The following is a 115,343-nucleotide window of genomic DNA, read 5'->3' as shown; positions in this document are numbered from 1 at the left end:
AGTTTTCAAAGACCCTGATGGCTGTCTTGTCCTGAAATCACATGACAATGTAAAACATTGTTGAATATCCAATACAACTTTGAAAAGCCTCAATTTTAATTTTTTATATTTTGAGGCATTAAATAATCTGTTTTCAAAGACTTTATTCTCAACGATATAAAATAGGAGTTGTATAGAAATAGGTTTACACAAAAGAGAAACAAAAAGGAAATATTTACTTCCTGCTGTCACGAGCATCTTGCTCGTGCCCTATGTATAATTCTAGAAAATAGTTTTATGTGGTCACGAGCAAGATGCTCGCGCCAGCGGGGGAATTCACAAAAGGAATTACTCGAAATGAGCCTGCAACAATAAATGGAACTAAATTTACAGGTCATGCCCTTGATCAAATGCAAAATAGAGGTATAATCTCTCCTACTTCTGTTTTAGATGTCATTCAAAATCCAGCAGGAGTAGTACCAGGAAATACATCAGGTACATCTGTTTATTATAGAGATAATTTGAAAATTATTACAAATAAATCAGGTGACGTCATAAGCGTTATTTGGCAATAAATTAGGTTATGATATTAAAAGGAGATATAGGATATTTAGAATTAGAAATATTAACAAATATAACTTCAGGTTCAAATGATTTCTGGGAAGAGAATTGGCTTTATACTTCAGTTAAAGGTAATTTCCCGGGTTTCGTAGTGGATTATGAGTGTAATTTTAGAACAGATGATTTAAAAAGATGTTCAGATGAATTGTTTGATTTACTTGATAATAAATCGAATTACGCTAAGCTTATTACTTTAGAAGAAGGTGTTGAGCTAAGGTTTTCAAAAAAAACATCTGGAAATATTCTTGTAGAAGGAAAGTTGATAGCAACAGAATTAACAAAATGTGTTTTAGAATTTAATTTTGTGACTGATAATCAAATAGTGGAAAATTTTAATATAGAACTACAAAATGTTCTTTCAATGTATCCTATAATTGGAACACCTTAAAATAAAAGATCTGATCTGTCTTGTCCTGAAATCCCCCTTCCGATACGCAGAATTTTAATCGGTATGGTTATGTATTGAATAATCCGCTACTGTATACCGATCCGAGCGGGGAGAGTTGGTGGGGAAATAACTGGAAAACAGTAGTTACCATTACAGCGGTTGTTGTAACCGGAGTTGTAATTGCAGCTTCGTTGGGTACCGCTACTCCATTTGTTGCTGCGGCATGGGTAGGAGCCGGAGGAGGATTTGTAGGAGGAGCATTAGGTACGGCACTCAATGGAGGTAGTTTAGGAGAGTCCTTAGTATCAGGACTTACCGGAGCAGTTACGGGAGCTGTTTTTGGAGTAGCCGGAGCTTATGCCAGTGCGGCTGTAGGAGCAGTAGGTATTATTCCGGGGATGTTGTCCGGAAGTACTATTAATGCTACTCTAGGAGGGTTTTCGAATATAATTTCTGGTAGAGATTGGGATGAAGGTTTAGGTTTAAATATCGCTCTTGGAGGTATAGGAGGAGGTCTTTCTGGTGCAGCTGCTGCTAGAGCGAGTGGTTCAGGTCTTTGGTTTGGGACGCCTAATAAACCTAGTGTTTCAGTTATTGCCGGTAATGTTGATACTGCTATTGAAAAAGGTAAAGTAGAGTATCAAAAAGCTACAACAAGCCAGGCTGAATCAACAGGAATGTCTACTAATAGTGGAGGAACAAAGCTACTTAATCAGTTTAATAGTATAGAAAGTATGCTAGAAAACACTGAATTGTCTTTAACTAAACAAGGTGCTTTTCATGGAGAAATTAAGGGAAATGGAAATGCCATATTTAATACTATAAAACAAGGAGCAAAACCTCTTTCTAATGGAAGATTTTTATTAAATGATGGGACAAACATTGGAACTCACAATTCTTTTAAAAATGGTTTTACTATTAATTTTAATAGAAAAGGACAGTTATATAAAATAAGAGTTAATCAATGAAAAAATATGAAGGAATATCAAAAAATTATTGAATATTATTCTCTAGAAGGTTCAGGATGGTTTTCTAGATTAACTTCTCCTACAGAATGGGGTAATCGTTTGATAGGAGAAAAGTATTTGAAAAAATATTGGCTATCACAATCTAATTACAATTCTAAATGGAAAGAAATACAAAATAAAATTTTTATTAATCAAAATATTGGATTGCCCTCTTTGATTTTCTCAGATCAATTTGAATTATCGATTATAGGTGGTGGATGTTTATTTATTAAAGAAGATTTTGAAAGTCTTCAAAAATGTATGCATATTATAGGGGATAAATATTTTGTAGTTATAGAAAATACTTTTGGAGGTAACCTTCAAGAACCTGCATTTAAATTATGTTTTCCTGCAAATATTTCTTGGGAAGAATTAACAAATGGTAACTTTGTGTCTTCTACTTTTATAGAATCAATGTATAAAGAATACTTTGTTTTTGGATCAAGTGGAAAGTGGGGTAAATATTCGGCTAATGATTATGAATACCCTCTTGATATAATAGGTTTCAAACCTGAATATTCAACGATTTTTAGAGAGCAGTTTAAGAAGTCTGAAGAAGAACAAGCAAAAATAAAACAATGGTTACCGCCTAAATATAAAGAATTAATTAAATAACAAATTCCCCCTGCTGGCGCGAGCATCTTGCTCGTGTCCTGGTTCGTAATGTTTTAGTTTATTTTAACTCTAGGAAATAGTTTTATGTGGTCACGAGCAAGATGCTCGCGCCAGCGGGGGAGTGGCTTGGAATTGATGATTTGATTGCCGCAGCTATTGGTGGTACTGTTAATTTAACGATTAATATTTTTCAAGGGAATATAAAGGGTAATGCATGGGAGATCATAGGTAAAGGAGCTGCCGCTTTTGGCTCTGGAGCTGCTGCCGGAACATTAGCCCTTTATGGACCGGCAGGTTGGGTAGCAGGAGGAGCGATTGTAGGCGGTACTAATGCTTGGTTGTCCGGTACAGATCCGGTACAAGGAATTGTTATGGGTGCTGCTACAAGTCTTGTCGGTGGTGCTATAGGACAATATGTAGGCAAAGGAATCAGTGTTATGGTTGGTTCTATGAATATAAGCAGTCCGGTTCTTAATGGTTTTATGGTCGGAGGATTAGGTGGTGGAACTACTGGAGGTGTATTGAATTTTTCTTTGTCTTTAGCACAAGGAGGTAGTTTTAATGAGGCTTTAAAAGCAGGTGGTAAAGGTTTTGTTTCGGGAGTGGCAACAGGAACAATAGCAGGAGCTGGTAGTGCTTATGCACGTGCTCAAGCTAATGGGATTAATGGGTTTAATGGGAAATCTATTGCAAGCGGAGGGCTTAAACCTTTAGGGTTAGGTTTGACAGGTCGCACAGCAGCAGCGAATCTTACAGAGCAAATGGCGATGAGAGAAGCTATGTCAAATCCAGCTTCAGGAAAGATTATTCTGCAAAATTTGAAAGATATACGTTGGTCAGGTTGGAGCAAAATGCAATATGTACATACAGGTTTAGATGGTAGTAAAACAGTGATACACTATGTAGGTAAATTTGAAAATGGTACTCTTAAATATGTAGATGACTTTAAATTTAATTGATTTATGAAAGTACTTTGTATCAATAATACAGGAGCAAGTTTACGTTCCTATGAATATCAGCCAATTATCAATAAAGAAGTTTTTGGAAGATTTGGAGCATCTGAAATTACAGACTATGGAATAGATGTTGGTAAGGAATATTTAGTAATGGGGTTGATAATTTTTCAAACCTATCAAGCCTATTTAATAGATGATAATGGATTTATTGCGACCTATCCTTGTCAGTTGTTTGAGATTTCAAATGATAAATTGGGTTCAAATTGGTGTTTTAGAATAATAGACAAAGACGAGGATATTTATCCTTTTGTACAGATTGTTTTTGGTTATCCTGAATTATGCTCTGATAAAAAAGCGTACGAAAATCTTATTGTAGAAATGAAGAAAGAGACGCAACAGATTTACTTTAGGCGAAAAATAGAATTAGAAATAGAATTAGAAAAGGAATTACCCGATCGTTCGGATTTGTAAACTGTGTCTTGTCCTGAAATCACATGACAATGTAAAACATTGTTGAATATCCAATACAACTTTGAAAAGCCTCAATTTTAATTTTTTATATTTTGAGGCATTAAATAATCTGTTTTCAAAGACTTTATTCTCAACGATATAAAATAGGAGTTGTATAGAAATAGGTTTACACAAAAGAGAAACAAAAAGGAAATATTTACTTCCTGCTGTCACGAGCATCTTGCTCGTGCCCTATGTATAATTCTAGAAAATAGTTTTATGTGGTCACGAGCAAGATGCTCGCGCCAGCGGGGGGAAAGATACCTCAGGACGTTGGAACGGTTGGAGTAAAATGTCGAATAAAACAGCTCATGGAGTAGAAATTCATTACAATGCTTTGTGGAAAAAAGGAGTTATTAAAGCTACGGATGATTTTAAATTTATAGGAGGAAGATAATTATGAAAGTAGTTTGTAAATATAATGATCCATCAAGTTTACCTAGTGGTATTCCTGATAATTTTGATTATGGTCTTGAGATAAGTAAGGAATATTTAGTAATGGGTATTTTGACATTTAAATACTCAAATAGCTTATATTTTTTAGTTGATGAAAGCGGTCGCCCAGGCTGGTTTCCGTATCAAATTTTTGAGACGATAAATAATGAGTTGCCCAAAAATTGGTTTGTAAAGATTAATCTTGAAAATGATTATACAGATTATCAAAATTTAATTGGTTTTAATGAGCTTTGTAATGAAGAAGAATTTTTTAATAAATTGTTAGAACGAGATGAAGAAGCAATGTCTGTTTATTTTAGACGAAAGATAGAATTAGAAAAGGAATTATCTGATCGTTTAGATTTTTAATTTGTATTCGTAACGATTAATTTTAGTTGTTGTCTTGTCCTGAAATCACATGACAATGTAAAATCATTGTTGAATATCAAATACAACTTGGAAAAGCCCGTGTTTTAATTTTAGTTTTTTATATTTTGAGGCGTTAAACCCCTGCTGGCGCGAGCATCTTGCTCGTGTCCTAGTTCTTAATGTTTTAGTTTATTTTATTATGTGGTCACGAGCAAGATGCTCGCGCCAGCGGGGGAATAATACAGATGATTTGTTTCACGGATTTCCTAAGAGTGTTGATGGTTTTGCAAATAAGTTTGGTCAATTATCCATTAAAAGTGGAGCTGATGGTAAAACTTATCAATGGCTAGAAATGTCAGGAAGTTATAGAGGTAAAATAGGAACGTTTGAGTTTATTAAGGATTCTAATGGTAATATTAATCACAGATACTTTAAAGTAAAATAATGAATAAAATATCTAACTATTTAAATTATATAAGAGAAAAAGGAAGATTCTTGTCAGAAATCAATCCAGGAAGTAATGAGATTGCTTTAACAGTAGAAGATGCTTTACAAGCATTGAAATTGATAAAAGATACTGAAGCAATTATTTTAGGAGGTGATATTCTTTCAGAAGAGAACAACAAACTTATTTATGCATATCAACTTTGGGGACAGGAATATCATGTTTTAAATTGGTATTTGACAACGGATGACTATGAAAGGAAGGACTATCTGAAAAGTTATGATATAGCGGAAGAAAGTATTATTAACGCCAGTAAAATAGCAGAGAAGCTTAAAAAGAAATGTTACATAGTTTTTGTAATAGAATAGGTGTCTTGTCCTGTAACTCTGATCGCTCGGATATATCAAAATAAAAAATCCTTATCAGATTTTGATAAGGATTTTTTATTTATAGGATAAAACAGATAGATTCTTTAAACTGTGGCTCCTTTTTTATTGGCTCTGTAAATGAAATAAAGCCCTACAATGATAAAAGGAATACTTAACCATTGTCCGGTAAGCAGAATAGGATTTTCACCTTCAAATCCGCCTTGACTTTCTTTTACAAACTCTACTATAAAACGAACCGTCCACAACAGAACCAGGAATACTCCGAAAAGATAGCCACTTTTCTTTCTTGCGTCTGTTTTCCAGTACATATAGAACAGGATAATAAAAACGAAAAAATAACCTAAAGCTTCATATAACTGAGCCGGATGTTTTATCGGAACAGCATTTAACAGATCGGCAAACTGCGGATTTGTGGCAATAGCATTATAAGCTTCCTTTGGGTTAGGTATCTGAGTTAGTTTTACAGCTTCATTTTTTGAAAAAGCATCCTGAACAAATTTTATTCCAAATGCGGAATCAGTAGGATTTCCGACAATTTCAGAATTAAAAAAGTTTCCAAATCGTACGAAAATAGCTCCACTGGATACCGGGATTACAATTCTGTCAAGAATCCATAACAGAGGCTTTCTTAGTATTTTTTTACTGTAATAGTACATTGTTATTATGATTGCTATAGCAGCTCCATGACTTGCTAATCCTGCAAATCCGGTAAATTCCCATCCTTGAATAAAACCAAATAATGTTGCTCCCGGAGTTTCTTTTATTGGGAGGAATATTTCCAGTAAATGATGTTGAAAATACTCCCAGTCATAGAAAAACACATGACCTAAACGTGCTCCGATAAGTGTGGCTACAACAGAATAGATAAATAGAGAATCCAGTTTTTCGATGGGAACATTTTCCCTTTCGAATATTTTTTTCATGATGAACCACCCTAAACTAAAGGCGACAACAAACATTAAACTGTAATATCGAATAACAAAAAAACCTAGATCAATCCCTTCTGAAGGATTCCAAACAATATTTAAAGCATGTGTCATAATAATCTGTAATTGTTTTTATTTTCCGTAAAAATAGATATAGGATTAAAACGGATAGTATAAAAAGTAGTTAATATTTTGTTTTCTTTTCAGGAACTGGATCATAACCGCTACCACCCCAGGGATGGCAACTGAATATTCTTTTAACTGCAAGCCAGCTTCCTCTAAATAATCCGTGTTTCTGTAATGCTTCTATTGCATAATGGGAACAGGTAGGAGAATATCTGCATGCTGCGGGTGTAAACGGTGAAATGGCAACCTGATAGAACCGGACTAAAACTACAAATGGGAATATGAGAATTTTTTTGAGCATATAGTTTCAATTAAGATCTAAAAGAATTACTTAATTAATAGAGAAAGTAGTTCCATCCTTACCATCTTTCAACTGAATTCCCAATAGAATCAACTGATTTCTTATTTGGTCAGAAAGAGCAAAGTTTTTATTTGCTCTGGCTTCATCTCGCATTCCGATAAGCATTTCTACTATACCTTCAATCTTATCATTGTTGTTATTGACGCTTTTTTCATTTACAAGACCCAGAACATCAAAAACAAATATGTTTAATGTGTTTTGTAATGTTTTCAGATCTTCCGCTGTTAATGTTTCCTTATTTTCTTTTAACAGGTTAATATACTTAACCGCTTCAAAAAGCTGAGCGATTAGTATAGGGCTATTAAAATCATCGTTCATAGCATCATAACAGGACTGTTTCCAGTCTGCAATATCTATAGTAGAGGAAGAGCCTGCAATGATATCAGTGCTACTGTCTATCGCTTCCATTAATCGGTTAAATCCTTTTTCGGCAGCTACAATTGCATCGTTAGAGAAATCCAGAATACTTCTGTAATGTGCCTGTAACATAAAAAAACGGGTTACAGAAGGAGAAAAAGCTTTGCTTAAGATGTCATTATTTCCGGTAAAGATCTCCTTTGGCAGAATATTATTTCCTGTAGATTTTGACATTTTTTTCCCGTTCAGAGTCAGCATATTTGCGTGCATCCAGTAGTTAACCGGTGCATGACCTGTACAAGCTTCATTCTGAGCAATTTCACATTCATGATGTGGGAATTTTAAATCCATTCCGCCGCCATGAATATCGAACTTATTTCCTAAGTATTTTGTACTCATTGCTGTACATTCTAAGTGCCATCCGGGGAAACCGTCACTCCATGGAGAAGGCCAACGCATAATATGTTGTGGCTCTGCTTTTTTCCAGAGAGCAAAGTCTTGTGGATTTCTTTTTTCGGATTGTCCTGCAAGTTCACGGGTATTAGCAAGCATTTCATCGATATTTCGTCCGCTGAGTACTCCGTAATGGTGTTTTTCATTGAATTTTGCAATATCAAAATAAACAGATCCGTCTACTTCATAAGCAAAACCATTATCTATGATCTTTTTGATGATATTAATTTGTTCAATAATATGTCCTGTAGCTGTCGGTTCAATGCTTGGAGGAATGGTATTGAACAGCTCCAGTATCTGATGAAAATCTACGGTATAACGCTGTACGACTTCCATTGGTTCTAATTGTTCCAGACGGGCTTTTTTAGCAATCTTATCTTCTCCCTCATCTACATCATCAACAATGTGTCCTACGTCTGTAATATTTCGGACATAACGCACTTTATATTCCAGATGTTTTAAATATCTGAATATCAAATCAAAAGACATAAAAGTTCTGACATTTCCTAAGTGGACATTGCTGTAAACGGTAGGTCCACAGACATACATTCCAACATTTCCTTCATGGATAGGTGTAAAAACTTCTTTTTCTCCGGTTAGAGAATTGTATAATTTTAATATCTGATGTTGGTATAAAGGCATCTTATTTAAATTGTTTAATGATTGTTTCTTTGTAAACCCATAAAAATAAAGCTATGCGAGATAAGAAACAAATCAATATATTGTATTAAAACTGGGTATCTAGTTTGATATAGTCTAAAAACTCTTTTTTAACATTTTCATTTTTGAATTTCCCTCCAAATTCTGCAGTAACAGTACTGCTTTCGATATCGCGGATACCTCTGGAGTTAACGCATAAATGTTTAGCATCTATAACGCAGGCAACATCCTGAGTATTTAAAGCTTTTTGAAGCTCCTGTACGATCTGAATGGTCAGACGTTCCTGTACTTGAGGTCTTTTAGCATAATAATCAACAATTCGGTTCATTTTGGACAGACCGATTACATTACCATTAGAAATGTAAGCAACATGTGCACGTCCTACAATTGGTAGCAAATGGTGTTCACAGGTCGAATAAACAGTGATGTTTTTTTCAACCAGCATTTCATTATATCTGTATTTGTTTTCAAATGTTGATGCACTGGGTCTTTTGTTAGGATTTAATCCTCCGAATATCTCTTTTACAAACATTTTTGCTACACGATTCGGAGTTCCTTTTAAACTGTCGTCTGTAAGGTCTAAACCGAGTGTAGTAAGTATTTTTTCCATATCCTTTTTTATGGATTCTATCTTTTGCTCGTCAGTAATATCAAAAGCATCTTTTCTTAAAGGTGTATAGGCACTTGTACCAATATGGTCATCTCCAATTTCATCCGAAAAATCGTTGTTATTTATCATCGAGATTAGTGTTATTTTTAGTGTTAAAATTTAGAAAAGCAAAGATAATTAATAAAACCAAAAAGTAGGTATATACCTGTTGGATTTAAGAAAAAGATAGCTTTTATTTCTTATAAAGATAACTTTTTTAAATGTTAAGCTTCGTTTTAAAGTGGAATTTATTCTGTACCCGTTTTAGAATTTAAAAAGCGGTGATCCTTTCACCGCTTTTTAAATAAATATCTGTAACTGAGAAGATTTTATTTGTTTTTATAAGCTTTCAATGCTTCTTTCAGAATTTGTACAGAACGGATCAGATCTTCTTTTTTCAGTACATAGGCAATTCTTACCTGATTTAAACCGACACCCGGCGTGGAATAAAATCCTGCGGCAGGAGCAACCATAACCGTTTCGCCATTAAAGTCATAACTTTCCAGTAACCATTGTGCAAAATCGTCTGCATTATCAATAGGAAGCTGTGCGATACAGTAAAAAGCACCTTTAGGAGAAGTGACTTTTATTCCTTCAATTTTATTTAATTCTACAATTAGAGTATCTCTACGTTCTTTATATTCTTTAATTACTTCGTCAAAATAACTTTGAGGTGTATCTAAAGCAGCTTCACTTGCTATTTGTGCAAATGTAGGAGGACTTAATCTTGCCTGAGCAAACTTCATTGCTGTAGACATCAGTTCCTTGTTTTTAGATACGATACATCCGATTCTTGCTCCACACATACTGTAACGTTTTGAAACAGAATCAATCATGATAGCATGTTGTTCTAATCCCGGAATATTCATTACAGAATAATGTTTATCGCCATCATAAGTAAATTCTCTGTATACTTCATCTGCAATTAAAAACAAGTCATGTTTTTTAACTAAAGCGGCTAATTGCATAATCTCTTCCTGAGTATATAGATATCCCGTTGGGTTACCCGGATTACAAATTAGAATTGCTTTTGTTTTAGATGTAATTAATTTCTCAAAATCAGCAATAGGAGGAAGGGCAAATCCGGTTTCAATAGTTGAGATTACTGGAACGACTTTTATACCGGAAGCAGTTGCAAAACCATTGTAATTAGCATAGAACGGCTCTGGGATAATGATCTCATCATCTGAATCCATAACACTTCCCATCGCAAATAGTAAGGCTTCTGACCCCCCGGTTGTGATAATAATATCTTCTGTATTGATAGGTAGTCCGTGATTGATATAATATTGAGACAGTTTTTTTCTGTAGCTTTCAAATCCGGCAGAGTGACTGTATTCTAATATTTTTATATCAGTGTTTTTTACAGCGTTTATAGCTACTTCAGGTGTTTTTATATCTGGTTGACCAATGTTCAGATGATATACCTTGTTTCCTTTGCTTTTGGCTATTTCAGCATAAGGCACCAATTTTCTGATTGGTGACTCAGGCATTTGTTTTCCTTTATTAGAGATTTTTGGCATAGTATTATAATTTTTAGAACTGCAAATTTGCAAAATTTTTTTAAGATTTCGTTTGTAATTATAAGATTCGTTTGTTGTTAAATAAATCTATTTGTTTGCCGGAATTTTATTAACTTTAATGAAAATAACAACAAATGAAATTGTTTTTTTGTTTTTTATTTTTATTCTGGTCGGCAGATGATCTTGTTTCTGCACAGAATTCCTTTGAATGGAATTCCAATAAAGATAAAATAATTATTCCTTTTACCTGTATTCATAATTTAATTCTTATTCCGGTATCTATAAATGGGGTAGAATTAAATTTTATTTTAGATACAGGCGTTGATCAGACCGTTTTTTTCAGTAAGGATAAAGTAGAGAATATTAGTTTTTATAATGTAGAGAAAATAAAACTGAGAGGCTTAGGAGTCGGGGAGACTATAGAAGCTTTGAGATCTCTGAAAAATACACTTACTATTCAGGATTTATCGGATAAAAACCATGAGTTGTTGATTATATTAGATGAAGAGATTAATTTTTCTTCTCATCTGGGAGTGCCTGTTAATGGTATAATAGGATATGATTTTTTTAAAGATTTGTTAGTTGAAATTAATTATCAGACCCAAAAAATCACAGTCTATAAAAATAAAGATAAGATAAGAGCAAAATGGCGTAAAAAGGTAATGCCTTTAGATATTATACAGGAGAACAGTAAACCTTATTTAATAACGAGAATAGAACTAAAAGGGAATCAGTTTTCTGTAAAACTGCTGGTAGATACAGGAAGTAGTGATGCGATGTGGCTTTTTACAGGATCGAATCAATTCATTACGCTTCCTGAACTTTATTTTGAAGATTTTTTAGGAAGAGGATTTAGCGGTGATGTTCATGGTATGAGATCAAGAGTTTCGAAATTATATTTGGGAGATTATATATTTAATGATCCTACGGTTGCTTTTCCGGATTCTTCTTCGATAAAAAGTGTGATTATGGTTCGCGACAGGAACGGTTCCATAGGAGGAGAGGTATTAAAACGTTTTACTGTATTGCTGGATTATGAAGACCGGAAGATTTATCTGAAAAAAAATAAAACCTTTTTTATTCCTTTCAACTATAATATGAGCGGAATTGAATTGCGACATGATGGCGTGCAGTGGATTAAAGAGACCTTAAAATTAGAAACTGCTCAGGTAAAAAATCCGAATGAAGTTTTCTCTGCGGAACCTCAAAAGGAATTTAAATATAAGTTTATACTAAAACCGGTTTATGTTATTTCAAATATAAGGAAAAATTCGCCTGCCGAATTTTCAGGTTTACAAAAAGGGGACATCATTTATAAAGTAAATAATAAATTATCTTATAAATATTCTTTGCAACAAATAAACACTTTATTACAGTCAGAAGAAGGAAAACTTATAACGATAGAAATAGAGAGAGAGAATAAAAATTTAAAGTTTCAATTCCGATTAAAGAAATTATTATAACAAAAAACGCACTTCTACTGAAGTGCATTTTTATTATTTACTTTTGCATTAGTTTAAAGAATAAAATTTATTCTTCAAGCTATCTTTCAGAAAACAGAAGCTTATTTAGCTACTACGTTTCCTGTAATTTTCAAAGGAACTCTACCACCTTCAAAGTTCGTAGCATTAGACTCTACAGTTAATGTTTTTCTTATAGGACCTGGGTTCATATTGTATTTTACTTCAATTTTACCTGTTTTACCCGGCATGATAGGATCTTTTGGTTTTGAAGGCACAGTACAACCACATGAAGATTGAACATTTGTAATGATTAATGGAGCATCTCCAATATTAGTGAATTCAAAAACTCTTAGACCATTATCATCTTCTTTTGTAACAGTTCCATAATCGATAGTATCAGTTTTGAACTGGATTTTAGGACCTGATTGAGCGAAAGCCGAAGCACTAATTATCACCACTGCTAATAAACCTAGAAATTTTTTCATTTTTTGAATTTTTAATTATTAATGTAAATTTAGTTAGTTTTTATTAATGTACAAATAAACAAAATCCTTTTTTTATTATGTACTTAAATAATTACTTTTGCTAAAAGTAATTTACAAAAACCAGACCAAATTTAATATTTGGATTTAAAATAACTGTATTCATGATAATTCCTTCGCAATTTGATGCCAAAACTTTAGAGAGTAAGTGGTATGACTATTGGATGAAAAATAATTATTTTCATTCTAAACCGGATCATAGAACACCTTATACCATTGTTATACCGCCGCCTAATGTTACCGGAGTCCTTCATATGGGTCATATGCTTAATAATACACTTCAGGATGTATTGATAAGAAGAGCTCGTCTAAAAGGATTTAATGCCTGCTGGGTACCGGGAACAGACCATGCGTCAATAGCAACAGAAGCAAAAGTTGTGGCAAAGTTAAAAGCGGAAGGGATTAATAAAAATGATCTTAGTCGTGAAGAATTTTTAAAACATGCATGGGACTGGACCAATCAGTATGGTGGTGTTATTTTAGAGCAGTTAAAAAAACTGGGAGCTTCATGTGATTGGGAACGAACTAAGTTTACAATGGATCCGGAGATGTCTGCATCTGTAATTAAGGTTTTTGTCGATCTGTATAATAAAGGACTTATTTACAGAGGTTACAGAATGGTAAACTGGGATCCGGAGGCAAAAACAACCTTATCTGATGAAGAGGTAATTTATGAAGAACAGCAAGGGAAATTATATCATTTAAAATACAAGATCGAAGGAACAGAGGATTTTCTGATAATTGCAACTACTAGACCTGAAACAATTTTAGGAGATACTGCGATTTGTATCAACCCTAATGATGAGAGATATTCTCATTTAAAAGGAAAACGTGCGATTGTTCCGATAGTCGGAAGAGTAATTCCAATTATAGAAGATGAGTATGTAGATATGGAGTTCGGGACAGGATGTTTAAAAGTTACTCCTGCCCATGATATGAACGATAAAGCTTTAGGAGAGAAACACAATCTTGAAATTATAGATATTTTCAATGATGATGCGACACTGAACAGTTTTGGTCTGCATTATGAAGGGAAAGATAGATTTGTCGTTCGTGAGGAGATTGTAAATGAATTAAAGTCTTTAGGGAATCTTGAAAAAACAGAAACACATCTTAATAAAGTAGGAACATCAGAAAGAACGAAGGCGGTAATTGAACCAAGATTGTCAGACCAGTGGTTCTTAAAGATGGAAGACCTTGTGAAACCTGCTATTAAGGCAGTTTTAGAAGATGAGGAAGTAAAGTTATATCCAAAACGTTTTGATAATACTTACAGACACTGGATGGAAAATATCCGTGACTGGAATATTTCCCGTCAGTTATGGTGGGGTCAGCAGATTCCTGCTTATTTCTATGCGGATGGAAAAGAAGATTTTGTTGTAGCAGAAAGCATTGAAGAAGCTTTGGTTTTGGCAAAAGAAAGAACAGGAAATCAGGCTTTGACAATTTCAAACTTGAAACAGGATGCAGATGCTCTTGATACCTGGTTTTCTTCTTGGTTATGGCCTATAAGCGTTTTTGGAGGAATAATGAATCCGGAAAGCGAAGATTATAAATATTATTATCCGACAAATGATCTGGTAACGGGTCCGGATATTTTGTTCTTCTGGGTAGCCAGAATGATTATTGCAGGATATGAATATGCAGGGGAAAAACCATTTACAAATGTATATCTTACAGGATTGGTTCGTGATAAACAGGGACGTAAAATGTCAAAATCTTTGGGTAATTCACCCGATCCGTTAGATTTGATAGATAATTTCGGCGCAGATGGTGTTCGTGTAGGATTGCTATTAAGTGCTTCTGCAGGTAATGACATCATGTTTGATGAAGAACTTTGCAACCAGGGAAAAGCCTTCTCTAATAAAATATGGAATGCGTTCCGTTTAATAAAAGGATGGGAGGTAAGTGATTCTATTACGCAACCTGAATCGTCTAAAGTGGCGATTGAATGGTATGAGTCTAAATTACAAAAAACATTGCTGGAGATCGAGGATCACTTTGGGAAATACAGAATATCAGATGCTTTAATGGCAACCTATAAATTAGTATGGGATGATTTCTGTTCGTGGTTCCTTGAAATGATTAAACCTGCTTATCAGGCACCAATTGACAGAACAACTTTCAATAAGGCAATAGAACTGATGGAGAGTAATTTAAAGTTATTACATCCGTTCATGCCTTTCTTAACAGAAGAGATTTGGCATCTTATTGCTGAGAGAACTCCGGATCAAGCACTGATTATTTCAGAATGGCCGGAAATAAAATCGGTAAATGAAACAGTAATTGCTAATTTTGATATGACCGCAGAAGTAATATCAGGCATCAGAACAATCAGAAAAGAGAAGAATATCCCTTTTAAAGATACAATTGAACTGAAAGTAGTTAATAATGATAAAGTATCTCCTTATTTTGATGCTGTAATTATGAAACTGGGGAATATTACTTCATTTGAATATGTAAATGAAAAAGTTGATGGAGCACTTTCATTCAGAGTAAAATCGAATGAATATTATATTCCTGTTACTGGAGCTGTTAACATAGAAGAAGAAATCATAAAACTAAAAGAAGAATTAAATTATACTAAAGGCTTTTTAAAATCAGTACAGGCAAAATTATCTAATGAAAAGTTTGTGAATAGTGCTCCTGAAAAAGTAGTAGGAATGGAAAAACAGAAAGAAGCAGATGCTTTAGCCAAAATTACTACACTGGAAGAAAGTCTGGCAAGTTTAAAGTAATCTCTGATTCCTTATAAAAACAAAAAATCTGCTATATAGCAGATTTTTTGTTTTTATTTAATGATTTTAATAAAACTGATTTTAACGGTTCATTTTAAGGTTTTAGAAGTCTAAAACCTTAAAAATCAGATTAAATTCTAATTATTCTGTAGAAGCAGGCGTGATTGGAGCTGGAGCTTCATGTTTTTTTACTACAGTAGGTACTGGTATTAAAACAACTGCAGCTTCATATTTTTTTGCTACAGCATCCCAGTTAATTACGTTAAAAAAGGCATTGATATAATCCGGTCTTTTATTTTGATAGTGTAAATAGTAGGCATGTTCCCAGACATCAAGAGCAAGTATAGGGGTTCCGGAAATACCCATATTCGGCATTAACGGGTTATCCTGATTTGCAGTACTTCCTACAACCAGCTTGCCTTTTTTGTCTACAACTAACCATGCCCATCCGGAACCAAATTGTTTTGTAGCAGCATCAATAAGCTGTGTTTTAAAATTAGTATAGGAACCAAAATCTTTAGTGATAGCATCTGCTAAAGTACCTTTAGGTTCACCTCCCGCTTTTGGAGCCATGATTTCCCAATACAGATTATGGTTGTAATAACCACCGGCATTATTTCTTACTGCTTTATTTTCAGGATCTAATTTTGATATTATTTCTTCGATAGTTTGTTTTTCAAGAGGGGTACCTGCAATAGCTTTGTTCAAGTTGTTAGTATAACCAAGATAATGTTTAGAATAATGGATTTCCATTGTTTTAGCATCAATATTTGGCTCTAAAGCGCCATATGCATAAGCCAAAGGAACAACCTGAAAAGTACCCTGATCTGCTTTTACATCAGCTGGATTTCCTATAATTGGTTTCTCCTCAATAGGAGCAGGTACTTCAACTACTTCGGTTAAAGTGTCTTTCTTTTTGCAGGATTGCAGTCCGATTATTAAAAGAACAGTGACAATTACAGAGGCTTTTTTCATAATGTTGGTTTTTATTTTTTGGTTAGTAAAGCATTAATGGTCTCAATATAAAGTTTTTTGGCTTCTTTAGAGGATAGATGGCTTACCTGCATCCAAGCATTTATTTTAAAAGCATCTACTAAATCGGGATTAGCATGCTGTTTACCTCTCAGAGTACCGTGAGTTGCTTGTTTGTAATAGGCATATATTCTCAGCATTACATCCTGAGGCAGATGTTCTGTCATATTTGAAGCTTTTTCATAAGCTTCCTGAAATAGTATGTCTAAATCTTTATCTTCCAATTTTTACATTATGATTTTAAAGCAATTATTGTTTTTGCTCCGATCACTTTCTGATTTAATGTTACATCTATTTCTGTACCTAAAGGCAGAAACAGATCTACTCTTGACCCAAATTTAATAAAACCTGCATCCGCTCCCTGCATTACGACCATACCTTCCTGAGCATAGTTCACGATTCTTCTGGCAAGAGCGCCTGCAACCTGACGATATAAGACATCACCAAAAACGGGATTGTTGATCACTACAGTTGTTCTCTCATTTTCTTCACTGGCTTTTGGATGCCATGCAACCAGATATTTACCGGGATGGTATTTACTGAATTTTACTATACCGCTTAAAGCATAGCGTGTTACATGGACATTGACCGGAGACATAAAAATAGAGATCTGAAGTCTGTTTTCCTTAAAGTATTCTCCTTCATAAACTTCTTCAATTACTACCACTTTTCCGTCAACAGGGGCAATAATGGAGTTATTGTCAATATTAGTATGTCTTTTAGGATTTCTGAAAAACTGTAATACTAGGATCAGAAAAAGTAATGTAAGTATCTGGATACCTTTCTTCAGCCAGAAAAGTTCAATATATACATCTGAAAGTAAAATAATAGCTACTGCTATTGTCAAAGTAATTAGGATAATTTTGGCTCCTTCTTTATGAAACATAATTTAAAATTTGATAAAACAAAAACAAAAATGGTGATACAAATATAATACTATCTAATCGATCTAAGATACCTCCGTGTCCGGGCATGATCTTTCCGCTGTCTTTTACATTGGCGGTTCGTTTAAATTTTGACTCAATCAAATCTCCGATAGTACCGAAAATACCTGTTATTATTGCGGTGATAATCCAGATGTATACAGACTGATTAAGATAATCAGCAATAAAAGTACTGAATAATAAAGCAATAAAGATACCTCCTAAAAAACCTTCAATAGTTTTTTTAGGAGATATTTTTTCTAAAAGTTTTCTTTTTCCTATTGATTTACCTACGATATAGGCAAAGGTATCATTTGTCCATATCAGAATAAAGACACCAATGATAATTTTTGGATGGTAAACTGTCGCCGCAAAAGGTATTTTAGTTAGAATGATAACCGGCAGGATAATATAACCTAATAAGTAAACATATTTTGAAAGAAGATCGGATTGTAATTTCTGATCTTTAAAAAGAGCAAAAATTAATCTTATGGATACAAATAGAGTTGCTGTGGTTAGTAACAGATCTGTTATTTTATAAAAGGTGCTGAAATACCCGAAAAGAATATATCCTAAAATTGCAATAAGTATAGGAGTAGTTTTTTTTAACTGGATCAGTTCACAAAATTCATATACAGAAATAATCAGAAAAACTCCAAATAATAACAGAAAAGTATCTTTTGAATATAATGTAGCGGAGAGTAATAAGAGTATATATATAAGACCCGAAAAGGCTCTTGTAATAGTTTCACGCATGTTATAAATTTTCTAAAAGCAGTAAATAAAGGTTTTTAGCAGAACTTCCGTATTGTAAGAAGTCTTCATCTTTGGCTTTTTCAAAATATTTTATTGTAGTAATATTAGTAGGGTATTCTTTCCTGTATTTTGTCTGTATCTGTCTTAATCCGTCACTTTTGTTTCTTACGATTTGGCTTGTTTTTGCAAAAATAATGATATTATCAGGTAACTCATTTGGTTTATTCTGTTTGATCTGTTTAGAAGAAAAAAGGACAGAGCCTTCATCAGCAATGAGATTTTCACAGGATGCGAAAAGAAATTTAGGATTGGAAGAATCTTTATAACTCAATTTGTTTTCTTCCAGAAAATCGAAAAGAATAGGCTCTAAACACATAGCTTCACATTCAAACCAGTCATTTTCTTCCAGTATATTTAAAAACTGTTCTCTTAATTCATCAAGGTTTTCGCAATATAAAAACTTTCCACCATTTTTTTTAAAGTTTACCGGGAAGAGCTCATCAATTGGGACAAGAACTTCCGGCAAAAAAGGATTATAATCCTTATTGTCTTTATCCTCATTTGAGGAATCATTACCACCGCCAAAAATTTTCCTGAAGAGATTCATAGTTCTATAAAATCCTTGTTTATCAAATTACAAACACTCAAAGATAAAAAAATCTTAGTTCAATACGACTATTGAGCTAAGATTTTTCTGAAAAACACTAATAAAAGCCTTTTAAAGGGCTGTTTCTTCTTGTAAATTCTTATCAAATGTTCTTTTACCAAAAATATTTTCTAAATCATCTTTGAAAATAACCTCTTTTTCAATCAGAATATTAGCAAGCTCATTCAGTTTATCTTCATTTTCCTGTAATATTTTGATCGCCCTTTCATACTGGCTTTCAATTAATGCAGATATTTCTTGATCTATTACTTTGGCTGTTTCTTCAGAGTAAGGTTTTGAGAAACTGTATTCACTTTGTCCTGATGAATCATAATAGGTAACATTTCCCAGTTTTTCATTTAAACCGTAAATTGTAACCATAGCTCTGGCTTGTTTTGTAACCTTTTCAAGATCACTTAAAGCGCCTGTTGAGATTCTGTCAAATACTACTTTTTCTGCAGCTCTTCCACCCATTGTAGCACACATTTCGTCTAACATCTGTTCTGTTCGCACGATCTGTCTCTCTTCTGGCAGGTACCAGGCAGCACCTAAGCTCTGACCTCTTGGAACGATAGTTACTTTTACTAATGGAGCGGCATGTTCCAGCATCCAGCTTACGGTTGCGTGACCTGCTTCATGAATAGCAATTGCTCTTTTCTCCTCAGGAGTAATAATTTTATTTTTCTTTTCTAATCCGCCAATAATTCTATCAACAGCATCTAAGAAATCCTGTTTATCAACAGCGTCTTTTCCGTTTCTGGCAGCTATTAAAGCAGCTTCGTTACAAACGTTAGCAATATCAGCACCGGAGAAACCGGGGGTTTGTTTTGCTAAAAAGTCAGTATCTAAATTTTCTGATTTTTTAAGTGGTGCTAAATGCACATTAAAAATTTCTTCTCTTTCTCTGATGTCCGGAAGATCAACATAGATTTGTCTGTCAAAACGACCTGCACGAAGTAAAGCTTTATCTAAAACGTCTGCTCTGTTCGTTGCCGCAAGTACAATTACATTTGAGTTGGTGCCGAAACCATCCATTTCTGTCAGTAACTGGTTTAGTGTGTTTTCACGTTCATCATTTGAACCTGACATATTGCTTTTTCCTCTTGCTCTACCAACTGCATCAATCTCATCAATGAAGATAATAGCTGGTGCTTTTTCTTTTGCCTGTTTAAAAAGGTCTCTTACTCGGGAAGCGCCAACACCAACAAACATCTCAACAAAATCAGAACCTGATAAGGAGAAAAAAGGTACTTTTGCTTCACCGGCAACTGCTTTTGCCAGTAATGTTTTACCGGTACCGGGAGGTCCAACAAGTAAGGCGCCTTTTGGTATTTTTCCACCGAGATTGGTGTATTTTTCAGGTGTTTTCAGGAATTCTACGATTTCCTGTACTTCTTCTTTTGCACCTTCTAAACCGGCAACATCTTTAAAAGTGATTTTTATATCTGTTTTTTCATCAAATAGTTTTGCTTTTGATTTTCCGATATTGAATATCTGTCCGCCACCGCCACCTGCGCCACCGCCTGACATTCTTCTCATGATAAAGATCCAGATTCCTATAATAACGATTATTGGAAGGAAGTTAATAAAGATGTCTCCCCAGTTACTGGAAGATTTTACTTCATAGGAAGATAGTTTCCCTGCCTTTGTAGCTTCATCCAGTTTGTTTTGGAATAGTTCATCATTACCTATTTCCAGGTTATACTGAGGGCCTTTGTTCTCATTTCCTAAAAAATCTTTTTTAGGAACTTTTTCGTGTTCTTTATTTTTTAAAGCTTCAGCGGTTAAGAAAACATCTGCTGTACTTTTGTTATTAATAACAACTTTATCTACTTGTCCACTGTCAAGATATTGATAAAATTTAGATATAGTAAGTTTATTAGGTTCTTGCCATCTTGACCCTCCTGTAAAAACATTGATTAGTAAAAAAAGGGCAATAACACCACCATAAATCCACCATGGACTTATTTTAAGTTTATTCGGATTCGGATTTTTATCTTTAGCCATGAATTTGCTTTTTTAGTATTTGTTATCAATAGTAGTGATTTTAGCATCACCCCAAAGACTTTCAATATTATAATATTCTCTGATGTGTTTCTGGAAAACATGCACAACAATATTCACGTAGTCCATAAGAACCCATTCTCCATTATCGGTTCCCTCTACGTGCCAAGGTTTGTCTTTAAGTTCTTTTGAAACTATTTTCTGGATGGAGTTAACAATAGCATTAACCTGTGTGTTAGAATTACCATTGCATATTACAAAATAATCACATGCCGTGTTTTCTATAGTTCTTAAATCAAGAATATCTATATCATTCCCTTTTACTTCTTCAATACCTTTTATGATGCTTGTTAATAAATCATCATTCCCTATATTTTTTTTCGTCATCTATTATTTTATATATTTTCGCAAAGTTACCATTTTTTGTCTTTAATTTTGAAGCCAATTTACAAGATTAAAAGATAATATAATAATTGCTTCCATGAAATTAATCAAACTCGATGCCACAGATTCAACAAATGACTATTTAAAAGAGCTGGCAGCTAGTCAGATCGTTGAAAATTTCACTATTGTGTCTGCAAAATATCAGATCAAAGGAAAAGGACAGATGGGGTCTGAATGGATTTCTGAACCAGGTAAAAATCTGACAATGAGTATTTTAATTAAAGATTTATTGCTAAATATAGAAGCAATCTATAGTCTTAATGTCGCAGTCGCTATTGGAGTAATGGAAGCATTGGAGTTTTATAAAATTCCAAAACTGAGTATAAAATGGCCTAACGACATTTTGGCAGATAGTAAAAAGATAGGGGGTATTTTAATTGAAAATAGTATTAAGAGCGATGGAGAGATCTTTTCTATTGTTGGAATTGGTGTCAATGTAAATCAGACTAATTTTGACAAACTGCCAAAAGCTTCTTCGCTAGCTGTCATTAAATCAACTGTTATTGATAAAGATGAACTGCTTTTAAAGATAGTAGACTGTGTCCGGTTTAATGTAGTTAAAGTTTTGAACGGGCATTCTGAAAAATTATGGGAGGTTTATAATGAAAAACTGTTCCGAAAAGGTGTTCCGATGCCTTTTCAGGATGGAAAGAAATGTCAGTTTATGGGAATCATTCAACAGGTTTTGAAATCAGGAAAGCTTGAGGTGCTCGTTGAAGATGGTAGTATAAGGACTTTTGGTATTAAAGAGATTCAGATGCTTTATTAGTCGATTATTCGATTATTTTATTTTTAGATAGTTCGATTGATGTGCTGTGTAAAGTTTTCAACTTTGTACGAACATTAAAAGGTCTCCTGATCTTTATAAAACACTACAATACAAATACTTATTACGTCAATCAGAGACTGAAAAATACTTTCTCAAAATCAGAGATTTTGCGAATCAGCAATCGAACTATCGAATAATCAGATTACAATAAATTTATCAAAATTGGTACGATTCAGAATAGTCTGGGTTATAAATCTGCCATTATAAAATATACTGTAAATAGTATGTGGAACAAAATGGTTTTGAGCTTGTTCTTTTGTTTCTAGTTTTTTGATTGTTAATTGAATTCCTTTTTCTTTTGCTATTTGGGTTAATTCAGTAGTACTGTAGTATTCTGTAAATGGACAGGCATTGGTGTAATAAACGGTTAGTCCTTCCGGATTATCACAGATTCCTTTTTTAGCAATTTCTTTAAATTTCGGAATAGGAGCATTTTCTTTATTGGGTCTGTACCATAATTCAAAATAAGGTTCAGCAGTGTCACAAAGTATAAAACCCTGTTTTTCAAAAAACTTCTTATCTGACATATAAGGCTGCTTTTTAGTTGAAGTGACCATAACTATTCCGTTTTTAGGTTTGGAATCCCTTACACATTCCTGTAGTAGTAGTTTCCCATATCCTTTGCCTTTAAACTGTCCTGAGACCCAAAAACAGTTAATCAGCATATAATTTGGAGCTTCAATGGGTATCCAGCAATTTTCAACAGGAACATATTCAATAAAAACCTTTCCTCTTACATCTCCTTTTTTAAATACATAACCGTCTTTGAATTGTTGCTTCAGCCATTGCTTTTTAGCCTCATAACCTGCACGACTATTTTTATCGGAAATAGCACAGCAGATGTTTTCGTTCAGCAAATTGTCTTCTGTTAATTGTATAATATCCATTATCATTATTTTTTAGTTTGATTCATAAATTAAGATTTTTATGTTTACAGTACTAAAAGTATTTATGTGTTTTCTAAGACGTATTAAACTGTTTTTTCTATTACTAAAAAGAGGTTATCCAAACCTTATTGAATAACCTCTTTTCTTATAATAAAATAAGTGTTTTTACAGTTTATTCATATTTGTTGCCAGTGTTTCAATAAATTTACTGATAGGACCTTTGATCATCATCGCCATCATTGCGTTAAACTCTCCTTCAAAATGAAGCTGTACTTCACTGTCATTTTCTGAAAGAGAAGTAATATCTCCGATTAGCGTAAAAGGAAGTTTATCGCTTGCAGCGCCAAGAACAATCTTAGACGAAGGGGTTTTGTCCTTCATTTTTAATTTGATTTCAGGCATACCTTTCAGAGCGAAAATAAAAGATTCATCACCTGTTACTTCAAATTTGGCAATGTTATCCGGCATTAATTTTTCAAAATTCTTAACATCGGATAATGCTTCAAATATATATTCAGCTGATTTTTCGACTTTTACTTTTGGACTTTCTAAATTCATTGTTATTAAGATTTGTTTTTATACTTCAACACTCCAGGTAGACGGGCTGAGGCTCCATTCCTGTAGTGTTTTTTGTTCCTCTTCGGTAATATATTGTTTACTTACTGCTTCTTCCAGAAGTGTTTTATAATTACCCAGAGTATGTAAACTGATATTTGCTTTTTTGAAATTTTCAGTAGCAATATCAAAACCATAAGTAAAAATGGCAACCATTCCTTTCACATTAGCACCTGCCTCTCTCAAAGCCTCTACAGCCTGTAAACTGCTGTTTCCTGTGCTAATTAAATCTTCAATAACTACCACAGTTTGTCCTTTCTGAAGAAAACCCTCGATCTGGTTCTGACGACCATGTTTTTTGGGTTCAGGGCGAACATAGACAAAGGGTAATCCCAAATATTCTGCTACCAGAATGCCAATTCCGATAGCTCCGGTTGCAACACCGGCAATTACATCCGGTTTACCAAATTCTTTTTCAATGTTTTTGGCAAACTCATCTCTTATATAGTTTCTAATCGGTGGAAATGAGAGAGTTACTCTGTTGTCACAATAAATAGGTGATCTCCATCCAGAAGCCCATGTAAAAGGATTTTTTGGATTTAATTTAATTGCGTTTATTTGTAAAAGCAATTCGGCAGTTTTTTTGGCTGTATCTATATTAAAAATCATATTACAAATGTATAAAGTTTTTGTGAACGACAAACCTCTTTTTCTAACAAATGAAATCTTTAAGGAGACAGATTTTCAATTATTCTTGTTAGATAGTATTGATATTAAGCAACTTATTGTTAAAATGTATCAAAATAAAATTGAAAAGGCTTGCTTGTACTATCCTGATGAAAAAGAAATTTTAAGAAAACTAAAATCGAAGATTCCTGTAAATAAAGCAGGAGGAGGATTAGTTTATAATAAAAAAGGGGAAGTTCTTTTTATTTTCAGAGGAGGAAAATGGGATTTACCAAAGGGAGGAATTGAAAAAGAAGAGACGATTGAAGAGACTGCTATTCGGGAAGTAGAGGAGGAGACAGGTGTAACCGGATTGAAGATTGTCAGAAAGCTTCAAAAAACATATCATGTTTTTCAGCGTAACGGAAAATATAAATTAAAGATCACGCATTGGTTTGAAATGACAACCGATTTTGAAGGAACGCCACAAGGTCAGGAAGAGGAAGGAATCGAGAAGGTGGAATGGAAAAATCCGACTGAGGTAAAAGAAGCACTGAAAAATTCCTATGAGAATATTAAACTGTTATTTGAAGAGGAGGAAAAGTGAAATAATTTGAAAATTGGTTGATTTGAAAATTTGAAAATTAGCGTGAAGGGTTTAAATAGGGTATGCACAGAAGAAATCAACCATCCATTAAAGCCCACCCCGTCCGCCTTGCGGACACCCCCTCCAGAGGAGGGGAAGTCGTATCGTCATTTTACATTTCGCAAAATTGTCAATTATCAACTGTTTATTTTACCTTTACGGCATGGAAAATAAACATCAGGTAACTACTATACTTTCGAACTTAGAGATACAGTCTCTGAATTTAATGCAGGAGACCGCTCAGTCTTCTATTTTGAGCGATACGAATATTCTTTTGCTATCACCAACCGGTTCAGGGAAAACCCTGGCATTTTTACTACCGGTATTCCAGATGTTACAGAAAGAAGTAAAAACGGTTCAGTGTCTGATTCTGGTGCCTTCAAGGGAACTAGCTTTGCAGATCGAGCAGGTCTGGAAAAAGATGGGTACCGGCTATAAAGTAAATGTTTGTTATGGCGGTCATTCAATAGAAACGGAAATGAATAATCTGAGTAATCCACCTGCGGTACTGATAGGAACACCGGGAAGAATTGCAGATCATATTGACAGAGGTTCTTTTAAAACAGATACTATTGAAACACTGATTCTGGACGAATTTGATAAATCGTTACAATTGGGATTTCATGAGCAGATGTCGTTTATTATTGGGCGTCTTCATAAATTAAATAAAAGAGTATTAGTTTCAGCAACATCTGATGTTGAGATACCAAAGTATACTCGTGTTATATCGCCTACGATTTTAGATTTTATTCCGGAAGAAGACGAGAAGGATGGATTATCAATGAAGATCGTTATATCAAAGGAAAAAGATAAGATCAACAGTCTGTTCAATCTCATTTGTTCTTTAAAATCAGAATCAGCTTTGATTTTCTGTAATCATCGTGATGCGGCAGAGCGTATTAGTGAACAATTGAATGAGAAAGGAATTTATTCCGGGTATTATCATGGCGGAATGGATCAGGATGATCGTGAGCGTGCTTTAATACAATTCAGGAACGGAAGTATCAGTTATCTGGTTACAACGGATCTGGCGGCACGTGGATTAGATATTCCGGAGATGAAACATGTTATCCATTATCATCTGCCGTCAAAAGAGGATGAGTTTACTCATAGAAATGGTAGAACAGCCAGAATGTCAGCTTCAGGAACTGCATATCTGATCTTTCATGAGGGTGAGAATCGTCCGGATTATATTGATTCGTCATTAGAGGTGCTTCATGTGCCTGTTTCGGTTCAGTTACCGAGACCTCCAAAATTCCAAACGATTTATATCAGTGGAGGAAAGAAGAATAAACTGAATAAGTTTGATATAGTCGGTTTCTTTTCACAGAAAGGAAAATTAGAAAAAGAAGATCTGGGACTGATTGAAGTAAAAGATTTTATTTCATTTGCAGCGATTAAATATTCAAAAGTGAAAGATTTCCTTCAGAATATTAAAGATGAAAAAATGAAAGGGAAAAAATATAAAATAGAAGTTGCCCGAAAAGTAATTAAGGAAGAGAAGGATAATTTGAAAATGAGATAATTTGAAGATTTGAAAATGTATGTAATCATAAATGATTACTGTAGAGATGCATAGCATGCATCTCAAACATATTTCCAAAAACATATTCTAAAATAATCAATATCCCGTAATAGTCACATTTTCAAATTGTAGTTATTACGGGGTGTTTTGTTTATAAAAATAAGTCAGATAGGTAATTGTGATTTAAATACATAGTAATTTTCAACTATCAACTATCAACTATCAACTATCAACTATTTTATAACTCTGACAACGTCCGGAACAAGGAATTGATAATCTCCATTATTTCGGATAACATCTCTTACAATACTGGAGCTGATATAAGAGGTGCTTGCAGCGGTAAGCAGGAAAACAGTTTCTATTTTTGATAATTTTCTATTGGTATGTGCAATTGCTTTTTCAAATTCGAAATCAGCAGGGTTTCTTAAACCTCTTAGTATAAATTGTGCTTTATACTTTTTACATAAGTCAATGGTTAACCCTTCATAGGTAATTACAGTTACTTTGGGTTCATCGATAAAAGCAGCTTCAATAAATTCTTTACGTTGTTCTAATGAAAACATATACTTTTTGTCTGCATTCACGCCAATTGCTACTATGATCTCATCAAACAAGGTCAGTCCTTTTTTTATAATATCATAATGTCCTAAAGTAATCGGGTCGAATGAACCGGGAAATATTGCTTTTCTCATTATTTAAGTTTTATTTTTTATACATTTTTAAAACATCACAAAGCAACAATAAATGAAGCAATATTTATATAGTAAAAAGTAAATTTTATGATTTATTTTAAAGCATTTTGTATTTCATTTTCAAATAACTCTGCCAGACTTATACCAGCGGCTTTTGCTTGTTGTGGCAGAATACTTTCGGTCGTCATTCCGGGAATGGTATTTACTTCCAGTAAATGTGGCAGGTTATCAACAATAATATATTCGCTGCGTGAAAAACCTTTCATTTTCAGAATCTCATACACTCGTTTTGCAATTTCGCCTACTTTGGTAGTCATTTCATCAGAAAGTCTGGCGGGAGTGATTTCCTGTGATTTTCCAAGATATTTTGCTTCGTAGTCAAAAAAGTCGTTTTCAGAAACAATTTCGGTAATTGGTAAAACGGTAACTTCTCCTTTATAATTAATTACACCTACGGAAACTTCGGTTCCTTCCAGAAAAGATTCAATAATAATCTCATCATCTTCTTTGTAAGCTTTTTCAATAGCGGGCAGTAATTCGGATTGCTCTTTTACTTTGGTGATCCCAAAGCTTGAACCTGCTTTATTTGGTTTTACAAAACAAGGTAATCCCAGTTTTTTTACGATTATTTCTGAATCAACAGGATCTCCCTGATTAAGATAATACGACTGTGCTACTTTTACTCCGTAAGGTTTCAGGACAGATAACAGATCACGTTTATTAAAGGTCAGAGCTGCCTGATAATAGTCGCATGAGGTCTGAGGAATACCTAACAATTCAAAGTAAGCCTGTAATAATCCGTCTTCACCTGGTGTACCGTGAATAGCATTGAAAACAACATCAAATTTTATTTTCTGATCTGCTATAACTGCTGAAAAATCATTCTTGTCGATAGGGTGTTCTTTTTCCTGATCGTCTACTAAAACCCATTTTTCTTTTAAAATATGGATGCGATAGGTATTATATTTTGATTTATCCAAATATTGGTATACTACGTTTCCACTGGTTAAAGAGATCTGATATTCACTGGAATATCCACCCATAATAATCGCTATATTTTTCATATTGAGAGGCATTAAATTATTGAAATTGATAAAACAAAAATATCATTATTTCATTGAATCTGAAAAACTTTAGTATTTTTATATCTTTGTGCCAAATTTAATCATATGAGTTTAGTAAAATTCCTTTCCAGTCGTGTTTTTTTAAAACAAATAATAATTGCTTTTGTAATTGTTTTTATTGCAATATTTTTATTGCTGAAATGGCTGAATGTTACCACAAATCACGGACATGAGATTACTGTTCCGGATTTAAAAAAATTATCAATAGCACAATCTGAAGAAGAGCTTAAAAAACTGGATCTGGATTATGTTGTATTAGATTCAGTTGATTTTATTCCTAATTTTCCGAAAGGAGCGGTAGTAGAACAGGATCCGATTGCGAAAGCAAAAGTAAAAGAAGGCAGAAAGATTTATCTTAAAGTAAACTCTTCGGGTTATGCGAAAGTAATATTGCCGGATCTGGTTCAGAAAACGTACAGGCAGGTTTTACCTACTTTGCGTGGTTTGGGTCTTGATGAAGGGAAAATCAGTTATGTACCAAATATAGCAAAGGATATGGTGCTGGAATTACGTTATAAAGGGAAGGTGTTAAAAGCCGGAGATGCGGTTTTAAAAACCTCAAAAATAGATTTAGTGTTAGGAGATGGAAATGTTGGATTCACAGATACAGATAGTATACAAATTATAGATGGAGAATAATATAACAGACGACAGCTTAGAATTAGACGAGGAATTATTCGAAAATTTCAGATTTGAAGTACCAAAAGGGCAGGCACCACTGCGAATAGATAAATATTTAATGAGTCTGATCCAGAATGCAACCCGAAATAAGATTCAGACGGCAGCAACATCAGGACATATTTTAGTAAATGATACTGCGGTAAAATCAAATTATAAAGTAAAGGCTTTTGATGTGGTTCGTGTTATGCTGACTCATCCGCCTTATGAGAATCATATTGAGCCGGAAAATATTCCTTTGGATATTGTTTATGAGGATGATGCTCTTTTAGTGATTAATAAACCGGCAGGGATGGTGGTACATCCGGGTCATGGAAATTATACAGGGACTTTAGTGCATGCATTAGCCTATCATTTTGATAATTTACCAATGAATAGTAGTGAGCGTCCCGGACTGGTACATCGTATTGATAAGGATACTTCCGGACTTCTGGTGATCGCTAAAACGGAGGCTGCAATGACACATTTAGCGAAACAGTTTGAAGCGAAAACGTCGGAAAGGGAATATATCGCTATTGTTTGGGGAAATGTTGAAGAGGAGGAAGGTACTGTGACAGGGAATATTGCACGTCATGTAAGGGATCGAATGCAGATGGCGGTATTTCTGGATGAAAACATAGGTAAACCTGCTGTAACACACTATAAAGTAGTCGAGAGGCTGGGCTATGTAACGGTTCTTTCTTGTAGATTGGAAACGGGTCGTACGCATCAGATTCGTGTGCATATGAAACACATTGGACATACTTTGTTTAATGATGAACGTTATGGGGGGCATCTGATACTGAAAGGAACTACTTTTACGAAGTATAAACAGTTTATTGAGAATTGTTTTAAAGTTTTACCGAGACAGGCATTGCATGCTAAAACACTGGGTTTTATTCATCCGGTTACAGGTGAAATGATGCGTTTTGATACTGAGTTACCACAAGATATGCAGGAATGTATAGAAAAGTGGAGAATATATTCTAAATCACATACTTTAGAGGAAGAAGAGTAACAATTATTGTAGATATACAAAAAGTAGAGATGTACTGTACATCTCTACTTTTGTTTTTATTCCGATTTATTTTTCAAAACGGATTGCTATTTTTCGATCTTTTGCTCTTTCTTCATCGGATGCATTTGCATCTACTTTAGCGAATTCAGAACCATATCCTTCGGCACCTACAATCTGACTTCCAAAACCATCTTTTGTTAACAGGTTTTTGATTGTATTGGCTCTTTCTCCTGATATCTTAAGGTTTACTGCGGCATCACCTTTTTTATCGGTATAGGCACCTATTTTTATTTTGGCACCTTTAAACTCTTTCAGAATAGCGCCAACATTTTTTAATTGTGCTTCAGATTCCGGAGTTAATTCAGTACCGCTTCCGAATTTGAAATTGATAGCATCAAAATCAAACCATTTTCCTTTTAATTCTTCTGGAGTAGCATTTTTGTATTCATCAGAAGTTAAGAATTTAGCGATTTGATCTTCCATTCCTCCTTCAAAACCGGTTAATTTCAGTCCGCTTGGTAAAGAAATTTCTTTACTTATTTTGTCTATTCCACTCTGTACAGATGTTTTTGCTCCTTCAATAACGGACTCTGTGGTGCCTTCTATAGTACCTTCTATGTTTTTAGTATCACTTGAGCAACTATTTTTGCTTAGTAGCCACCAGCCTAAGAATAGCAGAATTACAAGAGGTATAAACCATTTTAACCATCCCATTCCTCCTTTAGCAGTATTTTCAAGAGAATCTATGGTGTGCCCCACTTTACCACTGACATCGTCTTTAATGTCTTTTAGTTTATTTTCGGAGCTGCTTAAAAAAGAGCTACCTAAACCGGCTAACGAGGAGATTCCCAATATACTGGTTAGTCCTGATGGAATTGCAGATAAGAAGCTACTTTTTTCTGAGCTTAACTGCCCTAATAATCCGGACATACTGAGACCGGAATTCAGTTTGTTTCCTAAAACTCCTCCGATTAAAGGAGTAACCATGGAAAGTAATTTTCCTACTCCTGAAGTGGAAACACCCGAGGAGGAAGAGATTAGAGAGGTAAAAGCATCTAATTTATCTCCAAAAAGAGAACTAAGTAAACCGGAACTGATTTTTTGTGTTTTTGAATCGGAATCTCCTGAAAATAATCCGGTTATATTAGATAATATATCAGAATTTCCAGCTTTTTTAAGGGTGGATTCCAGTTCCTGATTATTATTTCCTTTTTCCAGAATAGTTCCCAATAAACCTGGAACAATTCCACCAATAGCTGAAGACACTTTAGTACTGTCTTCGCCTAATACTTCTGATGCTTTAGAAACTATTTCTGGTGAAATAAGTTTAGTTAATGAGCCAAATAGATTTTCCATAAAAATTAAATTTAAGATTGGGTTTATTTAATATGTTAAAAGTAGGCATATTGTTTTGAAAAATAACAAAAATTATATTAAATTTTTAATTTACAATGGTTTAGCGAGAGCTGTATGCGTATGGAAGGAAGAGTTTTTACTTGCGGAGTGCTTACTTTAGTTACAAAATCTCATCTGTTATGTGGCTTTTATATTCTTTAATTTTTCATTATATTAGAAAATTGTTTAAATGGCTTCAATAAATAGCAAGGATATGTTTTTTTAAAGAGAATTGGTAATGAAGAAAAAACTTGTTTACCAAGAGAGAGAGGGCAAGTTTGATAAATTTCGGAATATAATCGTTGCAGGAGATGGTTTTATTGTAACATATGGAAAATCAAGAACTAATAATAAATGTCTCAAGAGAACAGAGATTTAAACAATTGTTTCAAAATACAAAATAATAATGAGGGTAGTAAGCCTCTTTTATTTATTGATGGATTTTTCAGAATTTCAAAAAACAAATTATAAAAGTAGTTGAGAAAGGATTAGAGGTAATTAGTAGTTTAAATACGGATACCGGTTTAAAAGGAATTATTTAAGTGAGTAATAAATCTAAGATGAAGTTTTTAATTTAAAAAGGAGATACTATGTTAGCGGATTTAGAATACAATTATCAGGGAGTTTCGGCTTTTAATAAAAGTAAAGAAGGAAATAAATTAGTGTTAGCACATCAGACAGAGATTGAGGAAGTAAATGCTATTCCCTGTTTTTTCCGGGGAAGTCTTACTGATCCTTATTTAACGGCAAAGTGTTGGACAACTATTTCTAAAGTGGTGCTTTCCAGTTTTAGTCTGATTCCGGCGAGTCTTCGTGATCCTATTGTTTCGACAGGAGCAAATCGTTTGCGTTTTGAAGGGTTTTCATCTTGTAAGGGTGTATATGTGCGTTTAGATATGTTGCCGGAGGCTGTGGATGGCGAATTTATAGCCAGTGGAACTACAAATATTGATTTTAATGTACTGATGCTGAATGCTCTGAATGGGATTCAGAAGAATGAGAGAGTTGTTTTATCAGTAGGACATAATGATATACAGGTTGCTGGTTCAAAAGTAAAAGTTACAGAGAAAAAAGTAAAACTGCCTTTACGTTGGATCAAAGGATTAGCCAGTGTTCAGCTGTATCTTGCAGATATGGATTTGTCTTTTGAATTGGACAGATTGCAGACTATTCAGTTGTTTCAGAGTATTCCGAAAGGAAATATAAAAGGAGATTTTTTTATTACCAGAAGGGCAGGGAAGTTTATGTTTTCTCCTATTGCTAATGTTGATTCTGTACGAGTGGGAGGTGTACAGCGATTACGACTTTTGGAAGGGATTCTGCCTTTTGTAAAAGGGATTCAGGTATATCAGTCACAGGATAAAGAAACTTGTGCAATTGTAGCGGAATTTGGAATTATGCGTTTGACGATGGCTTTTTCACCGGATGCTTACAGAGGTTTTTCCGGAGAAGGAGCTGTATTGAAAAATATAATAAAAGAAGTGTCTCCGGAATGGGTCTATGGTTTGAATAGTCTGTTGAAATCTAATGAGATATTCGATCCGGGAATGTTATCGATTAAAAAAGATCTTCAGTTTGATACCATGGAGGGTCTTACTGCTAGTTTATCTTCTATGGGACTTCTGGGTTATGATCTGAATGATAAACAGCACTTTTACAGACGTCTTCCTTTTAAAACGGAACGTATGTAAAATTAAAGAGCAATATAGTTAGTGTATGTTACTCTTTTTTTTTCTTTCTATAAAAAAACAAATTAATGCTCCTAAGGAATAAGAGAGTATATCACCCCAGGAAAAAGAGGTTCCTAAAATAATGGACATAAATGTATTATCCTGTAATCTTAATACTTCAACCATACTGAAATATTGACCAATTTCTATACTATAGGCGAATAAAAGTGTTCCTGATAGTATATAAATATATTTCGTTTTTATAAAAGATTTTATGAAGTAATAGATTAGTAGTATTACCAGAACATCGCCTCCATAAGGTCTTATAATCGCATCTCTTATATATAGACCTATTATTATTTCAATAAAGAGTATCAGTAAAAAGATTAGAAAAGATTTCCAGTCAAATTTAAATGTCATAATAAAATAATTTGTTTTATCTATCTGGATAAATAAATAGTTTTTTAGTTTAAAAGTACTTAAAATATTCTGTTATAAAAGAGATAAAATGTAAGTTACTAAATTGGTAATAAAATTTCTTTTTTGCTTTTACTGTAGACGGTTATTCTATCAGTTTTTACAATACTGTGATTAACAGAATCGAAGAGCGGATTCTGTTAATCTGAAATTGAATTTGTATTTTTGGCGTAATAAAACAGTCTGAAATGAAAATCGTTATATCTCCTGCAAAATCATTAGATTTTAAAACAAAATTACCAACAAATAAATTTACAGAACCTTCTTTTTTAAAAGAATCAAAGGTAATCCATAAAATAATAAAGGAAAAATCTCCAAAAGAATTATCTGAATTAATGCATATTTCAGATAAATTAGGTGAATTGAACTGGCAACGCAATCAGGAATGGAAAACACCATTCACACCTGATAATGCCAGACCTGCGGTATTTGCTTTTAACGGTGATGTCTATTCCGGATTAGATGCTTATACCATTCCTATGGATAAACTGGATAAACTGCAAGATAGTCTGCGTATTCTTTCTGGTTTATACGGGGTGTTAAAACCACTAGATCTGATGCAGCCGTATCGTTTGGAAATGGGAACAAAATTACCGATCGGAACACATAAGAATCTGTATGAATTCTGGAAAAAAGAAATTACAAAAGCACTTAATAATGAATTAAAAGACAAAGAGCTTTTTGTGAATCTGGCAAGTAAAGAATATTTTGATGCTGTAGATGTTAAGACTCTGAAAGTTCCAGTAATTACACCTGAATTTAAGGATTATAAAGACGGGAATTTAAAGATTATCAGTTTCTATGCTAAAAAAGCGAGAGGGCTGATGGTACGCTATATTATAGATAATAATGTAAAAACGATTGATGGATTAAAAGGATTCGATTATGAAGGATACCATTTTGATGTCAATCTGTCTGAAGGAAATTCATTGGTTTTTACAAGGTGAGAAGTTAGTTGATAGTTAGTAGTTGATAATTGATAATTGAAATCTATATTATGCAATTATTGATTCTTTAAAACATACCTAACAGGTTAAAAAAACCTGTTAGGATAATATAAATAAAAAATAATGTTTTGAATCGTTCTGTTAAGCAACTTTAAACTTTTTTAAAACTATCAACTATCAATTAAAAACTATCAATTGCTTAGTGCATTGCATCAGCAGGATTGATTTTGTTTTTTCCTTTCTTTAAAAGTAGTACAAAAGGAATACAGATTAGGAACATTAGTCCCAGATACATGAATATATCCATATAAGAAAGTACAGTAGCCTGTTTCATAACGGAGTATTCTAATACCTGATGTGCTTTTCCAAGTGCTTCATTTGTACTAAATCCTTTTGCCATAAATCCTTGTTGTAACAGATGTACTCTTTGTTGTACTTCAAATTTGCTTACATCCAGTTTAGAAACTAAATTTACGCGGTGATCCTGACTGAATCGGGTTATAAAAGTGGTAATGATCGCAATACCGAATGATCCTCCTAACTGGCGCATCATCCCTGTAAAAGCAGCTCCTTCACCAATACTTTTCCCTTGTAAGGTAGATAGTGCCAGAGTGGTTATGGGTACAAATAGTAGACCTAATCCCATTCCTCTTAATATCAAAGGCCAGAACATATGCTCTTCACCGGTATCCGGAGTGATGACATTATGCATCCAGAAGGTAAAAGCAAAGAATATAAAAAATCCGGTGGCAACCATGTAGATCTGAGGAACACCTCGTTGTATCATTTTACCTATAAAAGGCATCATAATTGCTGTAGTAATAGATCCCGGGATCAGTAAAAGTCCGGCATCTGTTGCGGTCCATCCTAAAACAGACTGAGTATAAATCGGTAATATTAAAGTAGAACCATATAATCCAAATCCAAGAATAAAACACATAATAGTTCCGATTCTTAAATTTCCGTCTTTTAGAACGCTGAGGTTCACAATAGGATATTTATAGGTCATTTCTCTCCATATAAATAACACTAGACCAAATACAGTCACTATACTTAGGGTTACAATCAGACTATCATTGAACCAGTCATCCTGTTGTCCGTGTTCCAGTACAAACTGTAATGAGCCGATAAAAGCAGCGAGAAATATGATTCCCCACCAGTCCACTTGATTTGCTTTCAGTTTTTCTCCGTATTTTGGGCTTTTTACAAAGGATAGTGTTAGTAAAGTAGCAATAATTCCTAATGGTATGTTGATATAAAATATATAAGGCCATGAATAATTATCTACCAGATAACCTCCTAATGGAGGACCTAATGTGGGACCTACAATTACCCCCATTCCATAGATTGCCTGTGCCATTCCTCGTTTAGCAATAGGATAACTTTCTGTTATAATGGTTTGTGCAGTAACTAATAAAGCACCACCGCCCATTCCCTGTACAAAACGAAAGGCAACTAATTCCCATATATTATTTGCATTTCCACAAAGAAAAGAGGAAACAGTAAATATAATAATGGAAGCAGCAAAATAATTTCTTCGCCCAAATTGTTGTGACAACCAGCTGGTCATTGGGATTATAATTACATTAGCGATAGCATATGCTGTAATTACCCATGCAACATCGGTCAGGGTAGCCCCAAGACTTCCGCGCATATCTGTTAGTGCTACGTTGACAATGGTTGTATCTACAATTTCCAGTAACGCACAAAGTACGGCTGTAATTGTGATAATAACTCTTCTGGCACCATATTCAACTAAACTGTCTTCTTCTACCGTTGCTGTCATTTTATTTTAGATATACATCTACATCCACATTCATTCCGGGACGTAATAATTTTATTTTTTCGGCATCATTATCAGAGTCTAATGTAATCTTGACCGGTAATCTCTGAATTGTTTTTACAAAGTTTCCTGTAGCATTGTCAGGAGGAAGTAAAGAGAAACGAGCTCCGGTAGCGGGAGAAAAAGAAGAAACGGTTCCTTTGAATTTAGTATCAGGATAAGCGTCTGCTTTGATAGTGACTTTTTGTCCTGCTTTCATTTTGTTTAACTGTGTTTCTTTGAAATTTGCAACTACCCAGGCTGTTTCATTATTAATGATATAAAATAAAGCTTGTCCAGGTTGTACTAATTGTCCCGGTTGAATATCTACTGTAGATATTTGTCCGTCAATAGAAGCGGTTACTGTAGTATATTCCAGATTTAACAGTGCTGCATCCAGCATAGCTTGTGCTTTTTTGATATTTGCGGCAGCTACTTCTGTTTGTTTATTGGTTACATTCGATTTGGACAGAACAGCGTTTTTCTGAAAATTACTGGCGGTTTGTTGTTGTTGTAAAATTTTCAATTGATTTTCAGCTTCTTGTTTTGTTGCCAGAGCTTGTTCATATTGTTGTTTTGTAATGGAATGATTTTTATACAGATTATCAAAACGTTCAAAATCATTTTTAGCTCTCCAGAGTTTTATTTTGGCAGATTCCAGATTACCTCCGGCAGATTGATAATTTGCATCAGATATTGAAACGTTAGCCTGAGCGCTTCCCACGTCTGCTTTTGCAACTTCAAAACTGCCTTCAGCAGCTACTAATGCGGCTTTTGCTTCTTCTACTTTTACCAGATAATCTTTCTGATCAATTGTAAAAAGAGTATCTCCTTTTTTCACATAATCATTGTCTTTTACATGAACTTTAGTAACATAACCGGTTACTCTTGGAATAATCGGATTCATATTTTTCTCTATCTGAGCATCATCAGTACCTTCGTGAGAAAGGGAGTGAATATATTTATAGATTCCATAACCACCACCTAATATAACTAGAGCAGCTAGAATTATGACAAACTTTTTATTGGTCGGTTTCTTTTTCATGGATAATATTATGATTTAATTTTTTGTAGTATTGAATGATTGGGTTAATTTTCCGGAAGAAGCAAGTAGCTCGTAATATTTTTGTGTAATGTTGGCTTTTGAAAAAGCCTGATCTATTTTTGATTGTAATTGTTGTACATCAGCTTCTAACAGATCATTAGTATCCACAAGACCATTATCATATTTATCTTTTACGATTCGGTAATTTTCGATTGCCTGATCTACAGCCAGATTATATACATTATTTTGTTTTATTGATAATTTATAATTTTCTTCTGCTTGTTGTACCTGTACTTTTACCTGATCTGTAAGTAGTTCTACTGCCTGTTCTGTTTCAAAAGCTTTGCTTTTTACCGCTTTGACCTCTTTTCCATTTTTAAAGATAGAAGCCAGGTCATAAGAGACTCCTACGCCAAAGTTAATGGCATTAGTAACAGTCATAACATTTTGAAGATCCAGTGCAATATATCCTCCCATAAGGGATAAGGAAGGATAATAAGCTCCTTTGGCAATTTTCACATTACTTTCAGAAGCCTTTTGCTGCCAGCGTAAAGCCTCCAGATCATTTCTGTTCCGGATGGCTTCATCTTCGCTCGCTGAAGGCGAATTTAAAGGGGTATTAAAGGTATTCTCGGAGGGATTAATATTTGTGTTTTCCGGTAACTTTAAAAGTGTTGCTAGTTGATAGTTCATAATATTGACGTTCTTTTTAGCTTCATCTAATGATACCTGAAAATTGGATACTTGTAATTGAGCTTTCAATAAATCGTTTCTGGCAAGAAGCCCGTTCTGTTCCATTGCAGAAAAGTCGTTTACACGTTGTTGTGCACTTTTAATATTTTCTTCAATTAAGGTAACGGATTCTTGTGCTTTGTATAAAGCAACATACATTTTTACGACCTCTACTGCTATCTGCTCTTTAGTATGAGCAGCGGTGAAGTTTTCTGCTTGATAGAGATCCTTAGAAACTTCGATACTATTTTTGATCTTAAATCCTGAGAAAAGAGGCATAGAGATATTTGCCTGTCCCAGTAACAGTTGATTCACTTTTGGTGAAGTACCAGATTCTCCATTACCGGAATTTGGCAATTTTAAATCTACATTAGCATTAGTAAGTCTTTTGTATTGTCCGGATAATTTGAAATCAGGGTATTGATTGTTTTTTACAGATTGAAGTTCAAACTGTTTTGTGGCTACTTTTGTAGTAGCAAGTTTGACTTCGGTGCTTTGTGTGAGAGCTAAATCGATAGCTTCTTCTAATGTCATGGTCTTCTTTTCCTGTGCTTGTACGGTAAAGATTCCAAACAAAAAAAGAACACAAAGCAGAAAATGATTGTCTTTCATATAATTAAAAGTGCTTTGATGGTTTGTTGAATGTGTTTAGTTAAATCTGTGTTTATATAATTATCAAAATCTTTATCTGTTTTTAAATTTAATAACTTCTCATAGAAAGGTTTATTAATGTAGAACTGAAAATAGGTTCCCATAATAGTAGGATGAATGAGCAAAACATTAATATTTTTTTTTAATACTCCCTTTTCTTGACCTTCTTCAATAATCCTTTGTAGCGAAGCAATATTATATTTTTTTATTGCTGTAAATTTTTTAAAATCAAGACATCTTTTATTAGAAGAGAATTCAGTGTAGAGAATTCTGTAGATCTCTCGGTTTTGATTTAACCGATCAATATATAGTTCAATAAGATTATCTATTTTTTCGAGAGGAGATACAGTTAATTTTGATATGTTTTCTAATTGTAATTTTAGATCTGAAGTTCTGTATATAATCAATGTTTCTAATAATTTTTCTTTAGAGCCAAAATAATAAGAAATCATAGCAATGTTTATTTTTGCTGTTTTGGCAATATTTCTGATTGAAGTACCGTCAAATCCTTTTTCAGCAAACAGCGTTTCTGCTACATTTAATATCTGGATTTGTTTTGTATTATATTCACTCATTTTTTATTTGTAAAAAATTACGTGGACAAAATTAAACAAGTGTTTAAATTAAACGTTTGTTTAAAATTATAATTTAACATAAATTTAACAAAGTTTAAATAAAGCTAATCTGTTTGTTAATTTCTTGTAGGTTTTGATTAAAAGCTTTTAAGTATTTAATATTATCTAAATCTACTAATATTATAAATTACTAATATTTTAAAAAATCAATATATATAAACAATTATATATTGTGTTTTTGTAGTATATTTGTTTTGTAATATAACAAAAAAAATGATTTATATTTTATATTTTGTGTTTTTATAAAGGTTTTTTGTATTAAATAAAAATACATATAAAATATAAAAATTGTTAAAGAAACATTAGATAGATTTAGTACTTATGTTACTGGTTTTTGCCTTTTATCTTAATTGATGATAAAGTGTAAATTAAAAAGAAATAAAAGTATTGTCAATATTTTCTGTTTTTGGTACATATAACTATGTCAGATAGTTAGATAATAAATTAATAAAGTAAGTTAGATTATGATTAAAAGAAAAATTATCTTATTCACAGGAATCTTTTTTTTCGTTTCTATGTATTCGCAAATACCTACTAATTCAGTAGGAATTAATACCTTGAGTCCACATGTTTCGGCAATATTAGATATTAATAGTAATAACCAGGGTGTATTGTTTCCACAGGTTACCCTGAAAGGAGAAATGGATATAACTACTATTAAAGAGCCTGCTATAGGGCTTGTTGTCTATAATACAGGTAATAATCAAGATTTCCCAATCCAAGATTATGTATATTGGAATGGGACGAGATGGAGATTATTCATTAGTGGAAGTACCATAAAACCTGAAATTAATGGAAATTTAGTACCTAAAAGTGCCGTGCTTACTCCAAATGAATATAATATAGAAGTTGAGTATAATGGTGTTTTAGAAGTGGGATATGTTGGAGGTAATGGAGGTTTTTATTCAGAGGGTGAGCCATATTCATATAATGGACTTACTTTTGCATTACAACCGGGACAGACAAGTAATACAGGTAAACTTATTTATAGAGTTACAGGTAAACCTTTGACAAGCAGTCCTAATCCAATAAAAAATATTCCAATACAATTTCTGAATAAAAAACTCGGAGAGATGGATATCGGAGGTGCCGGTTTTGTGTCAACTGTTCAATATACTTTGCATAAAAGATTAGCAATTGAAGGAGGAAGTAGCAATGCGCATCTTGGAAAAGGAGGAGTATGTTTCGATTGGCGTAAAGATGATAATACAAAAATAGAGTTTATAGAATTACCTGAAACCGGAGCCTATGTTTTTTCTTTTCGTTTATACGGACCATTGTCCAAAGGCACAGTCTCAGCAGCTCCTTATTATTTATGTGCAATGAAAGCAAAAAATAAGAATGTAAGGAATGTAGACACTGATGATATATTAGATATAGTAGAAATAACAGTGATTAAACCATCTAATTATGAAAATAATACATATTCTGTAAATCTAACTGCTTCTGGAAAAATAGGTGATCAGATTTATTTTAAGATATCAGGAGCTTCTGATGTTTCGTTCCCTCATTGGACCTTGTATAATGGTAGCGATGGGACTAATTATTCAACTCAGGCAGATAGATCGTCAATGTTTTTCTGGAAATTATAGAAAAATTATAATATACTAAATAAAGATAAGGTCATTTCATATATGAAATGACCTTATCTTTATTTAGTATAATTTTGAATGTACAGCCTTGAAATAATTGATGGGTTTTATAATAAGATTATATTGAATCAGTGGATTTATTTTTTTGTCCCATAACTTTTACTATGCAGTGTGGAAAAGCTAAAATTTAAAACAAAAACTCCTACTTTTCGCTTCAATCAAAAAAGTCAGGACGAGTTTAAATTAAAAAATTCAGACAGTAATCAAAAGGATTGATAAAATATAGTGTTATTTAATTTATTACTTCGTTATTTCCGGTTTTTGCAATTTTGTTACTCTTTATCTCCGTCACTTATTGTATTCTGCTAATAAATTTCCCAATATCAGAGATTTTATTTTGGTTCAGGAACTGAAATAAAGGACTTCCTATAATAGTGCCTTTAACAAACTGAGTAGCCTGTTTGAAAGTTTCTGCATTATCGATTCCAAAACCAATAATTTGTGGGTTTTTCAGATTCAGATTAGCAAAAAAATAGTAATTATTAGTTTTAATTTTTTTTAATTACCTGTATGCTTTAATGATACTTAAAAGCATAATTTCTTTGATTTAATTCATTTTTTTAGTAAAAATTTAGTTGAATTATTTATTTTTGATTATGTTTGCTTATTAATTTTAAAAATTTATAATTATGAAAACAAAATTTATTGTTTTATCAGTTGCACTATCGGGTATTTTTTTATTCTCGTGTAGTAGTGAAAATGAAGGGTCTTTATCGGAGATTAGCACTGTAAGTAATGAAAATATTACAGTTGAACAAGAGAAGACGAATTATTTAAAATTTATCAATGAACTTCAAGAGGAATTTAAAGGTAAAAATGTTTATCATGATTTTAACAGACCGGATTTTTCTGCTGAAACTGAACAATACTTAACCGGATATTTAATAGGTGGAGATAAAGATAAAAGTAAAAATAATGAGTGGATACCAATTAAGGGAAAGCCCTTAGGTCCATATGGAGGTACGGGAAGCGGTACAGCATTTGATACTGATCTATTAGGCTATTCGGTAGAAAAAACGGGAAACTTAAGACTGATTATGATTAGATCCGGAAATTATATTAATGCACTGCAATTTCATTGGTTTAGCGATGAAGGTAAAATATCTAGTTCACCAGAGTATGGAGGAAAAGAAGGTACAGAACATTGGTTGTATTTGGGTAGTGGAGAGATTATTATGAGTATTAGAGTGAAATATAATTCATCATCTGTTGAAAATATTACTTTTATTACAAACAAGAATGTTTATACTTATGGTGGCAGTGGAGGAAAAAATTCTACTGTTTCAAAAGCAGAATTTTTTACAACAGGATATCAGCTTTTTGGGTTTTTTGGAAATGCAGGACAATATGTTAACCAGTTAGGGTTCCATACTTTTCGTCAAAGATAATTTCTTTAAAATAAAATATTTAAAGAAATATACTTAACGATAAATGATAAAGAGGCTATCTTTTTAGGTAGCCTCTTTGTTTTTTTATTGCTGTAACTTATTGTATTTTAGTAATAAATTTTTCAATTTCGGAGATTTTATTTTGTTTCAGGAACTGGATAAAAGCACTTCCTATAATAGCACCTTTAGCAAACAATGTCGCTTGTTTAAAGGTTTCTGCATTGCTGATACCAAAACCGATGATTTGTGGGTTTTTCAGATTCATGTCAGCAATACGTTTGAAATAATTTTCCTGATTGCTGCCAAAACCGTTTTGGCTTCCGGTTACACTGGAACTACTTACCATATAGATAAAACCATCAGAAACACGGTCAATGAATCGGATGCGTTCTTCAGAAGTTTGCGGTGTAATAAGGAAAACATTGATTAGCCCGTATTTTTCAAAAATAGTTCTGTATTCAGCATCATAAACAGCAACTGGAAGATCCGGGATAATTAATCCGTCAATACCCGTTTCAGCACATTTCTTACAGAAATCTTCAATTCCGTATTGTAGCATCGGATTAAAATACCCCATAATAATTAATGGAATTTTGACTGTTTTTCGAATATCTCTTAGTTGTTCAAATAATAACTGAGTGGTCATTCCGTTTTTTAGAGCTTGTGTAGAACTTGCCTGTATTGTTGGTCCATCTGCTAAAGGATCACTGAACGGTAATCCTATTTCAATCATATCAACACCACTTTTCTCCAGGTTTTCGATAATGCTTACTGTATCGTTAACGGATGGATATCCGGCAGTAAAATAGATAGAAAGTATTTTTTTATTTTCTTGTAATTTTATATTGATTCGATTCATATTTAATTAGTTGATAGTTTTTAGTTGATAGTTTTCTTTGCTAACTGAGTCCTGAAAACCGAATTCTTCACTTCTTGACTTTTTTGTCTTTTGTCTTTTTCTCGCAAAGTCTTCCTGAATACTGTAACTGAGTACTGAATACTGTGACTGAGTACTGAAAACGGAATACTTTGTAACTTCTATTAAAAATTAAAGTAAGTTATATAAGTAGCAAGGTCTTTATCTCCACGTCCTGAAAGGTTAATTATTACAATATCATCCGGTTTAAATTGTTTTTTATCCAGAACAGCTAATGCATGTGCACTTTCTATTGCCGGAATAATTCCTTCTGTTTTTGATAGTTCTAATCCTTTCTGCATGGCTTCATCATCCGTTATAGAAAGGAACTCTGCTCTTTTACTCTGATATAGATGTGCGTGCATAGGTCCGACTCCCGGATAATCCAGTCCGGCAGAAATAGAATAGGGTTCTGTAATCTGTCCGTCAGAGGTTTGCATTAACAGTGTTTTACTTCCATGAATGATTCCTATTTTACCTAATACTGATGTTGCAGCACTTTCTCCGGAATAAATTCCTTTTCCTGCTGCTTCAACCGTAATAAGATTTACGTTTTTATTATCCAGAAAATGATAAAAAGCACCTGCCGCATTACTTCCTCCGCCTACACATGCAATTATATAATTCGGATTTTCTTTTCCTTCTTTTTCCATAAGTTGGCTTTTGATTTCTTCTGAAATCACACTCTGAAAACGGGCTACCATATCCGGATAAGGATGAGGTCCTACAACGGAACCGATGATATAATAAGTATCTACCGGATTATTGATCCAGTCTCGAATAGCTTCATTTGTAGCATCCTTTAATGTTTTAGAGCCGGATGTTGCAGGGCGAACTTCAGCACCCAGCATTTTCATTCGGGCAACATTTGGAGCCTGACGTTCAATATCTATTTCTCCCATATATACAATACATTTCAGTCCCATTAAAGCACATACTGTGGCTGTAGCTACTCCGTGTTGTCCTGCACCTGTTTCAGCAATAATTCGGGTTTTACCCAGTCTTTTTGCCAGTAATATCTGTCCTATTGTGTTATTGATCTTGTGTGCTCCGGTGTGGCACAGATCTTCTCTTTTTAGATAGATTTTTGTATGGTGTTTTTCAGATAATCGTTTTGCAAAATAGAGAGGGGTAGGACGTCCTACATATTCTCTTAATAGTTGCTGAAATTCTTCTTGAAAATCGGCTTCCTGCATTATAGAAAGATAGTTCTGGCGTAATTCTTCTACATTTGGATAAAGCATTTCTGGTATAAAAGCCCCTCCGAATTCTCCATAGAACCCCTGTTCGTTTACATTATATGTTTTCATATAGTATTATTTATTTGTCTGAAAGAAGATGTTGAAATACTTCTTTACAATTATTTATATTTTTTAATCCTGGTTCTGTTTCAAGTTTACTGTTCAGGTCAATAGCATAAACCGGTAAACTGGTTTTTAGAATATCTTTTACTCTTTTTAGTTCTTCAACTCCAATTCCTCCACTGAGAAAGAAAGGTTTTGAGGAAGGGTATTTTTTTAATATTTCCCAGTCAAAAGTAAATCCGTTTCCGCCCGGTAATTTACCTTTTGTATCAAACAGGTAATAGTCACAAACTTTTTCAAAAGGTTCTAAAATATTAAAATCAAAATTATCTTTTACTGAGAATACTTTAATGATCTCAATTGAAGGAACTAATTTTTTTAATTGTTTACATGTTTCAGGAGATTCATTACCATGTAACTGAACTGCCTGTAACTGATGTTGTTTTATTTTACTGTGAATTTCTGTTAGATCAGCATCAACAAAAACACCTGTTTTTTTGATAGATTTTGGTAATTCAGGAATAATACCATCAAAATAACGTGCTGACTTTTTCCAGAAAATAAACCCCATATAATCTGGAAGTAATGCACTTACTTCAAGAATATTTTCAGGGTATCTCATTCCACATATTTTAATTTTTATCATTTTTTTCTGTGTAAAATGTTTTATGTAAAATGTAAAAAGTCTTTGATAATCAAAATCTTAAGCGTAATGAATGTAAAACATTTTACATTTTACTAATCGTATTAATAAACTGTTTTGCGCTTTCTCCTGCATTATCTGTTTTCATAAAGTTCTCACCGATTAGGAATCCTTTATATCCGTATGATTGTAATTCTTTAATTGCTTGAACTGTACTGATGCCACTTTCTGATATTTTTACAAAGTTATCCGGGATTTTTGAAGCTAGTGTTTTGCTATTGTCCAGACTTACTTCAAATGTTTTCAGATTACGGTTGTTTACTCCTATTATATCCAGACTCGGCATAATGGATTTTTCCAGTTCTTCTAAACTGTGTACTTCCAGTAGTACTTCCAGTCCGATGTTTTTAGCAAAAACAGATAATTGTTTGATCTTTTGTTGTGTTAATACAGCTGCAATTAAAAGAATAACATCTGCTCCATAGGCTTTTGCTTCCAGTATCTGGTATTCATCAATAATAAATTCTTTTCGTAATAAAGGAATATTTACAGTTGCTCTGGCAAGAACAAGATCATCCAGAGAACCACCAAAGTATTTACCGTCCGTTAAAACAGATATTCCGCAAACACCTGCATTTTCATATCCTTTTACCACTTCTTCAACAGAGAAGCTATAATTAATAACATCTTTTGAAGGAGAGCGTCTTTTATGTTCTGCAATAATACCGGAGTTACTTTTTCGTAGATTCTGACTTAATGAAATGCCCTTTCGTTCGAATAGAACAGAAGTTTCCAGTTGTGAAACCGGAATGATTGATTTCTTTAAAGCTACTTCCTTATATTTATCTGCTATAATTTTATCTAAAATAGTCATTTGTTTTTTGTTTATTGTAAGATGTGAAAAGTTTTAGTAAGATGTGAAAAGTCTGTGATACTCACAAGCTTAAGCATAATGAATGGAAAATATTTTATATCTTACTAAAGACATTTTATTTATTTAAATTGTTGTAATTTTTTCAATACTTCTAGTGCTTTACCACTTCGTAAACTTTCTTTTGCGCTTTCAAAACTTTCTTTATAATCCGTTTTATTTACAGTTGCTATTGCTATTGCTGCATTGGCACAAACGACATTACTTTGTGCTTCTGTTCCTTTTCCGGAGATGACATCCATAAATATCTGAGCTGATTCTTCAATGGTATTACCTCCTTCAATTTCATGAGCCTGTAAAGCGCTGATTCCAAAATCAGAAGGATTAATCATTTTTTCGCTTTCATTTGATATAACTTTAGTAGTACCGGTCAGAGAGATTTCATCATATCCGTCCAGAGCATGTAGTATAGAAAAGTTGACTTTTGTGTTTTGGTATAAATAAGCATAAATACGTGCTAGTTCTAAATTAAATACACCAACCATCTGATTTTTCGGAAAAGCAGGATTTACCAGGGGACCTAACATATTAAAGAATGTTTTTACTGCCAGTTCCTTTCTGATAGTACCCACATTTTTCATGGCAGGGTGGAACAGGGGAGCGTGTAGGATACAGATTCCAGCTTCTTCAATAGTCTGTTTTAAAAAGTTAGGATTATTGCTGAATCTGATCCCTAAACTTTCCATTACATTACTCGAACCGGAAATAGAAGAAACACCGTAATTTCCATGTTTTGCTACTTTTATTCCGGCACCGGCAGTGACAAATGAAGCCAGAGTAGAGATATTAAAAGTATCTTTTCCGTCACCTCCCGTGCCACAGAGATCAATGGTATTATAGTCGGACAAATCAACACGAATACAGAGTTCTAATAAAGCATCCCGAAAGCCTTCCATTTCATCTATTGTGATATTACGCATCATATAAACGGTTAGAAATGCCGATATCTGATTCGTATTATAATTTCCTTTTGATATAGCAACCAGTACATTCTTTGCTTCCTCTTTAGAAAGCGTTTCATGATTGATTAGTTGGTTTAATATATTTTTCATTGTAAAATGAGTTGATAGTTGATAGTTTGTTGCTCGCAAAGACGCAGAGTCGCAAAGTTTCTCTGGGTACTGTAACTGAGTACTGAAAACTGAATACTAAACATCAGCTTTTCACCCAGTTTTCTAAAATCTTTTTCCCATAAGGAGTAAGTACTGATTCAGGATGATATTGGACGCCTCTGACATCATATTTTTTGTGACGTAAGGACATAATTTGTCCGTTTTCATCCACGGAAGTTGCTTCCAACACTTCGGGAAGATTCGGGTCGACAATCCAGGAGTGGTAACGTCCCACTTCGATTTCTTTTTCTAGACCGTCAAAAAGAGCTTCATCATCTACTATTATTTTTACTTTAGTAGCAACACCATGATATACTTTTTCAAGATTGATTAGTTTGCCTCCAAAAACTTCTCCTATCGCTTGTTGTCCTAAACAAACTCCCAGAATACTTTTAGTAGGAGCATACGTTTCTATTATTTGTTTTAACATGCCGGCTTCATTCGGTATACCGGGACCGGGAGAAAGTAATATTTTATCAAAAGCTTTTATTTCATCTAAAAAAACTTCATCATTTCTCAGAACTGTTACTTCACAATCCAGATCTTCCAGATAATGAACTAGATTATAAGTGAAACTATCGTAATTATCTATAACTAATATTTTTTTCATTGTTTTTTGGTTGTAAAATGTTTTATGTAAAATGTGAGGCTTTATCTTTAACCGCAAAGAACGCAAAGACTTACACTAGGTTCACAAAGGCTTTTGAAATATTATATATCTAATATTTGATACAGCTGCGTTAAAACGCACCTCTACAAATATCGCACATTGTATGTTTTTCCATTTTCAAATCTTCAAATTATCTCATTTTTCAAATTATATTGTTTCGGCTAATTCCAGTGCTTTATTTAACGCTCCCAATTTATTATAAACTTCCTGCATTTCATTTTCAGGATCAGAAGCAGCAACGATTCCGGCACCTGCCTGATAATGTAGCTGATGATTTTTGCTCAAAAAAGTTCGGATCATAATAGCATGATTAAAGTTTCCTTCAAAATCCATAAATCCGATCGCTCCTCCGTAAAAGGTACGATTTGTGGTTTCTATAGCTTCAATAAGCTGCATTGCTTTGTGTTTTGGAGCACCACTTAAAGTTCCTGCAGGAAAAGTATCTGCGACTACTTGCATGGTTGTTGCTTTATCGTGTAATTGCCCAGTTACTTTTGATACTAGATGAATCACATGAGAGAAGAATTGCACTTCACGATATTTTTCTACTTTTACATCATGACCGTTGCGGCTCAGATCATTGCGAGCTAAATCGACCAGCATAACATGTTCGCTGTTTTCTTTTTTATCTTCTGCTAGTTCTTTTGCCAGAATAGCATCTTGTTCATCATTTCCCGTACGTTTAAAAGTTCCTGCAATAGGATGAATTTCTGCTTTTCGGTTTTTAACCACTAATTGTGCTTCCGGAGAAGAACCGAAGATTTTAAAATCACCATAATCAAAAAAGAACAGATAAGGAGAAGGATTAATACTTCTTAGAGCGCGATATACATTAAATTCATCTCCTTTAAAGTGTTGGGAAAAACGACGGGATAATACTAGCTGAAATACATCTCCTCTAAAACAGTGTTTTTTTGCCAGTTCTACATTTTCTTTAAATTCCGAGTCTGTCAGATTAGAAACAGGTTCATTTTCTTTAGAAAAACGATATGAGGAGAAGTTTTTTTGCTGTAGTATTGCTTCAATTTCGGAGATATTGTTTTTCCCGTCTAAACTATGACAAAAAATAAAAGCTTCATTCTTGAAGTGATTAATCGCAATGATATTTTGGTAAATAGCATAATAGAGATCCGGTATAGCTAAATTATCTTTCTTTTTAGTAATAGTGACTGTTTCAAAATAACGAACTGCATCATATGCGATATAGCCAAACAAACCGTTATTGATGAACTTGAAATCATTATTCTCTGTTTGAAATTGTCTGGCAAACAGGTGGATTGTTCCCGGTATATTTGTGTTTTTATCAATATTTATTTTATTTGAAGAACCATCAGGGAATTTTTTGACAATCGTTTCATTTTCTATCTGGATTGAAGCTATGGGATTACAGCAGATATAAGAAAAACTATTATTGTTAGCATGATAATCACTACTTTCCAGTAAAAGACTGTTGGGGAATTTATCACGTATTTTCAGATAGACACTAACCGGGGTTATAGTATCTGCCAGAATTTGTTTATGATGTGTTTTTAAAGAATAGTTTTTCATTTTGTATGTTGTTGTATTGTGTTCAGTATGGATCAAAAAAAAGGCTTGTCGTGATGACAAGCCTTTTTATATATCTATTTAAAAATGTATAGCAGGTTTCGCTCACGAATTTCGACGTAAGTTACTCCACCACCAAATATTATTTAAAACTATGTTGTTCATATTTCTGATTTGAGCTACAAATATATAAAAATAATTTTTACTTATGCAAGCCTGTTTTGAAAATATTAGCTTCCTAATAGTTCCATAAGAGCAACAGCGCCGATTTTTGTTCCAAGCGGAATAGCTTCAATATCTACAAGATAATCACCGTTATGAGGAAAAAACGGAAATTGTTTTCCTTCACTTTTTGCTTTTTTAAATGTTTCCGGGTTAACAATTCCCACGTTTATATAAGCATACGCTTTTTTAGAGTTATCAGGAAGCAAATGATGAAAATCTTCTGAACCCATAAGGACAGGGAAGCCTTTAAAGAATTTCTCCTCCGGTAAGAAGCTTTTTAATGCAGTAGTGATTTGTGCTGTCATTTTTTCATCATTGACCAAAGGTGTTGAATGCCCTTTCATAACTGTTGTAGGGTACATTTTTTCAGGGAGATTGTAGGTCGAAGCAATGCTTTTATTGATACGGTCGATGTTTTCCAGCATAATGTTTCTGTCTTTATTATTAAACCATCGTAAATTAATTTTTAACTGAGCAGAAGAAGAAATGACATTGTTATCAGTACCTGCATGAATCGCACCAACTGTTAATACGGCAGCATTTTGAGGATTGATTGCTCTGCTGATTATATTCTGATACAGACCTACAGCATTACTTGCCATAATAACAGCATCTTTAGTTAAATGGGGAGAAGAACCATGTCCGCCTATTCCGTAAAATGTAACATCTAACTGATCGGTTCCTGCCATACGTGTTCCTGCTTCACAGACCACAGATCCAAGTGGAATAGGCATAGTATGCATACCGAATAAATAATCTGGCTCAGGTACACCTTTGCTATACATTCCATCAGCTACCATAGCTTTTGCTCCCATAATAATTTCTTCGGCAGGCTGAGCGACAAAAACAACAGTACCTTTCCAATGCTCTTTCATTGCAGCAGTAACTTTTGCAACTCCCAATAACCAGGTTGTATGAGCATCATGTCCACAGGCGTGCATGGCAGGCACTTCATTACCATCTTTATCCAGAACTGTTTTTGTATTAGCGTATGGTAATCCGGTTGTTTCTTTTACAGCATTTGCATCCATATCGGCTCTGTACATTACAATTGGACCCTTTCCGTTTTCCATAATGCCTACAACGCCCGTTTTACCAATACCAGTAATTACTTTATAACCTAATGCTTTAAGCTCTTTTGCTACAATAGCTGAAGTGCGTTCTTCCATAAAGCCCAACTCCGGATTAGAATGTATATCCTTAAAAATAGTTTTTAGTCGAGTAGCATCCGCATCAACTAATTTATTGATTTTATCCGTTTTTTTGCTGTTTTGACTGTATATACTATCTACCGATAAACTGGTTATTATTAGTAATGCAAGCGTAATTGTGTGTAAAAGTTTATTCATAATTTTTTAATTTAAAAGATTAACAACTAAAGTATTGTTTTTATTTTATAAAACCGATTTTTTTTATTAAAAAATATTTATTAAGTTAATATCGTAAATTATCTATTCTAAAATAAGTTTTTTATGAATTATAAGAGAAAAAAGTATCAGATGTAGATTCTTATAGACTTTTATTGTTTTTTAGATAGATTAAAGTCTATTGATTATTTTGAATACTTTAAGTGTAAGAGACTTTAAGTATATAGAACAGAATTTATTTATAGAATTTAAATAGAAATAAAATCAGGTGTTAAAGGCGATGTTTTGTGACTTTTTTGAATAAAATAGAATTGGATTAGTTATAAATTTTGAAAAAATATAATTTTAATTGTTCTGTATTAGAAAAATGTTATATGTTTGTAGTGTTAAAAAACACAATAGAAATGAAAAATCATGTTTTAAACATAATGCAATGCGGATGCTGCTCAGAAAATGAGGAGTGTTCTGCTGTATGTTAGTGTTAATAAAACATTTATCCTATATGCAAAACTCCTCAATCCGATTGAGGAGTTTTTTTTGATTAAAAAATAAAAAGTATAGTTTTAATAAATTTAAAAATATGAATACAGATTTAAACATAGCAACAATAATAGCATTTACAGTAATGTGTATGATGATGTGTTGTATGCGAAATTTCGCAAGAGGTTATCTGTATTATTATTTGCTGTAAATATATAAAAAGCAGTATTAGATACTATAAGCCTCTTGATTTCAGGAGGCTTTTTTTATACCCAATAGTTAGAGTTTGTCCCTAAATAAAACAGTAAAAATAATGGATGAAAATAATATTAATAAACTGAAACAAAATAAAAACGTAGAAGAAAGTCTGAAATTTTTGACAGAAATCATTTCTGGTAAAATAGTGTTTTCTACCAGTTTTGGTATTGAAGATCAGTTAATTACAGATATTGTGTTTTCTCAACAGCTAAAAGATATTGAAGTTTTCACGTTGGATACAGGCAGATTATTTCCTGAAACGTATGCTGTATGGGATAAAACACAACTTCAGTATCAGCAAAAGATCAAAGCGTATTACCCGGATACTAAAAATATAGAAAAGTTTGTAGATGAAAAGGGGATTAATCCTTTTTATGAAAGTGTTGATCTGAGAAAACAATGTTGTTATATCCGAAAAGTAGAGCCATTGCAGAGAGCATTAAAAGAGGTAAAAGTATGGATAACAGGGTTAAGAGCAGAGCATTCTTTAAATAGAAATACCCTTGATATCCTTCAATGGGATGAGCAGTATCAGTTGTATAAATACAGTCCGTTACTGCACTGGACAACGGATGAAGTAAAAGAATATGTGACAAAAAAAGGAGTTCCTTATAATGTCCTGCACGATAAAGGGTTTGTGAGTATCGGTTGTGCCCCTTGTACAAGAGCGATCAGAGAAGGGGATGATTTCAGAGCAGGAAGGTGGTGGTGGGAAGATACTTTAAAGAAAGAATGCGGGTTACATAATTCATAATAAATAGTTCATATTAAGAACAATAACTAAAAATATATACCATGAGTGATTCAAAAAAGTATTTAGATCAGTTAGAAGATGAAGCAATTTATATTCTTCGTGAAACAGCAGCTCAGTTTGAAAAGCCTGCACTATTATTTTCCGGAGGGAAAGATTCGATAGTTTTAGTACATCTGGCTCTAAAGGCTTTTCGTCCGGGGAAACTTCCTTTTCCTTTAGTGCATATCGATACCGGGCATAATTTTCCGGAAGCAATAGCTTTCCGGGATTATCTCGCAGATCAAACAGGAGAAAAATTAATTATAGGTTCAGTCGAAGAGAGTATCAGAAAATATAATCTGAAAGAAACACAAGGACGTTTTCCTTCCAGAAATGCATTACAGACTTATGCTTTATTAGATACCATTCAGGAACATGAATTTGATGCCTGCATAGGCGGAGCCAGAAGAGATGAAGAAAAAGCCAGAGCAAAAGAGCGTATTTTTTCTGTTCGTGATGATTTTGGTCAGTGGGATCCAAAACTTCAGCGTCCGGAATTATGGGATATACTGAATGGAAAAGTTCAGAAAGGACATAACGTTCGCGTATTTCCGATAAGCAACTGGACAGAGCTAGACGTCTGGAATTATATTCAGAAATATAATATAGAATTGCCTAATCTCTATTTTGCTCATGATAGGGAATGTATTGTTTATCAGGATAAATTGGTTGCAACTTCTGAGTTTATCCAGCCATTGCCAACGGATACTGTGGTGGTAGAAAAAGTAAGATACAGAACTGTAGGGGATATGACTTGTACAGCAGCAGTTCCTTCAGAAGCTTCAACCATAGAAGATATAATAGAGGATATCATTCAAACTAGAATTAGCGAAAGAGGACAGACCCGATTAGATGATCAGCTGTCTGAGGCAGCAATGGAAGATCGAAAAAAACAGGGGTATTTTTAAGATTTACGAAAACAGAATTAAGAGAATTTGAAAATGAGATAATTTGAAGATTTGAAAATGAATGTTAGAGAAAAGAAGAAAGAGATAAAGTATTCAGGAAAACTTTGTGACTCTGCAACTTTGAAACTATCTATTATTAACGATCAACTATAAAAACTTTTGTGAACCTAGCGTAAGTCTTTGCGTTCTTTGCGGTTAAAGATAAAGCTGAGAACTATTAATTAAAAACTATCAACTGATTTAAACTAAAAACGAAATAAAAATGAAAACATTAAAATTTATAACAGCCGGAAATGTAGATGATGGAAAGAGTACCTTAATAGGTCGTTTACTTTATGATTCTGACAGTATCCATACAGATCAGTTGGGAGTACTGCAAAAGCAAACGAAACAAGAAGGTATTGCTATTGATCTGTCATTAATTACAGATGGATTACGCGCTGAACGGGAACAGGGAATAACAATTGATGTTGCTTATAAGTATTTTTCAACTAAAAAAAGAAAATTTATTATTGCTGACGCTCCTGGACACGAGCAATATACCCGAAACATGATAACTGGAGCATCAAATTCTGATTTAATTATACTTCTTGTTGATGCTCGAAAAGGAATTACCGATCAGACAAAAAGACATGCTAGTATAGGCTCTTTAATGGGGATTAAAAAAGCCATTATTGCCGTTAATAAAATTGATTTGATCGATTATTCAGAAGCTATTTTTAATAGTATTAAAAATGATTTTGAAAAAATAAAAGATAATCTCAATTTTGATGAAATAGCTTATATCCCGGTAAGTGCTTTGATAGGAGATAATATTGTAGAAAAATCAGATAGAACACCTTGGTTTGAAGGAGATACATTACTAAGTACTTTAGAAAATATTGAAATTTATTCTAATGAAGATTTAGCTTCCCGTTTTCAGGTGCAGTGGGTCATTCGCCCCAAAGATGAAGAAAATCATGATTACAGAGGATATGCCGGGCAGATATTAAGCGGATATTATCAGATAGGAGATTTAGTTACCATTCTGCCTTCCGGAATAAGGACAGAAATTATACGAATAGAAAAACATCAGGAAAATATAGATAAGGCTATAGCAGGAGAAAATGTTGTTCTGCATTTAGCAAATAATATAGATATCAGTCGTGGTGACAGCGTTGTAAAAACGGAGGAACTTCCAATAATATCTAATCAGTTAAAGACCTGGATATGCTGGCTTGATAATGCTCCACTACAAATAGGGAAGACTTATATATTACAACATCGATTCAAAACCGTTCGTGTAAAAATCGAATCTATTGATAAAAAATGGGATGTTAATAAATGGAAGTTTGAGGAAACAAAGGAAGTACAGCTCAATGATATAGGACAAATCTCATTACGCTCCGGTCAGCCTTTATTTTTTGATGCCTTTGAAGAAAATCCAAAAAGTGGAAATGCTATTTTAGTAGATGAAACCACATTTAATACCGTAGGAGCATTGATGTTTCTGTAAAAGAGTATGATTTAGGTTTCTCCTGTAAGGTTTTTTGAACCCTGTAGGCTTTAGATATAAACATAAAGTTATTGAAGTAGTTTTAAAATTAAAAAAAGAAAAAACAGAGATGAATATAAAACATAAAGGAAGGGTGATTTTAGCCGGAGCAGGTCCTGGCGATCCTGATTTAATAAGTGTAAAAGCGCTGAAATATTTACAGAGTGCAGATGTGATTCTGACAGACCGATTAGTGTCACCGGAAATGATTAGTGATAATGCTAAAAAAGAGGCTGTAATAATTTATGTAGGCAAACAATGTTCAAAAGGAATACATACTCCTCAAAGTGAGATTAATGCATTAATGGTGGAGTTTGCACAGCAGGATAAATTAGTATTACGGTTAAAAGGAGGAGATTCATCATTGTTTTCTAATATTTTAGACGAACTGGAAGTGCTAAAGGAAAATCAGATTCCATATGAAATTGTACCGGGGATTTCTGCTGCATTTGGAGCTGCTGCTTATACCGGAATTCCTCTGACAGCCCGTGAACATGCTCGTGGTGTCCGTTTTCTAACTTTATTTGATCTGAATTCAGTAACGAATACACAATGGACAGACTGGGCAGGGACAGAAGATACTTTAGTTTTTTACATGAGTGGGCAACGATTACATCAGTTAGCAGATCATTTAGTAGTAAATCGTATAGATGCAACTAAAGGAATAGCAGTAATACAACAGGCAACAACTCCTTTTCAGAAAACAAGTATTTTTTCATTTGAAGAATTAAAAACAAAGAAATTACCGGAATTTGAGTTTGTTCCTACCTTAATAATCATAGGGAATGTAGTGCGTCTTCATGAGCAATATTCCTGGTTTAAGGAGCAACCAGAAACAAGTTCCTATTTTGATAACCATATAACAAATTTACAATATGCTGTCTGATAATAAATTAGTGCTGTTAAAAGATTTAACGAAACAGTATTCAAGAGAAGATATTATCTGGGCGAGTGGCTATCTTGCCGGATTTTTAGAGCAAAACAAACCAGAGTCGGCTCCTGCTGCAATACCAGCTGTTTCAATACCGGTTGTTTCAGTTAAACCAACTATTATTTATGGAACTGAAACAGGAAATTCCAAAAAACTGGCTTCACAGTTACAGGCAATATTAAAGAAAAATAAAATTCAGTCTAAAGTTTTTGATGCTTTTCAGTATCCATTAGAAAAAATAGACAAAGAAGACTTTATAATTGTCATAATGAGTACTCAGGGAGAAGGAGATCCTCCACAAAATGCCATAAAGTTTTTTGATAATCTGAGTAATTCTTTTGTTGATCTGTCAAAAGCAAAATTTGCTGTTTTGGGGTTAGGAGATTCTTCCTATCCTTTATTTTGTAAAGCAGGAGAAGTAATAGATCAGCAATTAGAACGATTAGGAGCACAGCGTGTACTTCCGTTTTTACAGGCAGATGTTGATTATGTTCCTGTTGCAGAAGGCTGGTTTGGAGAATTACTGAAAATCGTTCAGAATTTTGGAATAAAATCCACAGAGATTTCAGAGAAAAATAGTACGGAAGTTGCTTCCGTTTCTACCAGAAAAACCTATACCGGAGTTATAAATCATAAAATAGTACTGAATGATACAGGGTCTAATAAAGAAACCTATCATATTGAAATCGTAACAGATGAAGAAATTGTTTATGAACCAGGTGATTCCATAGGGTTTTATCCAAAAAATGATAAAAATGAAGTCACGGAAATAGTTGCTTTTTTCGGAGGAGAACAAAAAGAGAAGTTTCTTGATAAGAACATCAGAGGTTTGTCTAAAAAGTCATTAGATGCTTTCGCAAATTTGTTTCAGACGGAAATAACAGAAGATAAAGCTGATCTACTTGATATTTTAAAAAAATATTCTAAACCGGATTCTGTTACTGCAGATGCTGTAATTGCATTACTTCATTCCGTGGCACCACGTTTGTATTCCATATCATCATCATTAGAAGCCCATGATGGAGAGGTTCATATTACTGTAAATTTAAATACATTCAGTATAGACGGAACTCAGAAAACAGGTTGGTGTTCTCAATTCCTGGCAGATTATCCAAAAGATGAAATTATAGAGTTTTATATCCATAAGAACCGGAATTTTAAACTACCGGAGGATGATAAAGATATTATTATGATCGGTCCGGGGACAGGAATAGCTCCTTTTAGAAGTTTTTTGGCCCATCGTGATGCAACCGGAGCAGAAGGGAAAAACTGGCTGGTTTTCGGAGAACAGTATTTCGTATCGGATTTCTATTATCAGACCGAAATTCAGGAATGGTTATCCACAGGAGTGCTGACCAAATTAGATACTGCTTTTTCAAGAGATCAGAAACAGAAAGTATATGTACAGGATCGATTGAAGCAAAACGCTAAAGAAGTATATGAGTGGATTACTAATGGAGCTTACATTTATGTTTGCGGTCAAAAGAATCCGACGAGTACAGATATTGAAAATACTCTTCTGGAAATTATTTCAGCAGAACAAAACCTGAGTATTTCCGAAGCAAAAGTAGTTTTAGAAACTCTCGAGACGGAAGGACGCTATCAAAAAGATGTGTATTAAAGAGATAAAGTATTCAGTACTCAGTTACAGTACCCAGTAAGGCAGTATTCAGTCGCAGTTCCCTGCTTCGCAAAGTCTCTGACTTTGAGAATGTGTTGGTCAGTCAGAGACTGACGTTACAGGTTAATATATTATGATGTTTTACAAAGGTCAGGAGACTTTTGATCACAGCTACAAAGTCGGAGACTTTGCTGAGCAGAAGCAATGGATAAAATAAAAACTAAATAAAGAACAATATGCAGTTCACAATAAAAGTTGTCACTATCAACTATCAACTATCAACTATCAACTATCAACTAAAAAATAACCAGATATGAGTAATGATAAATTATCACCAATAGAAGGAATAAAAGTAAAAAGTGATGGACTTCGAGGTACTTTAAAAGAAAGTTTAACCGATAATCACACAGGAAATGTACGTCCTGATGATGAAGCGCTTGTTAAGTTTCACGGAATGTATGTTCAGGATGACAGAGACAGAAGAGCAGAAAGAGCAGAAAAAAAACTGGATAAACTCTATTCTTTCATGATTCGTCTACGTATTCCGGGAGGTGTAATTACCTCCGATCAGTGGCTTGCTACTCATGATATTTCCGAAGAGTACGGTACAGGAACAATTAAAATAACAACCCGTCAGACCGTTCAGTTACATGGCTTATTAAAACATCAGCTGCAACCCACAATTCAGGGTTTTTTATTAGCTAAATTAGATTCAATAGCAGCTTGTGGTGATGTTAACAGAAATGTGATTTGTAGTTCACATCCTCAGGTTTCTCCATTGTTTCAGCAGATTTATGATTATGCAGATAAGATTTCAACCCTATTGCTGCCTAAAACACAATCATTTTATGAGATATGGATAGACGGTGAAAAAATTTATGAACGTTCACAGGAAGCAGATCCTTTATATCAGGATCGTTATTTACCTAGAAAATTTAAGATTGCTATTGCTATTCCTCCCACGAATGATGTAGATGTTTTTGCAAATGATATTGGTTTGATAGCTATTATTAGAGAAGGAGAATTAAAAGGGTTTAATATTGCTATAGGAGGAGGACTTTCAACCACACACGGAAATCCGAATACCTATTCTCGTCTGGCTACTATTATTGGATTTACAGATACAGAAGAAAAAACATTGAAAGCTGTTTATGAAGTTCTTGCCATTCAGAGAGACTATGGAAATAGAAGTGACAGAAAACTAGCACGATTAAAGTATACTATAGACAGATTAGGAATTGATAATTTTAAAAAAGAACTAGAAAGCCGAATTGGATTTGAACTTCTTCCGGAAGAAAAATATAAATTTACAGAAAGAAATGATCGTTACGGATGGCAGGAAAATGATAAGCAAAAATGGTTCTATACCTTATTTGTAGAACATGGTGTCGTTAAGCCTTATCAGAAACAGTTTTTATATGAATTAGCTCAGTTACAAGTTTCAGATTTCAGATTTACCTGTAACCAGAATCTGATCTTAGGAGATATTGCTGCTGAAAACAAAGAAAAAGTTCAGGAATTATTGAAGAAGTTTGAAATAGAAGATAAGGATAGTCCTATGAGAAGGAGTTCTATGGCGTGTGTTGCAATGCCTACCTGTCCTTTAGCTCTGGCCGAAGCTCAACGATATTTACCGGAACTGGTGACTAAGCTCGAACCTTTTTTAAAGAAACATCAATTAGAGCAGGATGAAATAAGTATCCGAATGACAGGTTGTCCAAATGGTTGCGGACGTTCTTATTTGGCAGAAATAGGATTTGTAGGAACAGGTCCCGGACAATATAACCTAATGCTGGGAGGAGATCGTTTAGGAAATCGATTAAATCAGATGTATAAAAAACAACTTACAGAGGATGAGATCCTCATAGAGTTGGATAGTCTTTTTGAACAGTATACAAAAGAAAAAGACCAAGATGAGACATTTGGAGATTTTACCTATAGAAAGTTCTTTTCCGATAATTAAACAGAGTAGAGTAAGAATAACTATTCTTACTCTACTCTGTTTACCAGTTAGGATTTAATGAGATAGTGTTAGATTTTCATTATTTCATATATTCTTTTTAAAAAACAAATAACATATGGAGAACACATTATTTCCAATATTTTTAAAAACAGATACCTTTCGTTTTCTTATCGTAGGAGGAGGAAAGATAGGTTTAGAAAAAACAGAAACACTATTAAGACAAAATCCATTAGCAGTTATTAAAATTATTGCAAAACAGATTAGTGATGATTTGAGGCAGTTATTGAAGGATTATCCCCATCTTGAGTGGGAGGAGCGTCCTTTTGAAAATAAAGATTTAGTATTTACTGATTTTCTGATAATAGCAACAGATGATGCAGAACTGAATCGCAGAATAAAAGACAAAGCTAATGAAAAAGGAATTTTAGTTAATGCAGCCGATCAGCCCGATTTATGTGATTTTTATCTGGGTTCTATTGTAAATAAGGGACATTTGAAAATAGCTATTTCCACTAACGGAAAATCTCCGGTATTGGCAAGGCGCTTACGGGAACATCTTGAAGAAGCAATTCCGGCAGATATTCATCAGAGTATTGAGAATTTGAATGCTTTTAGGAACAGACATAAAGGAGATATTCAGGCAAAATTAGCTTCTCTTAATGAAGTTACAGCCGGATTAGTAGATAAAGAACTGAACAGGAAAGAAAAGAAGAGATATAAGAAACTTGCTTTTGAACTTACCATTGTTTTTCTGGCTCTTTTTATTGGATATGGATTATCATCCGTTATCTCTATACAGGATATGAGAGGATATCTATATGAAATTCCACCTGCATTTTATGCTATGGTATTCGTTGGTTTTTTTGCTCAGATGGTTGATGGAGCAGTTGGGCTAGGATATGGAGTAACCTGTGCTACCTGTATGATGCTTTTTGGTATAAAATTGCCAGCTATAAGCGGAAGTATCCATACTGCCGAAATGTTTTCAAGTGGTATTAGTGGATTTTCCCATTATAAGTTTGGAAATGTCAATAAAAAACTACTTCTCTGGTTGGCAGTACCAGGAGTTATCGGAGCTGTATGCGGTTCTTTATTACTGATTTATCTTGGAAATAAATATGAGACTATTACATATGGTATTTTAGCTAGTTATACAATGGTTATTGGAATTCGATTAATAATCATTGCTTTTCGAAAAAAAATCGTTAAAAAAAGAGTGAAACATACAGGAGTACTGGGGTTTTCAGGGGGTCTTTTTGATGCCTTTGGTGGTGGTGGATGGGGACCAATAGTGACTTCCACGCTTTTGGCAAAAGGAAGAAAATCCCGTTATGTAGTAGGAACAGTAAGTTTAGCAGAGTTTTTTGTAACCTTTGCTGCTTCCATTACTTTTTTTGCTTTTTTAGGAGTAAGTCACTGGTATATTGTTGCAGGGTTAATATTAGGAGGTTCAATCGCAGCTCCTTTAGCAGCAAGATTAGCAGGGAGATTACCACAAAGAATCGCCATACTTGCTGTAGCTTTTCTGGTTATTGTATTTAGTATAAGAATGTTATTTAAAGTTATAGAAACAATATTTTAAATATTCTATAATGAAAAACTATTTCAGGATGAGGTCTGTTTTTAAATTAAAAAAGAGGTTGTTACGAAAATAACAACCTCTTTTTACGATCAAGAGTAATTAATTTAGGTATTAGAATTGTAATTCCACTACTAAATCAAAATTATTAGAAATGGCTTTATCTCCTAAACTATCGAAGAAACTATCTGACGCATATTTCACATCATATTTACTTCTGTCAATTTTGAATGCAGTTGTTGCCTGATTTCCATTAACAGTGATATCAAAACTCACAGAATTTGTTTTATCTTTTATAGTTAAGTCAGCCGTTACAGTATAAATACCTTTACCTTTATTTGCTATTTTTTTAAATACTAATTTTGAAGTAGGATATTTTTCTGTTCCGAAGAAATCATCAGATTTTAAGTGACCATCTAGTTTTCCTTTGTATTCACCTGTAAGATCCGTAGTTGAGATAGAGTTCATATTGATAGTAAAAGTACCTCCTGCTAATTTTTCTCCTTTAAAAATCAGTGTACCTTCTTTCAGGTCAATTGTTCCTTCATGAGAACCTCCCACTTTGTAACCTTTCCATGTAATCTTGCTTTTTGAAGCCTCTACTTTTTTCTGAACATTCTGAGCTGTAGTGTTTAATGTACCTAATGCAACGATTAATGCAATTGCGATTGTCTGAATTTTTTTCATAGTTAAAATATTAATTTATTAAAAAGAGTTTGGATTATATATTGATAAATAAGTCATTATGGTTTTTTCTTACTTTGGCATAATGTTGAGTAGTATCGTCTTCTGCTCTGTAACCTATTGCAGCAATTACAGAAGCATTTAATCCTAATGCATTTAATCCCAGTATTTCATTGAATTGTTCTCGTTCAAATCCTTCCATTGGCGTAGCATCAATATCTAATTCCGCAGTAGCAGTTAATAGGTTAGCTAAAGCCAGATACGTTTGTTTAGAAGTCCAGATGTTTCGGTCTTCTTCTGGTAAAGTAGATATTTTAGATTTCATAAAATTACCCATGCCTTCTAAATTTTCTGTTGGAATATTTCTGATCCGACTTACATTATTTACATAAGCATCGATTTCGTGGTCTCCAAAATTGGTAATGTTTGCAAAAACAAAAAGATGAGAAGCATCTGTAATTTGTGTCTGTCCCCATGCAACAGGTTTTAATTTTTCACGAATATCTTTATTTTCGATTATTAAAACCTTATAAGGCTGTAATCCATAAGAAGACGCACTTATTTGTACTGCTTTTTTTATAATTTCTAAATCTTCATTAGATATTTTTTTAGAAGCATCATATTTTTTTGTTGCATATCTCCAGTTTTGAAGGTCAAGGAATTTTTTCATTTTGATATTTATTTTTTTATTCTTAATTTTTCTAATAAAAAGTTTAATTTTTCTAATTCTGCCTCAGTCAGATTATCAGTAAAATAGTTATTATACTCTATAACCAGAGGATCTAATATTGTTAACAGATCTAACCCTTTTTGAGTAATAAAAATCTCTATTTTTCTTCTATTCTCAGGGCATACATTTCTTGTAACCAGATCTTTTAGAAGTAATTTATCTACTAATCTTGTTGTATTACTGGTTCTGGCAAGCATTCTTTCCTGAATAACAGACATATTTGCAGGAGTCCCTTTTTGCCCTCTCAGAATCCTGAGAACATTGAATTGTTCTTCTGAAATCTCATGTGGTTTTAAAACTTCATTGAATTTATCTGCCATCAAATTTTTAGTATATGAAATGTTTAATATTGTTCTTGTTCCAATACTAAGCTGAGCTTTTGTTTTTATAACATCTTCTATCTTCATTTGTCTATACTTTATTTGTTGGTACAAATGTAGTATATTTTTTATTTGTATCTACAAATTACAGGTTAATATTTTGTTAAATGCAAACGAAAGAAGTGTAATGTGGGTATTTACAGCATGTTTTTTTTTGAAAAGTAGGAGAGGATGAAACAATTTGTAAAAACAGATATTTTCTTATTAAAGAAATTAAAATCTACTATTTGTTTTTTTGTTAAAAGTATAATATTTTTGATAAAAAATTAAAAAATGAACTTAACACAGGAAGATTGGGTGTCTCAGCTTAAAGCAGATAATAACGCTGTAATTTTAGATGTCAGAACATCAGATGAGTTTAACAGAGGAATTATAGAAGGAGCGATAAATATTGATATCTATAAAGGACAGGGTTTTATTTATGAAGTAGAAGAGCTGGATAAGTCCAAAAACTATTATGTGTACTGTCATGCAGGAGCAAGAAGCGGTCAAGCTTGTGCCATAATGCAGCAACTGGGATTTAAAAACACTTATAATCTGGTAGGAGGTATGATGGAATGGCGGGGAGATATAGTAAATCCAGGGTTTTAAAATAAGGGAACGAGTTGATAATTAATAGTTTTTTTGTAAAAAGTGAAATGTTATTAGGAGTTCTACTAACTTTAAATCTTAAACAAATCTCTCTATATTTGTTGGCTGATTTTTTGAGGATGGCGACAGAAAACTTCTTATTCTGCTAATTTCTTTAGTTTAGAAATATCTTTTAATATAATTTTTTTACCCACTAATTCGATCATTTCACTTTTATTAAAGTCAGATAATAAACGAATACAGGATTCAGTTGCAGTACCGATCATACTTGCTAGTTCTTCTCTTGACAATTGTATTTTCAGGGTTTTATCAATATTTACACCAAATGTTTCATAAAGACTAAGTAAAGTTTGAGCTAATCTTTCCTTTACATTTTTTTGTGCCATATTGACCATAAAGTCATCTGCTTCCTTTAAACTGTGGCAAACCGTTTTCATTACGTTCATAGAGAACTGGTTGTTTTTGTCAAAGAGTTTCATGACTTCCTGCCTTGGTATAAAACACACTTCCATATCTTCCAGAGCTACAGCACTAAGGTTGACCGGTTCTTCACTAATCATAGAACGTTGTCCTAGTAATTCACCTTTAGTTACCAGTTTAATGATTTGATCTTTACCATTTGTACTAAGCTTAGTTAATTTACAGACACCATCTTTTATACAGTAGATACCATTTACATTCTCACCTTCATCAAATATAACTTCACCTTTTTTGACCGTATAAGAAGATTTACAATCTGAAAGGCTTAAAAGTTCTTCTTTAGACAGCGCTTTTAAAGAGCTAAACTCTCTTATAATACATTGTTCACATTTTCCCATAACTTAATAAATACCTATTATTTTTGCAAAGGTACTAAAAACATGATAATTATCATTCTTTTTATGGAGTAAAAGTGACATCTTTGCCCCAGGTAAAGAGTTAGAATATGGATCAGAAAGAGTGTTACCATTGTGGTAATTCGGCGGAAGATACAGTAATTACATTTGATGATAAGAATTTTTGTTGTAACGGTTGTAAAACAGTTTATGAGATTTTTAGCAGCAATGATTTGTCGTACTATTATGATTTTCAATCTTCCCCGGGTGCGATTCCACAAGAAATGAATGGGAAATTTGATTTCCTTGATAATGATAAAATTGTAGATAAACTACTTGATTTTAAGGAGGATAATATTCAAATTATCACACTCTATATTCCTCATATCCATTGCAGTTCCTGTATATGGATCTTAGAAAATCTTCAGAAATTAAATTCGGGAATCAGTAGTTCTCAGGTAAACTTTCCGGAAAAAACGGTCAGAATAACTTATGATCCGTCTGTTTTTCCTGTAAAAGAACTTGTTTTACTGTTAAGTGCTATTGGATATGAACCTTATATTAGTCTTGATAATTTTGAATCCGGCAAGAAAAATATAGATAGAAGTTTAATTTATAAAGTAGGAGTTGCGTTTTTCTCTTTTGGAAACGTGATGTTGCTTTCTTTTCCTGAATATTTTGAAGTTGAAGAATTCTGGCTAGATCAGTACAAAGGTTTTTTCCGTTGGCTAATTTTTGCTTTATCATTGCCTTCACTATTTTATGCTGCCAGTGGTTATTTTATATCCGCATATAAGAGTCTGAAATATAAGCGACTGGATATTGATGTGCCCATTGCTTTAGGTTTACTGGTAATGTTTGTGAGAAGCACCTGCGATATTGTTTTCGGTTGGGGACAAGGGTATTTTGACAGTTTAACAGGGTTGGTGTTCTTTATGTTATTAGGAAAATTATTCCAACAGCAGACCTATAGCTTTTTATCTTTTGAAAGGGATTATAAATCCTATTTTCCGATTGCAATTACACGCGTTGATAAAGAAGGTAAGGAAGAATCTGTTCAGGTCTATGATATTGTTGCTGGAGACAGACTGTTGATCAGAAATCAGGAACTAATTCCTGTAGATGGTATTTTTATTAAAGGAGATGCTGAGATTGACTACAGTTTTGTAACAGGAGAAGCAGTTCCTGTGCATAAAAAATCAGGGGATACTATATATGCAGGAGGAAAGCAGATTTCCGGAGTAATTGAAATGGAAGTATTACATTCTGTCTCTCAGAGTTACCTGACTAAATTATGGAGTAATGATGTGTTCCAGAAAAAATCTACTCAGGATTATAAAACGATAACAGATAAGTTAAGTCGTTATTTCACTCCGTTTTTATTGATATTGGCATTTGTTTCCTTCGGATACTGGATATTTATAGATGTAGATACCGCTTTTCATGTATTTACAGCTATTCTGATCGTTGCGTGTCCTTGCGGACTGGCGTTGACAGCACCATTTACATTAGGGAATATTTTGCGTATTCTTGGTAACAGAAAGTTCTATCTTAAAAACATGATAGTTATTGAACAGATGTCTAAGATTGATACACTCGTTTTTGATAAAACAGGAACCATAACCACAAATAAAAAATCAAGTATTATTTATGAAGGAGTTACTTTATCTCAAGAAGATAAAGTGATTGTGAAAAATGCATTAAGAGGATCAAATCATCCATTGAGTAGAATGTTATATGAGTTTTTGCCTTTTGAGTCGCTTCAGGATGCCGTTCAGTTTGAAGAGATCGTGGGTAAAGGTATTCTTGCTCGTGTGGGAGATCATGATGTTAAAGTGGGGTCTGCCTCCTTTGTAGGAGGTTTAGCTGTAAAAGGAAAAGATCAGACAGAAGTACATATTAGTATTGATAATAACTATATAGGATGTTATATCTTTAAAAATCAATATCGAGAGGGGTTGCCCTCTTTATTTAAAAAATTATCTGAACAATATAAGCTGGTAGTTCTTTCCGGAGATAACGAAGGAGAGCGTAATACATTACAGCAGATTTTACCATCTAATACAGAATTGGTTTTCAATCAAAAGCCGGATCAGAAGTTGTCTTTTATCGAAAATTTGCAACAACAAGGTAATATCGTAATGATGATTGGCGACGGACTTAATGATGCAGGAGCATTAGCACAGAGTGATGTAGGAGTATCTGTTTCAGAGAATGTAAATGTATTCTCGCCTGCCTGCGATGCTATTCTGGATGCTACTGAATTTGAAAAGCTGAACAGATATTTAGTATTAACTAAAAGAGCAATGCGTGTTATTAAAATGAGTTTTGCACTCTCATTAGCCTATAATGTTGTAGGTTTGACATTTGCCGTAACAGGTCATTTATCGCCTTTAGTTGCAGCGATTATTATGCCATTAAGTTCAATTTCCGTTGTTAGTTTTGTGACAATTATGACAAATTATTACGCACAACGTATCTTTAGTGAAAAAAAAACAATAAAATATTAAAAAAATAATTTATTTTTACGCAAAATAATAACCGTTTACATGACAAATGTCATATTTTATTAAAAGAATGTGGGTTAGTTTTGTAACACAAATTTATTAAGAAATGAGTGTCATTTATTTATTAATTTCCATCAGTATTGTGGTAGCCGTTATATTCTTTTTCTCTTTTATCAAAGCAGTAAGGAGCGGTCAATATGATGACTCTTATACACCTTCAGTCAGAATGTTATTTGACGATGAGATCAAAAATGAAACACCAAAAACAAATCAGACAAAACAAGAAAAACAATCATGATTATGGAGATGCAACAATTTTATTACGATAACAAAATTGTAAAGAAGTTCCTTTACGCTACTATACTTTGGGGTGTGGTAGGGATGCTGGTAGGGTTATTACTAGCAGTAATGTTTTTATTCCCCAATATTACCGACGGTATTTCATGGCTTAGTTTTGGTCGATTAAGACCTTTACATACCAATGCAGTAATTTTCGCTTTCGTAGGTAATGCAATTTTTGCGGGGATATATTATTCATTACAACGTTTACTGAAAGCAAGAATGTTTTCAGATGTATTGAGTAGTATTCACTTCTGGGGATGGCAGCTTATTATAGTTGCTGCAGCAATTACTTTACCATTAGGTTTTACTTCATCAAAAGAATATGCTGAGTTAGAATGGCCAATAGATATTGCTATTGCCCTTATCTGGGTTACTTTTGGTATAAACATGATAGGTACAATGATAAAACGTAGAGAGAGACATTTATATGTCGCAATTTGGTTTTATCTGGCAACATTTGTAACCGTTGCTGTATTGCATATCTTTAATAGTTTAGAATTACCGGTTTCAGCATTCAAAAGTTATTCGGTATACGCAGGGGTTCAGGATGCTTTAGTACAATGGTGGTACGGACATAATGCAGTTGCATTCTTCCTTACAACACCATTTTTAGGGTTAATGTATTATTTCCTTCCTAAAGCAGCGAACAGACCCGTATATTCTTATAAACTATCAATTATTCACTTCTGGTCACTTATATTCATTTATATTTGGGCAGGACCACACCACTTATTATATTCAGCATTACCAGACTGGGCTCAGAATTTAGGTGTAGTTTTTTCAATTATGTTGCTTTTCCCATCTTGGGGAGGTATGATTAATGGGTTATTAACATTACGCGGTGCTTGGGATAAAGTACGTGTAGATCCTGTTTTAAAATTTTTCGTAGTTGCTATTACCGGTTATGGTATGGCTACTTTTGAAGGACCAATGTTGTCTCTTAAAAACGTAAATGCTATTGCTCACTTTACGGATTGGATCGTAGCGCACGTTCACGTAGGAGCCTTAGCTTGGAATGGTTTCATAACTTTCGGTATGATTTACTGGTTAGTACCTAGATTAACAAAATCAACATTATATTCTATACGTTTAGCAAATTTCCATTTCTGGATTGGAACTTTAGGTATTATTTTATATACAGTTCCTTTATATGTAGCCGGTTTTGCACAAGCTTCAATGTGGAAACAATTTAATCCGGACGGAACTTTAGTGTATGGTAACTTTCTGGAAACTGTGACACAAATTATGCCAATGTATGCATTACGTGCCATAGGAGGAACACTATATCTTATAGGTATGCTTGTATTAGTATATAACGTTATACAAACTGTTAGAAGAGGAAGTGCTATTACAGATGATTTAGCTCAGGCTCCGGCTTTAGTAAGAATTAGTAAAAATCGTATGCGTGGAGAAGGATTTCACGTTTGGTTAGAGCGTATGCCGATACAATTAACAATTTTAGCAACAATTACGATTTTAATTGGTGGAGCAATACAAATTATACCTACTATAGTAGTGAAATCTAATATCCCTACAATTTCAAGTGTAAAACCATATACACCATTAGAATTAGAAGGACGTGATCTTTATATCAGAGAAGGTTGTGTGTCTTGTCACTCTCAGCAAATCAGACCATTCCGTTCAGAAGTAGAGCGTTATGGAGAATACTCTAAAGCAGGAGAATATGTATATGACCATCCATTCTTATGGGGGTCAAAACGTACAGGACCAGATTTAATGCGTATAGGGGGAAAATATTCAGATAACTGGCATTTTAATCATATGTGGGATCCACAAAGTACCTCTGCTAATTCCATTATGCCTGGTTACAAATGGTTAACCAAGAGTGCTTTAAATTCTTCAGATATTCAGAAGAAGATGAGAGTAATGGTTAAATTAGGAGTACCATATACAGACCAGGAAATTGCAAATGCTGATAAAAGTATTGCAGCACAAGGTCAGAAAATAGAGAAAAACCTTTACGGTGATCCTGATTTTGTAAAAAGTTATGAAGCAAGTAAAAAAGCAGCTTTAGCTAACGAAGAAACTTTCATTCCGATGGCTGAACGTGAGATTGTAGCATTGATTGCTTATTTACAAAGATTAGGTACAGATATCAAGATTAAAGATGTTGATAACTCAAATAAATAAGAAATTATGCTAAAATTTATATCAAATCACATGAATACAATTGCTGGGATAGAAATCTATCCCATCATTACCTTGCTTATTTACATAGGTTTTTTTGTAGGTCTGTTTCTTTGGGTGATGACTTATAAAAAAGACAGTATCAAAGCATTGAGCGAGCTACCGTTACAGGACGATGACAATGACAATGACCAATAACCTATATTATACTTTTAAAAGCTTATAAAAATGAAAAAATTAATTCCATCATACGTTAGGGTACCCCTAATATTCGGTTTAGTTTTCCTTGGTATCGAATATGTGGTTGATTCCGGCGATAAACCTGCTTTCATTGAATATCCGATTATAACAGTCTTTTTAGTTGCATTCGTGATACTTTTGATTGCATTAGAAATTATGATAAGTGCAATCGATAATATTACGTATCATTTACTTTCAGAGGAAGAGAAAAAGAAACAGGATCAGCCTCTAAAAGTTAGAATTAAAGAAAGTGCTTTCATGAAGAGATTAATGAAAACATTAACAAAGAGTAAACCAATTGATGAAGAAGGAACTTTGCTATTAGATCATGATTATGATGGTATCAAAGAGCTGGATAACGTTTTGCCACCATGGTGGATATATGGTTTTTATATTTCAATTGTGTTTGCAGTAATATATTTTGTAAGATATGAAGTATTAGGAGGCGATAATCAGATTGCAGAATTTGATAAAGAAATTGCAGCAGCCCAGATTGCAATTGAAGAATATAAGAAAACAGCTGTAGATTTAATTGATGCAAATAATGCAACACTATTGACAGATGCAGGAGATTTAGCTAAAGGCAAAGCAATTTTTGACAGAGACTGCGCTGTATGCCATATGGCAGATGGAGGAGGAGGGATTGGTCCTAACTTTACAGACGATCACTGGATTTTAGGAGGAGGAATTAAAAATGTCTTCCATACTATTACAGAAGGTGGACGTGACGGTAAAGGAATGGTAGCCTGGAAAGCAGTTTTAAAACCATCAGAAATACAACAAGTAGCAAGTTTTATTTTAAGTCTGCAGGGAACTACTCCGGCAAATCCTAAAGAACCAGAAGGAGATATTATATGGACTCCAGCTATGGATTCAGAAGGAGGAGCAGATGATAAAGAAGCTCCGGTTACTGTAACCAATTCAACAGCTGTAACTTTAAACTAAATGCTAAATGGCAATGCGACAACCAGATGAATCTTTTAGAGATGGTATTGGAACAATAAATGAAGAGGGTAAAAGAGCATGGATTTATGCTAAAAAACCAAAAGGTAAGTTTTTTAATTATAGAAAATATGTGAGTTACACATTGTTGGCATTTTTATTGTCGGCACCATTTATCAAAGTGGGAGGTAACCAATTTTTATTATTTAATGTGATCGAAAGGAAATTCAATATTTTTGGATTTCCTTTCTGGCCACAGGATTTTTACCTTTTTGTTATATCAATAATAATTGGTTTAGTATTTATTGCTCTTTTTACTGTTGCTTTTGGTAGAATTTTTTGTGGTTGGATTTGCCCGCAGACCATTTTTCTGGAAATGATTTTCCGAAGAATAGAATTTTGGATAGAAGGAGACAGAGGAGCGCAGATTCGATTAGCAAAACAGGACTGGAATGGAGAGAAAATAAGAAAAAAAGGTTTTAAATGGTTCATTTTTTTCATTGTCTCTTTTATAATTGCTAATGTTTTTTTATGCTACGTTATAGGTAGTGATAATGTAATGAAACTGGTTCACGGAGGACCGTTAGAGAATATAAATACGCTCATAGCTTTATTAATTTTTACAGCTGTATTTTATTTCATATTTGCATGGTTCAGAGAACAGGTTTGTATTATTGTTTGTCCTTACGGAAGATTACAAGGAGCTTTACTGGATACAAAATCAATTATTGTTGCATATGATCACGTACGAGGCGAGAAAGAAGTAGGACGTGCTAAATTCAATAAAAAAGAAGACAGAGTTACATCAGGTAAAGGAGACTGTATTGATTGTTTCCAGTGTGTTCATGTTTGTCCTACAGGTATTGATATCAGAAACGGAACCCAGTTAGAATGTGTGAACTGTACAGCATGTATCGATGAGTGTGATCATATAATGGAAAGTGTCGAATTACCAAAAGGTTTAATACGATATGCATCAGAAGATGAAATTACTAAAAAAGAACCTTTCCGGTTTACACTCAGATTAAAAGGATATACTGCCGTACTTGTTATTCTGTGTGGGTTATTAGTAGGGATGCTATTCCTAAGAACAAGTGTTGAAACAACGATTTTGAGATTACCAGGTCAGTTATTTGAACATAAAGGAGAAAATATCAGCAATGTATTTACTTACAAAATGATCAATAAAACGGTTAAAGATATGGATAGTATTCATTTCAGATTATTATCTCCCAAAGGTGAAATTAAAATGGTAAGAGATCAGTACTTTAAAGTTCAGAAAGAAGGAATGGTTCAGGGAACGTTATTTATTGAGATAAAGCAGTCTTTATTAGAAGGAGATAAGACCAAATTGAAAATTGGAATATACAATGGAGAGGAAGAACTCGAAACTACTACAACCAATTTCTTAGGTCCAAGAAGTTTTTAATTTAATAAAAAACAATATTATGAAAATCAATTGGGGAACAGCTATAGTAATTGCATTTGCTCTTTTTATCAGCTTTATTATGTATTTTGTTATAAAAGTTCAGACGAATACAAAGTATGATAATGAGATGGTCGTTGATGAGTATTATAAGCAGGAATTAGTCTTTGAGAATCAGTTGAACAGAGAACGTAATGGTAGGGATTTAGCTACTAATATTCAGATAATTACATCTGATGAAGGTATAAAAATAGAATTTCCTAAGGAATTCGATCCAAAGGAAATTACAGGAACAGTGTCCCTATACAGACCATCCAACAAGCGTCTGGATTTTGAAATACCTATTTCTTTATCTGATTCATACATACTCATACCTAAAAGTAGTCTTGTAGATGGTCGTTGGGACATTATTATTAACTGGAAAGCCGATAAAAAGGATTTCTATTTTAAAGATGTTTTAACTTATAAATCATAGATATGTTATGGTCTGCAGTTGTATTAGGGCTTTTTAGTAGTTTTCACTGTGTGGGCATGTGTGGTCCGATCGCAATGATGTTACCGATAGATCATAATAACTCTGTAAAAAAGTTTTTTCAGATATTTACATATCATTTCGGAAGATTAATGGCCTATGCTAGCATAGGTCTTACTTTTGGCTTTTTGGGGAAAGGATTATATTTAGCAGGAATACAGCAGAAGTTATCCATTATTATCGGGATATTGATGATTATCGTTATTCTGATTCCGGAAAAAAAATTCCAGCAGTATAATTTTTCCAGACCTGTCTTTAAGATTATCTCCAGGCTTAAATCTTCTTTAGGTCAGCAATTCAAAAAAAAATCATTCAAGTCCCTTTTTATCATTGGTCTGTTAAACGGTTATTTACCATGTGGAATGGTTTATATGGCTTTATTCGGAGCAATTGCAATGGGTTTTGCGCTTAAAGGATCTCTTTATATGATCCTTTTTGGTTTAGGCACCATTCCTTTAATGACCAGTGTTGTTTATATTGGAGCATTTTTGTCTATTCCCGTCAGAAATAAAATTCAGAAAGCAATTCCTTATATTGCTGTATTCATTGGTATGCTTTTTATTCTCAGAGGTCTAGGGCTGGGAATACCCTATATCTCTCCCTCTAATATGAGTCTGTTTGTTACGGAGAATCCTGATTGTGTGGTTCCAGGACGTTAATTTAAAAATAAAAAAGACATTCTTTAATAGCAAAGAATGTCTTTTTGTCTAAAAAAAAATAATCTAAAATTTTAACTTATTAAGAATAAGTTTATATAGTCATAGAAAACAATTTTGTTTCCGGTGTCTTTCTTTTTAAACGAAGATCGAAAGCCATACAAAGGTTTCTTACAAATGGTTTTCCCTTTTCAGTTACCTGTATAGTAGTATCATTAATAGTAATTAATCCATCATTTTTCATTTCCTCCAGTTGATCTATAATAGATGGGATTTCAGGAAATAACGTTTCTTTTTCATTCCAGGAGGTTTCAAAATGGCACATCAGATTCAGAATATGTTGTCTAATTACCAGATCTTCCTCAGTAAGAATGTGTCCTCGATAAATAGGGAATTCTTTATTTTCCAGTAATTCATAGTATTCTTCTATTGATTTTGTGTTTTGTGCAAAACCGTACCAACTGTCACTGATAGAAGAAACTCCTAAACCAATCATCAGTTTGGTTTTAGAAGCACTGTATCCCATGAAATTACGGTGTAGATCACCATTTTGGGCAGCCTGATATAATTTATCTTCTTTAAAAGCGAAATGATCCATACCGATCTCGTGGTAACCTATTTCTGAAAGCATGTTTTTTCCTATTTCATATAGTTTTCTTTTCTGGTCATCTTTAGGGACATCCTCATCTTTGAAACCACGTTGTCCATTTCCTTTTATCCATGGCACATGTGCATAACTGTAAAAGGCAAGACGATCCGGAAAAAGAGATTTTGTTTTTTCTATAGTATCAATAATATCTGTTTCTTCCTGAAAAGGAAGTCCGAATATCAGATCATGACTAACAGAAGTATATCCTATTTCTCTTGCCCAGAGCGTAACTTTTGCTACATTGGCGAAAGGCTGTACACGGTGGATTGCTTTCTGAACCTTTTCATTATAATCCTGAACACCATAACTAACACGTCTGAAACCCAGATCATATAATTTTTTTAGATGTTCATGCGTAGTGTTATTAGGGTGACCTTCAAAGCTAAAATCATATTGTTTCGCTTTATCAGCTCTTTTAAAAAGCCCGTTTATAAGAGTCTCCAGATTATTAGAAGAAAAGAAAGTAGGAGTACCACCCCCTAAATGTATTTCTTTGATAACAGGTCTTTCACCTAACACGTCACAATATAGATCCCATTCTTTAAGTAGAGCTTGTATGTACGGGTCTTCTACTTCATGTCTTTTTGTTATACGTTTATGGCATCCACAAAAAGTGCATAAACTTTCACAAAAAGGCAGGTGTATATACAGACTGATACCTTCAGATTTATTACTTTCCATAAAAGCTTTTTGCATGCTTTTAATATACTCTTGCTTTGAAAACTGTTGTTCTTCCCAATAAGGTACTGTTGGATAGCTAGTATATCTAGGACCCGGTACGTTATATTTTTCAATTAGGGTAGGTGTCATTATTTGTAAGTTTGATGAAAACAAAATTAAGGAAAACTCTATTTCATAAAAATGACAATTATCATATTAAAACAAAATATAAACATATAGAATTAAGGAAGCTTTGTGTTTTAACAAAATAGTGATAATATTTTTCGGCTATAGTATTCTTTAGAGAGACTTTACACAGGGTAAACACATTTATTTTTCACTAAATTAGATGTTTTTATGTTTATTATCTATAAAAATATAGATGATAATTATTTTTTTAAGAATATTATATTTAATATATTAGCTGGTTAAAATCTTAATTTATTATGTGTAAATATTATGTTAAAACACAAAGATTGCCAAATGGTGATTTTGAGATTCATAAAGAAGGATGTTTGTTTGAACCATTATATTTTATAAGAGACTATTTAGGTGAATATAACCACAGTAAAGAGGCTATAGAATCAGCAGAAAAGATATATAAACACATTAATGCCTGTAAGCATTGCTTGGGGAAATATCATAAAGGATAATAGAATTCTGTTCGATTTAGCTTTTAGGTTATTATCAGATTTTAAAAAGTAAATTTATATATTTAACTTTCGGTATTGCAATGGCGATGTATGTTTTAATTCTTTAAATTTTCGATTGAAATTAGAGATATTATTAAAACCGCATAATTCAGCAATTTCTAAAACAGAAAGCTCACTATTATTTGCTAATAATTTTGAAGCATGCTCAATTCTTACTTCTATTAAAAACTGAAAAAAAGATTTCTTAGTTCGGATTTTGAAATAGTGACAAAAAGCATTTTTGGTCATGTTAGCAATCGAAGCAATTTCGTCCAGATTTATGTTTTTATGGAAGTTAGTCATTACATACTCAAAAACAGTTTGCATCCGTTTTCCTTCATTATCAATGATTTTTTTATCGTATAAATAATTGGAAAGTTGTTTTTTTTCATTATCGGAAAGCCATTTTATAATTTTTAAAAACAGAATAAAACGCACATAATTATCAGCTTTTTTTAATTTTTTAAATAAGCCGGTAATTTTTTTTGGAGTATTATGAATTATAAACCCATTTTTACTGCTTTCCAGAAAAGGATAAATATTTTTAAAGATAGATAGGCTAAAGAAATCTTTTCCAAACGAATTCATTGTAAAAAATAATGTGAGCATAACAGATGATTCGTTTTCATGTACTTCACTTCTAAAAACATGAGGTAAATTACTGCCTATGACTATTATATCCCCTTCCTGATAGTGTGAAATAGTGTCCCTGACAAAAATATTACCTTTTCCTTTTTCGATAAAACTTATCTGAATTTCTTCGTGTTGGTGAAGTTTGTCATAAAAGACAAGCTCTCTGTCCTCTTGATATATAAGAGGATTTTCCCCCGATTTTGGAATTTTAAACGGAAAAACTTTCATGATTGGGACAGCTTAATTACAGTCAAATATATTTTATTTAGCTTAAAAAAATAGTATTTTTTTTGTTTTTTTGTAGGAACATCTTATAGGTATCTGTTATATCTGTTAATTATAAGATTATTTAAGGAAAAGTATGGTTAGATTATAGTAAACTAGTGACTCTTTATTTAGATTCTGTTTTTTATGTAGTAAATATTCAAAAGTGTCTTTAAATTATAAGATAAATAAGTTTGTTTTTTTATAGAGTATTTTTTTTAACTTAAAAAGTTATTAATTATGTATTGTTTCTAATTAAGATAGTATCAATAATTTAAAGCCTATCATGGTAATTTTGGAGTTAACCAATTAACCCAAACATAATTATGAGAATAAAATTACTAGCATTATTGCTGATTTTTATGACAGCAAAAATTAGTGGACAAGGACTTCCTTGTCGGACAACAGAAGAAAATGCTAAAGTGTATCGGGCTGATCCGAGTTCACTTCAGGAGAAAAAAGATTTTGACGCTTTTAGTAAAAAGTTTGTACTTCAACGTAAAAGTAAAACATCAAAAGAAGGGGATGTTACCTATACCATTCCGGTAGTTTTTCATATTTATGGAGAAGTACAAAGCGGTAAAACAGTAACTTATGAAAAAATTGTAAATCATTTAGCTCAATTAAATGATGATTTTAATGGTCGAAATGCAGATTATCAGACTGTAGAACCTTTTTTTCAGGCAAGAAGAGGAACTTTGAAGATTGAATTCAAATTAGCAAAAATTGATCCTAATGGAGGCTGTACCTCAGGAGTAGTTTTTCATCCGGCTAAAAACGGTTATGGAAACGGTGGCGGTTATGACGATCAAATTGCCGCAGATGCATGGGATAACACTAAATACATGAACGTTTATATTCAGAATGATTTATATAACGAAGACGTTTATAATAATTCCGGAGTGGCATGGTATCCAAATTCCGCTATGACAGCCAATAATACAGCACGTGTTGTTTTTAACGGAGCCTATCTTTATGATAATTCTTATAACAAAGAATTTTCTGCAACGTTGACTCATGAATTTGGTCACTTTATGAACTTAATTCACACTTTTGAAGGTGGTTGTTCCGGTACCGATGAAGTTGATGACACCCCTGCAGAAGATGCTAAGCATACACTTGCCTGTACTCCAGGGACAAATTGTAGCGGAGATAAGGTAAATTTTGAAAATTATATGGGTTATAACGGTGCACAAGGATGTTATAAAATGTATACTCAGGGGCAGATAGACAGAATGCTGGCAGCTTTGCAGCATCCTGCAAGAATTACACTCTGGCAACCCCAGAATTTAATAGATACAGGAGTAAATTTAACAGGAAGTGCATTAGCAGTAGCCGGTACAACTTTTAAAGAAGCAGTTGTTAATGACGGTTCTTTTAATACCTCTTCAACAATAACTATTAGTGGAAATAAGACGTTTGCTCTTAGTTCAGGAACAATGTTAGCCGGAACGCATTTTACACACACTTTTCCGGCAGGAATTACACCGATTGTTACCGTTAATTCAAGTGGACAAGTAACAGTGACCCTTTCCGGGAAAGCAACGAATCATACTGTAGCAAACAATACAACAGCCGGGATTACATTTTTGTCTGCTGCTTTTGTTGGTGGAACTGCTGATTTAACTTGTACATCACTATTTTACAGTTTAAAATTTACAGATCCTTACGGGATATTTTTTGTAGATATGCCAAATGCTACAGTTTCTTCAGATTTAACCTGGAAATTTTTTGATATAGAAAAAGGAGATGACACTTCATTTGGAGCTTGGCGTTATGTTGCGAATGCTTTAAAAATTGAAACCTATGGTAAAAAGTTAGTTTGTCAGACAGGGACAAGAAATATTTCCTTATTAGCCCAAAATGTAGCGGTTGGACCATTGAGTAATATGACTGCTCCCGGAGCATATCCGGATCAGTTAGATTTGCGAACAGCAGGTTATACAGCATGGGATGGGAAGTCCGGTTACGTTGGTTTCGAATACCAGATTGACGGATTAACCTGTTATGGCTGGTTTAAGGTTGATGTAGCAGCTGATGGTGATGGTTTTACTATTTCTGAATATGCTTATAATACACAGCCCAATACACCAATTTATACAGGAATGACGGCTAAAACAGCCGTTACTTTATCAGATGGTGTTTTGTATGAAGCAGAGTCCAATGATGGTAGTGTAACAGCAACAAGTACGATTTCATTATCGACGAACAATGGAACATTTACTAAAAGCAGCGGAACATTTACTGTAGGAACCGATTATCTGATTACCGGAGTTCCTTCAGGACTAACCGCAATATTGACACTTCAGGGGAATAATAAAGTTGTAGTTTCCTTTACAGGAAAAGCTACAGCACATATTCCGACAAATAATGCTGTAGTGACGATTACACTGAAAGATGCTGCTATAACTGGCGGACTTGCAACTCTTGACAGCTCTTCTAAAACCATTAATTTAAAATTTGATGCGCCATATGGTATTTTTTATGTAAATAATACAGATTATGTGGCTTCCGCAACTCAGACCTGGCAGTATTTTGATTTAGGAATTGGTGACGATACAGAATATGGAGCATGGCAATTTGCAACAGCTGCTCTGAAAATGGAAACCTATGGTAAAAGATTAGTTTGTCAGCCCGGAACCAGAAATATTACTTTAATTAATCAAGGAACCTCAATAGGTGTATCAAGTAGTTTTGTAGCTCCTGGTGCAGCTTATCCTGACCAGTTAGATCTGAGAACGGCAAGCTACACAACATGGGATAATCAGACAGGATATGTAGGTTTTGAATATAAGAGCAGAGGACGTACCTGTTATGGCTGGATGCACATAAAAGTAGATGTCGGCGGAGTTGGTTATACCGTTTTGGATTATGCATATAACACTAAACCCAATGAACCGATTCAGGCAGGAACACAAACCGGAACAACCGTTTTAGCGCCCACAAGTTTAGCCGCAATAGCTAATAGTGCTAACTTAGAAGTACAATTGACATGGACGAACAATGCTGTAAATGCTACAAATATTGTAATAGAAAGAGCCGGAGCAGATACTGTTTTTGCTGAAATTGCAACTTTGTCAAGTACGGTATCAACGTATACCAATACAGGTTTAACAGTCGGAAATACCTATAAATACAGAGTTCGTGCAAAAGCAAATACAATTTATTCCGCTTATTCTAACGAAGTTTCTGCTACTGTTACTGCCAGTTCAGCTTATTGTACCACGCAGGCAGATAACAAATATGAATATATCAATTCAGTAACTATCGGAAGTTTTAATCATACCTCCGGTAAAGATACTGGTGGTTATGCAGATTACTCATCTAAAGTGGTGACATTAACACCCAATACGAGTACAAGCGTAAGTTTGGTGCCTGGTTTTTCAGGAGATGCCTATTTAGAATATTGGGGAGTTTGGATTGATTACAATAAAAACAATGTTTTTGAAGCTTCAGAAAGAGTAATTGACGGAGTTTCTTCTAACGGTACTGCTACAGGTAGTTTCACACCAGTTAACTTTACAGGATCAACAAGAATGCGTATTGTAATGAAATATAATGCTAACCCAACAGCTTGTGGTACTATTGTTGACGGAGAAGTAGAAGATTACACAGTCGTTTCAGGTACGGTAACAACACCGATATTGGCAACACCAACCAATATTGGTAATTCAGGTGTTTATTCAACAGGATTTTATAGTTCATGGAATACAGTTGCAAATGCAATAGATTATGAAGTACAACTAAATAATTCAACTATAGGCTGGACCACTTTTGGAACTTCAATGACCTATTATTTATGGATTCCGAAACAAGGTACGCAAACTGTATATGAGTTTAGAGTCAGAGCTAAAAATGCTACCGATGTAAGTCTATGGAGTACTCCATTTACGGTTGATTTACAATCAGGTAGTACTGGGTCAGATCAGACAGGTATTAAAAAATCATTTACCATGTATCCGAATCCGACTTCAGATGTAGTTAATTTTAATTTCACCAATCTGGATGTATCAAATGTAAAAATAACAATTTATGATATTACCGGATTAGTAGTAGGTGTTTTAGAAAAAACAACTTCTTATGCAGTACATCACCTTAAAAAAGGAGTGTATATTGTAGTGGCTACAGATGGTAGTTTTACTGAATATAAAAAGTTATTGATTAAGTAATTATAGGTTTTATTATAATGAAAAAGGGGAAACGATTTTTCGTTTCCCCTTTTGTTTTGTGGAGTCGCCGAGAATCGAACTCGGGTCCAAACAAGCAATCAAAGAGTTTTCTACACGTTTATTTCCTGATTAGATTTTCGTTATTGAGCAAGGCCAGAAACAGCCACACAATACTTAGTCTCTTAGTTGTCAGAATCTCCGCGAAACAAGAAGATCCCTAGATTTATTTTTACGGTTCCTCTTTGCTGAACGCCACAAATCAAGGCTTTCAAGAGGAATCCTGCTTCCCTACCTGGTAGGGACAAGGCTAATCTTACTATAGTTCAGATTATGCAGCTAGAGCGTAGTTTTCTTCGCCGTTTAAAAAGTGTAAAACATGATATTTACGAGCTGTGTCTCAGCGCTCGACGTGCTTACCGTTTAATTCCACTCGCTGTCAAAACCAGTCGACCCCAAATGGGATGCAAAGATAATAAATTATATTATAAATAATGAATTTAAAAAAGGAAGATAAAACAATAAGATTGTAATTACCACTATTCACTATCCAGTTCAAAAGGATAATCTCCAAAAAGAATTGCCAGATTTTTTACTTTATAAGTTTTATGATTAAATTTATTTGATAATGCAATTATAGTAACAGTATCGTTTTTTAGTTTCACATAAGATGTAGTATTTCCATGCCACCAGCCATTATGATAAAATAGTTTCTGACCATTATTCCATTCTATCATTCGAATTCCTAAACCATAATTTTTTGTTCCTTTATGCTCATAACTGTACCCTTTGAAAACAGCTGCTACCAGTTCAGGGTTTAAAAATTGTTTAGAATAAGTTGCCAGATCAAATTTCAGCAAATCTCTGGGAGTAGAATAGATGTTTTTATCCCCATAAATATTATCCAGATAATTTAATTGATATTCCGTATTATCTGTTTTATAAGATATACTGGATGTTTCTCTGTCTTTATTGTAGTCAAAAACAAAGGTGTTTTTCATTTCCAGAGGCTCAAATATCATTTTTTGCATAGCTTCCGGATACTTCATATTCGTTATTTTTTCAATAACTAAAGCAAGTATCGTATAATTAGTATTACAGTAACTAAATTTCGTATCCGGTCTGAATTCTAATGGTATATGGTGTTTTCCAAGTAACATCAGAATATCATTATTAGATAACATTTTTTTTGAATCCCATATCTTTTTGTTTTCAGTGAAGTAAGCATAATTTTGCAAACCACTTCGATGATTCAGAAGCGTTTTAATAGTAATATCCGAATAGGGAAAGGTGCTCAGAACTGAATTTACTTTTTGATCCAGATCAAGTTTTTTAGCATCTATTAATTTTAATACAGCAGTTGCAGTTAGAACTTTACCCACAGAAGCAAGGTGTATTGGGGTTTCTGATGTTATTGAAATATTTTTCTTTTTATTAGCAAGTCCCTGATAATTTTCAAAAAGAATTTGTCCATTCTTAGCCACTAAAAAGCTTCCGCTTATTTTATTTTTTGTCCAGTTCTCCTGGTAATATTTCTGAATAGCTTTATGTTTTTCATTACAATAAGAAGAATCAAGTAATGTCAATTTTAAATTCAGAGGAGAGATTTTAAAAACAGAATCCTGAAGAATTATTGAATTTTGTTTAGGAGTTTTTGTTTTACTCTGCTGATTGCAGGAAAGAAAAATAAGAAGGAATAAAATAGAAGGTGTACGTAGGGCGGTTAAAATCTGGTTCATTTTGTTAGGAGCTTATAGCGCAAATATAGACAAAGAAACAGACTGTTAAAATTGCTTTTATAATAATCTTAACAAACTAATTTAATTGACTTCATATTATCTGAGAAATCATTTTGTGTTTTCTGCTACTATTGCTTTTTAAAATTTAATTTGTTATATTTGAAACAAATAATATAATAAAAGTTAATTAATTACATATAATTTATACTTTTAAAAAATTATTTTTCAGAAAATGTAGTCTCATTTATCTCATCTCAAAAATTATAAAATGAAGTTTGGAATTATAAAAGAAAGAAAAACACCTCCGGAAAGGAGAGTTGTTCTTACCCCCGAAAAATTAGTTCTGATGAAAGAAAAGTTTCCGGAGATCACTGTAAAAATTGAAAGTTCCGATAACAGAATATTTACAGATGAACAATATTCAGAATTAGGGTTTGAAGTTTCTAAAGATATGAGTGATTGTGATGTACTGATTGGAGTCAAAGAAGTTCCTGTTGATGCTTTAATTCCCAATAAGAAATATATATTCTTTTCCCATACTATTAAAAAACAAGCCTTTAATAGAAAATTACTTCAGACAATTCTAGAAAAGAATATTGAACTGTATGATCATGAAACCATGGTGGATCAGAATAATAAGAGGCTGATTGGTTTTGGAAGATATGCCGGAATTGTAGGGGCATATAACGGAATAAGAGCCTTTGGAATAAAATTTGAGTTATTTAAATTACCCAAAGCAGAGACCTTAAGCTGTCGAGAAGGTTTGATTACACAACTGAAAAGAGTTGTTCTTCCTCCGATAAAGATTGTTGTGACCGGAAATGGAAAAGTACCTACAGGAATCAAAGAGATTCTGGATGCCATGAAGATCAAACAGGTTACTCCAGAAAACTTTCTGACTAAAATATACGCTTCAGCTGTTTATACTCAGATAGGGGTTGCGGATTATATGATTCGAAAAGACAGAAAACCTTTTGATAAACAGGATTTTTATACCAATCCAGGAGAATATGAATCTGATTTTGAAAAATATTCTAAAGTTGCCGAGATTCTTATGACCGGTCATTTTGCTGCAAATGATTCTCCCGTAATCCTTACCGGAGAAATGGTAAAAGCTAAAGATTGTAAGATTAAAGTAATAGCAGATATATCCTGTGATATAAATGGTCCAATAGTAACCACTCTTCGTACTTCGACAATAGCAGAACCTTTATATGGATATCACCCAAAGGAAGAAAAAGAAGTAGATATATTTCATCCGGCTGCAATAGTAGTGATGGCTGTAGATAATTTACCTTGTGAAATTCCAAAAGATGCCAGTGAAGGGTTTTCAGATATGTTTGTTGAACATGTCGTTCCGGCTTTTTTAAATAATGACAAAGACGGAATACTACATCGGGCAAAAATGACTGAAAAGGGTAAGCTAACAGAAAGATTCAAATATCTGCAGAACTATGTAGATGGTAAATAAAAAAATCTTAAATCCTAGCCAGAAGAACCAATAATAAATATAATTAGTCAGACACTCTCTTTTTGATCTTTCAGAATAGATTTTGTCTACAGAAAAAGAATTTGTTTGTTTTTTGTTTATCTTGTTATTTAAATTACTAAAAAACATCCAATAATTATAAATTAATCCATTATAAATTATGAATTAAAGAAAGGAATGTTATTTTTGTGACCTTTATAAACAGAGATCAAAAATAATATCAAAAATAAAATGGGTACAGATCAGGTTAAAACCAACTATTCAGCACTTTTCACTCTTATCAGTGTTTTCTTTTTTTGGGGATTTATAGCAGCAAGTAACGGTGTATTTATCCCTTTTTGTAAAAGCTATTTTAATCTGGATCAGTTTCAGTCCCAATTAATAGATTTTGCTTTCTATGGAGCGTATTACTTAGGTGCATTGGGATTATATATATTCGGTTCTTTTTCCGGTAAAGATTTGGTGGGAGCCTGGGGATATAAGAAAAGCATTGTGTATGGATTACTTTTCTCTCTGATTGGTGCGATACTGATGATTATTGCTGTTAATTTTGGAGGGTTTACCGCTATTCTTTTTGCCTTATTCATTGTTGCTTTAGGTTTTTCATTGCAACAAACAGCAGCACAGCCTTTTGCTTACAGTCTTGGTGATCCTAAAACAGGAATGACAAGAGTCAATCTGGGAGGAGGAATTAACAGCTTTGGAACGATGATTGGTCCCATTGTTGTGACCTTCGTTCTATTTGGAGTAGTAAGCGTTAGTGACGAAGAAATTAAAAATCTCGGATTGAGCACGATCAGTTATTTATACGCAACAGTGGGTGGATTATTTTTAATATGTGCTTTAATTATTGGTTTATCTAAAAGTATTCCAACAGGCATAACTTCTGAGAATATCGAGAAAAGTAATAAAGCAATTATTGCCCTTTCTGTTATTACCTTACTATTGATTATTTGTTTTGCTCCAATTTTTGCAAGTTATTCCAATCTGAATCCAGATATATCTATTGAAGAATTACGAGAAATAGAACATCACAGAATGTATTGGTTAACAGGTGCTTTATTTGTTATTATTCTGGGTTTATTATTTGCTAATCAGAAAGCATCAAAGAACGGAGAAGGATGGGGCGCTATGAAATACCCTCAATTGGTTTTAGGGATGATAGCATTGTTCACTTATGTTGGAGTAGAAGTAGCTATTGGAAGTAATCTCGGAGAATTGCTGAGTTTAGAAGATTTTGGAGGAATGCAGGCTTCAGATATAGGACCCTATGTATCAATGTACTGGGGAAGTATGATGATCGGACGTTGGGCAGGAGCGATCAGTGCATTTGATTTTAAAAATGAAACTAAAAAGATACTGACCCTGATATTACCGATTATTGCTTTTGGGATTATTCTGGGTGTAAATTATATTACAGGAAAAGATATCAGACCATTATACTACTTTATAGGATGCGTTATTGTTCAGATTATTGCTTTTTACATCTGCAAAGATAAACCCGCAAGAACCCTTATGATATTTGCTGTTTTGGGAACAATTTCCATGGTTATCGGAATGGTAACCTCAGGAATGGTTGCAATTTATGCTTTCTTAGCAGGAGGACTCTGGTTATCCATTATGTGGCCTGCCATTTTCAGTTTAGCCATTACAGGATTAGGAAAGTATACCACACAAGGCTCCGCCTTTTTGATTATGATGATATTAGGAGGAGGGATAATTCCGCCGTTACAGGGAAAATTAGCAGATATAATAGGAATTCATCAGTCCTATATTATTCCTACGCTATGCTTTGTTTATCTCGCTGCATTTGCTTTTATTGTAAAAGGAATTCTGAAAAAACAGAATATTGATGTAGATGCAATTTAATGGATAGTTGACAGTGTATAGTTGATAGTTATTTGTGATTGATTATTAGCTCTTAAAATCTAAAATATAGTTTCTTTTTAAGCGATTAATTATGAGGTAAAACCTATAATTAATCGCTTTTTACATTTAGTTAGCTTAACATTAGATATATTATTTTTTTAAATAAATCAAGAGCTATCCTTATTTTAAACTCTTAAAAAATGAATTTTTATAGAATACAGTCTATAAATTGTCTTATTTTGTTAGTTTATTTAATATATATATGCTAATATTATAGTTTTGTTTTAATTTTTTTAGATCAAAATAAAAGGTCTGGTGACATGTTTAAAAACAAGAAAGCTAAAATTTAAAAATCATGATATGATTAAAGCAAATCAGTTAGATAAAAAAGTTGTTGTAAAATTATTACATGATTGTTTTATTGATATTTTAATTCCAAATTCAATTAATTATACCATTAAAAAAGATAAAAATAGAAGTAGTAGGATGATGGCTTTAATGGAATATCAGTTTGATATGGCTATGAAGTATGGGACAATATTTGTAAATGAAGATAAAAGTGCCTGTATATTGTATATAAATAAAGTTCATTTTAATTTAATCAATTTAATTTGGGATTTTAAGCTAGTTATTAATTGTATAGGTATTGATAATATTTTTAAAACTGTAAAAAGGGAGAGAATTTTAAATAAACAACATCCTAAAGAAGTTTTTAAACATTTATGGTTAATGGGAGTTTCGCCTTCTTTACAAGGAAAGGGAATAGGTTCTCATATGTTGCAAAAAACATTGAATAACTACAAGAATAATCTTATATACGTTGAGACAACAACTGATGAAAATGTGAAATTTTATAAAAAAAATGGATTTTCAATTTTTCATCAAACGTTAGAATTAGATTACCCTCTTTACTTTATGAAAAAAGATGTTTAATACAGAGATTTATTTCTGTAGTGTAGATGAAATAAAAACTAAAGTCGTTGCAACAAGTATACAATAGGCACATTACATAAAGCATGTATGATAGAAATGAAAGAAGGAAATAAAAGGTCTGGTGACATATTTAAAAATAAGAAAACTAAAATTTAAAAATTATGATATGATTAAAGCAACTAAAGATCAGTATAGAATAATTAATGCTATTTTGACTAAAGCATTTAAAGATAATAAATCAATTAATTATGTACTGAAATCTAAAAAAGAAAAATATATTTCTAAGTTAATGGATTATGCTTTATATAATGGAAAATATTTTGGAGAGGTATTTTTTAATGAAGAAGAAACAGCCTGTTCAATAATGATAGATACTAAGAGAAAAACGACAACATTAGGATCAATATTTCAAGATATAAAATTTGTTTTTGAAGTAGTTGGATTGTTTAATTTAAAGAAAGTATATTTAAAAGAAGTTATTACAAAAAGCTCCTTACCTAAAGATATAGATTTTGTTCAATTATGGTTTTTAGGAGTTAAAGAAGAAGAACAGGGTAACGGAATAGGGAGTAAATTTTTAAAAGAAATTATTGAGTACTATAAAGGAAAAACACAAGCGATATGCCTAGAAACTTCAACAATAAGAAATATAGATTTTTATAAAAAAAATAGATTTGAAATTTATAATATAGCAGATTTTGGTTATAGTTTTTACTTTTTTATTTATAAGTATTAATTATGTTTGGTACAGAAATTTATAAGGTAACATTTATATATTAATAATTACAAAACCTACATGGTAGAGTAGAGATGCGTTTTAACGCATCTCTACATATATTATAATATCTTTCTTCTAAAAATAACGTATATTAATTCGCATTCCAGTCGATCTTTCTGGAGAAATACATTACTAATGCAAGAATAATAAATAAACCGATGCTGCCACCAAGTAAAGCATAATTTTCCATTTGTATAATTACAAATATAAAAGTATACAGAGCCGTTAATGCCAGTCCTATAAAAGCAGGGAATTTTTTATTCTTTAATATAGAAACAGAGTAGAGAGAGATCAGTATTATAACAGCAGCAGCACTAATAATATAAGCCTTTAAGAAATTACTGTGTTCCGTTATAGATACCAGTAAAGTATAGAACATGATTAATGCCAGACCAATCATTGTATACTGAAAAATATGAATTTTGATCTTACTGATAGATTGTATCAGGAAGAAGATCAGAAAAGTCAGCCCAATGATAAGAAAGCCATATTTAGAAGCACGTTCATTTTGCTGATATTCATCTACCGGAATAACAAAATCAACACCAAAAGCATACTGTTTCAAATCAGGAAGCCTTTCAAACGAAGACTGTGTAAAAGCTCTGTTAATATGCAGTATTTTCCAGTCCGCTTCAAATCCGTTATCCGTTATCTTCTTCGTTTTATCATTTGGGAGGAAATTGCCGTTAAAGCTTGGAGAATGCCAGTTAGACGTTATTCGGGCTTCCGTTGTTTTACCTATTGGTACCAGTGATAATTGTTTACTTCCGTTATATTTGATATTAAAATCAAACGAAACAGCTTCGTTATTCAATAGGCTTTCAAAATCTAAAAATGGAGTTTCAAGAGCTTCAACTATAGTACCGGAATCATAGTTGTAAATAGGTTCAAAAGTATATTCTTTATCCGCCAGTTCAATTTTTACTTCATCTTTAATACTTTTTAAATTACCGGTTTGTATCAGTATAGTTGTATTTTTCCATAGAATATCTTCAGCATGAATATTTTTGGCACTAAAATCCGGTTGGATATATTTACCTTTAAAGTTCATTTTAGTAGTGAATACAACTGATTCATAATTGTTTCGTTTTAATAATTTTGTTTCTACATCAGTAGTATTGACCAGTTCCTCAGGAAAGAAATAGGCATATTTTATTTCCTTTGTTTTTTCAATTATTACCGCCTTTGTTTTTTCATCTATTAAGCGTGATTCAGTATAGGAATTATAAGGGACTTTTAAAACAGGACCATAGAAATAAACTTCTCCTCCCCATTTATCATTGATTTCATTAATAACATCCTTTTCCCTGTAAGCTCTTTCAGTAATCAGGTTTCGGACTATACTCAGCGGAATTAATAGAATTAAGGTCAATATCCCCACCATTGCAATGCGTACGGTATTAGACTGCCAGAATCGGACTTTGTTGGTGTTGATTGTAGGTTGTTCCATGATGATTTGTTTTAAATAATTAATAATTTAAGTGATTGAAAAAGTATCTCGAATATTCTGTATCGGTAAATTCAGTATTTTGATGAATAGAATACGATATCTATTATTTTATCTTTTATTTTAAAAAGTTCTTTGAATTTCAAAGTTGTTATGTAAAAAAAAGAGCTAACCTTTTTGTATTAGTTTTTCCAGTGCTTCAATATGCTCTCTAAAAGCTTTTTTTCCGGATTTTGTTGCGATATAACGTGTGTTTGGTTTCTTTCCTATGAATTGTTTTTCCACTACAATATAATTTTCTGCTTCAAGAGCTTTAGTGTGACTTGCCAGATTACCGTCTGTAACCCCCAGAAGCTCTTTGAGAGTAGTAAAATCAGCAGATTCGTTTACCATGAGTACTGACATAATACCAAGACGAATTCTATGATCAAAAGCTTTGTTTATATTTAATAAGATGTTTTTCAAATTATTTTTTTCTATCGTATTTAAAGTACATTATAGTTCCGTAAAGAATGTGACAAAAACCAAATCCAAAAGCCCAAAAGTACAAAGCATTTCCGGAATAATTAGTAGCTAATAATCCTAAAAAAGTAATTGTTATTCCTAGATAGCGAACATCTCTAACTGTATATTTACTGGCATTAACACAAGCAAGTCCGTAAAAGATCAGAGTTACCGGAGCTATTAAACCATATGATTTATTCTTTAATAAAAGTAAAGCAAAAATGCCACCAGTTACTAATGGAATAAGAAAGTTAATAATTAGTCTTTTAGAAGTGGCATTCCATATTTTTTCCCCCTGATTTTTTGCTTTTATTGCACTTAATACAGCAGCTGTTATTACAGAAAGAATCAGAACAATAAAGGCAGTCAGCATTATATTTTTAAAAGTACTACTTTCCAGAGTTACATAGCGACCAACATGTTTGTTTAATATAGAATTAGCTATAAAAGCACCAATTAAGGCATAAATACCCGCTAATATACCTGAAAGTCCACTTAAAGAAATAAACTGAGATGATCTGTTCATCATATTTTTTATTTCATGTATGTCCTGTAAATATTTTTTCTTCATTTTAAAGTACTTTGAGATACAAAGTAAAGTATAAATTATGGAACAGCCAAATTATTTTTACAAATTCGGTTTAAAGTTAGCGGAGCAATAAATAAGTTTTCAGTTCCAGTTTCCAGTATTCAAAACTATCAACTATCAATTGTAAACTATCAACTAAACCAACTATTATCATTAAATTTGAGTACTTAATTCTATACTTATTCTATAATGCAAGAACTCATTCATGTTAATAAAAAATTCAATAAAATTATTTATTCAGATCAATCTATCAGAGGAAGAGAATTTGACAACTGTATTTTTACAGATTGTGATTTTTCCAATAGTAATTTTTCCGGTAACCGATTCAACGAATGTGATTTTATCAATTGTAATATGGCAATGATACAATTAAAAGGAACAAGTATGAATACAATCAGTTTTAGAGATTGTAAACTGTTAGGTGTTAATTTTAATGAATGTGATGATTTTCTGTTTAGTGTGAGTTTTGAAAATAGTATTCTGGATTATAGTTCTTTTATCAGGAAAAAAATGCCAAAAACGAAGTTTCTGAATTGTTCCTTAAGAGAAACGGTATTCAGTGAAACAATTCTAACCGGATCAAAATTTGAAAATTCAGATTTGCAGAGAGCTGTATTTAATACTACCGACCTAAGACAAACTGATTTTAAAACAGCTAGAAATTACGATATTGATCCGGAGCTTAACAATATTCAAAAAGCAAAATTTTCATTTCCAGATGTAATTAATCTGTTAGCAAAATATGATTTGAGAATAGAATAATATTTTTCGCTTAATTTTATTCTCGTAATTATGAGTTTATTAACTATATTTGTATCGTTATAAAGAACAATATTTTTAATAACGGTAAAAAAACACTATGAAAAAGAACATTATAAAGGGAGTATTGTCTTTAGCAGTACTGTTTTTGATAAGTTGTAATTCTAATAAGGCAAAAGAATCGAATTTATCCGTGGATTCTATAGAATTAATAGACAAAACAGAAACTATATCTGTACAAGGAAAAGTAGAAGAGATGGATTATGGCAAGGATGGATATACTGCCAAACTGGTAACAGAGGATAGAAAAGTTTATTTTATAACTATAAGTATTCCAAATATGGATAATCCGGAACAATTCAAAACGGTGAAGATAGGTGATGTTATAGAGGTGAAAGGAGATCTATGGAGAATGGAAGATGATAATTATATCACAGTTCGTGATATAGAATATTAAAGATATATTGAAAATAAAAAGGCATCTCGTAAAACGGATGCCTTTTCTATATTGTAAAAAATTAAAATTAGATTTCTTTAAATTCTGAATATTGCTCCGACCGTAAGAATTGTTTCAGCAAAGAAAAACTCCTGAGAAGCTTTATCCGATTTGCTTTGTGTTGTTCTAATGTCCTGCATATTAATATATCCTCCTTTTAGTTCTCCCTGAACAAAGAAGTGTTTAAAGAATGTTACGTTCAGACCCGCTTTAGCAGATACTCCGTAACCCGCAATATGAAATTCATCATATCGTTCTTTTCCTAAAAGCATGGTGTTTGTTTTTGGATATAAAACTCCTGCTCCGATACCTTCAGTAACGTTTAACTGGATTTTGTCAGTATCCCATCCAAAAAGAAGAGAAGTAAAATCATCAACCCTTGCAACTTCAATATTTACATAGTTTAAACCATCAGTATGCTCAAAAGTTAAGAAATCTTCAGTAAGCTGCTGAGGATAATCAGTATAGTTTCCGTTAAAATTTCCTCCCGGAATATTGATTGTACCGTTTAATTTTGCAGTCTGGTTTTGAGTCATTACATATTTCATGTGGTCAATACCCAATGAAATATTATATTTATCACTGATGAAATAACCTATACGAAAGTTTGTTTGAGGAATAGTCATTCTACCTGGGTTGATATAATCAACATGATACCCTTTTGGTTTATCATGAGCTTTTACATCCTGTAAAGTGAAGTCATAATTATCACCTCTGAAACGAATATCAGATTTTGTAAAATGACCGCGGTTTCCTCCCCAGTAAATATAGAATTTACCTTTATTATGAGCAGTGTATTTTTCCGGAGTTATTGCTGCATCTTGAGCAAAGGTGTGTAGTGAAAAAAACACAAAAAGCAACACAACTATTTGTAATGGATGTTTCAATTTAATTAATTTTAGTTATAAATGAATTTTAAAATGTATTTACTGTTTTTCTGATAGCAACTAATTTAGTCATTAGATCTTCTAAATAATCTAAATGCAACATATTAGCACCATCACTTTTAGCATTAGCAGGATCAAAATGGGTTTCGATAAAAATACCATCTGCTCCTACAGCAATTCCTGCTTTGGCAATCGTTTCGATCATATCAGGGCGTCCTCCTGTTACACCGACTGACTGATTCGGTTGTTGTAAAGAGTGAGTTACATCCAGAACGGTTGAAGCATATTGTTTCATAGTTGGAATACCTCTAAAATCAACTATCATATCCTGATAACCGAACATAGTTCCCCGGTCTGTGACCATTACTTTATCGTTCTGGCAGTCTAATACCTTTTGTACAGCATGTTTCATACTTTCAGGACTCATAAACTGTCCTTTCTTTAGGTTTACTGTTTTTCCGGTTTCAGCTGCAGCTATCACTAAATCGGTCTGACGAACTAAAAAAGCTGGGATTTGTAGAATATCAACATATTCTGCAGCCATTCTTGCATCCTCATTAGTATGAATATCCGTTACTGTCGGAACACCAAAAGTCTGAGATACCTTTTGTAATATTTTTAGAGCTTTTTCATCACCAATTCCGGTAAAACTATCAATTCTTGAACGATTTGCTTTTTTGAACGATCCTTTAAATACATAAGGGATCTGTAACTTATCAGTAATAGAAACAATTTTTTCAGCAATTCTCATTGCCATTTCTTCACCTTCAATAGCGCAGGGACCAGCTAATAAAAAGAAATTTCCGCTGTCTAAATGTTTAATTTGTGGTATATTTTGTAAGTTCATTTTTCCTGTTTTTTAACTTTGCAAAGATACTAATTAATTTAATCGTAATATCAATAATTCAGTCCATCAGAAAATAGGCTTTTTTTTATAAAAGAAGCTGTTTTTTTATCAATTGTTTAAGTATATTAATCAGAAAATGATCTTATTTTATTTCATTTGTTGGTTAACGAAGAGTCAAACAGAAATTTAAAAGGCTATTATCAAGCGCTTTTTGAGGTAATCAGAATACTTTTGTCTGATTTAGAATTTATTTTTTAAGAGTGAACCCTACCGGAACCATTATTTCCCCTTTTTCATACATATCAAGATATAAGATCACCGGTTTTCCTTGTCCTTCCCATATAATTTCATACTGATCCAGTAAACCACCGCCCATTTCTGTTTTCTTAGTAGGAAAAGGACAGCATTTACCGATTTTTTTATAAGTAATCTTTTCACCATTTGGTCCCAGTAAAGCATTTAGAAAACGATTTTCATTGACAGTACCTTCCTTTAATGTTGTAAAGCCTACATTCACAGGATAGTTCTGATGATATCCATATTTCTTATCTGTACTGAATTTTGTGATTTCAAAACGATTATCTGCTGTTATTTTCGGAGCAGTAACAGTATCATCAATATTTTTAATCGTTGATTTTGTGCTAATACATGAAGTGGCGCACAATATCAATACTATTCCGGTAATTAAAATATTTTTTTTCATAATTAATCTAATGTAAATGTATTATATACACTGTTTGATAGTGCAAAAATAAGATATTCATCCATATAGTTGATAGTTTTTAATTGATAGTTGATAGTTTTGCTTTGTGAACTGAGACTGTAAACTGCTGGTTGTTGGTTGTTAGTTGTTAGTTGTTAGTTGTTGGTTTGTGAACTGAGACTGTAAACTGAATACTTTACATCTTGATTCTTGGCTCTTGTTTCTTTTCTCTACATATCGTATATCAAATATTGTCTATTGTAATAGATGTTACATGACACTTAAATTGTAATTTGTATTTTTGTAAAAAAATATAATTTATTATGGAATGGATTTACCAAACCTGGCCATGGTATGTGTCAGGATTTATAATAGGAATATGTATGTTATTCCTCACTTATTTTGGAAAAAATTTTGGAATATCTTCTAACTTGAGAACACTTTGTACAATGTCCGGAGCCGGAAAATTTTCTGATTTTTTCAGATTTGACTGGAAAAGTCAGCGTTGGAACCTAATAGTTGTTGCAGGAATGATCATTGGAGGATATATCGGAACCCATATTTTAAGTAATAGAAACGGAGTAAATATTAACCCGGTTACGATTGAACAATTATCTAAAATGAAAATAGACGCTCCTGAAGGTAAATTAGTTCCTGATGCTTTGTTTAGTCCAGAAGCTGCTCAGACACCAAAAGGGTTTCTGATCCTGTTAATAGGAGGTCTGTTAGTTGGTTTTGGAACCCGTTATGCAGGAGGTTGTACTTCCGGTCACGCTATTTCCGGACTCAGTAATTTACAGATACCTTCATTAATAGCAGTCATAGGATTTTTTCTGGGAGGTTTAATCATGGTACACTTACTGTTACCTTTAATTTTTTAATATAAAAGAGATATGAAATATTTAAAATATTTACTGGTAGGGATAGTATTAGGCATTGTAATGACTAAATCAGAAGCTGTTTCCTGGTATAGGATTTATGAAATGTTCAATTTCCAGTCTTTCCATATGTATGGGATTATAATGGTTGCAATAGGTACAGGAGTAATTGGTTTACAAATTTTTAAACGCAATAAAGTAAAAAGTATTGACGGAGAGCTAATTGTTATCGCAGATAAAGAAAAGAGTTTTGCCAGATATAGTATAGGAGGTATAATATTTGGATTAGGATGGGGATTAGTAGGAACCTGTCCCGGACCTATATTTACTTTAATAGGTGCCGGTTTCTGGAGTGTACTAATCGTGTTTTTTGGAGCAATATTCGGAACCTTTTTCTATGGTCTTATAAAAGATAAACTACCTCATTAATAGTAGAACAAGCCAATGCAGAATAAAAAAAGACCTCTTAATTTTAGAGGTCTTTCTTTATATTTAAATTATCTCAGCACTTAAGCCGGCTTCCAGTAATTGTGTACATTGTGGTTTAAGGTCATTAATCGGACCTGTTTTAACCGTACATTTTCCTTTATAATGAACTAATAAAGCACATTGTTCTGCCTGTTCAGAAGTGTGCTCGCAAACTTTAATTAAAGTATCAATAACATGATCAAAAGTATTCACATCATCATTGTAAAGGACTATCTCATTATTAACAGAAGTAATTTCTTCTACTAATACCTCTTCTAAAATTTTTTCTTTTGTACTCATATTCAGTGATTTAATAAAATGCTAATTTACATATTTTAAAGCAACCCAATTATTTTTTTGAAACTTTTTAACATATTTCAGTCCTTTTTCTGAGCAGGAAGCATCAATAACAGGAATATCTTCTTCATAAAAACCACTTAATAAAAGCGTTCCATTTGGGTTCAGACAATCAACATAATGTTGCATATCATTTAACAGAATATTTCTGTTGATATTAGCAATAATAAAATCATATTTTTTATCTGTCAGCATAGAAGCATCACCCTCATAAGCAGTAATATGTTTACAATTATTTCGTTCTATATTTTCTATAGAATTCAGGTAGCACCAGTTGTCAATATCAATAGCATCAATAGGTTCAGCCCCTTTCATTTCTGCCAATATAGCCAGTATTGCCGTTCCACATCCCATATCCAGAGTCTTTTTCCCTTTTACATCAGATTCTAAAAGATGCTGTATCATCATAAAAGTAGTTTCATGATGACCCGTTCCGAAACTCATTTTAGGCTCGATAACAATATCATATTGGGTGTTTTTCTTTTCATGAAATGGTGCTCTGACATAACATGTACCATCAACTTCAATCGGATCAAAGTTCTTTTCCCATTCCTCATTCCAGTTTACCTGTTCTATTTCTTCAAAAGTATAACCGATCTTGAATTCCTCAGAATCCAGTATCTGAATATCTTTTAAAATAGTATCCGTCCAGAGTTCTTTCTGTACATAAGCAGATAAGCCTTTTTCCGTTTCAATAAAACTTTCAAAAGGAGTATCTTCAAGTTGTGCAATTAATATTTCAGACCCCGGTTCCTTTGGCTCAACCGTAAAATGATACCCTATATATATATTCGACATGATTTTAAATTTTTGCAAAGGTACAATCGTTTAGTATATATTTTTTAAATATCTATGATAATTTGATTAGGGTATTATTTTGTACAATTATCTGTTTTTTTCAACTGATATTGAGAAATAACAGCTTTTAAAGAGGCAATTTCCTTTTCAAGTATTTTTTTATTTTTTATAAGCTGATTATTTTGTTTTTTAAGTAGCTTAATTTGTTTTTTTTTAATTTCTTTATGTCCTAATATTATCTCAATATCTATTTCTAATATTTCCGCAATTAAAATTACTCTGTCCATTGTAAGTTTTATGTTTCCATTTTCTGTTTTGGCATAAAGACTTTGGGAAATACCAATTTTATAAGCCATATACTCTTGACTATACTCTTTTTTAATTCTGTTTTTTTTAATTCTTTTAGCTATATCTATATTCATTTGTATTTGTGTATTATACATAACGCAAATTACGTTAAAAATAATATTTTTTAAAGTGAATTTTTTACAAATATTTTAGTTTATTAATATAGTATTCATTTTTTTAATAAATTATTCATAATATGAATTGTTCATGTTTCTTTTTTAAAATAGGTTTGCACCTTGTTAAAAAATCACCTAGAGCTCAGGTAATAAGGAGTAAACTGAAAAGCCTTCAAATTAGAGTAAGTATTTAATTGAAATATATTTATATGGAAAAACAAAAACAATGTATAATGAGATTCACAAAATTGAAATTTGTAGTGTTGACTTGTGCAGGTTTAATTATTAGTTCTTGTAGTAAAGAAGAATTGGAAGATGTTAATGTAAATAAAATTAATAATGAATCAGTTGCTGAAGATGGACAAACAGCAACAACATTAAAAGAATTAGGTTATGATTCTTATAACGATTTGTTGAATGACGGATGGGAGGTAGTTTCCAAAATAAAGCAACCTGAGGAGGTTTTAAAACCAGAAGCAAAGGGGACAACAATGATAAGAGTACCAATATCACAATCATTAAGTAAAATAAAGGTAAAATTAAATCAAAATCATCTAAAAGATTTGGGGTATTCTGACGCTATATTAAGAGCAATATATTACAGCCGTTTTAACGTAGTACCAGACGGTGTTAGTATAAATAATTATGGAACAAAATGGGCTCCTTCTCCATTGCTTTCAGAGAGATATAACTGGCATGCTTATATAGAAACAGGAACACCTAAAGTAACATCAAGATATACAAACGAACCGGAATATAATTATTCTGTTTTTTGGGCATATAATTATTCAGATAAGGAAGAATATGTTAAGAAATCTTTCCAATATATAGTAGGTAAAACAACAAACTGGTCAGTAAGTAGTACTATAGAAACAACAGTAGGTGGTAAAGTAGGTATTCCATTAGTAGCAGAAGGGACTGTTGAAGTTAAAATAGGAGTTACTGCCGGAGGAGGAGGAGGAACATCGGAAACAAAAACCAGTATAGATGGCTATGAAGGAACAATACCGGCTCGTTCTAAAAGAAAAATTGTTATGAGACAAAAAATCACGAATACCCTGGTAGATTATCAATTTCCTGTAAATATTACAGGGAAGGTAGGTCTTAATTTTTCCAAGACAGTAAAAGGACATTATTTTTGGTGTGCATCTGCAAGAATATTAAATCCAAAAAATAATATACAAGAAGGAACTATTAGCATAAAGAATAGATCTGATGTAGAGATAATTGCATATAAACCAATTCCTCTATAGTTGATAATTATATTGATTTAAGATTTATTATTCTATATTTATTAAACATAAGTTTTTTAAATATTTAATAATGATAATAAGAAAGACTGTTTCATAATAAAATGAAACAGTCTTTTTTTATTACCAGAATATTATTTACAGTATCTAAGATAAGATCATAACCTTATCATTCATATATGTTAGAATAGTAAGTAATAGTAAAAGTAGCCTAACTTAATTTTATTAAATTAAATTAAATGTAATTCCCATATCTTTACAGAATCCGAATCTATATTTGTTATTCAGAACATTAAACCTATAAGATGAAAAACAAGATTACATTATTTTTATTATTTTTTATTTATATCTCACAAGCTCAGAATATAAAATTTGAAACAAAAGACAATGATTTAAAATTAGCAGCTTTACCCTATTACAGCTATGGTAAAGGATTAGGGCTAACCTCACCGGACAGTATTTTTCAGTTGAATATACGGTTCAGAATGCAGAACAGAATAGGATATATCAAAAATGAAGGTGAAGAAACGGCTTATGATGGACAGATTCGTCGTTTGCGATTGCGTTTCGACGGCTATGTAGGAAGTCCACAATTTCTGTATGCCATACAATTATCCTTTGCTCCCGGAGATACAGGGGAGATTGTAGAAGGGGAAAATCTAAATATCATCAGAGATGCAGTTGTTTTCTACAGACCCAATAAACACTGGAATATTGCTTTTGGTCAGACTAAGTTACCCGGAAACCGACAAAGAATTAATTCATCCGGTGCTTTAGATCTGACAGATCGTTCCATTAATAATGCTAAATTTAATATTGACCGGGATTTTGGTTTTCAGGTCTATTATCTACATGAAAATTTTGATAAATTTTCCTATAATATAAAAACCGCCGTAAGTACCGGAGAAGGGCGAAACTGGACAAAAAGTCCAGATAACGGAGTTGCTTTTACCGCAAAAGGAGAGCTATTCCCTTTCGGTACCTTTACAAAAGACGGAACTAATTTTGAAGGAGATATTGTCCGGGAAAAAACACCAAAGTTAATGTTGTCAGGAGTATATCATCATAATGACAAAGCCAGAAGAACACAAGGACAGCTCGGTAAAGATCTATTTGCAGAAAGAACAATGCAGTCCGTTTTTCTGGACGCCATGCTGAAATATAATGGTTGGTCCTTTATGACTGCCTATATGTCCAGAAGAGCAGACGATCCGATCACTTTTAATCCTGAAGATATAACACAGAAGAGTTTCGTTTATGTAGGAGAAGGAATGGATTATCAGTTGAGTTATGTATTTCCAACCAATTATGAGATTGTAGGACGATTTTCCACTCAGAAAGTAGAGCAGAGCATAAGAAGTTTAGCTCCCAATACAAACGAATACAGTATTGGTGTAACTAAATATATATGGGAACATGCCTTTAAATTGCAGACCGAACTGACCTTTGATGAGCTGAAGTTCCATGATGGGTCAACTAAAAATAACTGGTATGTTCGTTTTCAGGTAGAGATTGGAATTTAATCTGGATTATTCGATTACTTCGTCTGTTTATTCTTTTAGGCTCGAGTGTTAGATTATTGGATTAAAGTTAGTTATAGAAATAAAAAAGGGGATCTGAATATTCAGATCCCCTTTTTTATAATAGAATATTTCTTATATAGCATTTACAATAGCAAGGAAATCATCTGCTTTCAGGGCAGCCCCACCAATTAATCCGCCATCTACATCCGGTTTAGAGAATATTTCCTTAGCATTATCCGGTTTTACACTTCCTCCATACAGAATAGAAACTCCATCAGCTACAGTTTGTCCGAATTTATCAGCAATTGTTTTTCTGATAAAAGCATGCATTTCCTGCGCCTGTTCCGGAGAAGCCGTTTCCCCTGTTCCAATAGCCCATACCGGTTCATAAGCCAGTACAACATCCTTCCACTGTTCCGCAGTAAGGTGAAATAGAGCGTTGCTTAATTGGCTTTCTACTAAATTAAAGTGATTATCAGCTTGTCTGTCCTTCAATTCCTCACCAAAGCAGAAAATAATAGTAAAATTATGTTTTAAAGCAGTATTTACTTTCTCAGCCAGAAGACTATCCGTTTCATTAAAATAAGCACGTCTTTCAGAATGTCCTAAAATAACCGTATTAATATTAATACTTTTAAGCATATCAGCAGAAATCTCACCCGTAAAAGCTCCACTTTCAGCCTGGTGCATATTCTGAGCAGCAACAATTATATTAGTACCCGATGTTTTTTGAGCAGCACTGTTCAGATTCACATAAGTAGGAGCAACCACAATTTTAGTTGTAGTTTCAAAAGGTCTTTTTAATAATAGTTCATTTAATAAAGCATTCGTTTCCTGAATGTTTTTATGCATTTTCCAGTTTCCCGCAACAATTTTCTTTCTCATTATTTATTGTTTTTTAAAATAGTAATCAGTTTTTCATCATCCGCATGAATAGCTTTATGTAAAACTATTTTTCCCTTTTTATCTACAACCATATATCTTGGAATCCAGTCTAAAGTGATAGATTTACCAAAAACACCTCTCATTCCGTCAGAAACTAAATAATGTTCCCCTTTCACATCATATTTTTCAATTGCTTTTTTCCAGGCCTCAGGAGTTTTATCCATTGAAACAGACAGGTAAACAACATTCTTTTTAAAATTTTTATGTAAAGCTTTTATCTTAGGCATATCAACAATACAGTCTTTACACCATGATGCCCATACATCAATAACAATTATTTTTCCTTCATGTTTTTTTAAAATATCCTGAAAACGAATCTGCTCTCCGTTCAGAGTGAGCATTTTTTCAGCCAGACCTTCCGGTGTGAACGATGTGCTCTGAGCGCTTACTTTCATTGATATTAGACTTAAAAAAGCGAATAATAGTATTTTCTTCATTGTATTTTTATTTCTTGTAAATTTAATGAACCTATATAGTTGATATTCTTTTTTTAAATTGTTTTAACAAATATTTATTGTAATCGTATTTTTGGGTCCAGATAAGCATAAATAATATCAACGAGTATATTTATAATAACAAACGTAAAGGCGATAACAATAACGGCACCCATAATAACAGGCAAATCCAGAGTGTTTAAAGCTTCGACAATCTCTTTACCTAATCCGTTCCATCCAAAAATATATTCTACAAAAACAGCTCCTGCAAGCATAGATGCAAACCAGCCCGAAATTGCCGTTACTACCGGATTCAGAGCATTTTTAACCGCATGCTTTTTAATGACCTGAAATTCACTTAATCCTTTTGCTTTAGCAGTTCGGATATAATCCTGTCCTAATACCTCAAGAAGAGAATTACGCATGAGTTGTATTACTACTGCTAATGGACGAATACCTAATACAACAGCAGGTAATACAATATTTTTCCACTGGATAAAATAGCCTTCCCCAAAATCATCTACTTCATATAAGCTTCCTGTCATATTGAGATGTGTGTACTTATTCAGTACAAAACCAAAAAACCAGGCAAAGAGAACAGCACTGAAAAAAGAAGGAATACTCATTCCCAAAGTACTTAACAGAGCAATAAGATGATCAATCCATGTATTTTTATACAATGCAGAGACAATACCTAACAGTATACCGATGATGATTGCAATTATAATTGCAAAACAGGCAAGGATTACAGTATTGGGAAGTGTATCCCCTATGATTTGCGTTACTTTCTTTCCATTCTTCTGAAAGGATTCTCTGAGATAAGGTGTTTTAATGACTACCCTTTCATTTCCAATAGAGAAGAGAGGCAGTGCGTTATATTTACCATCAGACAGATACGTATAATTATCAGGTGATTTACTGTGTAACGAGATAAGGGACAGGTCATTTAAATAATAGAGATACTGTTTTCCTATCGGTTGGTCAAATCCGTATTTTTTCTTTACAATAGCTAATTGCTCTGAGTTTTCATTCTTATCTAGCATCATTCGTGCCGGATCTCCCGGTAATACATTAAATAAAAAGAAGATAACCGTCACAACCCCAAAAAGAGTAATAAGAGCATATCCCGTTTTATTTAGAAAGTATTTAAACAATTTGATTCGGAGAATAAATTACGTTCAATTATTTTAAAATCTGGATTACAGTTCCAGTTTATCAATATCATTATAATGTACTTTCTGTGTAATCGTTCCTTTATTAAGAACTACAATTCCAGGATTAGAGCGTACAATTGTTTTTAGTGTTGTTTCATCGCAGAAATAGAAATCCATATCTAATTTATTTCTTTTTTTGATTTCAGCAATTGTATTTTCCAGTGATGCCGTAACAATAATTACCCTATAGCCTTTTGCTTTAGCCTCTTTGTTTAGTTTTTCCAGTTTATCTAATCCTTTTGGATTTGATTTTGAAAGGTTGTAAGCCATAATCATTACCAGTTTAGGCTCATTAAGCATTTGTTCCGTATAATCTTCCCCGTCTTTTTCAATAGAAAAATCATGAATAGGGACTTCATACCCTTTTTTTATTTCTTTTGTATCCACAGATATATATTCACCATTAGGAACCTGAGGATAAGCCCCTGTATTTACGATTTTTTCTTCTTTTCCGTTTACATTGAATTTCCATGTATATTCATAAACAGCCTTTGGAGCATTATCCGGTACCTTCATTCCTTCCTGTATACTGTTGCCAATTTTGTAAGGTCTGAAATCAACCACAGGTAAATGATTTAGTACATAATAAGCAAAAGCAAAACAAGCAATGATACTTCCTGTCACAACCATGCTTACCCCGTTAGGTTTAAGGAACGGTTTGATATATCTCTGGTGAAAGAACAGAATCAGAATAAATACCAGAAGAACAATATCTTTCATGAAAGTTTCCCAAGGAGCTAATTTCAGTGCATCGCCAAAACATCCACAATCCGTAACCTTATTAAAATAAGCAGAGTAGAATGTCAGGAATGTAAAGAACAAGATCATTAACAGCAGACACCATGTTGTGAATTTTGGTTTAAAACCAAAAAGCAGCATAACCCCCAGCACTACTTCAAAAACAACAACAAATATAGAAATAGCCAAAGCAAAAGGAATCAGAAATTCCAGATTTAATACATCAGCTCCGAAATATTCTTCCAGTTTGAATGAAAATCCGGTAGGGTCATTTAGTTTAATCCATCCTGAAATGATAAATAATATTCCGACAAATATTCTTGAAAAATGTGTTAGTAATTTCATAGTACTATAATCTTTTTATTTTTTTTGTAAATTCCATTAAAATCAGAGCAAAAACAGCATAATTGATCATATCCTGATAATTAGCATCAATACCTTCAGAGACCAGCGTTTTTCCTTTATTATCTTCAATCTGCTTTACACGTAATAGTTTTTGAAGTATCAGATCTGTCAAAGAACTTATTCTGAGATCACGCCAGGCTTCTCCATAATCATGATTTTTAGCCTCCATCAATTCCTTTGCTATTTTGATCTTCTCATCAAAAAGAGCAGTTGCTTCCTCTGTATTCAGATCCGGCTGATCCACAACCCCTTTGTCTAACTGGATTAAAGCCATAACAGAATAATTAATAATTCCAATAAACTCTCCCGTTTCGTCCTCATTTACTTTTCGAATATCATTTTTTTGTAAGCTTCTGATTCGTAAGGTTTTAATGTATATTTGATCCGTTAATGACGGCAGTCTTAAAATGCGCCAGGCACTGCCATAATCTTTCATTTTGTTGATGTATAGCTGTCTGCAAATTGCAATGACGTCATCAAATTCTTGAGAAGTATTATTCATTATTGATGTATCTTTGTATGATAATTTGTTCAAAAATAAGAATAAAAATCAAGTATTATATAGAGATTAAAAACAAAATGTATTGATTAAGCATTTAGAAGATATAAAACAAAATGAATATTAACTGCAAAGGAACTTTGATTGATTTATTTATTCCCAGAGTAATGGGAATATTAAACATAACACCCGATTCATTTTTTGATGGTGGTAAGTATAAAAATGAAGCTGATTTACTGCATCAGGTTGAGAAAATGCTTCTTGACGGAGCTGATTTTATAGATGTAGGTGCTTATTCCTCACGTCCCAATGCGGTGTTTGTTTCCGAAGAAGAAGAACTGAAGAGGATTTTACCTGTAATTACTTTACTGGTAAAACATTTCCCTGATATACTGTTGTCAATAGACACCTTCAGGAGTGCTGTTGCAAAAGCCAGTATCGAACATGGAGCAGCATTGATCAACGATATTGCAGCAGGAGGTTTAGACGATAAAATGTTTCAAGTAATAGGAGAATTAAACGTTCCTTATATTATGATGCATATGCGCGGTACACCACAAACTATGCAGCAGTTTACAGATTATGATGATATTGTAAAAGATATTCTTTATTATTTTTCAGAAAAAATACAGCAGGCAAGAAGTTATAAGATTAACGATCTGATTGTAGATCCCGGTTTTGGCTTCTCCAAAACGATGGAGCAGAATTATGAACTATTTCAGAAAACAGAACTTTTCAAAATTCTGGAGTTACCTGTTTTAGTCGGTATTTCCAGAAAATCGATGCTTTATAAATTATTAGGTATCACACCGCAGGAAGCTCTCAACGGAACAACAGTTCTGAATACAATAGCTCTAACAAAAGGAGCAAATATACTCAGAGTTCACGATGTAAAAGAAGCTGTAGAAACAGTAAAAATAGTATCAGCTCTTAATGGTCAGAATATCAGTCTAAGTTAGTAATATCAAAAAGGGTTAAGTAATTATTGATGATGATATGGTTCATTTCTCAAAATAGTAAAAGCTCTGTAAAGTTGTTCCATAAAAAACAAGCGAACCATCTGATGAGAAAAGGTCATTAAAGACAAAGAAATCTTACCCTGTGCTTTCTGATAGACTGTATCTGAAAAACCATAAGGACCGCCAATAACAAAAACAAGAGTTTTTACACCACTATTCATTTTTTTCTGAATCTCTTCAGAAAAACTCATACTGGAAAAAGTTTTACCATTTTCATCCAGTAAGATTAGTTGATCCGTAGCAGTAATTTTGGCTAAAATAAGTTCCCCTTCTTTTTCTTTTTGCTGACTTTCCGATAAGTTTTTTACATTTTTAATATCAGGAATTATTTCCAATTCAAATTTTATATAATGCTGTAGTCGCTTATTATATTCATTGATCAGAGAATCTAATGCTTTGTTGTCTGTTTTACCTATTGCAATAAGTTTTGCATTCATCTAAACTATTTTACAGTACAAAATTACATTTTTTTGGTTTTTCTAAATGTAAAAAGAACAGATTCTTACAGTTTTTTTTTCTTATTTTAGCAGTTAAATAAACTTTGGTATGATAAGTGAAGTACAGTTTCAAAAGGAATTAGGTTTAATTATAGCAAACGGAATCAGAGAAGATGTAGGAAGCGGTGATTATAGCTCTTTAGCCTGTATTCCGGCTTCAGCAAAAGGTAAAGCGAAGTTGCTGGTAAAAGAAGACGGAATAATTGCAGGTGTAGTATTTGCCGAAAAGATATTTAAATATGTAGATCCCGATTTGAAACTGGAGGTTTTCATACAGGACGGAGCACCAGTACAATACGGTGATATTGTTTTTCATGTCTCAGGTAGTTCACAATCCATTCTCAAAGCAGAGCGGTTTGTGCTAAATGCGATGCAGCGTATGAGTGCAATTGCAACTAAAACCAGAAAGTATGTTACCCTTCTTGAAGGAACATCTGCCGGGATTTTAGATACCAGAAAAACAACCCCCGGAATTCGGGCAATAGAAAAATGGGCTGTAAAAATCGGAGGAGGAGAAAACCACCGATTTGCTTTATACGATATGATAATGCTGAAAGACAATCATAATGATTTCGTAGGAGGTATTACAAAAGCGATAACAAAAACAAAACAATATTTGTCCGAAAACAATTTAGATTTAAAAATTATTGTAGAAGCAAGGAATTTAGATGAGGTAAATGAGATATTGGAAAATGAAGGAGTGTTCAGAATTTTGCTCGATAATTTTAATTATGAAGATACCCGGAAAGCAGTTGTCCTAATAGGAGATAAGTGCTTGACAGAATCCTCAGGCAATATTAATGAACATACAATGCGTCATTATGCAGAATGTGGCGTTAATTATATTTCATCAGGCGCATTGACCCATTCAGTCAGTAATATGGATTTGAGTTTAAAAGCACTGTAAATTAATTGATTTCATGTCAAAAGAAATAGAAGAAAATCTCGATAAAATCCCTGTTGTAAAGGGCTTGGTAAAACTTGGAAAAAGAATAAAGCTTCCGAGTTTAGGAGGTTTTACTTTATATGATTTGCTGGAACTTTACGTTTTAGGAATAGTAAAAGGAGCTTTCTCCTACAGAGCCAGTGCGATTGCATTCAGTTTCTTTATGGCTCTATTTCCCTTTGCACTGTTCATCCTTAATCTAATACCTTACATCCCGTTAGAAGGATTTCAGGAGGATTTTATGAGATTTGTGGCAGAAAGTGTTCCTCCGAATACCTATGAAGCAGTAGCAGTTATTCTTAATGATATTTTAAATAAAAGTTATAAAAGTTTACTTTCATCAGGGATCTTATTATCTATATTTTTAATGTCTAACGGTATGAATGCTATTTTAGGAGGTTTTGAAACTTCTTATCATATTACGATTACCAGAGGTTTTTTCAAGCAGTATGCCATTGCTGTCGGAATGTCTATTCTAATGTCCTTTATTCTGATTATTACAGTTGCAGCGATTGTAATTGCGGAAATCTTTCTTCGGAAATTACAGAAAGAAGGCGTTTTGGTCGATCAGCTTTATCTAATAGAGTGGAGTAGATATATATTCGTTCTGGCAATGATTCTGATTTCTTCCTCCATTCTGTTTAAATTTGGAACAAGAGAAATAACAGAAACCTCATTTATCAGCCACGGTTCTGTATTTACAACCATCTCATTTGTTATTACCTCTTACGTTTTTGGTATCTATGTTGAACGATTTGCACAATACAATGAGTTGTACGGTTCCATAGGAACACTCCTTGTTTTTATGATGTATATCTGGATTAACTGTATGGTTTTGTTATTAGGGTTCGAATTAAACGCAGCTATTCATCGATTGAAAATAAAAAATTTATATATTTAACAAACATTAAAAACTAAAAACAATGAAAAAACATTTATTAACAATTTTATTCGTAGCAGCTGCCGGAATTTTTTCTGTTCAGGCACAAAGTGTTATCGGTAAATGGAAAACATTCGATGACGAAACCGGAGAAGCTAAATCTATTGTTGAAATTACCGAAAAGGGAGGTAAAATCTATGGCAAAGTTGTCGAAATTTTAAACCCGGCAAAGAAAGATTCAAAATGTAAGAAATGTGCAGGAGAAGATAAAGATAAACCAATTTTAGGAATCACTGTTATTAAAGGATTATCTAAAAAAGGAAAAGAGTATACTGACGGAAAAATATTAGACCCAAATAAAGGAAAGATCTATAAATGTACCGTTTCTTTAGACGGAAATGATAAACTGGATGTCAGAGGTTACGTTGGGATTTCTTTGATCGGAAGAACACAAACCTGGACAAGAGTAAAATAGATTATTAGATTATTCGATTGTTGGATTTTTAGAAGAATCTGATAGATAGTAATTAAAAGGTTTCGTTAAATCCGGCGAAACCTTTTTTTAATTCTGTTAGTTTCGTCAGTCAGAGACTGATTAACACGTTCTCAAAACCAGAGATTTTGCGAAAAGACGTTATATTGCAACGTCTCTCTATCTAACAATCGAATAATCGAATAATCCGGAAATCCGGCAGATATTTTTTTTATGCTTTCTGAAACCTATCTTTGTAGAACTAAAATTACACTATGTCTTATTTCGTTGAAGTAATAGTACCATTATCTCTACCCAAATCTTTTACATACAGTATTACTGAAGCAGAATACCATTATATTAAAAAAGGAATGCGTGTAGCAGTTCCTTTTGGAAAAAATAAGATATATACCGCTTTAATTATAGATAAGCATCAAAACCCACCAACATTATATCAGGCTAAAGAAATTCATGAAATATTAGATGAAAAGCCTGTTGTTACAGAAATTCAGATTGCACACTGGCAGTGGATCGCTTCCTATTATATGTGTGCAATAGGAGATGTATACAGAGGAGCAATGCCTTCCGCTTTATTATTAGAAAGTGAAACTATTATTTCCCGAAAAGCAGATATAGAAATAGATCAGACAACCTTATCAGATGATGAATTTTTAATATTTGAAGCCTTACAGAGACAATCCTCTTTAAAGGTTCAGGATATTATGGAGATACTTGGTAAGAAGAATATTTTTCCCGTCATCAGGAATATGATAGATAAAAATATTCTGATCCTTCAGGAAGAAATGGTGGAGAATTATAAGCCTAAATTAATACGATATGTCCGATTACATGCAAACCATACCTCAGAAGAAGGATTGAATCAGTTATTATCCCTTTTGCAAAATGCTCCCAAACAGAAAGAACTGGTTCTTTCTTATTTTCAGTTGAATGCGACAGAAAGAAAACCGATAACAGTAAAACAACTTACAGAAACCGCAAACAGTACTTCCGCAGCAGTCAAAGCTTTAGTTGATAAAGAAATTTTCGAAGAATATTTTTTACAGCATGACAGAGTACAGTTTGATGATTCCGATCAGAATTCAGAAATGAACCTGAGTATACCTCAGAAAACCGCTTTTGATGCTATTAATGATAGTCTGGAACAACACGCTGTTTGTTTGCTTCACGGTGTTACAGCCAGTGGAAAAACAGAAATCTATATTAAATTAATAGAACACTATATTACATCCGGTAAACAAGTATTGTATTTATTACCCGAAATAGCATTAACCACACAATTGGTCAGTAGATTAAGAACTTATTTTGGAAATGCAGTTGCTGTTTTTCACTCTAAATTTAATAATAACGAAAGAGTAGAAGTATGGCAGCAGGTTTTGGATAATTCACCCAAAGCAAGAATAGTGATAGGTGCCCGATCTGCGTTATTTTTGCCTTTCCGGGATTTGGGATTAATTGTAGTTGATGAAGAACATGAGCAGACTTTTAAACAGTTTGATCCTGCACCCCGATACCATGCCCGTGATGCCGCTGTAGTTTTAGCAAACAGTCATAAGGCAAAAGTAGTATTAGGTTCCGCCACACCAAGCATCGAAACCTTCTTTAATGGACAAGCGGGTAAATACGGACTGGTAACTATAAAAGAAAGATACGGTAATGTAATGATGCCCGATATTGAGCTGGTAGATCTGAAAGATAAATACAAGCGAAAAAAAATGTCAGGGCATTTCAGCGATACGCTCATAGAAGCGATTACCGAAGCTTTATCCTTAGGAGAACAAATCATCCTGTTTCAGAACAGAAGAGGGTATTCACCCATAATAGAATGCCTTACCTGTGGTCATGTACCACAATGTCCGCAATGCGATGTGAGTCTGACCTATCATAAACATAAAAACCAGTTGCGTTGTCACTATTGCGGTTACAGTATGGCGAATCCAACACATTGCCATAGTTGTCACAGTGTTGATTTGACAACCAAAGGTTTCGGTACAGAACAGATTCAGCAGGAATTACAGACCTTGTTTCCTGATAAAAAATCAGGCAGAATGGATCAGGATACCACTCGTGGAAAACATGCCTATGAAAAACTGATAGATTCCTTTCAGAATAGAGAAATAGATATTTTAGTTGGAACACAAATGCTTGCCAAAGGTCTGGATTTTGACAATGTCAGCCTTGTAGGGATTATGAATGCCGATAATATGCTGTATCATCCCGATTTCAGAGCCTTTGAGCGAAGTTTTCAGATGATGACACAAGTTGCAGGACGAGCAGGACGTTCAGAAAAAAGAGGAAAAGTATACATACAAACCTATAACCCCGATCATAATGTAATCCAGCAGGTTACTAATAATGATTATCAGGGAATGTATAAAGAACAGTTATACGAAAGATATATCTATAAATATCCCCCTTATTTCAGATTAATAAAACTGACTTTAAAACATAAGGATTTCGATAAACTCAAAGAAGGTTCAATGTGGTTGTATAATGTAATGAAACAGAATCTGGATATTCCCGTTCTGGGTCCCGAAGAGCCCCCGATTAGTCGGATTCGAAACGAATATATCCGAACTATTATGATAAAGATTCCTCAGGATCATTCCATAGGAGGAACAAAAAGAGTTATTCAGAAAATGCTGAATAGTTTTGAAGCCGTTCCGCAATACAGAGCCATTAAAGTAATTGTGAATGTGGATTTTTATTGATTAATTGTGAAATGTTTTTTATGAGATGTGAAATGTAAAATGACTGCTTCACAAAATCAGAGACTTTTAATCACACCTGCATCATCTAATATTCTTGCTTCTGATCTCCTGATCTTTGAAGGTTTCTGAAACGTTTATTCCTCCCAGTGGAATAATATGTTTTATATTAAAAAAATAAATTTAATATGATTTTTTAATATTAAAACAGGTGTTGTTTTTCTTTGTTTTTATATATTCGTGGTTTTTGTTTCAGTTTTAATAAAATTAATAAAAATTAATTTATTCACTATTAGAACTATAACAAGTATTAACGGATCTACTAAACAGTGCTAAAAAAGCACGATTAAACGCTTAAGAATTATGATTACAGCAGCAATTATATACGGAGATTATGTGCCTCCGGTAATACCGGAACCATGGGAAAAATATCCTCTAAGAGATGTGTCATGGGCGTATTATACCCAGAGTATCAATAAAAATAGAGGGTCAGAATCATTGTATTACTGCTGTAACCAGTTTACAAAGACATGTGTGTTATGATAAGTTAAAAGAAAGAGGTAATTCTAATGAACAGGATAAAATCTATTATATTAGTGCCTTAACCTTTTTTATTGATAATGTAGGACAGATCATAGGCGGGGAACGCCGGATTACGAAATATAGAATATTGGCTATTGAAAAAGATAAATCGATTATCTATATTTTAGATGAAGATTATGAGATAAAAACGGATGTGACTAAAATGATTGATGCTTCTACCGGACTGCATAATAAAATAATCAAGCAGAATAAAGCACAGCTGGCAAATGGGAAAATCTATGATTTAGGAACTTTGGGTAAATATGTAAAAGAAGCCTGTGAAGTAAACCGAACCTTAGATATTGACTATACCAATGCTTTAGTAACAAAAGCCAGAGACGAAATAAAAGGGGTATTAGATAAAGTTTCCGTAATAGGGGGTATATTAACGTTTGTACCGGCTTCTACTAGTGCTCCGGCTGTTGTTGTAGTGCAGGAAGTAATTAATTTATTCTGCTTTTTATTAGGGTTTGAAAGTCAGATTAGTGAAGCGGATAAAGCTTTTCCTTTAAAAGGACCGTATCAAATTAATGGTAAATCATATAACCAGCGTTATGAATCCAGCTATGGACAGGATGGGGAGCGTTATCAGTACAAGCAAGGGGAGCAAACGGTTAATACCGAAGATATTCTACAACAAATCGAGAAGTTTCAAATTAATATACAGCAATAATGAAATATATATATTTATTATTAGTAAGTGTATTTCTGTTTTCCTGTAGAAAAACAGATACGATCAATCATTATAGTAATGTTTCTGTAACCGAAAAAGAGTTACAGGAAAATGGCTTCTATAAATATATTGCAGCTCCCTGGGTCAATCATTATGGAGATAGTATAAGAGAAATGGTTTATTCTAATGTTAGACCTAGAACTAGAAAGAGTACTACTGCTCCTTTACCTTTTTATGGAGAAGAGAGGTGGGATCAGCAGATGCGAAATTACATGAAAAACACACTAAAAAATAGAATGGTGACTTATTTCTATAGAAATGATACGTTGGTTTATAAAGAGATTTATTCTTACTCTCCTTTTGAAAATAGTAAACAAATTCATTTTAAGACTAAAGAGGATATTAACCATTATTATGATAGTTTAAAAATTCCATATCAGGAAAGATGGGTTAAAAAACAATGGGATGGTCGGGATAGTATCGGTTTTTATTTAAAGTATATTGTAAATAGTTACGATAGTTATTTTTTTGTAGGGGATAAATCTGATGAAAATGTAATGCGTGTTTCTTTTTTAAAAAATGAGAATCCTAAAAGAATTGCCATCCGGATTGGTAGAGTTTATGAAAGAAATTCTCCTTATCGTTATGTAAAGCCATGAGCCTGAAAAAGCGAACAGATGAAGCGATTGAACCATCGAAAAATCAAATAATCCCGGAATCCGAAAGAAAAATGAAAAGAGGTTTGTAAATTGAAGAAAAAGGATTACTTTTGCATCCATATTTTTAACAAATAAAATAGAACATTATGAATCATTATGAAACTGTTTTCATCTTGAATCCCGTTTTATCTGAACAACAGGTAAAGGAAACAGTAAGCAAATTCGAAGATTTTCTTACTTCAAAAGGAGCAGAGATGGTATCTAAAGAAGATTGGGGCCTAAAAAAAATGGCTTATGAAATTCAACACAAAAAAAGTGGTTTTTATCACTTATTTGAATTCAAAATCGCAGGAGAATTTTTAGCTGCTTTTGAAACTGAATTTAGACGTGACGAGAGAATTATGCGTTTCTTAACTGTAAGTTTAGATAAACACGCTATTTCTTGGGCTGAGAGAAGAAGAACAAAATTAAAAGCATCTAAAGCGTAATTATTATGTCTACAATAGAACAATCTGCTAAAGGAAAAAAAGACGGAGATATCAGATATCTTACGCCTCTGAATATAGAAACTAACAAAACTAAAAAGTATTGTCGTTTCAAAAAGTCAGGAATTAAATATATCGATTATAAAGATCCGGACTTTTTATTGAAGTTTGTTAATGAACAAGGGAAAATCCTTCCTCGTCGTTTAACAGGAACTTCTTTGAAGTATCAAAGAAAAGTGTCTGTTGCTGTAAAAAGAGCTCGTCACTTAGCGTTAATGCCATATGTGGCTGATTTATTAAAATAAAAAAGAGGCGGAACTATGGAACTTATACTTAAGAAAGACGTACAAAATTTAGGTTTTAAAGACGATATCATTACTGTTAAAGACGGTTTTGGTCGTAACTTTTTAATTCCTCAGGGTTTTGCTCACATGGCAACTCCTTCAGCTAAAAAAGTATTAGCTGAGAACTTAAAACAAAGAGCTCACAAAGAACAAAAAGTAATTGATGATGCTAAGAAAGTAGCAGAAGCAATCAAAGCTCTTGAGATTAAAATTTCCGCAAAAGCAGGTGGTGGTGAAAAACTATTTGGTTCTATCACTAACATTGATCTTGCCGAAGCTTTACAGAAAAACGGTCAGTCAATTGACAAAAAATTCATCACTAGTGGTATCATTAAACGTGTAGGTAAATACACAGCTAATATCAGATTACACAGAGATGTTATCGTTGAATTACCATATGAAATCGTTGCTGAAAAGTAATATTTTATAATTCTATAAAAGAGTCCGTCTAAAATTCATTTTAGGCGGATTTTTTATTTCCAAAAAACAGAGCCATTATTAAAAAGCTTTACAAAATTATTACATTTTTATATTCGTAGAATGGTTACATTATCATAGTATCAGATGAAATATATCAGATTAACAAAAGAGCAGTTTGAAGAACTACATCCAGAGTTCATTAATTTTTTAGCAACCCAGTCTATTGATAAAGCAGAATGGGATAAAATAAAAACAGAGAAACCCGAAGTAGCAGAGCAGGAACTGGATGTGTTTTCAGACCTGATCTGGGAAGGGGTGCTGACTAAGGCAGAATATTTGGAACATTTTTCTAAAAATATTATTTTCCTTTTCCGGTGTAACGAGGATCAGATGGAATCCATTGTTTTGAAATCACTGGTTGCGGAAGTAGATTTTTTGACTAAAGAAGGATTACAGTGGCTGAGTGACAATATGTTTACCGAAACAGTAGAAATGCATTTAGGCAAAAAAGGTTTTGGATCAGACAGGAATCAGGCAATTTTTGACCTGATTAGAGAAGGAGCTTTTTTAAGTGACGGTCAGCTATACAGTCAAATAAATAACATAATTCAATCTTAAATAGTAGTTCTTATTTACGTAAAATTGGTTATTTTAGTATCGTTTTTCAAATACTAAAATAATCAATTTTATATGGATGTTCAACAGAAAATTCAGGACTTAAGAGAAGAACTGAATCAACATAATTATAACTATTATGTGCTGGATAATGCTACGATTTCTGATTTTGATTTTGATATTAAGTTAAAAGAGTTAGAAGCATTAGAAAATCAGCATCCCGAGTTTTTTGATGAAAATTCACCAACACAACGTGTTGGAGGAGCAGTTACTAAAAATTTCGAAACAGTTCAGCATGAATACAGAATGTATTCTCTTGATAATTCCTATTCAAAAGAAGATGTGCTGGACTGGGAAAAACGACTTCAGAAATTATTAGGAGATGTCCCTTTAGAATATACCTGTGAACTAAAATATGACGGAGCATCCATCAGTATTACTTATGAGAATGGTAAATTAAAACGTGCAGTTACACGTGGCGATGGTTTTCAGGGAGATGATGTAACGAATAATGTCAAAACAATCAAATCCATACCTCTAAAACTAAAGGGAGACTACCCTGCTAAATTCGATATTAGAGGAGAGATCATATTACCATTTGCCGGATTTGCTAAAATGAATCAGGATCTGATTGAGATAGGAGAAACACCTTATTCAAATCCACGAAATACAGCCTCAGGGAGTTTAAAACTCCAGGACAGTAGCGAAGTATCAAAACGACCTTTAGACTGTTTACTGTACTTTATAATTGGAAATAACCTGCCTTTTAACTCTCAATTTGAAGGATTACAAAAAGCCCGGGAATGGGGATTCAAAGCACCTAAAGAAGCAAAACTAGCTAAAAATATAGATGAAGTATTTGCTTTTATTGATTATTGGGATACACATCGTCATGATCTGCCTTATGAAACGGACGGAGTGGTAATAAAAGTAAACGATCTGCATTACCAGGATGAGTTGGGGTATACTTCTAAATCACCACGCTGGGCGATTGCCTATAAATTCAAAGCAGAGCAGGTTTTTACTACATTAAATTCAATAGTCTATCAAGTAGGGCGAACAGGGGCAATAACTCCGGTAGCGAATCTGGAACCTGTACAGCTTGCAGGAACAGTTGTAAAACGTGCTTCTCTGCACAATGCAGACCAGATTGAGAAACTGGATGTCAGAGTAGGAGATACTGTTTTTGTAGAAAAAGGAGGAGAGATCATTCCAAAGATTATAGGAGTAGATTTCAGCAAACGTCCTTCAGGTGTAGAATCTACAGTTTATATAACCCATTGTCCTGAATGTGCTACAGAATTAGTAAGAAAAGAAGGTGAAGCACAACATTATTGCCCTAATTTTTACGGCTGTCCGCCTCAGATCATAGGAAGAATTCAGCATTATATTTCCCGCAAAGCAATGGATATTGACGGATTGGGAGGAGAAACAGTAGCTTTACTTTTTAATAACAATCTGGTGCAGAATTATGCTGATTTATATGATTTAACAATAGATCAGGTGCTACCATTAGAGAGAATGGCACAAAAATCTGCTGAAAATTTAGTCAATGGAATTGAAAAGTCAAAACAAGTTCCTTTTGAAAGTGTTTTGTTTGCTTTAGGTATTCGTTATGTAGGAGAAACCGTTGCTAAAAAATTAGCCAAACATTATAAAAATATTGAAGCATTAAGCCGGGCAACTATAATGGATCTGGTGCTGGTAGATGAGATTGGAGAAAGAATAGCACAAAGTGTGGTTGATTTTTTTGAAAATCAGGAAAACAGAAGTCTAATTGAAAGACTAAAAAACTATGGTGTTCAGTTAGAATTGACCAACCAGATAGAAAACAGTAGTGATAAG

At 33.1% G+C, this 115,343-nt stretch carries 114 protein-coding genes and 1 other RNA gene (2 of these 115 only partly in view); 60 read left to right on the top strand and 55 right to left on the bottom strand.

From position 1 onward, the window contains the following. The 10 genes from AC4FQX_RS01625 to imm40 form a co-directional block, all read left to right on the top strand. Positions 1-18, top strand: partial view of a hypothetical protein gene (locus AC4FQX_RS01625; RefSeq protein ID WP_491165917.1) — the final stretch only. It extends 414 nt beyond the left edge of the window; 18 of the gene's 432 nt are visible here — the last part of the coding sequence; its start codon lies off the left edge, out of view; it ends in the stop codon at positions 16-18. A 275-nt stretch (positions 19-293) separates the two neighbouring features. After that, on the top strand, positions 294-554 hold the full coding sequence (locus AC4FQX_RS01620; protein WP_491165916.1) for a DUF4258 domain-containing protein: 261 nt from the start codon (positions 294-296) through the stop codon (positions 552-554). Positions 555-562: 8 nt separating this feature from the next. After that, complete coding sequence (locus tag AC4FQX_RS01615) at positions 563-988, top strand: WapI family immunity protein (RefSeq protein ID WP_491165915.1); 426 nt, start codon at positions 563-565, stop codon at positions 986-988. Positions 989-1,062: 74 nt separating this feature from the next. After that, positions 1,063-1,956, top strand: a complete 894-nt coding sequence (locus AC4FQX_RS01610) for a hypothetical protein (protein WP_491165914.1) — start codon at positions 1,063-1,065, stop codon at positions 1,954-1,956. A 6-nt stretch (positions 1,957-1,962) separates the two neighbouring features. Continuing rightward, positions 1,963-2,610 carry a hypothetical protein gene (locus tag AC4FQX_RS01605; RefSeq protein ID WP_491165913.1) on the top strand — a complete coding sequence of 216 codons (648 nt, stop codon included), beginning with the start codon at positions 1,963-1,965 and terminating at the stop codon, positions 2,608-2,610. Between the two features lie 101 nt (positions 2,611-2,711). Next, entirely contained in the window at positions 2,712-3,569 is an 858-nt protein-coding gene (locus AC4FQX_RS01600; protein WP_491165912.1) for a hypothetical protein, read from the top strand. A gap of 3 nt (positions 3,570-3,572) precedes the next feature. Further along, on the top strand, positions 3,573-4,037 hold the full coding sequence (locus tag AC4FQX_RS01595; protein WP_491165911.1) for a hypothetical protein: 465 nt from the start codon (positions 3,573-3,575) through the stop codon (positions 4,035-4,037). 438 nt (positions 4,038-4,475) lie between these two features. Next, on the top strand, positions 4,476-4,880 hold the full coding sequence (locus AC4FQX_RS01590; protein ID WP_491165910.1) for a hypothetical protein: 405 nt from the start codon (positions 4,476-4,478) through the stop codon (positions 4,878-4,880). Between the two features lie 199 nt (positions 4,881-5,079). Beyond that, positions 5,080-5,325, top strand: coding sequence for a hypothetical protein (locus tag AC4FQX_RS01585; protein WP_491165909.1), 246 nt, complete (start codon positions 5,080-5,082; stop codon positions 5,323-5,325). Then, positions 5,325-5,693 (top strand): Imm40 family immunity protein, encoded by a 369-nt coding sequence (imm40, locus tag AC4FQX_RS01580; protein WP_491165908.1) that lies wholly within the window; start codon positions 5,325-5,327, stop codon positions 5,691-5,693. Before AC4FQX_RS01585 ends, imm40 begins: the two co-directional genes overlap by 1 nt. A gap of 104 nt (positions 5,694-5,797) precedes the next feature. Here imm40 and lgt read toward each other — a convergent pair whose 3' ends face one another. The 5 genes from lgt to AC4FQX_RS01555 all read right to left on the bottom strand — a co-directional run bounded on the left by lgt (position 5,798) and on the right by AC4FQX_RS01555 (position 10,769). Beyond that, entirely contained in the window at positions 5,798-6,754 is a 957-nt protein-coding gene (lgt, locus tag AC4FQX_RS01575; protein WP_491165907.1) for a prolipoprotein diacylglyceryl transferase, read from the bottom strand. 70 nt (positions 6,755-6,824) lie between these two features. Continuing rightward, positions 6,825-7,067, bottom strand: a complete 243-nt coding sequence (yidD, locus tag AC4FQX_RS01570; protein ID WP_491165906.1) for a membrane protein insertion efficiency factor YidD — start codon at positions 7,065-7,067, stop codon at positions 6,825-6,827. A 30-nt stretch (positions 7,068-7,097) separates the two neighbouring features. Further along, positions 7,098-8,579, bottom strand: coding sequence for a cysteine--tRNA ligase (gene cysS, locus AC4FQX_RS01565; protein ID WP_491165905.1), 1,482 nt, complete (start codon positions 8,577-8,579; stop codon positions 7,098-7,100). Between the two features lie 85 nt (positions 8,580-8,664). Further along, a complete protein-coding gene (gene folE, locus AC4FQX_RS01560; RefSeq protein WP_491165904.1) occupies positions 8,665-9,336 on the bottom strand; it encodes a GTP cyclohydrolase I FolE in 672 nt (223 codons plus the stop codon). 239 nt (positions 9,337-9,575) lie between these two features. Then, entirely contained in the window at positions 9,576-10,769 is a 1,194-nt protein-coding gene (locus AC4FQX_RS01555) for a pyridoxal phosphate-dependent aminotransferase (RefSeq protein ID WP_491165903.1), read from the bottom strand. A gap of 134 nt (positions 10,770-10,903) precedes the next feature. Between AC4FQX_RS01555 and AC4FQX_RS01550 the strand changes: the two genes are divergently transcribed. Next, complete coding sequence (locus AC4FQX_RS01550) at positions 10,904-12,232, top strand: aspartyl protease family protein (RefSeq protein ID WP_491165902.1); 1,329 nt, start codon at positions 10,904-10,906, stop codon at positions 12,230-12,232. A 101-nt stretch (positions 12,233-12,333) separates the two neighbouring features. Here the strand turns inward: AC4FQX_RS01550 and AC4FQX_RS01545 are convergent, their stop codons facing one another. Then, positions 12,334-12,717, bottom strand: coding sequence for a DUF1573 domain-containing protein (locus tag AC4FQX_RS01545; protein ID WP_491165901.1), 384 nt, complete (start codon positions 12,715-12,717; stop codon positions 12,334-12,336). A 161-nt stretch (positions 12,718-12,878) separates the two neighbouring features. On the opposite strand from AC4FQX_RS01545, the gene AC4FQX_RS01540 reads away from it, so the two are divergent. Then, a complete protein-coding gene (locus AC4FQX_RS01540) occupies positions 12,879-15,512 on the top strand; it encodes a valine--tRNA ligase (RefSeq protein ID WP_491165900.1) in 2,634 nt (877 codons plus the stop codon). Between the two features lie 141 nt (positions 15,513-15,653). Here the strand turns inward: AC4FQX_RS01540 and AC4FQX_RS01535 are convergent, their stop codons facing one another. The 7 genes from AC4FQX_RS01535 to rsfS form a co-directional block, all read right to left on the bottom strand. Next, positions 15,654-16,487: a superoxide dismutase gene (locus AC4FQX_RS01535; RefSeq protein WP_491165899.1), complete on the bottom strand. Its 834-nt coding sequence runs from the start codon at positions 16,485-16,487 to the stop codon at positions 15,654-15,656. 11 nt (positions 16,488-16,498) lie between these two features. Then, entirely contained in the window at positions 16,499-16,768 is a 270-nt protein-coding gene (locus tag AC4FQX_RS01530; RefSeq protein ID WP_491165898.1) for an acyl-CoA-binding protein, read from the bottom strand. Between the two features lie 8 nt (positions 16,769-16,776). Further along, positions 16,777-17,430, bottom strand: a complete 654-nt coding sequence (locus AC4FQX_RS01525) for a phosphatidylserine decarboxylase family protein (protein ID WP_491165897.1) — start codon at positions 17,428-17,430, stop codon at positions 16,777-16,779. After that, positions 17,420-18,223, bottom strand: coding sequence for a phosphatidate cytidylyltransferase (locus tag AC4FQX_RS01520; protein ID WP_491165896.1), 804 nt, complete (start codon positions 18,221-18,223; stop codon positions 17,420-17,422). The genes AC4FQX_RS01525 and AC4FQX_RS01520 overlap by 11 nt, the downstream gene beginning before the upstream one ends. Position 18,224: 1 nt before the next feature. Then, a complete protein-coding gene (locus tag AC4FQX_RS01515) occupies positions 18,225-18,830 on the bottom strand; it encodes an LUD domain-containing protein (protein WP_491165895.1) in 606 nt (201 codons plus the stop codon). Between the two features lie 111 nt (positions 18,831-18,941). Beyond that, the gene (gene ftsH / locus AC4FQX_RS01510; protein WP_491165894.1) at positions 18,942-20,876 is read right to left on the bottom strand and encodes an ATP-dependent zinc metalloprotease FtsH; all 1,935 of its coding nucleotides are present in this window, start codon (positions 20,874-20,876) and stop codon (positions 18,942-18,944) included. A 12-nt stretch (positions 20,877-20,888) separates the two neighbouring features. Continuing rightward, positions 20,889-21,260 (bottom strand): ribosome silencing factor, encoded by a 372-nt coding sequence (gene rsfS, locus AC4FQX_RS01505; protein WP_491165893.1) that lies wholly within the window; start codon positions 21,258-21,260, stop codon positions 20,889-20,891. 94 nt (positions 21,261-21,354) lie between these two features. Between rsfS and AC4FQX_RS01500 the strand changes: the two genes are divergently transcribed. Continuing rightward, a complete protein-coding gene (locus AC4FQX_RS01500; protein WP_491165892.1) occupies positions 21,355-22,086 on the top strand; it encodes a biotin--[acetyl-CoA-carboxylase] ligase in 732 nt (243 codons plus the stop codon). 197 nt (positions 22,087-22,283) lie between these two features. Here the strand turns inward: AC4FQX_RS01500 and AC4FQX_RS01495 are convergent, their stop codons facing one another. The 3 genes from AC4FQX_RS01495 to pyrE all read right to left on the bottom strand — a co-directional run bounded on the left by AC4FQX_RS01495 (position 22,284) and on the right by pyrE (position 24,257). Beyond that, positions 22,284-23,033: a GNAT family N-acetyltransferase gene (locus AC4FQX_RS01495; protein ID WP_491165891.1), complete on the bottom strand. Its 750-nt coding sequence runs from the start codon at positions 23,031-23,033 to the stop codon at positions 22,284-22,286. Between the two features lie 165 nt (positions 23,034-23,198). Beyond that, positions 23,199-23,591 (bottom strand): SRPBCC family protein, encoded by a 393-nt coding sequence (locus AC4FQX_RS01490; protein WP_491165890.1) that lies wholly within the window; start codon positions 23,589-23,591, stop codon positions 23,199-23,201. A gap of 18 nt (positions 23,592-23,609) precedes the next feature. Next, positions 23,610-24,257: an orotate phosphoribosyltransferase gene (gene pyrE / locus AC4FQX_RS01485; RefSeq protein ID WP_491165889.1), complete on the bottom strand. Its 648-nt coding sequence runs from the start codon at positions 24,255-24,257 to the stop codon at positions 23,610-23,612. A 7-nt stretch (positions 24,258-24,264) separates the two neighbouring features. On the opposite strand from pyrE, the gene AC4FQX_RS01480 reads away from it, so the two are divergent. Further along, entirely contained in the window at positions 24,265-24,861 is a 597-nt protein-coding gene (locus AC4FQX_RS01480) for an NUDIX hydrolase (protein ID WP_491165888.1), read from the top strand. Between the two features lie 202 nt (positions 24,862-25,063). After that, positions 25,064-26,425: a DEAD/DEAH box helicase gene (locus AC4FQX_RS01475; RefSeq protein WP_491165887.1), complete on the top strand. Its 1,362-nt coding sequence runs from the start codon at positions 25,064-25,066 to the stop codon at positions 26,423-26,425. A gap of 233 nt (positions 26,426-26,658) precedes the next feature. Here AC4FQX_RS01475 and coaD read toward each other — a convergent pair whose 3' ends face one another. Continuing rightward, complete coding sequence (coaD, locus tag AC4FQX_RS01470) at positions 26,659-27,117, bottom strand: pantetheine-phosphate adenylyltransferase (RefSeq protein WP_491165886.1); 459 nt, start codon at positions 27,115-27,117, stop codon at positions 26,659-26,661. A 92-nt stretch (positions 27,118-27,209) separates the two neighbouring features. Beyond that, positions 27,210-28,181: a D-alanine--D-alanine ligase gene (locus tag AC4FQX_RS01465; RefSeq protein WP_491165885.1), complete on the bottom strand. Its 972-nt coding sequence runs from the start codon at positions 28,179-28,181 to the stop codon at positions 27,210-27,212. A 105-nt stretch (positions 28,182-28,286) separates the two neighbouring features. Here AC4FQX_RS01465 and AC4FQX_RS01460 point away from each other — a divergent pair, with 105 nt between their 5' ends. Then, the gene (locus tag AC4FQX_RS01460; RefSeq protein WP_491165884.1) at positions 28,287-28,880 is read left to right on the top strand and encodes a PASTA domain-containing protein; all 594 of its coding nucleotides are present in this window, start codon (positions 28,287-28,289) and stop codon (positions 28,878-28,880) included. Further along, a complete protein-coding gene (locus tag AC4FQX_RS01455) occupies positions 28,870-29,916 on the top strand; it encodes an RluA family pseudouridine synthase (RefSeq protein WP_491165883.1) in 1,047 nt (348 codons plus the stop codon). Before AC4FQX_RS01460 ends, AC4FQX_RS01455 begins: the two co-directional genes overlap by 11 nt. Positions 29,917-29,982: 66 nt before the next feature. On the opposite strand, the gene AC4FQX_RS01450 is transcribed toward AC4FQX_RS01455, so the two are convergent. Then, the gene (locus AC4FQX_RS01450; protein ID WP_491165882.1) at positions 29,983-31,272 is read right to left on the bottom strand and encodes a DUF937 domain-containing protein; all 1,290 of its coding nucleotides are present in this window, start codon (positions 31,270-31,272) and stop codon (positions 29,983-29,985) included. A gap of 629 nt (positions 31,273-31,901) precedes the next feature. Between AC4FQX_RS01450 and AC4FQX_RS01445 the strand changes: the two genes are divergently transcribed. Continuing rightward, positions 31,902-33,002: an SWIM zinc finger family protein gene (locus AC4FQX_RS01445; protein WP_491165881.1), complete on the top strand. Its 1,101-nt coding sequence runs from the start codon at positions 31,902-31,904 to the stop codon at positions 33,000-33,002. A gap of 18 nt (positions 33,003-33,020) precedes the next feature. On the opposite strand, the gene AC4FQX_RS01440 is transcribed toward AC4FQX_RS01445, so the two are convergent. Next, the gene (locus AC4FQX_RS01440; RefSeq protein ID WP_491165880.1) at positions 33,021-33,401 is read right to left on the bottom strand and encodes a ribosomal maturation YjgA family protein; all 381 of its coding nucleotides are present in this window, start codon (positions 33,399-33,401) and stop codon (positions 33,021-33,023) included. Between the two features lie 245 nt (positions 33,402-33,646). On the opposite strand from AC4FQX_RS01440, the gene yaaA reads away from it, so the two are divergent. Next, positions 33,647-34,405, top strand: a complete 759-nt coding sequence (gene yaaA, locus AC4FQX_RS01435) for a peroxide stress protein YaaA (RefSeq protein WP_491165879.1) — start codon at positions 33,647-33,649, stop codon at positions 34,403-34,405. Positions 34,406-34,604: 199 nt separating this feature from the next. Here yaaA and AC4FQX_RS01430 read toward each other — a convergent pair whose 3' ends face one another. From AC4FQX_RS01430 to AC4FQX_RS01415, 4 genes are read right to left on the bottom strand one after another with little or no spacing between them, the layout of a single operon-like run. Continuing rightward, positions 34,605-36,191, bottom strand: a complete 1,587-nt coding sequence (locus tag AC4FQX_RS01430) for a DHA2 family efflux MFS transporter permease subunit (protein WP_491165878.1) — start codon at positions 36,189-36,191, stop codon at positions 34,605-34,607. Between the two features lies 1 nt (position 36,192). After that, the gene (locus tag AC4FQX_RS01425; RefSeq protein ID WP_491165877.1) at positions 36,193-37,272 is read right to left on the bottom strand and encodes an HlyD family secretion protein; all 1,080 of its coding nucleotides are present in this window, start codon (positions 37,270-37,272) and stop codon (positions 36,193-36,195) included. A gap of 15 nt (positions 37,273-37,287) precedes the next feature. Continuing rightward, positions 37,288-38,616, bottom strand: coding sequence for a TolC family protein (locus tag AC4FQX_RS01420; protein ID WP_491165876.1), 1,329 nt, complete (start codon positions 38,614-38,616; stop codon positions 37,288-37,290). Then, positions 38,613-39,230, bottom strand: coding sequence for a TetR/AcrR family transcriptional regulator (locus AC4FQX_RS01415; RefSeq protein ID WP_491165875.1), 618 nt, complete (start codon positions 39,228-39,230; stop codon positions 38,613-38,615). Before AC4FQX_RS01415 ends, AC4FQX_RS01420 begins: the two co-directional genes overlap by 4 nt. Before the next feature lie 524 nt (positions 39,231-39,754). Here AC4FQX_RS01415 and AC4FQX_RS01410 point away from each other — a divergent pair. Both AC4FQX_RS01410 and AC4FQX_RS01405 read left to right on the top strand, forming a co-directional pair. Beyond that, positions 39,755-40,882, top strand: coding sequence for a phage tail-like protein (locus tag AC4FQX_RS01410; protein WP_491165874.1), 1,128 nt, complete (start codon positions 39,755-39,757; stop codon positions 40,880-40,882). Positions 40,883-41,571: 689 nt separating this feature from the next. Further along, positions 41,572-42,330, top strand: a complete 759-nt coding sequence (locus tag AC4FQX_RS01405) for a jacalin-like lectin (RefSeq protein WP_491165873.1) — start codon at positions 41,572-41,574, stop codon at positions 42,328-42,330. Between the two features lie 97 nt (positions 42,331-42,427). Here the strand turns inward: AC4FQX_RS01405 and trpA are convergent, their stop codons facing one another. The 8 genes from trpA to AC4FQX_RS01365 form a co-directional block, all read right to left on the bottom strand. Beyond that, on the bottom strand, positions 42,428-43,189 hold the full coding sequence (gene trpA, locus AC4FQX_RS01400; RefSeq protein ID WP_491165872.1) for a tryptophan synthase subunit alpha: 762 nt from the start codon (positions 43,187-43,189) through the stop codon (positions 42,428-42,430). Positions 43,190-43,371: 182 nt separating this feature from the next. Further along, entirely contained in the window at positions 43,372-44,556 is a 1,185-nt protein-coding gene (trpB, locus tag AC4FQX_RS01395) for a tryptophan synthase subunit beta (RefSeq protein WP_491165871.1), read from the bottom strand. A gap of 10 nt (positions 44,557-44,566) precedes the next feature. After that, complete coding sequence (locus AC4FQX_RS01390; protein ID WP_491166303.1) at positions 44,567-45,193, bottom strand: phosphoribosylanthranilate isomerase; 627 nt, start codon at positions 45,191-45,193, stop codon at positions 44,567-44,569. A gap of 85 nt (positions 45,194-45,278) precedes the next feature. Beyond that, positions 45,279-46,067: an indole-3-glycerol phosphate synthase TrpC gene (gene trpC, locus AC4FQX_RS01385; protein ID WP_491165870.1), complete on the bottom strand. Its 789-nt coding sequence runs from the start codon at positions 46,065-46,067 to the stop codon at positions 45,279-45,281. A gap of 119 nt (positions 46,068-46,186) precedes the next feature. Beyond that, positions 46,187-47,176, bottom strand: a complete 990-nt coding sequence (gene trpD, locus AC4FQX_RS01380; protein ID WP_491165869.1) for an anthranilate phosphoribosyltransferase — start codon at positions 47,174-47,176, stop codon at positions 46,187-46,189. Between the two features lie 103 nt (positions 47,177-47,279). After that, positions 47,280-47,846, bottom strand: a complete 567-nt coding sequence (locus AC4FQX_RS01375; protein ID WP_491165868.1) for an anthranilate synthase component II — start codon at positions 47,844-47,846, stop codon at positions 47,280-47,282. A gap of 207 nt (positions 47,847-48,053) precedes the next feature. Then, positions 48,054-49,454, bottom strand: coding sequence for an anthranilate synthase component I family protein (locus tag AC4FQX_RS01370; protein WP_491165867.1), 1,401 nt, complete (start codon positions 49,452-49,454; stop codon positions 48,054-48,056). 227 nt (positions 49,455-49,681) lie between these two features. Beyond that, positions 49,682-51,025 (bottom strand): amidohydrolase, encoded by a 1,344-nt coding sequence (locus tag AC4FQX_RS01365; protein WP_491165866.1) that lies wholly within the window; start codon positions 51,023-51,025, stop codon positions 49,682-49,684. 811 nt (positions 51,026-51,836) lie between these two features. Here AC4FQX_RS01365 and AC4FQX_RS01360 point away from each other — a divergent pair. The 7 genes from AC4FQX_RS01360 to AC4FQX_RS01330 all read left to right on the top strand — a co-directional run bounded on the left by AC4FQX_RS01360 (position 51,837) and on the right by AC4FQX_RS01330 (position 61,113). Next, positions 51,837-52,535, top strand: a complete 699-nt coding sequence (locus tag AC4FQX_RS01360; protein WP_491165865.1) for a phosphoadenylyl-sulfate reductase — start codon at positions 51,837-51,839, stop codon at positions 52,533-52,535. 41 nt (positions 52,536-52,576) lie between these two features. Next, entirely contained in the window at positions 52,577-53,482 is a 906-nt protein-coding gene (gene cysD, locus AC4FQX_RS01355) for a sulfate adenylyltransferase subunit CysD (RefSeq protein ID WP_491165864.1), read from the top strand. 262 nt (positions 53,483-53,744) lie between these two features. After that, on the top strand, positions 53,745-54,977 hold the full coding sequence (locus tag AC4FQX_RS01350) for a sulfate adenylyltransferase subunit 1 (RefSeq protein WP_491165863.1): 1,233 nt from the start codon (positions 53,745-53,747) through the stop codon (positions 54,975-54,977). Positions 54,978-55,086: 109 nt separating this feature from the next. Beyond that, on the top strand, positions 55,087-55,902 hold the full coding sequence (gene cobA, locus AC4FQX_RS01345; protein ID WP_491165862.1) for a uroporphyrinogen-III C-methyltransferase: 816 nt from the start codon (positions 55,087-55,089) through the stop codon (positions 55,900-55,902). Beyond that, positions 55,892-57,568, top strand: a complete 1,677-nt coding sequence (locus tag AC4FQX_RS01340) for a diflavin oxidoreductase (RefSeq protein WP_491165861.1) — start codon at positions 55,892-55,894, stop codon at positions 57,566-57,568. Before cobA ends, AC4FQX_RS01340 begins: the two co-directional genes overlap by 11 nt. A 313-nt stretch (positions 57,569-57,881) precedes the next feature. Next, complete coding sequence (locus tag AC4FQX_RS01335; RefSeq protein WP_491165860.1) at positions 57,882-59,531, top strand: NADPH-dependent assimilatory sulfite reductase hemoprotein subunit; 1,650 nt, start codon at positions 57,882-57,884, stop codon at positions 59,529-59,531. Between the two features lie 115 nt (positions 59,532-59,646). After that, positions 59,647-61,113 (top strand): TSUP family transporter, encoded by a 1,467-nt coding sequence (locus AC4FQX_RS01330; protein WP_491165859.1) that lies wholly within the window; start codon positions 59,647-59,649, stop codon positions 61,111-61,113. A 111-nt stretch (positions 61,114-61,224) separates the two neighbouring features. On the opposite strand, the gene AC4FQX_RS01325 is transcribed toward AC4FQX_RS01330, so the two are convergent. The 3 genes from AC4FQX_RS01325 to AC4FQX_RS01315 are packed head-to-tail and all read right to left on the bottom strand — an operon-like array spanning position 61,225 to position 62,931. Next, complete coding sequence (locus tag AC4FQX_RS01325) at positions 61,225-61,797, bottom strand: YceI family protein (protein ID WP_491165858.1); 573 nt, start codon at positions 61,795-61,797, stop codon at positions 61,225-61,227. A gap of 34 nt (positions 61,798-61,831) precedes the next feature. After that, positions 61,832-62,464 carry an NAD(P)H-dependent oxidoreductase gene (locus AC4FQX_RS01320; protein WP_491165857.1) on the bottom strand — a complete coding sequence of 211 codons (633 nt, stop codon included), beginning with the start codon at positions 62,462-62,464 and terminating at the stop codon, positions 61,832-61,834. An 8-nt stretch (positions 62,465-62,472) separates the two neighbouring features. Then, positions 62,473-62,931, bottom strand: coding sequence for a MarR family winged helix-turn-helix transcriptional regulator (locus tag AC4FQX_RS01315; protein ID WP_491165856.1), 459 nt, complete (start codon positions 62,929-62,931; stop codon positions 62,473-62,475). A gap of 246 nt (positions 62,932-63,177) precedes the next feature. On the opposite strand from AC4FQX_RS01315, the gene AC4FQX_RS01310 reads away from it, so the two are divergent. Next, positions 63,178-63,495, top strand: a complete 318-nt coding sequence (locus AC4FQX_RS01310) for a rhodanese-like domain-containing protein (protein WP_491165855.1) — start codon at positions 63,178-63,180, stop codon at positions 63,493-63,495. 137 nt (positions 63,496-63,632) lie between these two features. On the opposite strand, the gene AC4FQX_RS01305 is transcribed toward AC4FQX_RS01310, so the two are convergent. Then, the gene (locus AC4FQX_RS01305) at positions 63,633-64,313 is read right to left on the bottom strand and encodes a Crp/Fnr family transcriptional regulator (protein WP_491165854.1); all 681 of its coding nucleotides are present in this window, start codon (positions 64,311-64,313) and stop codon (positions 63,633-63,635) included. A 107-nt stretch (positions 64,314-64,420) separates the two neighbouring features. On the opposite strand from AC4FQX_RS01305, the gene AC4FQX_RS01300 reads away from it, so the two are divergent. The 7 genes from AC4FQX_RS01300 (at position 64,421) to AC4FQX_RS01270 (ending at position 73,106) form a co-directional block, all read left to right on the top strand. Next, positions 64,421-66,820, top strand: a complete 2,400-nt coding sequence (locus tag AC4FQX_RS01300) for a heavy metal translocating P-type ATPase (protein WP_491165853.1) — start codon at positions 64,421-64,423, stop codon at positions 66,818-66,820. Between the two features lie 103 nt (positions 66,821-66,923). After that, on the top strand, positions 66,924-67,115 hold the full coding sequence (gene ccoS / locus AC4FQX_RS01295) for a cbb3-type cytochrome oxidase assembly protein CcoS (RefSeq protein WP_491165852.1): 192 nt from the start codon (positions 66,924-66,926) through the stop codon (positions 67,113-67,115). 2 nt (positions 67,116-67,117) lie between these two features. After that, positions 67,118-69,310, top strand: a complete 2,193-nt coding sequence (ccoN, locus tag AC4FQX_RS01290; protein WP_491165851.1) for a cytochrome-c oxidase, cbb3-type subunit I — start codon at positions 67,118-67,120, stop codon at positions 69,308-69,310. Between the two features lie 225 nt (positions 69,311-69,535). Next, positions 69,536-70,492 carry a cbb3-type cytochrome c oxidase N-terminal domain-containing protein gene (locus tag AC4FQX_RS01285; protein ID WP_491165850.1) on the top strand — a complete coding sequence of 319 codons (957 nt, stop codon included), beginning with the start codon at positions 69,536-69,538 and terminating at the stop codon, positions 70,490-70,492. Positions 70,493-70,505: 13 nt separating this feature from the next. Further along, complete coding sequence (gene ccoG / locus AC4FQX_RS01280; RefSeq protein ID WP_491166302.1) at positions 70,506-71,918, top strand: cytochrome c oxidase accessory protein CcoG; 1,413 nt, start codon at positions 70,506-70,508, stop codon at positions 71,916-71,918. A 19-nt stretch (positions 71,919-71,937) separates the two neighbouring features. Further along, entirely contained in the window at positions 71,938-72,390 is a 453-nt protein-coding gene (locus AC4FQX_RS01275; protein ID WP_491165849.1) for a FixH family protein, read from the top strand. 2 nt (positions 72,391-72,392) lie between these two features. Then, positions 72,393-73,106 carry a sulfite exporter TauE/SafE family protein gene (locus AC4FQX_RS01270; protein WP_491165848.1) on the top strand — a complete coding sequence of 238 codons (714 nt, stop codon included), beginning with the start codon at positions 72,393-72,395 and terminating at the stop codon, positions 73,104-73,106. A 91-nt stretch (positions 73,107-73,197) separates the two neighbouring features. Here the strand turns inward: AC4FQX_RS01270 and hemN are convergent, their stop codons facing one another. Then, entirely contained in the window at positions 73,198-74,562 is a 1,365-nt protein-coding gene (gene hemN / locus AC4FQX_RS01265) for an oxygen-independent coproporphyrinogen III oxidase (RefSeq protein WP_491165847.1), read from the bottom strand. A gap of 296 nt (positions 74,563-74,858) precedes the next feature. On the opposite strand from hemN, the gene AC4FQX_RS01260 reads away from it, so the two are divergent. Continuing rightward, positions 74,859-75,065, top strand: a complete 207-nt coding sequence (locus AC4FQX_RS01260; RefSeq protein WP_491165846.1) for a hypothetical protein — start codon at positions 74,859-74,861, stop codon at positions 75,063-75,065. Positions 75,066-75,119: 54 nt separating this feature from the next. Here the strand turns inward: AC4FQX_RS01260 and AC4FQX_RS01255 are convergent, their stop codons facing one another. After that, a complete protein-coding gene (locus tag AC4FQX_RS01255) occupies positions 75,120-75,965 on the bottom strand; it encodes an AraC family transcriptional regulator (RefSeq protein ID WP_491165845.1) in 846 nt (281 codons plus the stop codon). Between the two features lie 362 nt (positions 75,966-76,327). Here AC4FQX_RS01255 and AC4FQX_RS01250 point away from each other — a divergent pair, with 362 nt between their 5' ends. Beyond that, positions 76,328-80,170, top strand: coding sequence for a M43 family zinc metalloprotease (locus tag AC4FQX_RS01250; RefSeq protein ID WP_491165844.1), 3,843 nt, complete (start codon positions 76,328-76,330; stop codon positions 80,168-80,170). Between the two features lie 56 nt (positions 80,171-80,226). Here AC4FQX_RS01250 and ssrA read toward each other — a convergent pair. Together ssrA and AC4FQX_RS01240 are read right to left on the bottom strand one after the other, a co-directional pair. Further along, positions 80,227-80,624, bottom strand: a transfer-messenger RNA (tmRNA) gene (gene ssrA / locus AC4FQX_RS01245). An 82-nt stretch (positions 80,625-80,706) separates the two neighbouring features. Next, positions 80,707-81,906 (bottom strand): serine hydrolase domain-containing protein, encoded by a 1,200-nt coding sequence (locus tag AC4FQX_RS01240; RefSeq protein WP_491165843.1) that lies wholly within the window; start codon positions 81,904-81,906, stop codon positions 80,707-80,709. A gap of 268 nt (positions 81,907-82,174) precedes the next feature. Here AC4FQX_RS01240 and AC4FQX_RS01235 point away from each other — a divergent pair, with 268 nt between their 5' ends. The 4 genes from AC4FQX_RS01235 (at position 82,175) to AC4FQX_RS01220 (ending at position 86,933) form a co-directional block, all read left to right on the top strand. Next, on the top strand, positions 82,175-83,377 hold the full coding sequence (locus AC4FQX_RS01235) for an NAD(P)-dependent oxidoreductase (protein WP_491165842.1): 1,203 nt from the start codon (positions 82,175-82,177) through the stop codon (positions 83,375-83,377). Positions 83,378-83,626: 249 nt separating this feature from the next. Further along, complete coding sequence (locus tag AC4FQX_RS01230) at positions 83,627-85,264, top strand: MFS transporter (RefSeq protein ID WP_491165841.1); 1,638 nt, start codon at positions 83,627-83,629, stop codon at positions 85,262-85,264. A 360-nt stretch (positions 85,265-85,624) separates the two neighbouring features. Continuing rightward, positions 85,625-86,197 (top strand): GNAT family N-acetyltransferase, encoded by a 573-nt coding sequence (locus tag AC4FQX_RS01225; protein WP_491165840.1) that lies wholly within the window; start codon positions 85,625-85,627, stop codon positions 86,195-86,197. A 121-nt stretch (positions 86,198-86,318) separates the two neighbouring features. Beyond that, the gene (locus AC4FQX_RS01220; protein ID WP_491165839.1) at positions 86,319-86,933 is read left to right on the top strand and encodes a GNAT family N-acetyltransferase; all 615 of its coding nucleotides are present in this window, start codon (positions 86,319-86,321) and stop codon (positions 86,931-86,933) included. A gap of 133 nt (positions 86,934-87,066) precedes the next feature. Here AC4FQX_RS01220 and creD read toward each other — a convergent pair whose 3' ends face one another. The 3 genes from creD to AC4FQX_RS01205 form a co-directional block, all read right to left on the bottom strand. Further along, positions 87,067-88,431 carry a cell envelope integrity protein CreD gene (creD, locus tag AC4FQX_RS01215; RefSeq protein WP_491166301.1) on the bottom strand — a complete coding sequence of 455 codons (1,365 nt, stop codon included), beginning with the start codon at positions 88,429-88,431 and terminating at the stop codon, positions 87,067-87,069. Positions 88,432-88,590: 159 nt separating this feature from the next. Next, positions 88,591-88,887 carry a winged helix-turn-helix domain-containing protein gene (locus AC4FQX_RS01210; RefSeq protein WP_491165838.1) on the bottom strand — a complete coding sequence of 99 codons (297 nt, stop codon included), beginning with the start codon at positions 88,885-88,887 and terminating at the stop codon, positions 88,591-88,593. Position 88,888: 1 nt separating this feature from the next. Then, complete coding sequence (locus AC4FQX_RS01205; RefSeq protein WP_491165837.1) at positions 88,889-89,497, bottom strand: hypothetical protein; 609 nt, start codon at positions 89,495-89,497, stop codon at positions 88,889-88,891. Positions 89,498-89,704: 207 nt separating this feature from the next. Between AC4FQX_RS01205 and AC4FQX_RS01200 the strand changes: the two genes are divergently transcribed. Both AC4FQX_RS01200 and AC4FQX_RS01195 read left to right on the top strand, forming a co-directional pair. Continuing rightward, on the top strand, positions 89,705-90,277 hold the full coding sequence (locus tag AC4FQX_RS01200) for a pentapeptide repeat-containing protein (RefSeq protein WP_491165836.1): 573 nt from the start codon (positions 89,705-89,707) through the stop codon (positions 90,275-90,277). A gap of 97 nt (positions 90,278-90,374) precedes the next feature. Then, a complete protein-coding gene (locus tag AC4FQX_RS01195; RefSeq protein ID WP_491165835.1) occupies positions 90,375-90,731 on the top strand; it encodes a hypothetical protein in 357 nt (118 codons plus the stop codon). Positions 90,732-90,808: 77 nt separating this feature from the next. On the opposite strand, the gene AC4FQX_RS01190 is transcribed toward AC4FQX_RS01195, so the two are convergent. The 3 genes from AC4FQX_RS01190 to AC4FQX_RS01180 form a co-directional block, all read right to left on the bottom strand. Then, the gene (locus tag AC4FQX_RS01190; protein ID WP_491165834.1) at positions 90,809-91,657 is read right to left on the bottom strand and encodes a hypothetical protein; all 849 of its coding nucleotides are present in this window, start codon (positions 91,655-91,657) and stop codon (positions 90,809-90,811) included. A gap of 28 nt (positions 91,658-91,685) precedes the next feature. Beyond that, entirely contained in the window at positions 91,686-92,504 is an 819-nt protein-coding gene (gene kdsA, locus AC4FQX_RS01185; RefSeq protein ID WP_491165833.1) for a 3-deoxy-8-phosphooctulonate synthase, read from the bottom strand. A gap of 247 nt (positions 92,505-92,751) precedes the next feature. Further along, a complete protein-coding gene (locus AC4FQX_RS01180; RefSeq protein ID WP_491165832.1) occupies positions 92,752-93,207 on the bottom strand; it encodes a 2-dehydro-3-deoxyphosphooctonate aldolase in 456 nt (151 codons plus the stop codon). 323 nt (positions 93,208-93,530) lie between these two features. On the opposite strand from AC4FQX_RS01180, the gene AC4FQX_RS01175 reads away from it, so the two are divergent. Both AC4FQX_RS01175 and AC4FQX_RS01170 read left to right on the top strand, forming a co-directional pair. Next, positions 93,531-94,088 (top strand): YeeE/YedE family protein, encoded by a 558-nt coding sequence (locus tag AC4FQX_RS01175; RefSeq protein ID WP_491165831.1) that lies wholly within the window; start codon positions 93,531-93,533, stop codon positions 94,086-94,088. A gap of 12 nt (positions 94,089-94,100) precedes the next feature. Then, positions 94,101-94,514, top strand: coding sequence for a DUF6691 family protein (locus AC4FQX_RS01170; RefSeq protein WP_491165830.1), 414 nt, complete (start codon positions 94,101-94,103; stop codon positions 94,512-94,514). A 63-nt stretch (positions 94,515-94,577) separates the two neighbouring features. Here AC4FQX_RS01170 and AC4FQX_RS01165 read toward each other — a convergent pair whose 3' ends face one another. The 3 genes from AC4FQX_RS01165 to AC4FQX_RS01155 form a co-directional block, all read right to left on the bottom strand. Further along, positions 94,578-94,853 (bottom strand): ATP-dependent Clp protease adaptor ClpS, encoded by a 276-nt coding sequence (locus tag AC4FQX_RS01165; protein WP_491165829.1) that lies wholly within the window; start codon positions 94,851-94,853, stop codon positions 94,578-94,580. A 21-nt stretch (positions 94,854-94,874) separates the two neighbouring features. Then, positions 94,875-95,708, bottom strand: coding sequence for a 50S ribosomal protein L11 methyltransferase (prmA, locus tag AC4FQX_RS01160; protein WP_491165828.1), 834 nt, complete (start codon positions 95,706-95,708; stop codon positions 94,875-94,877). Positions 95,709-95,782: 74 nt separating this feature from the next. Then, positions 95,783-96,130, bottom strand: a complete 348-nt coding sequence (locus AC4FQX_RS01155) for a helix-turn-helix domain-containing protein (protein ID WP_491165827.1) — start codon at positions 96,128-96,130, stop codon at positions 95,783-95,785. Positions 96,131-96,405: 275 nt separating this feature from the next. Between AC4FQX_RS01155 and AC4FQX_RS01150 the strand changes: the two genes are divergently transcribed. Both AC4FQX_RS01150 and AC4FQX_RS01145 read left to right on the top strand, forming a co-directional pair. Beyond that, positions 96,406-97,425, top strand: coding sequence for an ETX/MTX2 family pore-forming toxin (locus tag AC4FQX_RS01150; protein ID WP_491165826.1), 1,020 nt, complete (start codon positions 96,406-96,408; stop codon positions 97,423-97,425). A gap of 302 nt (positions 97,426-97,727) precedes the next feature. Further along, the gene (locus AC4FQX_RS01145; protein ID WP_491165825.1) at positions 97,728-98,945 is read left to right on the top strand and encodes a porin; all 1,218 of its coding nucleotides are present in this window, start codon (positions 97,728-97,730) and stop codon (positions 98,943-98,945) included. Between the two features lie 132 nt (positions 98,946-99,077). Here AC4FQX_RS01145 and tpiA read toward each other — a convergent pair whose 3' ends face one another. The 5 genes from tpiA to AC4FQX_RS01120 form a co-directional block, all read right to left on the bottom strand. After that, positions 99,078-99,830, bottom strand: a complete 753-nt coding sequence (gene tpiA / locus AC4FQX_RS01140) for a triose-phosphate isomerase (RefSeq protein WP_491165824.1) — start codon at positions 99,828-99,830, stop codon at positions 99,078-99,080. After that, complete coding sequence (locus tag AC4FQX_RS01135; RefSeq protein ID WP_491165823.1) at positions 99,830-100,327, bottom strand: TlpA family protein disulfide reductase; 498 nt, start codon at positions 100,325-100,327, stop codon at positions 99,830-99,832. The genes tpiA and AC4FQX_RS01135 overlap by 1 nt, the downstream gene beginning before the upstream one ends. Positions 100,328-100,401: 74 nt before the next feature. Next, positions 100,402-101,478 (bottom strand): ABC transporter permease, encoded by a 1,077-nt coding sequence (locus AC4FQX_RS01130; RefSeq protein WP_491165822.1) that lies wholly within the window; start codon positions 101,476-101,478, stop codon positions 100,402-100,404. A gap of 45 nt (positions 101,479-101,523) precedes the next feature. Beyond that, positions 101,524-102,621, bottom strand: coding sequence for a BT_3928 family protein (locus AC4FQX_RS01125; RefSeq protein ID WP_491165821.1), 1,098 nt, complete (start codon positions 102,619-102,621; stop codon positions 101,524-101,526). Positions 102,622-102,625: 4 nt separating this feature from the next. Next, complete coding sequence (locus AC4FQX_RS01120) at positions 102,626-103,183, bottom strand: DUF1599 domain-containing protein (protein ID WP_491165820.1); 558 nt, start codon at positions 103,181-103,183, stop codon at positions 102,626-102,628. 113 nt (positions 103,184-103,296) lie between these two features. Between AC4FQX_RS01120 and folP the strand changes: the two genes are divergently transcribed. Beyond that, on the top strand, positions 103,297-104,139 hold the full coding sequence (folP, locus tag AC4FQX_RS01115; RefSeq protein WP_491165819.1) for a dihydropteroate synthase: 843 nt from the start codon (positions 103,297-103,299) through the stop codon (positions 104,137-104,139). A gap of 23 nt (positions 104,140-104,162) precedes the next feature. Here folP and rlmH read toward each other — a convergent pair whose 3' ends face one another. Further along, a complete protein-coding gene (rlmH, locus tag AC4FQX_RS01110; protein WP_491165818.1) occupies positions 104,163-104,636 on the bottom strand; it encodes a 23S rRNA (pseudouridine(1915)-N(3))-methyltransferase RlmH in 474 nt (157 codons plus the stop codon). 109 nt (positions 104,637-104,745) lie between these two features. On the opposite strand from rlmH, the gene nadC reads away from it, so the two are divergent. The 11 genes from nadC to ligA all read left to right on the top strand — a co-directional run. Further along, positions 104,746-105,603, top strand: a complete 858-nt coding sequence (gene nadC, locus AC4FQX_RS01105; RefSeq protein WP_491165817.1) for a carboxylating nicotinate-nucleotide diphosphorylase — start codon at positions 104,746-104,748, stop codon at positions 105,601-105,603. Between the two features lie 13 nt (positions 105,604-105,616). Further along, entirely contained in the window at positions 105,617-106,543 is a 927-nt protein-coding gene (locus AC4FQX_RS01100) for a YihY/virulence factor BrkB family protein (protein ID WP_491165816.1), read from the top strand. Positions 106,544-106,565: 22 nt separating this feature from the next. After that, positions 106,566-106,997, top strand: a complete 432-nt coding sequence (locus AC4FQX_RS01095) for a DUF2147 domain-containing protein (RefSeq protein ID WP_491165815.1) — start codon at positions 106,566-106,568, stop codon at positions 106,995-106,997. A 272-nt stretch (positions 106,998-107,269) separates the two neighbouring features. After that, on the top strand, positions 107,270-109,723 hold the full coding sequence (gene priA / locus AC4FQX_RS01090) for a replication restart helicase PriA (protein ID WP_491165814.1): 2,454 nt from the start codon (positions 107,270-107,272) through the stop codon (positions 109,721-109,723). A 439-nt stretch (positions 109,724-110,162) separates the two neighbouring features. Continuing rightward, a complete protein-coding gene (locus tag AC4FQX_RS01085) occupies positions 110,163-110,975 on the top strand; it encodes a hypothetical protein (RefSeq protein ID WP_491165813.1) in 813 nt (270 codons plus the stop codon). Further along, positions 110,975-111,634: a hypothetical protein gene (locus AC4FQX_RS01080; RefSeq protein WP_491165812.1), complete on the top strand. Its 660-nt coding sequence runs from the start codon at positions 110,975-110,977 to the stop codon at positions 111,632-111,634. Before AC4FQX_RS01085 ends, AC4FQX_RS01080 begins: the two co-directional genes overlap by 1 nt. 146 nt (positions 111,635-111,780) lie before the next feature. Continuing rightward, positions 111,781-112,122, top strand: a complete 342-nt coding sequence (rpsF, locus tag AC4FQX_RS01075; protein ID WP_491165811.1) for a 30S ribosomal protein S6 — start codon at positions 111,781-111,783, stop codon at positions 112,120-112,122. Positions 112,123-112,127: 5 nt separating this feature from the next. Then, positions 112,128-112,424, top strand: a complete 297-nt coding sequence (gene rpsR, locus AC4FQX_RS01070; protein ID WP_128390470.1) for a 30S ribosomal protein S18 — start codon at positions 112,128-112,130, stop codon at positions 112,422-112,424. 15 nt (positions 112,425-112,439) lie between these two features. Further along, the gene (gene rplI / locus AC4FQX_RS01065) at positions 112,440-112,883 is read left to right on the top strand and encodes a 50S ribosomal protein L9 (protein ID WP_491165810.1); all 444 of its coding nucleotides are present in this window, start codon (positions 112,440-112,442) and stop codon (positions 112,881-112,883) included. A 144-nt stretch (positions 112,884-113,027) separates the two neighbouring features. Further along, positions 113,028-113,501, top strand: a complete 474-nt coding sequence (locus tag AC4FQX_RS01060) for a DUF6495 family protein (protein ID WP_491165809.1) — start codon at positions 113,028-113,030, stop codon at positions 113,499-113,501. Between the two features lie 72 nt (positions 113,502-113,573). Beyond that, positions 113,574-115,343, top strand: partial view of an NAD-dependent DNA ligase LigA gene (gene ligA / locus AC4FQX_RS01055; protein WP_491165808.1) — the 5' portion only. The gene runs 231 nt beyond the window's last position; the window shows 1,770 of its 2,001 coding nt (coding positions 1-1,770); its start codon is at positions 113,574-113,576; its stop codon lies off the right edge, out of view.

This window comes from Flavobacterium sp. AK-301, from assembly GCF_058310215.1.
The sequence above is the reverse complement of the archived record's forward strand: the minus strand, read 5'-3'. Positions and strand labels throughout refer to the sequence as shown.

Bases quoted from the DNA above. Each gene is read 5' to 3' on its own strand.
- AC4FQX_RS01125 (WP_491165821.1), bottom strand. From the start codon at position 102,621: ATGAAATTACTAACACATTTTTCAAGAATATTTGTCGGAATATTATTT.
- AC4FQX_RS01495 (WP_491165891.1), bottom strand. From the start codon at position 23,033: ATGGATATTATACAATTAACAGAAGACAATTTGCTGAACGAAAACATC.
- AC4FQX_RS01250 (WP_491165844.1), top strand. From the start codon at position 76,328: ATGAGAATAAAATTACTAGCATTATTGCTGATTTTTATGACAGCAAAA.
- AC4FQX_RS01550 (WP_491165902.1), top strand. From the start codon at position 10,904: ATGAAATTGTTTTTTTGTTTTTTATTTTTATTCTGGTCGGCAGATGAT.
- yidD (WP_491165906.1), bottom strand. From the start codon at position 7,067: ATGCTCAAAAAAATTCTCATATTCCCATTTGTAGTTTTAGTCCGGTTC.
- AC4FQX_RS01305 (WP_491165854.1), bottom strand. From the start codon at position 64,313: ATGGGAAAATGTGAACAATGTATTATAAGAGAGTTTAGCTCTTTAAAA.
- AC4FQX_RS01225 (WP_491165840.1), top strand. From the start codon at position 85,625: ATGATTAAAGCAAATCAGTTAGATAAAAAAGTTGTTGTAAAATTATTA.
- AC4FQX_RS01325 (WP_491165858.1), bottom strand. From the start codon at position 61,797: ATGAAAAAAATTCAGACAATCGCAATTGCATTAATCGTTGCATTAGGT.
- kdsA (WP_491165833.1), bottom strand. From the start codon at position 92,504: ATGAACTTACAAAATATACCACAAATTAAACATTTAGACAGCGGAAAT.
- AC4FQX_RS01410 (WP_491165874.1), top strand. From the start codon at position 39,755: ATGATTAAAAGAAAAATTATCTTATTCACAGGAATCTTTTTTTTCGTT.
- AC4FQX_RS01365 (WP_491165866.1), bottom strand. From the start codon at position 51,025: ATGAATAAACTTTTACACACAATTACGCTTGCATTACTAATAATAACC.
- AC4FQX_RS01205 (WP_491165837.1), bottom strand. From the start codon at position 89,497: ATGAAGAAAAAATATTTACAGGACATACATGAAATAAAAAATATGATG.
- AC4FQX_RS01475 (WP_491165887.1), top strand. From the start codon at position 25,064: ATGGAAAATAAACATCAGGTAACTACTATACTTTCGAACTTAGAGATA.
- AC4FQX_RS01260 (WP_491165846.1), top strand. From the start codon at position 74,859: ATGTGTAAATATTATGTTAAAACACAAAGATTGCCAAATGGTGATTTT.
- AC4FQX_RS01425 (WP_491165877.1), bottom strand. From the start codon at position 37,272: ATGAAAAAGAAACCGACCAATAAAAAGTTTGTCATAATTCTAGCTGCT.
- AC4FQX_RS01320 (WP_491165857.1), bottom strand. From the start codon at position 62,464: ATGAAAAAATTCCTTGACCTTCAAAACTGGAGATATGCAACAAAAAAA.
- AC4FQX_RS01085 (WP_491165813.1), top strand. From the start codon at position 110,163: ATGTGTCATGGGCGTATTATACCCAGAGTATCAATAAAAATAGAGGGT.
- folE (WP_491165904.1), bottom strand. From the start codon at position 9,336: ATGATAAATAACAACGATTTTTCGGATGAAATTGGAGATGACCATATT.
- AC4FQX_RS01545 (WP_491165901.1), bottom strand. From the start codon at position 12,717: ATGAAAAAATTTCTAGGTTTATTAGCAGTGGTGATAATTAGTGCTTCG.
- rpsF (WP_491165811.1), top strand. From the start codon at position 111,781: ATGAATCATTATGAAACTGTTTTCATCTTGAATCCCGTTTTATCTGAA.
- AC4FQX_RS01420 (WP_491165876.1), bottom strand. From the start codon at position 38,616: ATGAAAGACAATCATTTTCTGCTTTGTGTTCTTTTTTTGTTTGGAATC.
- AC4FQX_RS01120 (WP_491165820.1), bottom strand. From the start codon at position 103,183: ATGAATAATACTTCTCAAGAATTTGATGACGTCATTGCAATTTGCAGA.
- AC4FQX_RS01310 (WP_491165855.1), top strand. From the start codon at position 63,178: ATGAACTTAACACAGGAAGATTGGGTGTCTCAGCTTAAAGCAGATAAT.
- AC4FQX_RS01100 (WP_491165816.1), top strand. From the start codon at position 105,617: ATGTCAAAAGAAATAGAAGAAAATCTCGATAAAATCCCTGTTGTAAAG.
- AC4FQX_RS01605 (WP_491165913.1), top strand. From the start codon at position 1,963: ATGAAGGAATATCAAAAAATTATTGAATATTATTCTCTAGAAGGTTCA.
- priA (WP_491165814.1), top strand. From the start codon at position 107,270: ATGTCTTATTTCGTTGAAGTAATAGTACCATTATCTCTACCCAAATCT.
- coaD (WP_491165886.1), bottom strand. From the start codon at position 27,117: ATGAGAAAAGCAATATTTCCCGGTTCATTCGACCCGATTACTTTAGGA.
- pyrE (WP_491165889.1), bottom strand. From the start codon at position 24,257: ATGATTTTTAATATAGATACAGCCAAAAAAACTGCCGAATTGCTTTTA.
- AC4FQX_RS01180 (WP_491165832.1), bottom strand. From the start codon at position 93,207: ATGAAAAAAAATATTTTAATTACCGGAATAGTATTGATATTGTGCGCC.
- AC4FQX_RS01235 (WP_491165842.1), top strand. From the start codon at position 82,175: ATGAAGTTTGGAATTATAAAAGAAAGAAAAACACCTCCGGAAAGGAGA.
- cysS (WP_491165905.1), bottom strand. From the start codon at position 8,579: ATGCCTTTATACCAACATCAGATATTAAAATTATACAATTCTCTAACC.
- AC4FQX_RS01150 (WP_491165826.1), top strand. From the start codon at position 96,406: ATGAGATTCACAAAATTGAAATTTGTAGTGTTGACTTGTGCAGGTTTA.
- AC4FQX_RS01480 (WP_491165888.1), top strand. From the start codon at position 24,265: ATGTATAAAGTTTTTGTGAACGACAAACCTCTTTTTCTAACAAATGAA.
- AC4FQX_RS01175 (WP_491165831.1), top strand. From the start codon at position 93,531: ATGGAATGGATTTACCAAACCTGGCCATGGTATGTGTCAGGATTTATA.
- trpC (WP_491165870.1), bottom strand. From the start codon at position 46,067: ATGACTATTTTAGATAAAATTATAGCAGATAAATATAAGGAAGTAGCT.
- AC4FQX_RS01255 (WP_491165845.1), bottom strand. From the start codon at position 75,965: ATGAAAGTTTTTCCGTTTAAAATTCCAAAATCGGGGGAAAATCCTCTT.
- rpsR (WP_128390470.1), top strand. From the start codon at position 112,128: ATGTCTACAATAGAACAATCTGCTAAAGGAAAAAAAGACGGAGATATC.
- lgt (WP_491165907.1), bottom strand. From the start codon at position 6,754: ATGACACATGCTTTAAATATTGTTTGGAATCCTTCAGAAGGGATTGAT.
- folP (WP_491165819.1), top strand. From the start codon at position 103,297: ATGAATATTAACTGCAAAGGAACTTTGATTGATTTATTTATTCCCAGA.
- AC4FQX_RS01375 (WP_491165868.1), bottom strand. From the start codon at position 47,846: ATGAAAAAAATATTAGTTATAGATAATTACGATAGTTTCACTTATAAT.
- AC4FQX_RS01330 (WP_491165859.1), top strand. From the start codon at position 59,647: ATGGAGAACACATTATTTCCAATATTTTTAAAAACAGATACCTTTCGT.
- nadC (WP_491165817.1), top strand. From the start codon at position 104,746: ATGATAAGTGAAGTACAGTTTCAAAAGGAATTAGGTTTAATTATAGCA.
- AC4FQX_RS01360 (WP_491165865.1), top strand. From the start codon at position 51,837: ATGGATGAAAATAATATTAATAAACTGAAACAAAATAAAAACGTAGAA.
- AC4FQX_RS01405 (WP_491165873.1), top strand. From the start codon at position 41,572: ATGAAAACAAAATTTATTGTTTTATCAGTTGCACTATCGGGTATTTTT.
- AC4FQX_RS01500 (WP_491165892.1), top strand. From the start codon at position 21,355: ATGAAATTAATCAAACTCGATGCCACAGATTCAACAAATGACTATTTA.
- AC4FQX_RS01445 (WP_491165881.1), top strand. From the start codon at position 31,902: ATGTTAGCGGATTTAGAATACAATTATCAGGGAGTTTCGGCTTTTAAT.
- AC4FQX_RS01340 (WP_491165861.1), top strand. From the start codon at position 55,892: ATGCTGTCTGATAATAAATTAGTGCTGTTAAAAGATTTAACGAAACAG.
- trpA (WP_491165872.1), bottom strand. From the start codon at position 43,189: ATGAATCGAATCAATATAAAATTACAAGAAAATAAAAAAATACTTTCT.
- AC4FQX_RS01430 (WP_491165878.1), bottom strand. From the start codon at position 36,191: ATGACAGCAACGGTAGAAGAAGACAGTTTAGTTGAATATGGTGCCAGA.
- AC4FQX_RS01600 (WP_491165912.1), top strand. From the start codon at position 2,712: ATGCTCGCGCCAGCGGGGGAGTGGCTTGGAATTGATGATTTGATTGCC.
- AC4FQX_RS01595 (WP_491165911.1), top strand. From the start codon at position 3,573: ATGAAAGTACTTTGTATCAATAATACAGGAGCAAGTTTACGTTCCTAT.
- ccoG (WP_491166302.1), top strand. From the start codon at position 70,506: ATGCGACAACCAGATGAATCTTTTAGAGATGGTATTGGAACAATAAAT.
- AC4FQX_RS01060 (WP_491165809.1), top strand. From the start codon at position 113,028: ATGAAATATATCAGATTAACAAAAGAGCAGTTTGAAGAACTACATCCA.
- AC4FQX_RS01590 (WP_491165910.1), top strand. From the start codon at position 4,476: ATGAAAGTAGTTTGTAAATATAATGATCCATCAAGTTTACCTAGTGGT.
- AC4FQX_RS01350 (WP_491165863.1), top strand. From the start codon at position 53,745: ATGAAAACATTAAAATTTATAACAGCCGGAAATGTAGATGATGGAAAG.
- AC4FQX_RS01525 (WP_491165897.1), bottom strand. From the start codon at position 17,430: ATGTTTCATAAAGAAGGAGCCAAAATTATCCTAATTACTTTGACAATA.
- AC4FQX_RS01620 (WP_491165916.1), top strand. From the start codon at position 294: ATGCTCGCGCCAGCGGGGGAATTCACAAAAGGAATTACTCGAAATGAG.
- AC4FQX_RS01415 (WP_491165875.1), bottom strand. From the start codon at position 39,230: ATGAGTGAATATAATACAAAACAAATCCAGATATTAAATGTAGCAGAA.
- AC4FQX_RS01465 (WP_491165885.1), bottom strand. From the start codon at position 28,181: ATGAAAAATATAGCGATTATTATGGGTGGATATTCCAGTGAATATCAG.
- rsfS (WP_491165893.1), bottom strand. From the start codon at position 21,260: ATGACGAAAAAAAATATAGGGAATGATGATTTATTAACAAGCATCATA.
- AC4FQX_RS01240 (WP_491165843.1), bottom strand. From the start codon at position 81,906: ATGAACCAGATTTTAACCGCCCTACGTACACCTTCTATTTTATTCCTT.
- AC4FQX_RS01615 (WP_491165915.1), top strand. From the start codon at position 563: ATGATATTAAAAGGAGATATAGGATATTTAGAATTAGAAATATTAACA.
- AC4FQX_RS01585 (WP_491165909.1), top strand. From the start codon at position 5,080: ATGTGGTCACGAGCAAGATGCTCGCGCCAGCGGGGGAATAATACAGAT.
- AC4FQX_RS01535 (WP_491165899.1), bottom strand. From the start codon at position 16,487: ATGAAAAAAGCCTCTGTAATTGTCACTGTTCTTTTAATAATCGGACTG.
- AC4FQX_RS01460 (WP_491165884.1), top strand. From the start codon at position 28,287: ATGAGTTTAGTAAAATTCCTTTCCAGTCGTGTTTTTTTAAAACAAATA.
- prmA (WP_491165828.1), bottom strand. From the start codon at position 95,708: ATGTCGAATATATATATAGGGTATCATTTTACGGTTGAGCCAAAGGAA.
- AC4FQX_RS01200 (WP_491165836.1), top strand. From the start codon at position 89,705: ATGCAAGAACTCATTCATGTTAATAAAAAATTCAATAAAATTATTTAT.
- AC4FQX_RS01370 (WP_491165867.1), bottom strand. From the start codon at position 49,454: ATGAAAAACTATTCTTTAAAAACACATCATAAACAAATTCTGGCAGAT.
- AC4FQX_RS01520 (WP_491165896.1), bottom strand. From the start codon at position 18,223: ATGCGTGAAACTATTACAAGAGCCTTTTCGGGTCTTATATATATACTC.
- ccoS (WP_491165852.1), top strand. From the start codon at position 66,924: ATGAGTGTCATTTATTTATTAATTTCCATCAGTATTGTGGTAGCCGTT.
- AC4FQX_RS01195 (WP_491165835.1), top strand. From the start codon at position 90,375: ATGAAAAAGAACATTATAAAGGGAGTATTGTCTTTAGCAGTACTGTTT.
- AC4FQX_RS01145 (WP_491165825.1), top strand. From the start codon at position 97,728: ATGAAAAACAAGATTACATTATTTTTATTATTTTTTATTTATATCTCA.
- AC4FQX_RS01095 (WP_491165815.1), top strand. From the start codon at position 106,566: ATGAAAAAACATTTATTAACAATTTTATTCGTAGCAGCTGCCGGAATT.
- trpB (WP_491165871.1), bottom strand. From the start codon at position 44,556: ATGAAAACATATAATGTAAACGAACAGGGGTTCTATGGAGAATTCGGA.
- AC4FQX_RS01515 (WP_491165895.1), bottom strand. From the start codon at position 18,830: ATGAATCTCTTCAGGAAAATTTTTGGCGGTGGTAATGATTCCTCAAAT.
- ccoN (WP_491165851.1), top strand. From the start codon at position 67,118: ATGGAGATGCAACAATTTTATTACGATAACAAAATTGTAAAGAAGTTC.
- imm40 (WP_491165908.1), top strand. From the start codon at position 5,325: ATGAATAAAATATCTAACTATTTAAATTATATAAGAGAAAAAGGAAGA.
- cobA (WP_491165862.1), top strand. From the start codon at position 55,087: ATGAATATAAAACATAAAGGAAGGGTGATTTTAGCCGGAGCAGGTCCT.
- yaaA (WP_491165879.1), top strand. From the start codon at position 33,647: ATGAAAATCGTTATATCTCCTGCAAAATCATTAGATTTTAAAACAAAA.
- AC4FQX_RS01285 (WP_491165850.1), top strand. From the start codon at position 69,536: ATGAAAAAATTAATTCCATCATACGTTAGGGTACCCCTAATATTCGGT.
- hemN (WP_491165847.1), bottom strand. From the start codon at position 74,562: ATGACACCTACCCTAATTGAAAAATATAACGTACCGGGTCCTAGATAT.
- AC4FQX_RS01165 (WP_491165829.1), bottom strand. From the start codon at position 94,853: ATGAGTACAAAAGAAAAAATTTTAGAAGAGGTATTAGTAGAAGAAATT.
- ftsH (WP_491165894.1), bottom strand. From the start codon at position 20,876: ATGGCTAAAGATAAAAATCCGAATCCGAATAAACTTAAAATAAGTCCA.
- AC4FQX_RS01490 (WP_491165890.1), bottom strand. From the start codon at position 23,591: ATGAATTTAGAAAGTCCAAAAGTAAAAGTCGAAAAATCAGCTGAATAT.
- rlmH (WP_491165818.1), bottom strand. From the start codon at position 104,636: ATGAATGCAAAACTTATTGCAATAGGTAAAACAGACAACAAAGCATTA.
- AC4FQX_RS01275 (WP_491165849.1), top strand. From the start codon at position 71,938: ATGAAAATCAATTGGGGAACAGCTATAGTAATTGCATTTGCTCTTTTT.
- AC4FQX_RS01450 (WP_491165882.1), bottom strand. From the start codon at position 31,272: ATGGAAAATCTATTTGGCTCATTAACTAAACTTATTTCACCAGAAATA.
- AC4FQX_RS01135 (WP_491165823.1), bottom strand. From the start codon at position 100,327: ATGAAGAAAATACTATTATTCGCTTTTTTAAGTCTAATATCAATGAAA.
- AC4FQX_RS01230 (WP_491165841.1), top strand. From the start codon at position 83,627: ATGGGTACAGATCAGGTTAAAACCAACTATTCAGCACTTTTCACTCTT.
- AC4FQX_RS01155 (WP_491165827.1), bottom strand. From the start codon at position 96,130: ATGAATATAGATATAGCTAAAAGAATTAAAAAAAACAGAATTAAAAAA.
- AC4FQX_RS01555 (WP_491165903.1), bottom strand. From the start codon at position 10,769: ATGCCAAAAATCTCTAATAAAGGAAAACAAATGCCTGAGTCACCAATC.
- AC4FQX_RS01300 (WP_491165853.1), top strand. From the start codon at position 64,421: ATGGATCAGAAAGAGTGTTACCATTGTGGTAATTCGGCGGAAGATACA.
- trpD (WP_491165869.1), bottom strand. From the start codon at position 47,176: ATGAAAAATATATTAAACCAACTAATCAATCATGAAACGCTTTCTAAA.
- AC4FQX_RS01270 (WP_491165848.1), top strand. From the start codon at position 72,393: ATGTTATGGTCTGCAGTTGTATTAGGGCTTTTTAGTAGTTTTCACTGT.
- AC4FQX_RS01455 (WP_491165883.1), top strand. From the start codon at position 28,870: ATGGAGAATAATATAACAGACGACAGCTTAGAATTAGACGAGGAATTA.
- AC4FQX_RS01440 (WP_491165880.1), bottom strand. From the start codon at position 33,401: ATGACATTTAAATTTGACTGGAAATCTTTTCTAATCTTTTTACTGATA.
- tpiA (WP_491165824.1), bottom strand. From the start codon at position 99,830: ATGAGAAAGAAAATTGTTGCGGGAAACTGGAAAATGCATAAAAACATT.
- AC4FQX_RS01170 (WP_491165830.1), top strand. From the start codon at position 94,101: ATGAAATATTTAAAATATTTACTGGTAGGGATAGTATTAGGCATTGTA.
- AC4FQX_RS01315 (WP_491165856.1), bottom strand. From the start codon at position 62,931: ATGAAGATAGAAGATGTTATAAAAACAAAAGCTCAGCTTAGTATTGGA.
- AC4FQX_RS01335 (WP_491165860.1), top strand. From the start codon at position 57,882: ATGAGTAATGATAAATTATCACCAATAGAAGGAATAAAAGTAAAAAGT.
- rplI (WP_491165810.1), top strand. From the start codon at position 112,440: ATGGAACTTATACTTAAGAAAGACGTACAAAATTTAGGTTTTAAAGAC.
- cysD (WP_491165864.1), top strand. From the start codon at position 52,577: ATGAGTGATTCAAAAAAGTATTTAGATCAGTTAGAAGATGAAGCAATT.
- AC4FQX_RS01540 (WP_491165900.1), top strand. From the start codon at position 12,879: ATGATAATTCCTTCGCAATTTGATGCCAAAACTTTAGAGAGTAAGTGG.
- AC4FQX_RS01080 (WP_491165812.1), top strand. From the start codon at position 110,975: ATGAAATATATATATTTATTATTAGTAAGTGTATTTCTGTTTTCCTGT.